This is a genomic window from Nocardia jejuensis NBRC 103114 (assembly GCF_001613145.1).
Lineage (GTDB): Bacteria > Actinomycetota > Actinomycetes > Mycobacteriales > Mycobacteriaceae > Nocardia > Nocardia jejuensis.
In genome coordinates this window covers 1-115,343 of sequence record NZ_BDBU01000037.1, presented here as the reverse complement: position 1 = coordinate 115,343, position 115,343 = coordinate 1, and the positions used below count along the sequence as shown (strand labels likewise).

Genomic DNA, 115,343 nt, shown 5'->3' with positions numbered 1-115,343 from the left:
CGGCGAACATCGTCACTCGACGAGCGCGATCGCCGGGTGTCGCGCCGGGTCCAGCCAGCGCAGGACCGTGCGGAGATCCGAGGCCGGGATCGCGACGCAGCCCGCGGTCGGGCCGCCGCTCGAATTGTGGAGGAAGAAGGCCGATCCCGCGCCGGGGACGGCGGGGGATCGGTTGTAGTCGATGACGACGGCGTTGTCGTAGGCCGGACCCGCCGCGGTGAGATTCTCCCCGGCTCGCTCGTCGAAGGGGCAGGTGCCCGGGGTGCAGCGATAGTGCGTGTTGTAGCTCGCCGACGCGGTATCGGACACCCACCAGTCCCAGGAGTCGAGTCGGCGGTACGGCAGTCGTACGGAGTCGATCGTCTCGTTGCCGAAAGCTTCTGTGAGAGGCCAGATTCCAGCCGGAGTCCGGGTGGAGCCCTCGGTGGCCGATCCGATGCCGGCCTCGCCCACGTGCGCCGAGATCGGGCCGTGCGCCAGCTGCCACCGGCCCTCGGTGCGATCCCATGTCGAGAAGGTCGCGGTGCTCGCGCCGTGCCGGTCGGCGACCACCGTGATCATCTGCTCTGCCGGTCCGCTGTACGACAGCGGGAACCGTTGCGCCGCATCGTCGGTCGCGCACGCGGCGAGACAGATCGCGGCGAGCAGCAGCACCATGGCGGTGGCCCCCGCGCGTACCTCGGCGGTGGTCGGCCACGGCGTTGAGGCAGCGAGCGGTTCGGGCGTGGAGATCTCGGGGGATTCGGCCACCTGCCGGACGCTACGGGTTCGTGGAGGACGGATCGGGTTTCTGGGCCTCCGCGCGTCGCGGATCGCCCGCCTGGCAACGCGTCGCCGCTGACAATCATGCCGACGACCTGCGGGATGTCGATCGTATAAAACTCTGCTCACGAATGTGCCATTGACAAATGGCGCATTGAACGGTGATTCTCTTTCCATGACGAGAACAGGGTCAACGTCGACCCGAGTATCGGCGGCGGTTCCCGCCTCGGCCTCGCGGCAAGCGAGGCTCGCGGCATCCGCCTCGGTGATCGGCCTGCGACGGGTGAACGGGTTGCTCCCACGCAATCGCGCGGGTATAGGAGCCGGACGCGGGCTGATCGCCGGAGTCATGGCCGCCTTCGGTCCGGTACTGCCGGGCACGCGGGTGAACAGGGTCCGCTCCGGCACGGTGCGCGGCGAATGGGTCCGCGCGGCCGGGGTCGAGCAGGGTGACAAGGCCATCTACTACATCCACGGCAGCGGCTACGTGGTCTGTTCGGCGCGCACGCATCGTGGGCTGGCCTCGCGTCTGTCGAAGCTGACCGGACTGCCGGTGTTCCTGATCGACTACCGGCTCGCTCCCGAGCATCGCTTCCCGGCGGCCGCGGACGACGTCGAGGCCGGGTACCGCTGGCTGCTCGGAAACGGCTACCGCGCACAGGATCTGGTGATCGGCGGCGATTCGGCGGGCGGGCATCTGGCACTGGATCTGCTGCTGCAGAATCTGCGCGGCGATATCGCGCAGCCCGCCGGCGTGTTCATGTACTCGCCGTTGATGGACCTGACGCTGACCCTCGCGCAGGTCCGGGACCGCACTCTCGCGGATCCGATGGCTCCCGCGCACACCGGCCGCCGCCTCATCGAGCTCTATACCGAAGGCCAGCAGCCGGATTCACCACGGCTGCGCCTGAGCATCCCGTCCGGAGCCGACCTCCCGCCGCTGCTGGTGCAGGCCAGCGCGGGCGAGATGCTGGCCGATGACGCCCGCCATCTGCACGACATGGCCACCACCGCCGGGGTCCGCTGCGATCTCGAACTGTGGCCCGGCCGCATCCACGTCTTCCAGGCGCTGCCGCTGCTGGTCCCCGAAGCCGAGCAGGCACTGCGGCGCACCCGCGAGTTCGTCGCCGAAGCGCTGGCGGCCGCGGACGCATCGATTCGTACGAAGGTGAGCTGACCATGGGAATTCTCGACAGTGTGCTGCCGGTCTTCGGCAAGCGCCGGTCGCACGAGGCAAAGGCCGTGGTGACCGGCGCCGGCAGCGGCATCGGCCGCGCCTTCGCACTCGAAATCGCCTCGCGCGGTGGTGAAGTGCTGTGCGCCGATATCGACAAAGACCGCGCCGACGAGACCGCGCGGTTGATCGAACGCACCTACGGGCAGCCCGCGCACGCGGTGTTCTGCGACGTGTCGCGCCGCGAGGACATGGAGAGCCTCGCCCTGCACGCCGAGCTGATCTTCCAGGGCCCGCCGACCCTGGTGATCAACAACGCCGGGGTGGGCATCGGCGGAAAGCCGGTGGGCGACATCGGTTTCGACGACTGGCAGTGGGCCATGGGGATCAACCTGTGGGGCGTGGTGCACGGCTGTGAGATCTTCGCGCCGCAGCTGCGCGCCGCCGGTCGCGGCGGCATCATCAATGTCGCCTCCGCCGCCGGTTTCGCCGCCGCGCCCGGAATGGCGGTCTACAACGTCTCCAAGGCCGGCGTGATGTCGCTCTCGGAGACCCTGGCCGCGGAACTGTCCGGATCCGGCGTCGCGGTGACGGTGCTGTGTCCCACGTTCGTCAAGACCAATGTGGTGCGGGACGGCCGGATCGGTTCGGGCTCTTCGCGATTGGCGGACGAGCTGATGCGCTGGACCGGTTTCTCGCCCGAGCGGGTGGCCCGCACCACCCTCGATTCCCACGATCACGGCCGCCTCTATGTGCTGCCGCAGCTGGACGCGCATGCGGTCTGGCTGCTCAAGCGGCATTTCCCGGCCGTCTACACCCATGCCCTCGGCGTGCTGAATCGTGTCCTGCCTCAGGACGATTCGACTCCCACCGCCGCCGATCCGGCATCCTCCGAGAAGACAGGAGTCTGACATGTCCATCGACTTCGACAACATGCTGGGCAAGATCAAGTCCAAGCAGTGGGCGCTGGCCGACATCGACTGGGACGCCCCCGGCGCCGACACCATCGATCCGGCGCTGCACGCCAAGCTCAAGCCGTTCATGGCCGATCTGATGTGGATCGAGAACGTGGGCGCACGCGGCTTCGCGGCCATGGCGCAGAAGGCCCCGACCGAGACGCTCAAGCAGATCTACCGGTACTTCCACGCCGAAGAGCAGCGGCACGCCAATGCCGAACTCGCGCTCATGCGCCGGTGGGGAATGCTCGACGGGGACGAGATTCCCGAGCCGAACATCAACGTGAAGCTGGTCATCGACTTCCTGGACAAGCACGCGGACGAGATGTCGCTCTCGTTCCTTGGCACCGTCATCCCCATGCTGGAGGTGGCGCTGGACGGCGCGCTGATCAAGTTCATCACCGACGAGATCACCGATCCGGTCGCGCAGGACGTCTTCAAGAAGATCAATGCCGACGAATCCCGGCACCTGGCAACCGATTACGCGGTCATGGAGCTGCTCGGTCACTCGACCTTGCGCAAGCTGGCCATCGAGCTGGTCGGCGGCTGGGCCAAGCCGTCTTTCATCGTCGGCGTGCTGAGCTACGTGCCGCTGCTGAACAAGATGCGCGACAACATCGTCGAGATGGGCGTCGACGAGGAGAAGCTGTACGCGGCCATGCGCCGGTTCAAGCAGGTCGGTGAGCGCGCCCCCATCGCCAACCGGGTGCCCATGTACCGGATCGTGAAGATGCACAGCGGCTGGGTGATCAACCGGGACCACCCGTACCACCTGTTCGCCGACGCCATGGTCAAGCTGACCGCGCGCATCCCGGACCGTTTCCTGGGCGAGCAGCCGACCTGGTCCAAGGAACTCACCTACGAGCCGGTCGCATGAGCGCCCGGGCGAAGCGCTCCGGCGGGACCGGAGCCGAGCCACTGGACGTGGCCATCATCGGCGCGGGGTTCGCGGGCATCGGGGCCGCGATCCGGCTGCGGCAGAAGGGCATCACCGACTTCGCGATCTTCGAACGCGATACCCGGGTCGGCGGCACCTGGCGCGACAATACGTATCCCGGTGCGGCCTGCGACATTCCGTCGCGGCTGTACTCGTTCGCCTTCGCGCCCAATGCGGAGTGGTCGCACACCTACTCCGGCAGCGCCGAAATCCTCTCGTACATCGAGTCGATGGTCGAGGAGTTCGGCATCCGGCCCAGCATCCGATTCGAGCACACCGTCACCGGTATGGAGTTCGACGAGGTGAGCGGCCTGTGGGACATCGCGTTCGAGGGCCGGCCCGCGGTGAAGGCGCGCAGCGTCGTGCTCGCCTCCGGACCGCTCTCGAACGCGAGCCTGCCGTCGATTCCGGGCATCGAGGACTACGAGGGCAAGAAGATCCACAGCGCCCGCTGGGATCACGACTACGACTTCGCGGGCAAGAAGGTCGCCGTCGTCGGCACCGGAGCCAGTGCGGTGCAGATCATTCCGGAGCTGGTCGAGCGGGCCGCGTCGGTGAAGGTCTTCCAGCGCACGCCGGGCTGGGTGCTGCCGCGCGCGAACCGGCGCACCACCGGGCTGACCAAACAGCTGTACCGGCAGGCCCCGGTTGCTCAGAAGCTGGCGCGTGAAGCCTGGTTCTGGGGCCACGAATCGGTGGCTCTGGGTGTGGTATGGAAATCGCCGCTGACCCGCGTGGTCGAGTCGGTCGCCACGCTGCACATGCGCAATCAGGTCAGTGATCCGTGGCTGCGCCGTCAGCTCACCCCCGATTTCCGGGCGGGCTGCAAGCGTCTGCTGATCAGCAACGACTACTACCCGGCGCTGCAGCGGGAGAACTGCAAGCTGATCACCTGGCCGATCGCGCGGTTGTCGGAGAGGGGAATCCGCACAGCCGAGGGCATCGAGCACCAATTCGACGCCATCGTGTTCGCCACCGGCTTCGATGTCTCCAAGGCGGGTGCGCCCATCCCGATCAAGGGCCGGGACGGGCGCGTGCTCGGCGACGAATGGAGCAGGGGCGCTTACGCTTTCAAGAGCGTGGCGGTCGCGGGCTACCCGAACCTGTTCCTGACCTTCGGGCCGAACTCCGGGCCGGGTCACAATTCGGCGCTGGTCTACATGGAGGCTCAGATCGAGTACCTCACCGATGCCATCGGAGTGCTGCTCGATCGCGACCTGCGCATGCTCGAGGTCCGGCGGGATCGGCAGGATCAGCACAACGCCCGGCTCCAGGAGCGGCTGAGCGCGACCACCTGGAATTCCGGTTGCAGCAGCTGGTACCTCACCGAGGACGGCTTCAACGCCACCATGTTCCCCGGTTTCGGCACACAGTACGTGCGGCAACTGGCCCGCGTGGAACTGGACGATTACGTTCTGGTTCGCCGCGACGCCGTCCGCGCCGCGGGTGCCGAACACGGAACCGCGCTCTCGCTCGGCTAATGTCGACGCCAGGTGTGACGCCCATGCCCGCGGTGCTGCAACGCACCAGGGCATGGGCGCTGCGTGCAGGTGGGGCTTTGGTGCAGCGTGCCGGATCGGGTGACCGGGATCAGCGAGAGCGGGAGGGCGAGACGAGGATGGCGGAGTACCGCATCGACGATCTCGCGCAGGCCGCAGGCACCACCACCCGCAACGTCCGGGCCTATCAGGAACGTGGCCTGCTGCCCACGCCCACCCGCCGGGTCGGGCGCGCGCTCATCTACGACGAATCGCACCTGGGCCGGCTCAAGATCATCGATTCGCTGCTGCAGCGCGGCTTCACCACCGCGCACATCGCGGACTTCATCACCAGCTGGGAGACCGGCAAGGATCTGACCGAGGTGCTCGGCCTGCAGCAGGCCGTCACCTCCACCTGGGGCAAATCCGAAGAGCCGCTGGAGGTTCCGCGCGAACTCGTGGATACCCTGCTCGGCGACACCGGTGAGGAACCGGTCACCGGCGGTGACCTCGACCGCCTGGCGGAACTGGGCCTGGTCCGATTGCACGAGCACACTGTCGAATTCACGCAGCCGGATCTGCTGGACACCTTCGCCGCGCTGCACGGTTACGGCTACGACCTGAGCGGGGTCATCGACGTCTACGCCGCCGTCGGGCGCAAGGTCGAGGACATCGCCCGGCTGATGGTCACCACCGCCAAGGATCAGATCGTGTCCGCGCACGGTCCCGGCTGGCTGCCCGATACCGACGCCGAGACGTCCGCGTTGACCAAGATGCTCAACCACCTGCGCGAACTCAGTGTGACGGCGGTGCAGAACAACCTCGCGCAGGCGCTCGATCGCGTGCTGCGCGACGAGCTCAGCGCCTACCTGGAAGTCGCCGCCGAGCAGCGCGGCACCCGCAGGACGCCGCAGCAGTAGCCTTCTCGCGGCGGGGCCCCGGATGGCATTCACCGGGGCCGGAGCTCACCTCAGGCCGCGGGAACCAAGACTTCGTCGCGCGCGAGCAGATCCGCGTAGAAGCCGTTGCGTTCCAGTAGTTCTCGATGCGTGCCCCGTTCGACGACGCGGCCCTTGTCGAGCACGACGATCTGATCCGCCGCGCGGATCGTGGAGAGCCGGTGCGCGATGGTGATGGTGGTGCGCCCGACCGACAGGGCGTCGATCGCGGCCTGCACCTCGCGTTCGGTGCGGGTGTCCAGGGCGCTGGTCGCCTCGTCCAGCACCATGATCGGTGGATTGCGCAGGATGGCGCGGGCCACCGCGAGCCGCTGCTTCTCCCCGCCGGAGAAGCGGTAGCCGCGCTCGCCGACCGTGGTGTCGTAGCCGTCGGGCAGGCTCATGATGTGCTCGTGGATCTGCGCGGCCCGCGCGGCGGTGTGCAGTTCCGCGTCGGTGGCATCGGGTTTGGCGAAGCGCAGGTTGTCCGCCACCGTGGCGTGGAACAGGTAGGTCTCCTGCGAGACCACGCCGACGTTCGCGGACAGATCCGCGAACGACAACTCCCGCACGTCGACGCCGTCGATGGTGATCCGGCCGGACGTGGTGTCGTACAGCCGGGCGGCGAGATATCCGAGAGTGGTTTTGCCCGAACCGGTTTCGCCGACGATGGCCAGGCTGGTCCCGGCCGGGACGGTGAGGTCCACATCGGTCAGGACGCTGCGGTCGGCGCTGTCGTAGGCGAAGCCGACATGCTCGAAGCGGACCTGTCCGGCTGCCGAATCCGGCAGTGACACAGGATGTTCCGGCTCCACGATATCGGGAGTGAGGTCCAGGTATTCGAAGATGCGGTCGAACAGCGCCATGGAGCTCTGCACCTCCACGCCGGTGGACAGCAGCATCACCGTGGGCCGGAACAGGCCGGCCTGCAGGGTGGTGAAGGCGACCAGGGTACCGATCGACACCATCGGATTCCCGGCGGCGACGGTCAGCCCGGCGGCCCAGTAGATCACCGCGGGCATCGCGGACATCACGATCTGAATGGTGGACTGCCGCCAGCGGCCGGCCATGCTGGAGCGGATCTCCAGATCGACCAGCCCCTTGGATTCGCTGGTGAAGTCCTCCACCAGCGCGGGGGAGCGACCCATGGTGCGCCCCAGCAGGATTCCGCTCACGGACAGCGATTCCTCGACGATGGCGGACATGCCGGCCAGCTTCTTCTGCTTCTGCCCGGTGATCCGGCGGCGCTCGTCGCCCACGCGCCGGCTGATCCAGACGAACAGCGGCAGCATGACGAGCGACACCAGCGTCAGCCGCCAGTCCAGCACGAACATGGCGACCACGGCGGCCAGCACCGAGGTGAAGTTGGAGACCAGTGAGGTGGCGGTCGAGGTGACCGTGGATTGCATGCCACCGATGTCGTTGGCGATGCGGGACTGCACCTCGCCGGTGCGGGTGGCGGTGAAGAAGGCCAGCGGCATGCTCTGCAGGCGCGCGTAGACGGCCGATCGCAGGTCGTGCATGACGTGCTGGCCGACGGCGGTGGAGAGATAGGTCTGCAGCACGCTGAAGACGCTGGTGAGAACGGTGACCGCGATCATGCCCGCGGCCAGGGCGGTCAGCAGGCCGGTGCGGCCGTGCGGAAGGGCGTCGTCCAGGACGGCGCGCAGCAGGAACGGTGAGGCCAGCGACACGATCGAGGACAGGCCGACCAGGCCCGCGACGAGTGCCAGCCGGTGGCGGTACGGATGGAAGAGCCGGATGACCCGGCGAAGTCTGGGGTGTCGAGGTCCGGGGTGTTTCGGAAGCGCCCGGCTCTGCGCCGGTTTCTCGAGAAGCGTGACCATAGGCCGCCTCCTTTCGGGATCTGAGGCGTATAACTGAGCTTAGCTCATAGTTATTCCGAACAACAATGAGTTAGGATCACGATCATGGCCAGTTCCCCCGACGACGAGCTCCCCGACCTGTTCCTGCGTGCCACCAAGCGCATCCGGCGCAATCAGATGACGCGCCTGGCGCCCCTCGGGCTCACTCCCTCGCAGGCTCGCGCGCTGCGCACCATCGGCCGGGCTCCGGAACCGCTGCGGATGTCGGCCCTGGCCGAGCACCTAGGCATCGTCCCGCGCTCGGCCACCTCGCTGGTCGATGCCCTAGTCGCCGCGGATCTGGTGGTTCGCACGCCGGACCCGACCAGTCGCCGCGCCACCCTGGTGACTCTGAGCGACTCCGGTCAGGAGGCGCTGAACCGCATGTCGGAGGCTCGTCGTGAGGCCACCGCCGAGATCTTCGCCGCGCTCACCGCCGATCAGCGCGAGACGTTGCGCACCCTGCTGCAGGCGCTCGGCACCGCCGAGGGCTGACGTCGCGGGGCCCGGGGCCGCACGGCTCGACCCCGGCGGAATCGGGTACCGCCGGGATGTACACCGCACGCGCGGGCGCTCGGAATCAACGCGGCTCGTGCGCGTTGGTCATGAGCATGAGCTCCGCACTGCAGGCGATTCCCTTCTCGATCCTGGACCGTTCACGGGTCCGGCAGGGACAGAGCCACTCCGACGCGCTGCGCGAGACTGTCGAGTTCGCGCGACTGGCGCAGGACTGGGGGTATCACCGGTTCTGGGTCGCCGAGCACCACAGCGTGCCCGGGGTCGCGGGGTCCGCTCCGACGGTGCTGGCCGCCGCGGTCGCCGCCGCCACCACGCGCATTCGAGTCGGCACCGGTGGCGTGATGCTGCCCAATCATCAGCCGCTGGTGGTCGCCGAACAGTTCGGGGTGCTCGAATCGTTGTTCCCGGGTCGGATCGATATGGGGCTGGGCCGATCGGTCGGCTTCACCGACGGGGTGCGGCGCGCGCTCGGCCACACCAAGGACGACGCCGAGGATTTCGACGCCCAATTGACCGCTCTGCTGGGCTATTTCGCCACCGGCAGCCGCGGAGTGCACGCCTGGCCCGCGGAGGAGCTGCGGGTTCCGGCGTTCCTGCTGGCCACCGGGTCGAGTGCGCAGCGCGCCGCCAGATTCGGATTACCGCTGGTGATAAGCCCTTTCACGGGCGTGGAACCGATGATCGAGGCGATCGAGCGATACCGCGCGGAGTTCGCGCCCACCTCGGCGAACCCCGCGCCCTACGTTATCGTGTCCACCTCGGTGGTGCTGGCCGATTCCCCGGCGCACGCTCGTCGTCTGCTCCTGCCCGAGGCGTGGTCGGCGGCCTACTCGCGGACCCGGGGTGAATTCCCGGCGCTGATCTCGCCGGAACAGGTGGAACGCGAGCCGATGACCGGCAGGCAGCGCGCGATCTTCGAGGAATCCCTGCGCGGGCATATCCACGGCACCGAGGACACCGTGCTACCCGAGTTGGAGCGGCTGGTGCGGCGCTCGGGCGCGGACGAGATCCTGGTGCACACCAGCACCTTCGACCGCGCCGCGCGGCTCGAATCACATCGCCGATTGGCCGCCGCGGTGCGGCCCCGGCTCGCCGCAACCGGCTCGGTGTGATCGGCGCTCACTCCGCCTGCGGCAGATGGACTTTGGCCTCGTCATAACCGGCATCGCCCGCGGCGGCCGCGGGACCGTAGACCAGGTGCAATACGCCGGTCTGGAACGGTGTGGCCGAAAGCAGCTGCAGCGGAATGGGTTCGCTCTCGCCGAAGAGGCGCTCGCCCGAACCCAGCGAAATCGGGTGCACGAACAGGTGCAGTTCGTCGAGCAGTTCGGCGGACAGCAGCTGGCGCACGATCGAGGGTGAGCCGCTCATGGCGATATCGGAGGTGCTCTCCTGCTTCAGTGCGGTGACGCCCTCGATCAGATCGCCCTTCAGCTGCTCGGAATTGCGCCACGGCAGGTCCAGATCCTGGTGCGAGACAACGATCTTGCGGGCATCGCCGAGCGATTTGGCCATGCCCGAGTCCGGGCCGCCCTCGTCCTCACGCTGCGGCCAGGCGCCCGCGAAACCCTCGTAGGTGACGCGGCCCAGCAGCAGCGTGTCGGAATTGCCGAGCTGCGCGCCGACGGCCGCGCCCATCTCGTCGTTGAAGTAGGGGAAGTGCCAGTCCTGGGGGTTCTCGATGACGCCATCGAGGGAGATGAAGAATCCGGCGGTGATCTTTGACATGGGATGCTCCTGTCAGCGGTGCGGGTCACCGGTTCGTTCCGGTGCGGGAAGGTAACTGCCTGTACAGACGGCGGCCGATATCGGTATTCATCGCGGCCCCGAAAGATTCTCCTGTGACCCGGAGCACACCGCTAGTGGTGCGGCATGCCGCCCATCTCGGAGCCCGATGACCCGCCCGCGGCCGTGTCCGTGTCCATGTTCATGTCCGTGTCCATGTTCATTCGGACGGGTGCGGCCCGCTGGCCCGGAGCCAGGACCAGGAACTGGCCCATCATGCCGTGATCCTCGTGCAGCAGCAGGTGGCAGTGGAACATGTACGGGTAGTTCGGGTCCGCGTGGTCGGTGAAACGCATGGCCAGGGTGAACACCGGGCCGGGCGGGGTGAACACGGTGTCCTTCCAGCCCGCCAGTTCCGGGGGCGGGGGAGCGTCGTCGACGGCGATGATCTGGAACTGCACGTCGTGAACGTGGAAATTGTGCGGCCAGTTGTCGACATTGCGGACCGTCCACACCTGGGTGGTGTCGACCGCGACGGTGAAGTCGATCCGGTTCATGTCCATGCGGGCCCGGTTGATCATGAACCACTGCAGCTCGAAGGAGCGGTCCGCGGCCGTGCCGATTGGGGCGACGGGTGCAATGTGCGCCAGCGAATCCGGAAGCGCGGCAGCGGGTTCGAGTGTTCGTCCGGTTCGGAACTCGAGAATGTCGAAGGAGTCGTCGAAACCGAAGGATGCCGCCTCGCGGGCCGGGAGGGTGCCGCGATTCTCGATCGGGAAGGAGCGCAGCATGGTTCGCGCATCGCCGTCGAACGCCACCACGATCTCCACGCGCTCTCCCGGGCTGATCAGTACGCGATCGCGGCGCAGGGGTGCGGGCAGCAGACCGCCGTCGGTGGCGATGAGCGCGAAGTCGCGGCCGTCGGCGAAGCCGAGGTTGTAGAGGCGGCCCGAGGAACCGTTCAGAATGCGCAGCCGCACCCGGGAAGTGCGGACGTCCAGGTGCGCACGGTTGATTCCATTGGTGAGGATCGTGTCTCCGAGCAGGCCGACATCGCTGGGATCGGACTCGTCCAGCGCGCCGTCCGGGCTGAAGCGGCGATCCTGGATCACCAGCGGAATATCGTCCACGCCATAGGTTTTCGGCAGTTCGAGGGCGTTCGTGTCGGCATCGTCGAGCAGGAAGAATCCGGAAAGCCCGCGATAGACGTGCTTTTCGGTCGAGCCGTGCGGATGCGGGTGATACCAGAGACTCGCGGCCTGCTGGCTGATCGTCCAGGTCGCCGTCCAGTCGCCGTCCGGCTGGATCGGCTGATACGGGCCACCGTCCATCCGTGCGGGCACGTGCATGCCGTGCCAGTGCACCGTGGTCATCTCCGGCAGTGCGTTGCGCACCGTCACCGCGACGGTCTCACCCCGTGCCGCGCGCAGCGTCGGGCCCAGCACCGCACCGTTGTAACCCCAGGTCGGAGTCTTCTTCCCGAGCACCATCTCGGATTCACCGACCCCCGCGCGCAGGGCGAAACGCCGCACCCCGTCGGCCCCGACCGAGGACTCCGCGAGCGGCGGAATCGGCAGCGCCCGGGAACCGTCGCCCGGCACCGAGCCGGAGCCGCCCGCGCACCCGACCGCCGCGACCACCGGCGCCAGCCCGAGCGCCGCGAGCATGCCGCGCCGAGAGAACTGTGTGGATCGCCGAGGCTGTGCGGACCGAGAGCGCGCTGGGGATCCCGAGGGCGGCGCGGGGTGCGGACGCGCGGTGGATGTTGAGCGCCATGCGGTTTCCGAGGTGGGTGTGGGGGCCGAGAGCGGCGTGGGTTCCGTCGGCGGCGTGAGGGCCGAGGGTCGCGTGGGTTCGGGCGGTGGCGTGGAGGTCGAGGGTTGCGTGGGTTCGGACGTGGGCATGCAGGCCGGGAGTCGCGGGTCCGTCGGTGGCGTGCCGCCCGGGTTCGTCGGTGGCGTGCCGCCCGGGTTCGGCGTGGGTTGCGAGAGGGGTGAGGGGGGTGTTGCCCGCGAGGGTGGTACCGAACGGGACTGTCGGGGAGATCGGGCTCGCGAGGGCACTGGCATGGATTCGAGTCTTCGCGGACCGGGAGTGGGCGGGGTCCTTCCGGCGGCCGGGGATTCGGGGTACCAGCTCCTGCCTGGGACCCTTGTGGGACGGGACGGTTGCTGGTATGTAACCGCTCTGACCTGGGGTGGGGGCGAGCGTCGGTGTGCGCGTCCCATACCGTGGACGGGTGAGCGACACCGTCATCCGCCGTGATCTGCGGCTGCTACTGCGCTACACCCCGCTGCTGCTGGTTCCCCTGTTGCTGCTCGCCAGCACCTTCCCGGAGCAATTCCGAGTGCCGCTCGGTTACTGGCTGCTCGCGATGGCCGCCGCCGCCCTGTTCGTGGTGGCCGATCGGTGGCCGTTGCCCGTCTCGCTCGCGGTGTCCGCGCTCGCGGTGCCGATGTTCCTCGTCGATGCATGGGGTCTGTCGGGACTGGTGCCGTATCTGGGCGCGGTCGCGCTCGTCCACGCGGTGGCGCACACCACTCCGGTAGCGAGCACGGTCGCCGCGCTCGGCTGGGCGGTGGCGGCGCTGATCGGGGTGTGGTCGAGTCATATGCCGTTCTGGCGACCGGCCACCGCGGTCGAGGCGCTGGCCGTGGTCGGGCTGCCGGTGCTGCTCGGGCTCTATCTGCGCGCGCACGATCGATTGGCCGAACGGCTCCGGCTCGATGCCGCCATGGCCGAAAGTAGAAGGGCCGAAGCCGAATCGCACACTCGCGCCGTCGAGCGCAGCGCCATGGCGCGCGAGCTGCACGATCTGGTCGCGCACCATATGGCCTCGATCGTGCTGCGCATCGAGGTGGCGCGGCATGTGCTCGACGATCCGGATCCCCGGGTGCGTGCGGTGCTGGACGACGTGCACGACACCGCCGCCGATGCCCTCGCGGACATTCGCAGATTGCTTGTGGTCCTGCGTGATCCCGGGCTGGGCGAGGTGGCTCTCGTCGAGGCCGAGGCGGTGCTGACGGAGCTGGACGCGGCGGTGACGCGCACTCGCGCAGCCGGATTCACCGTCGACGCGACCGTGAGCGCGACCACGGCCGGACTGGACGCCATCGGCCGCCTCACTCTGTTGCGAGTGGTGCAGGAGTCCCTCACCAATGTCATGAAGCACGCTGACCGTGACAATCCGGTCGAGGTGCTGGTCGCCGACACACCGGAGGGCATCATCGTTCGCGTCGCGAGCGGTGAGCGCGTCACCGCCGGAGCGGGACGTGACGCCGGCCCGACCGCGCGTAGCGGCGATGTCGGGTTCGCGGCAGGTGATGGCAGCACCGGATCCGCTGGGAGTCGTCCCGGTCCAGGGTGTGCCGGGCACGACAGCAGAGCTGTATCAGCGGGGCGTGCCGGCAGCGTCGGATTCGCTGCGGGCGACCGCAATCCAGGACTCGCGCGGCCTGGCGCAGGTGCCGGGTCGTCCGGAACGGTCGGCAGCAACGGGTCCGCCGGGCAGGACGGGGTCGATGCCGCCGGGCACGGCATCATCGGCATGCGGGAGCGGGTGGATATGGCGGGTGGCACATTCGACGTCCGTCCGGTCGGGAGTGGCTGGGTGGTCGAGGCGCTGTTGCCGGATGCGCGGGGCGGAGACCGGCGCGATGACACGACGGGGTGGGGCGAATGATCAAGGTGCTCATAGTCGATGATCAGCGCCTGGTGCGCACCGGACTGCGGATGCTGCTCGAATCCACGCGGGATCTGACCGTGGTGGGGGAGGCGGGAGACGGGGTCGAGGCGGTGCGCCAGTGCGCGCGGTTGTCCCCGGATCTGATCCTGATGGATCTGCGGATGCCCGGACTCGACGGTGTGGGCGCGACCCGGCAGATCGTCGAATCCGGTTCTTCGGCAAAGATTCTGGTGCTCACCACCTTCGACGATGACGCGCACCTGTATCCCGCTCTCGCCGCGGGCGCGGCCGGATTCCTGGTCAAGGACACCGCGGCCGCCGATCTGCTGACCGCCATCCGCCGCACCGTCGAGGGCGATATGCACTTCTCGCCACAGCTGGTGCGCAGGCTGGTCGACCGTGCGCTGCACGCGGATTCGAAGCCCGCGCCTCCCTCGGCCGATCTGACTCCGCGCGAACGCGACGTACTGCTGCTGGTCGGTGCGGGCCTGAGCAATCAGGAGATCGCCGACCGCCTGTTCCTGGGCGTCACCACCGTCAAGACCCACGTCGCGAATCTGATGGACAAGACCGGCTGCGACAACCGGGCCCGGCTGGCGGTGTTCGCGTACCGGACCGCGGAAGGCTCCTGATCCGGTCTCGGGTGTCGTTGCGGGCCAAGGCTGTCCGGCCACGACCTAGGCGTATTCGTCGACCAAGCAAGTATTTGGGGGCTCGATGAACGCGCCGCCGGGTGTTACGCAATGCTGTGGGGCGAGGCTCGCGACCTGTGAATGGGGAAGGCCCGCGACCTCGGCGGCCGGCATCGTCAGCGCCGGCCTCAGCGAAGGATGTGATCAGCGACAGTAGGGGTTTGAGGGTATGGCCGAAAGTGCGGTTATCGGGCTCGTGGGCGGGCTGTGGCTCGTCGGGGCCGGTGTTGTCGGTTCGGTGACCTGGGTGCGCCTGCAGTACAGCGGTGCGATCGGGCGCACCGAGCTGCTCGCGCGGATCGCCGGGCAGGCCTTGGCGTGGCCGGTGACGGTTCCGGTGCTATTGCTGTCCGCGCGGCGGTAGCACAGCGACCAGCGGCCGGACTCGCCCGGGAGAAACAGTCCCGGACGGGTCCGGCCGTTCAGCGCACCTCGAAAGTGCCCGAGACGCCGGTGAACTCGGTGAGGGTTCGATCCTCGCGTGCGGCGTGGCCGTGATATCGGATCTGGTAGGTGCCCGCGGGCGTGCCGACCGGGATATCCCAGGTGACGGTGACTCGCGAGACGCCGCCGGAATCAGGACGCCAGCGGAATTTGGTCGCCCAGTCGTTGTCGTCGGCGATCGTGCACCACGCCTCGCCGTCGAGTCTGCGGACATCGAGATAGGTTCCGCCGCGCCGCAACTCGTTGCCCGGATCGGCGCCCGCGAATTCGATCAGCACCTGCGAGCCGGTGCGATAGGACGCGGCGGGCGCGGTCAGCACATCCCCGAACTCGTGACCGCTCGGTGGAACATCCTGGCGCGTGCGGTCTTTCGCCGAGCGCTGCCGGGCCGCGAGATCGGGTGCCGCGGGACCGCTCGCGGCCTGCTCACCGTCCCGCATGGCGGTCGCCAGTGCGGCGGCGATCTGCTGCAGCGCGGGCAGTTCCCAGCGACCGAAGAGCGTGCTGCCGCCCTCGTAGCGCTGCTCGTCGTACTCCTCCGGCGTCGTCACATAGTGGATGTAGGAATTGCTGTACCCGGCCACCAGCACATCGGCCAGATCGGCCCCGACGATCCCGGCCACGGTGCGGCGCAGGCGAAGTCCGGCCGTGATGGTGACCTCTCCCGGTATGCCGATCAGGTACAGCTGCCCGATCCGCAGCAGCTGAACCGGTGCGATCTCCTGCACGAACGGGGTGAGCCGGTTCAGGATCCCGCCCGGCGCCACGACGGCCTTGGGCGCTTGCGCGGCAGCGAGTTTCGGGGTGAGCCGGTACAGCAGGCCGTTTGCGATCCGGTCCCATCCGGAGCCGCGGCCCTCGTGGAAGGTCTTCCAGAAGGTCGGTCCGTCGAATCCCGCGCCCGCGAGCGATGACGCACCGGCGCAGGGCTTCCCGGTCCGGTGCTCGCGTCCGTCGCCGGTGAACTCGGCGGACACCGTCACCGCCGACAGATCGACGTGCACGATCCGGTAGTCGATATCGCCGCAAATCGCCTGTCCCGCAGCGGTGGCCAGCTCGGCCGCCGCCTCGAACTGTCGTGTGCCCAGGATCCTGGTGTTCTCGAATTCGTCATCGGTGGGTCCGTGCCCGGGCCGCCCGGCCAGGTTCGGTGACATGTCGCCGGCATTGGTCTGGGCGAAGGCCGCGATGAAATCCGGCTGCGGCGAGGCGAGATAGTCGACGCCCCGCACCACCCGTTCCCAGTGGTAGGCCGCGTATCCCTTGTTGTCCCCGGAGATCAGCGTGTTCCGGTTGGTCATCGAGGTGTTGTGCGCGGCGAACCAGTCGATGGCTCCGACCGGCACGCCGGCCCGGTCGATGCGCAGCAGCGTGGTCTGCGGATCGACGGCATCGGGAAAGAAGTCCCGGTCCGACCGGGGGTTTCGCTCGAACGCCGACCGCGATCGGTTGACGCTCGCATCGTGCAGCTCCCCGTGCGCGAGTCGCAGGCTCGCGGGCGCGAGATCGGCGTGCGCCCGCTCGACCGCCTCGACGATGCCGTCCACGATCGCCCCGAAGGTCTTGGGCCGGAAGCCGCCGGTGGTGGTGTTGTAGAGCCGGTGGTGTGCGTATCCGCCCGGCCCGCAATGGGTATGGGTGGCCGTCAGCATCACATTGTGTTCGGTGTAGGCGTCACCGAACCGAGCCGCCAGCCGCCGCAGCACCTCCTGGTTGAGGCTGGAGAAGATCAGCGGCAGATCGTTGACGACCAGCAGCACCCGCCGCCCGGTGTGGCCGTCGGCGAAAACGAAAGCGCGCGAACGCAACCTGGTGTGGATCCCGTCGGTGCGCTGATCGGCCATCCCGTACCCGAGCATGCCTGCCCCGGCCGCCTCGCCGGTGATGTCCGCGATCCCGCGCCCGGCCAGGTACCGCTCACTCGATTCGCTCATGTATCGAACTTAGACACAACGGACCGGCGCCGCGCTCGATTCACGGGTGATCGGCCCGAGTCCGCGACGCTCGAATTCGGCTGCCTCGCATAGCCGTCCGATATGACCGCGCTGGCCTGCGCCGACCGACTCCCTGGGACTTCGGGTACTGCTAACTATTGTTAGCAGGGGTGCTCGCTGGTTCAATGGGTCTGTGTCTATCAACGGCGATAGCCCCTTCGACCGGCCGATGATCATCGGCCGGTCGTGGTGATTTCCCGGACGCTGTGCGCACCCGCGCGTCGTCCCGAGAACACGCAGTCGGCCAGCGACAGCCCGCTGACGTACGAATTCGAGCACACGCCGACGGCGCTGCGGCCCGCCGCGTACAGGCCCGCGATGGTCTCACCGTCGGCCGTGAGCACGCCGCCGGTCTCCTCGTCCACGAGTAGGCCGCCGAGGGTCAGCATGGGCGTGGGGTAGGTCAGCGCGGCGCGCATCGAGATGTCGAGCAGGGTGAACGGCGCGGTGTCGATGGCGCGGCGAATCTGATCCGGCTTGCCCATCGGATCCGGCTCCCCGGCCGCGATGGCGCGATTGTGGGCATCGACGGTGTGCCGCAACGCGTTCGGATCGATCCCGGCCCGGGCGGCCGCCTCTTCCACGGTCCGTCCCGTGATGCGCCCGAACCGCAGCAGCCGTTCGGTCTGCATGCGCTGGAACCACACCGATTGCGGGCCGATCTGCCCGCGCGCCTCGGTCAGCAGGTCGGCGTCGAGCAGCAGCCATGCTCGGTTGCCGGGCCGCGCGGCGATCGCCCCGCCCAGCGCCGCACCGTAGCGGGATTCGTCGACCATGCGCTGTCCGTCGTCGCCGACCGCGAGCGCGGCGAACATGGCACTGGGCGGCGCGATGAACCGCCAGGTCGAGATGGTGTCCATTTTGCCGGTGGCGGCGCCGATGTCGGCCGCCATGGTGATTCCGCTGCCGTCGTCGCCCGCGGTGCCCAGCGGCAGGCCGGACGAGTGCGGGTAGTTCGGTGCGTGCCGCGCCACCATCGCCTCGTTGGCGATGAAGCCGCCGGTCGTCACGATCACCGCCGACCGGGCGCGGATGCGGGTGGGCGCGCCGTAGCGCTGCTCGAGCCGGTCCATGCGCCGCTGCACCGCCGCGCGCAGATCCGGGTGGTAGACACCGGGTTTGGCGGATATTTTCGCCAGCGTCGCGAACCTGCGCCGCACCGACTTCGGCGCCGCGGCCAAGGTGAGGGCTTCGACGCCGACGACTCGTCCGTCCTCGACCACCAGTGAGGTCGCCCGGGTGGCGGTCTGCACCCGGACCCCGTGCGCGGCCGCAGACGCGGCCAGCGGCGCGAAGAGCTTCTTGCCCGAGACGCCGCGTCCGTGCGCGCGATGCCCGCGCGGCGCGGGGGTGGCCAGATCGCGGAACCCGCCCGCGATCTCACTGCCGGAGTAGTACAGGTAGTGCTCGTCGGTCGGGTACGAGGTCTTGTACGGGCACAGTGACGGCTGGAACGGAACCCCGTGTCCGGTGAGCCAATCGATCAGCCCGGCGGAGTCCTCGCAGAAGCGGCGCAGCGTCTCCTCGCGCACCGCGTCGCCGACCTCCGAACGCAGGTAGGCGTACATCGAATCGACATCGTCCTCGACCCCGGCGGCGCGCTGCACCCAGGTGCCGCCGCCGGAGTACACGATGCCGCCGGACAGCGCGGTCGCGCCGCCGCCGATGAAACGATCGATCGCCAGGACGTCCGCACCCGATTCACGGGCCGCCAGGGCCGCGCTCACACCCGCCCCGCCGTAGCCGACCACCACGACATCCGCCGTCCGGTCCCACGCCTGTGCCATCGCCCCGACCACCTTTCGTCCCGGACCCGCCATGGCCCGCGGACAATCGGGGCAAACTATAACGTGTTCTAATTCGCTTGCCTAGCCGAGCAGTCCACCCAGCATTCCGCCGCTCTGACCGGCTTCCTGGCCGCCGCCGGTACCGCCGATGAATCCACCCGGCGGCAGTTCCGAGGGCTGCACGATGACGAAGCCGCGTCCCGAGAACGACAGCGTCAGACCCTCGCCGGTGCTGCGGCCCATCAGCCGGCCGAGCCCGAAGGAGTCATTGCGCTTGATTCCGGTCTGCAGGCTCGAGGACCAGGCCACCGCGGCCTGCGGATCGGCATAGGTCGGCTGATCCACATTGAGCACGACCGGCGAGCCGTGCGTGGTGATGGCGATGCGACCGCGGCCGGTGAAGACGCAGTTGAAGAGTCCGGCATTGCTGGCGTAACCGGCCGCGCCCTGGACCCTTTGGATCTTGTAGGACAGCGAGGTGTCGAAGGCCAGCACGTTCGCGCCGTTGATGGTGAGCCCGTCGCTGCCGTCCAGATCCACGGTGTGCACATCGGCGGCGGCATTGGCCAGGAACAGGTCTCCGCGACCGGACACCTGCATGAGCGGCACGCCCTCACCGGTCAGCCGCTGCTGGATGGCGCGCCCGATGCCGCCGGAGCCGAGCGCCTTGAAGTGCAGCTCGCCCTGATACGCGACCATCGATCCGGCGCGCGCCATGGTCTCGCCGTTCACCGCGACGCGAATCATCTTGCCGCCCTGCTTCTGAATGCCCTGGCCGCTGACCTCGGCGTGGCTCTGGTTGAACAGGTCGCTCTGCATCGGCGGAACTCCTTGCTGCGAGGGCGGCGGCGAAACCGGGGCCGCCGGTGAATAGCCTTGCGCCGGTGCGTATCCGGGGCTGGGTGTATAGGGCGGCGGTGCCGGGGGCGGACTCTGCGGCGGTGCCGCGGGTTGATACTGCGGCGGTGCCGCGGGTTGATACTGCGGCGGCGCTGCGGGTTGATTCTGCGGCGGTGCCGGTGGCTGGTACTGCGGCGGTGCCGGTGGTTGATACCGCGGCGCGGCCGACGGCTCATACTGCGGTGGAGCGGCGGCCGTGCTCGGCGGGGCCTCGGGTTCGTCGTCGATATCGACGCCGTAGGCCGCCGCGATTCCCGCGAGGCCGTTGTCGTATCCCTGGCCGACCGCGCGCACCTTCCACGCGCCGCCGCGCCGGTATATCTCCACGCAGACCACGCCGGTCTCGGTGCTGAGCCCGGTCATCTGGAATGTCAATGTGCCGGAATCGGATCCGATGGTCGCGGTCAGCGAGTTCGCCCCGGCGAAGGTGGCCGGTCCGCTGCCGTCCAGGCTCGCGGTGATGGCGATCTTGTCCACGTCCGCCGGGATCGCGGAGGTCTGCACGTCCACCATGTCGCCCGCGCCCCGGCCGTGCCGGTAGGTGACACCCGGGGCGGCCGGTTGGTTGAAGAATACGAAATCCGCGTCCGAGCGCACGCGTCCGTCCGTGTTCAACAGCAGAGCCGAGACATCGACGCCGGCCGAGGAACTGACCGTGACCGTCATCCGATCGGCGGGCGCGGGCCGATTCTCACCGCGAGCGAGTGCGGTCATCGCGGACCCTCCCTGTCGATGGTGAACTGTCCGAGCGTCAGGCGACTCACGGTTTCCAGTCTGTCGCGAGTTCGGTTCGCGCGCTAGCGCCTTCTGGATCGCAGCCGCTGAGGTCAGCGCGTCGCGGTGACCGACCGGGGTGGCACGCGCTCGAGCGCGGCGGCCTCCGCGGTCACGATCTCGCGGAAACTCTCCGTCACTTGATCGTGGTAGACCCGGATGAGGTTATCGACGGCGTCGAGATCGGCATCGTCGGCGGGCTCGCCGGACTGCCACAGTTCCAGCATCTTTCGCGCCACCACCACGTGCCCGGCCGGTTCCAGCGGTTGGTAGAAGGCCCGCCCGGCCTCGGGGGTGTCGATCAGCAACTCGCCGATGGAATTGAAAAGGCTCAGGTAGACCGTCTGCCCGACGGCCGCCAATCCGACTCGCAGCACATGCAATTCCGCGCGCATGATGTCCGGAACGCCGGCGTCGCCGGTGGCCACGAGCAGTTCGAACCGTTCGATCGCGCGAGCCAGCGGCGCGTGGTCGTAGCCGCGCGGATTCTTCGACACGGTGCGCACGGCCTGCAGCAGCAACAGATGGTCGACATCGATGATGTCGCCGAAGATCTTGGCGGATCGCTCGGGCAGCTGCCGCGCGAACCGGAAGATGTAGCGCGCGGTATCGACTCCGCCGTAGAGGTAGATATCGCGCACCACATTGCCCAGGCCCCGCCGGGCCTCGACGAATCCGACCGTGGCCAGGCGTCCCAGCGCGCTGTTGATCGTCGGCGTGCTGATCCCGAATTCGGCCGCCAGCCGGCGTACCGACGGCATCAGCTCGCCGGGGGGATAGACCCCGGCGGCGATGCGGTACGCCAGCGTGTCGGTGACTTCGTCGACGACGGTCGGAATCTTCACCCGGCAATTCTGTCAGCAGGTCCGGCCGACGCCGCCGAGTGCGGGGCTTCGTACCGGTAGTCGTCGAGCGGGAACTTGCGATTGCCGCGGCGGGCCTCGAAGAATCCGGACGGCCGCACATAAGTGGTGTCGCCCTGGGAGTTGCGGTAGTAGGTCGGCACGTGCGCGTTCAGCTCGGCGAGGTAGTAGCGCAGCGCCTCGCCCTGCTCGTGGATCTGCCGGTGGTACGCGTCCGCGGCGTCCTTGCGCACCTCGCAGTAGACCGCGTTGCGGCGGCGGGCCTCGCCGATCGCCCGGACGGCGTGATCGGAGGTCATCTCCACGAAGGCGTGCCAGCCCGAGCCGGTCCAGGAGTACGGTCCGCACAGCGTCCATCGATTCGGCAGGCCGGGCACCGAAACGCTCTGGTACGCCTGCAATCCCTCGGAGTTGTAGAACTCGGCGAGGTCGAAGCCGTTGCGGCCCACCACGTTTCCGGGGCGGTAGGTTTCCGGGTCGGAGAACACCTCGTACCCGGTCGCCAGGATCAGGACGTCCAGCTTGTGCAGCGCGCCGTCGCGGGTCTTCACCGCGGTCGGGGTGATCTTGTCGATCGGCGTGGTCACCAGTTCGACATTGTCTCGGTTGTAGGCCTGCAGGTAGCCGTTGGACATGGTCGGCCGCTTGGCGATGATGCCGAAGTCCGGGGTCAGTGCCGCCCGGGTCTCGGGATCGCGTACCACCCGCTCCAGATAGCGGCGGTAGCCCTTGATGCAGAGCTCGTCGAACTTGTCCATGACCGGATGCGCGAGGGTGCTGGGCGCCTTGATCGCGCCGCGCAGCACCAGATCGATGGCGATCAGCGCGCCGCCGTGGATTCCGGCCTGCACGCCCGGGACGTTCAGCACGCGCTGCACGGCGCGCGGCATCGCGAAGTCCGGTTTGGGAATCGACCAGACCGGAGTGCGCTGGAAGACCGACAGGTGCCCCACCTCGGACGCGATCGACGGAATGATCTGCACCGCACTGGCTCCGGTGCCGATGATGCCGACCCGCTTACCGGTCATGTCGTAGTCGTAGTCCCAGTCGGTGGGCCGCTGGATCTTGCCCCTGAAGGAGTCGCGCCCCGCGATGCCGACGTCCTGCTTGGGTCGCACGAACGCGCCGACCGCACTGATCACGAAGCGCGTGGTGAGCACCGATCCGTCCGACAGGTGCAGAGTCCACCAGCCCCGGGCGTCGTCCCACTGCTCGCGTTCGACATTGGTCCGGAAGCGCACCTTGGGATAGACGCCGAATTGCTTCGCCACGTCGACGTGGTACGCCTTCACCTCCGCGCCCTTGGGGAAGGCCCGGCTCCAGAAGGCGTTGCGCGCGAAGGAGTATTGGTAGGCGATGGCCGGAATGTCCACGCCGATACCGGGGTACTGATTCTCGTGCCAGCTGCCCCCCACGTCGTCGGACCGCTCCAGCACCACGAAGTTCTCGATCCCGCCCGCCAGCAGCTTGACCGAGGCGGCGATGCCACCCGGACCCGCGCCGATCACCGCCACCTCGAATTCGGGTGTGGTCCGTTCGGGGGCGCTGACCTCGGAGTGTGTGGTCATGAGGAGGGAACCTTTCAGTGGTCGAACCGGGGGCGGCGCTCGATTCGGGCAGCCCGCGTCATCTCCCGTAACTGTATAACACAGTGTTAAGTGTCCCAGACGATGAATGAGATGCGCCGGGTTCCGAAGGAGAACGAATATCGATCGGCGACAACGCGGTCGCGCGGGCCGGACGATCACGCGCTGATCATCGTGGGAACCGGCATCGGTGCGGGAGTGGCGCCGCGCGGGAGTGAGTGAATCGCCTCCGAGCGGCTCGCCGAGACCCGCGGGCAACCGGCGCGGGCCCGGCGGGCGGCTTTCGGCGGTGGGCCGCATCGGTCTCGGCGAGCGGCGGTGTGGTGTCGGTCTGTCGCGCGGTTCGGGTCGGCCGCGGGGGAGTGGTTCGGCCGCAGCCGGTCTCAGTCGATCGCCTCGGCCAGCAGCCGCGCGAAGTTGGCCTCGCCGACCAGCGTCGGATGCAGGGGGACCACGCCGGTCCCGGCCGGGACGACGGCGACGGTCCAGTTGTCCGGCGGATTGCAGCCGTCGTGGCCCGCGCCCGGGGCGATGAAATCGACGTAGTCCGCGCCGTGTTCGGCGGCGATCGCCGAGGTCATCGCACCGAGACGGTTCATCAGCCCCTGGAGGTAGTCCGCGTCCTCGGGCCAGAACGGGGCGATCGGATAGCAACCGCCGGGCTGGAGGTAATTACCGTAGCTGGTGAGCACGATGCGGGCGTGCGGGGCGCGTGCGCGAACCGCCTCGATCACGGTGGCGATCCGGGGGGCGACCGCGTCGATCGCCGCGGCGCCCAGATCGGTGCCGGTCGCGGTACTGCGGGCCTGGCACGAGACGCCGTTGGGCGCGGGCAGCGGATTGAGGCAGCCGAGCGCGACACTGGTCAGCTTGGCGTCGTTCGCGCCGATGGTGAGGGTGACCAGGGTGGTATCCGGGGTGACCGCGTCGATCTGCACGGGCACTCCGTTCTGCGGGGTGCTCAGGATGTTGTCGGTGGTGGCGCTGCTGCAGGTGACATCGGTGAAGGTGGTCGCGTGCAGCCGCTGCGCGAGCAGATGCGGATAGTTCCGATCCGAGCGCAGGCAGGGGGCCGGGGTGATCTGGTCGGGCAGCAGCGGTCCCGCGGCGAGCGAATCACCCAGGGCCACATAGGTGATCGGAGCCTCTGCCGTCGCGGGACCGCCGGAGGTCAGCACTGCGGCACAGCCGAGGGTCATCGCGGCCGCGGCGTACCCGCCTCGGGATCGTCGGGGCCCGATCGTCTCGCTCGGTCGTGTCGCTGGCATCGAGATCTCCTCGGGTCGGCCTGGGTCGCTCCGGCTGCGGTCCGCGATCTCGAACATAGAGGACGCACTCCGGGGATTCGGGCACTTCCGGCGGTCGGCACGGTGGGCGGCATTCGCTGACATGGTGTCTACTAACCGGACACCATAGCGGATCGGTGTCCGATTCCTGGTGAGAAGGCAAGGGAGAGAAGATGAGTGCGGTACTGGGCCAGCAAGGCGTGCTGCTGGCTGTGCAGTGGGTGTCGACGCTGGTGAGACTGGTGGTCATGATCGTGCCGATGGTGGTCTTCCGGCTGTAGGCGAGCCGTGTTCTCGGCGCCGCTCAGGCCGTCTGCTGTGATTCGCGCTCGATCACGAGTGCGACATGCAGGCGAGAGGGGCAGTCCAGTTTGGTCATCACCTGCCGCAGATGATTGACCACCGTCCATTCGGCGATGCCCAGGCGGGTGGCGATCATCCGGTTCGTCATCCCCTCGGCGACCAGTTGTGCGATCTCGGACTGGCGCTTGGTGAGTCGCGAGACCGGCGACGGGGTATCGACGTCGGTCTCGTCCCGCCCACTCGGTGGCGACCAGCGACCCAGCAGTTCCCGGCAGCGCGCCGCGGTGGCGGCGTGCTCGGCGCCGGCTTCGGCGGCCGCGAGGATCGACTGCGCCATGGCGACGGCGTCCGGCAGCCGGTCGCGCTCGATCCAGACCTCCTCCAGCGCGGAGAGCATGTGCACGGCCCGGTCGAGCGAGCCGTAGTCCATCAGGCAGCGCACGGCGGTGACCAGGTCCGCCAGCCAGCGATCCACCAGCTGGGTGGTGGTGGCGCGCCGTTCGGGCTGCTCCGCCAGCTTCTCCAGCTCGACCGCGAGGCTGTACAGCGCGTCCGCCCGCACGAAGCGAATCCGTTTGCGGCGCTGCGGATCCGAGTTCAGCAGCTGACGGCAGAAGGTCCGGGTCACCCCGGACATGGTGTACGTGTAGTGCCCGTTCTCCCCGACCCGGTGTTCGAGCAGACTGCGGTCGACCAGTGCGGTGAGCTTCGAGGCGATCACCTCTCGCTTGGCGCCGCTGAGCAGCAGCACCTCCTCGAGATCGGTCAGCACGCTGGAGGCGGAGATCTGCAGCAGCAGTTCCACCGTGGTCTCGTCCAGCCCGAGGATGCTCCACTCCATGCAGTCGCGCAGGGTGCGATGTCGCGGCGGGGTGTCCACATACGGCGAACGGTCCAGTGCCCCGGTGGTTCTGATCTGTTCCAGCGTGCGCGCCGCGCCGATCCGGCCGACCGTGATGGCGGCCAGTTCCAGCGCCGCGGGCACACCGCCCAACTCGGAGACGATGTCGTCGATCGTCGATCGGTCCACGGTGGTCGCGCTGCGATAGCGGGTGCCGATGCTGTTGAGCAGGACCTGCGCGGCGGGCGAGGCCCCGGCGGGCCCGGCGGCGGCGTCGGGCCCGAAAGCCAAGGCGCGCAGCGGGAAAAGGCATTCCTGATAGAGATCGAAGGAGCGCTGGCAGGTGGCCACCACCACCAGGTTCCGGCACAGCTGCAGCAGCTGGGCGATGTCGGCGGCGATGTGCGGGGCGACGCGATCGCAGTTGTCCAACAACAGGATCGAGTGCTCGCCGCCGAGCCGAGTCGCGATCGGTGTCAGGGTGTCGGCCGGTCCGGGCTCGGATTCGCCGGTGGGCGCGTCGTTTCCGATGGCGGCCAGCACCGCGCGCCAGGCGGTCGCGCGGTCGGTGATCTCGGCCAGGTCGACCATCGTCACTCGCGATCGCCGTGCCTCGCCCGCCGCCAGCGCGGTGCGCGCCAGCCTGCTCTTGCCCACGCCGGCGATACCGGTGACGGTGAGCAGCCGAATCTGCGGATCGGCGATCTGCTGCCGCAATTCCGCCAATTCCGTACTGCGGCCGATCAATATCGGCACCCGGTAGTCGTCCGCTATGCAGGTGTCCGCGGGGCTGGTGAAAGGTGAGGTAGATAGGTCACCGGTGGCATTGACGGCCGACACTTTTCCCCCTGATTTCTCAACGGCGGATACGGGCGGAGGGTGTTTCCCGCACAGGGCACATTGCCTATGGGAGCGCATCGTATACCGGCATCGCCCGAATTGTTCTGTGGCGCAAATGCGCAAGCGAACGCCGTAGCAGCCCCGATAGGCCGCTCGCAGGCGAAAGCCCCCACTTTTGGTGGGCCGGGTGCGATATGGCAAGAAGTTGTCGATGGCGCCGCGAGCGACTCGATGCCGCGTTCGCGGGCCCGGCATGTCCGCTCCGTGTCTTGACCCGGGAGTCCCGCCTTGGTGAGCTGATCCGACCGACCGAACGGAGGACCAATCTGTGAGCGACGGACTGCGGTTCGTATCGACCACCGGCGAGCTCGAGGAGTTGCCGCTGCTGTCGGTGATCATGGCGGCCAAGCCGTCGCGCGCGGTGTATCAGAAGTGGATCGACAGCCAGGGCGGGACCGCCAAGTGGGTCCGCACCATGAGCAGCGACCACTACACCTCCGAGGAGCTCGCGGTGGGACCGTTCCCGCTGTCCTCGCCCCAGCGGTTCTGGTTCGTGGTGCTCTACGACCCGGCCGCGCACGGCCATCCGAACGAGTGGGAGGCCGTGCGATCGGTCGCCGACCCACTCGGCTGAACGCTCCGGACCGGCCGGTGCTGCCGCAGGTCCGGTACACCCGGTCGCGGTGGCCCGTCCTGCGGCGTCGGCGGACGGTTTTGATTGACTGGGCGGATGAGCGATCTGTTTGTGAAGATCTGCGGGCTGCGGACCGAGGCGGACGTGGATGTCGCGGTGGAGGCGCGGGCCGACGCGGTGGGGTTCGTTTTCGCGCCCAGTCCGCGGGTGGTGGATGCGCAGGTCGCTCGGCGGCTCGCGGCGCGCGTGCCCGCGCACGTGCTGACCGTCGGTGTGTTCCGCGGTCAGTCGATCGAGGAGGTCCGCGCGCTGACCGAGGCCGCTGAAATCAGCGCCGTGCAACTGCACGGGGACGAGGGCATCGAATACTACGAGGCCTTGCGCGCGCCCGGGCGGACCCTGATCCGGGCTACCGCCTCGGTCCCGCCCCCGGCTCGCACCGGTGAGCTGGGGGAGGACCTGCTGCTGCTCGACGCGCCGGAACCCGGCTCGGGCAAGCCGTGGAACTGGGGCGCACCCGATTTTGCGACGCCCGAAGGGCGGTGGCTGCTGGCCGGCGGACTGCATCCCGGCAATGTCCGGCAGGCGGTCGAGGTGACCGGCGCCTGGGGCGTGGACGTCTCCAGCGGTGTGGAGAGTGCCCGCGGCGTCAAGTCACCCGACCTCATCCGGGCCTTCGTGCGGTCGGCGCGAGGCGACTCGCACTAGCGGCTAGTTGACGACCTCGATGATGTCGCCGGGCTCGAGATAGTTGAAGTAGTTCTCCGCGCCCTCGGGTGTCATCCGGATGCAGCCGTGCGACTGCTCCTCGATCGGTCCGATATGGGTCGCGATGTCGCCGTTGAAGAACACGGCCCACTTCATCGGCACATTGTGCAGAGTGCTCCAGTGGTCCTCACGCTTGAAGGCGACCCGGAACACGCCCGGAGGCGTCTCGTAGCCGGGCCGCCCGTGCGAGATCGGCGTCGGACCGTAGGTGACCTTGCCGTTGTCCATCAGCCAGGCCTCGTTGGTCGAGAGGCGCATGCAGCCCCGGGCCTGATCCGAACAGGGGGCCGTGACGGGTGCGGGCGGGCTCGGAATCAGCGGCGCGACACCGGGAATGTCCGGGCCGCCCGGCCACAGTGGATCCGCCTGCGCGGGTGCTGCCAGTGCGAGTGCCGCCGCGGCGACGGCCGCCAGGGCCAGCGAGTGTGCGGTGGAGTGGAGAAAACGGTTACCAATCATGGATCCGACCTCTCTGTATTGCCTCACCCAGCCGGTCGCCCGAAGCGGGTGAGGAACCATCGCGTCGCGACGAGCACGGAACGATCAAGAGGCTTTTCATCATTGTGACCATGATTCGGGTGGGATCACCGAAAAACGGCCAAGATCAGACCTGTCTGATATCAGAGGTTTATCGGGGTTTGGGTGGACCGCATGCCCGGCCTGCCGATTCGGGTGTGCGGTCATCCCCGATGCGGTTCACCGGACCTGCCGACCCGGGATTTGCGCAGTGTTCACGCGCGGGAAACGGACGTAACTGGACGATTGACCAGTATGGGGGTGGGTTGGTAACGATGCTGAAGGGATGCGCATGAACGAGATCGATCGCAGGACGCTGTTACGAGGAGCCGTGCTGGGGGCCGTGGCGGGAACGGCCCTCGGTGCGGCCGGGCTCGCGGGGGCCGCGCCGATGCGGCGCGCACCCGCGGCGGTGCGCGATGCCGATGTGATCGTGGTGGGTGGCGGGATGTCGGGGCTGGCCGCGGCCAAGGCGCTGCGGTCGGCCGGACGGCGGGTGCTGGTGCTGGAGGCGCGGGAGCGGGCCGGTGGCCGCGTCCACAATGTGAGCACGCTCGGCGGGGTGAGCGTGGACGGCGGCGCGGAATTCCTGGGGCCCACCCAGGACCGGATCGCCGCGCTGGCAACCGAATACGGGGTGACCACGCTACCGACCTACAACCAGGGCGAATCGGTGTTCTGGATCGAGGATGTGGCGCACCGGGTTCCGGCCGCCGTGCCGTTGCCCGTGCTGCCGGGTACCGCGGAAACAGCCGCGGCCCTGGCCGAAATCGACCTCACCGCCGTGGGTTTCCCGGTGGGTGAGCCGTGGCGGCACCGCGATGCGGCGTATCTGGATTCGATCACCTGGCAGGACTGGATCGATTCGCACGCCCGTACCTACGAGGGGCGGCTGTTCCTGGCGCTGGCCGAATCCGCGCCGCTGTCGGTGCGACCACACGAGTTGTCCGCGCTGTTCATGATGAACTACTTCGCCTCGGCCGGAAACGAGCGGAATCCGGGTTCGTTCGAGCGGCTGCTGAGTGTGGAAGGCGGTGCGCAGGAACGGTTCTTCGACGGCGGTGCGGCGCTGGTCCCGCTGCGCATGGCGGCGACGATGGACGAAGCCATGGTGTACGGGGCCGCTGTGCGATCGATTTCGCAGCTGCCGGGCGGTGCGCTGGAAGTAGCAAGCGCCCGTGGCACTTTCACCGCGGACAAGGTGATCGTGGCGATGTCGCCCGCCATCAGCGATCGCATCGACTATCGACCGGGACTGCCCGCCGACCGCACCGAACTCTGTCGCGGCTACACCATGGGCCGCATCGCCAAATTCCTGGCGATCTACGATCGGCCGTTCTGGCGCGACAACGGACTGTCCGGTCAGGTCATCGGTGACGGCACGCCGATCGACGTCACCTACGAGAGTTACGGCGGTGGACACGCGGTCCTGATGGGCTTCATCTCCGCCGATGCCATGGCGGCGCTGGACCCGGTCCCCGATCAGGACTTCGTGGACCGGTGCCTGGACAGCTTCGTGCGCTACTTCGGGCCCGAGGCGCGCACCCGGCTGGTGGATCACGGATTCAAGAAGTGGGACGACGACCCGTGGTCCTGGGGTGGGCCGACCGCCACCACGCGCCCCGGGATCCTCACCCGTTTCGGACCGTCACTGCGCGAGCCCGTCGGCGGAATCCACTGGGCCGGAACGGAAACCGCCGACTTCTGGCAGGGGTACATGGACGGCGCGATCCGCAGCGGTGAACGCGCCGCCGCGGAAATCCTGGTGGTGTAGCGCGACGCGAGTCAGCGAATGCTGCTCAGATACGCGATCCACCCGCCGTGTCCGGTGATGTCCGCGGCGGTTCCGGTGGCGTCATGGGTGGCGGTGAATCCGACCACCGAGCGCCCGTCCTCCAGTTCGATGCCGGTCAGCGCCATCGGAGCCGGCAGGGCAGCGAGGAAGCGACCCAGTCCGGCCTCGGAGACCAGGAACAGCTCTCCGGTGATGGGCGCGCCCTGGCCCGGATTCGTGCGCACCAGACCGGGTTTGAGCGGCGTGGTGGCCAGCGCGGTGAGGCGGTAGGCGTCGGTGGTCCGGACCGTGCCGGCGAAACGCGCTCCCAGTTCCTCCAGTTGCCAGTGCAGGGGCTGGCCGCGCAGGTGTGCGCCGAAGACCGCCAGGTGCACGCCGCGATCGACCAGAAGCGGTGCGGGGGAGTCGTTGCCGAGTCTCGCGGCGATATCGACGGCGACCTGATCGGCGAAGGCGGGCACGACGAGCATCACGCCGAACGGTTCGCCGGTATCGGTGCGCGAGCCGGGGATCGCCACCGCCGCCAGATCGAGCAGATTGCAGAAGTTGGTATACGTGCCGAGGCGGCGGTTGATCCCCATCGGATCGGCCTCGACGGCGGCGAGGCTCGGGTGTTCGGTGGTGGTCGGCAGCAGCAGTGCGTCGAAGGGTTCGAGCAGTGTCGCCGCCGCGACCCGGGCGCGGGCCAGGATGTCCAGATCGGCGGCGAAGGCCGGACCGGTGGTGTTCGCGGCCGCCGCGATGATTGCCGCGACGATGGGATCCGCTCCGGCAGGGCGGGTTTCGAGAAACTGTCCGACCGCGGCATGCCGTTCGGCGACGATCGCGCCGTCGTAGAGCAGCAGTGCCGCCTCGAGCAGCGGCGCGATATCGACCGGCTCGACCTTGCAGCCCGCGTCCAGGGCCGCGGCCACCGTGCGGTCGAACGCCTCTCGGTACGCCTCGCTCAGCGGAGCGAGGTTCGACGGCGCCGGAACGGCGAGGCGCGGGACCTGCGGCGCGGCCAGCGGGACATCCGACGGCCAGGTTCGGCTGCGCGGGTCGCGGGGTTCGGGGCCCGCCATGACGGCGGCGGCCCGGGTGGCGAGATCCAGGGTGGCCGCGAAGACGGTCAGCGCGTCGTAGTCCGCGCACGCGGGCACCACCCCGTGCACCGGAATGACGCCGAGCGTGGCCTTGATCCCGACGATCCCGTTGAACGCGGCGGGCACCCGCCCCGAACCCGCTGTGTCCGTGCCGATTCCGACATCGGCGATGCCGAGCGCCACCGCCACCGCCGAACCGGAACTGGAGCCTCCCGAGATCAACTCCGGGTGTGCGGCGTTGCGCACCGCGCCGTACGGGCTGCGCGTCCCGACCAACCCGGTGGCGAACTGGTCGAGGTTGGTCTTGCCCAGCACGAGTGCGCCCGCGGTGACCAGTCGCCGCACCGCCGAGGCGGTATCGGCAGGGGTGTAGGCGAATTCGGGGCACCCCGCCGTGGTGGGCAGCCCCGCCACATCGGTGTTGTCCTTGACGGCCACGAGCAGTCCGGCCAGGGGCAGCACCTCGCCCGCGGCGAGCCGGTCCTCGAGCGCGAGGGCCTCGGTGCGCACGTCCGCCTCGGCGCGCAGGGTGATCCACACCTCGGGCCGATCGGTCTCCGCGATGCGCGAGTAGGCGGCCGCGACGCGCGCGGTCGGTGACAACCGCGTGGTGGCGTCAGGCTGATGGGCGTTCATTCGTCGACTCCGATCACAGCGAGAGGGGTTCCCGGTTCCACCTTGGCGCCGGGCGCGGCGAAGACCCGCAGCACGGTGCCGGCGGCCGGACTGGGAACGGGCAGTTCGAGTTTCATCGCCTCGAGCACCGCGACGGGATCACCCGCGTCGATCCGATGTCCGGGAGTGATGTCGACCCGCCAGACGTTGCCGACCATCGGCGCGGTGACGACGGCGGCGCCGGGCGGCAGGTCGGCGAGCAGATCCGCGTGCGGTTCCACCGGAACCGGTTCGACCACGGTGCGGTCGAATTCACCCGCCGCCTGCCAGGCCCGTTTCTCCTCGGCGAAGGCCCGCGCCTGCCGAGACTCGAAGTCGGCGATGGATTCGGCGTTGTCGCGGAGCATGGTCAGATGATCGGCGAGCGCGAACACGCCCTCGCTGATATCGGCGTCGTAGCGCCCGGCCCGCGCGGCGGCGCGATGCTCGAGCAGCTGCTCCGCGCTCACCGGCTCCCACACGATGCGGTCGAAGAACCGGAACAGCCACGGGGTTCCGGCTTCGAAGGGCGCGGACTGGCGGTAGCTCGACCAGATCGGAATGGTCCGGCCGATCAGCTGATAACCACCGGGAGAGGCCATTCCGTAGACGCACAGATACTTGCCGCCGATGCCGACCGCGTCCGAGGGGGTCCAGGTGCGGGCCGGGTTGTACTTGGTGGTCACCAGGCGGTGCCGGGGATCGAGCGGAACCGCCAGCGGCGCACCGAGATACACGTCTCCGAGGCCGAGCACCAGGTACTCGGCGTCGAATACCGTCCGGCGCACGTCCTCGACGCTGTCGAGACCGTTGATCCGCCGGATGAACTCGGTATTGGACGGCAGCCACGGCGCGGTGTCGCGAATACCGTTGCGGTAGCGGTCGATGGCCTCCGCGATCGAGGGATCGTCGAAGGAGAGCGGCAATCGGATGGTCCGGCTCGGAACCACCAGATCCCCGGTGGCGGGCAACTGTTCCTCCAGCTCGGCGAGGACCCCCAGCAGCCGATACTGCGGCAGCACATCGGGATCGAAGTGCAGGTGCAGCGACCGCACGCCGGGCGTCACGTCGAGGATGCCGGACGGGGCGGCCGAGGCGAGCGCCCGGGCCAGGGCGTGCACCCGCATCCGCAGGCCGAGATCGAGCTCGCGCTCACCGTATTCGACGAGGATATTGTCGTCGCCGCCGCGCAGATAGGTCACCGACGGGCGCTCGGCGTCCGGCGCGCGGCCACCCAGGATGCCCCGGTCCCGCAGGGCCGCACCCTCGTGGGTGAGCAGGCCCGTGGCCCGAGTGGCGGTCGAGGCGCGCAGTGCGGTGGCCGTGTCGTCGCCGATGGGCAGGAACGAGATCGAGTCACCGGGCCGCAGCTGGCCGAGCTTCCAGCGGTGTGCGGACACCACGGTGAGCGGGCAGGCGAAGCCGCCGAGACTGGGGCCGTCCGGGCCGAGCAGGATCGGGGTGTCGCCCGAGACATTCAATGCGCCAACGCTGTACGGGTTGTCGTGCAGGTTGGACGGATGCAGGCCCGCCTCGCCGCCGTCGGCGCGCGACCAGTCGGGTTTCGGGCCCTCCAGTCGGATACCGGTGCGATTGGCGTGCGCGCCCACCCGCCACGAATGCGCGTAGAACCGCGTCATATCGGCGTCGGTGAAATAGGCGGGCGCGGTCTGCGGACCCTCGCCCACCGCGAGCTGCCACTCGTGGGTGAAGAGCGGACGGTGCTGCGGGGGAACGGGTTCGGGCGCGCGGACGGGTTCGGTGGCGGCGATGCCGAGCACGTCGCCGTCGGCCACGGCCTTGCCGGTGACGCCGCCGAATCCGCCGAGCGCGAAAGTGGATGCGCTGCCGTGATACAGCGGGGCGTCGATGCCGCCGCGGATCGCCAGGTAGGTGCGCAGCCCGGCGTCCGACGGCGCGCCGATATCGAGCACGGCTCCCGCCTCGACGGGGACCGGTTCCCACATCGGCGCCGGTTCACCGTCCAGGGTGAGCAGGGTGGGCGCGCCCGTGACGCACACGAGGGCGGCTCCGGCGAAGCGCAGGCGCGGGCCCTGTAGCGTGCATTCGAGCCCGGGTGCGCCGGGATCGTTGCCGACGGCGGTATTGGCCAGGGTGAAGGACAGATCGTCCATCGGCCCGGAGGGCGGAATTCCCACCTCCCACAGTCCGATTCGGCCCGGATGGTCCTGCACGGTGGTCATGGTCCCGGCCCGGAGCACATCGATGCGACGGCTGGACCACGGCAGATCGGCGAGCGTGCCGGTGTGGTGTGCGGTCTCGCGGATCACCGGCGCGAGCGAGGCGGCCCGCAGCTGAGGCAGATTCGTCTGCACGCCGTAGACGCGGGTCTCGCTCAGCGCCGAACTCAGGCGGTCGAACGCCTCGTCGCGGGTCGTTCCGTGGGTGATGATCTTGGCCAGCAGCGGATCGTAGTGGGAGCTGACCTCGGTCCCGGTGCCGATCCAGGTGTCCACCCGAGCCTCGGCGGGAAACCGTGTCTCGGTGATCGATCCGGCGCTGGGGCGATGGTCGTGGCCGGGATCCTCGGCGTAGACGCGGGCTTCCACCGCCCAGCCGGTGAGCGCGGGCCCGGAGTCGGGGACCTGGTCGAGCAGACCGGTGTCACCGCCCGCGAGCCGCAGCATCCAGGCCACCAGATCCACCCCGGTGATCGCCTCGGTCACCGGATGTTCCACCTGCAGACGGGTATTCACCTCGAGGAACGAGGCCGCGCCGCGCTCGGTGTCGTAGACGAATTCGACGGTGCCCGCGGAGCGGTAGCCGACCGAGCGCGCCAGTTCCCGCGAGGAGGCCAGCAATTGGGCGACGACCTCGTCGGACAGGCCGGGCGCGGGCGCCTCCTCGATCACCTTCTGATTGCGGCGCTGCAGTGAGCAATCGCGGGTGCCCAGGCTGACCACCCGGCCCCGGCCGTCGCCGAACAGCTGCACCTCCACGTGCCGGGCGCGGGCCACGAAGCGCTCCAGGAACACACCGGCCGAGGAGAAATTCGCGATCGCGAGCCGCTGGACCCGCTCATAGGCCCGACGTAGTTCGGCGGCGTCGAAACAGGCCTGCATGCCGATACCACCGCCGCCGCCAACGGCTTTCACCATGACGGGATAGCCGATGCCCTCGGCTTCGGCGACGGCGTGCTCGACCGAATCCAGGATGCCGGTGCCCGGAACCAGGGGCACGCCGACCGCGCGGGCGGCCTCGCGCGCGGTGTGCTTGTCGCCGAAGACCCGCAGTTGCTCGGGCGTGGGGCCGACGAAGGCGATCCCCGCGTCCGCCACGGCGGTGGCGAAATCGGCGTTCTCGGACAGGAATCCGTACCCGGGATGGATCGCGCCGGCGCCGCTGGCCAGTGCCGCGTCGATCACCCGGTCGGCGCACAGATACGACTGCGCCGCCGGTCCGGGGCCGAGCAGGATCGCGGCATCGGCCATTCGCACATGTGCCGCACCGAGATCCGCCTCGGAGTACACCGCGACGGTCTTGTGTCCCAGCTCCCGGGCGCTGCGCATGATGCGGCACGCGATCTCACCGCGATTGGCGATCAGCACGGTGTCGAAACTCGAACTCACCGGTCACTCCTGTTCGGTTGCCAGGGACATCGCGACGATGGCGCTGGTGACGCGTTCGAGCACGACCTCGAGGGATTCCCCGATGTGCAGGCGCAGCAGTTCGTGTGCCAGCGGAAGATCCCCTGCCAGAACGGCATCCAGGATCGCGAGGTGCTCGGCGATGGTCACCTCGACGCGGTTGTTGACCATGAAGTCGTACATCCGCACGTGGCGGATGCGGGCGTTCACCGCCACCAGTGTCCGGACCAGTTCGCCATTGCCGCCCGCCGAAAGCAGCGCGACGTGGAATTCCTCGTCCAGGACCACGAAACCCGGCTCCTGCGGCGGCGGATCGGCCCGGAACGCCAGCCAGCGTTCTCGTTCCAGTCGCAGCAGCTCGTGGTCGTGCACCAGGCCCGGATTGTCGATGGCGCGCTGAATTCCGCTGAGTTCCAAAGTGATCCGGAGTTCGTACAGGTCGCGCACCAGTGGAATGCTCGGTCGTACCGGGCTGAAGCCGACGTCCTCGCGACGCAGCAGGCCGTCGGAACAGAGCATGGCCAAGGCTTCTCGTACCGGTGTGCGCGAAATACCGAAGCGGGCCGAGACTTTCGGCTCGGTGAGGCGGTGATCGAACTTGATCCGGCCGTTCATGAGTTCATCGCGCAGGGTGGCGTACACCACGTCACGCAGATGGCCGCCGGCGGAATCCGAACGCGTGTCCAGGGTTGTCGACATGGGTGTATACGCTAAGGACGACTCGTTTCCCGAGAATCAATTCGCGTAACCGCTCGGTTAGCAAGTCCTCACCGGCAGGCTCTCGGATCAGCCCGTGTCGTGCCCGATTCGGCGATTCGTCTATGACACGCTGGAACGATGGACCAGACCCGTGGTGCGGCGGTGTGGGAACGTGTCGAATCCGGCGCTACGGATGACAACTCCCGGATGGTTCCCTACGCCGGCGGCTGGATGCTGATCGCCGCCGCGGCGTTGACCGCGGCGTTCGCGCGGGCACTGATCCCCGCGGACCTGGTCCGGGACGTCCATCTCCTTTGCGCGGCCATCGGGGCGCTCGGCGTCCTGATGCTGCTGCTGGGACGGCGCACTCCGCGCGGACTGGTGTATCTCGCGCCGCTGCTGGTCATCGTGCTCGGCACCATCCCGGACACCGGGGAGAGTCTGATGGTGTGGTCGGTGGTCTACGCGGGATGTCTGCTGGGACAACGCGAGGCCGTGCTGATCACGGCCGCCGCCGTGGGGATCTTCGGCCTCGGCGGCTTCCTGCACTCGGATTCGCGCACGTTCGCGCTGTGGTGTCAGGTCAGCGCGTCGCTGATCCTGATCTGCATCGTCATCGTTCACATGCGGCGGCGCATCACCAGGTTGGTGACCGCCCTGGATCGCCAGGCCCGCCGGGACGAGCTCACCGGGGTGGCCAACCGGCGCCAGTTCACCGAGCGTCTCGATCAGGAGATCGCCGCCTACATTCCCGGCACCGCCGCGCTCGCCCTGTGGTTCCTCGATGTCGACCGCTTCAAGGACATCAACGACACCTACGGCCACACCACCGGCGACCTGGTTCTGAGACAACTGGCCGACTTCCTGACCGCCCACGTGCGCCCCGGAGACCTGGTGGCCCGAACCGGCGGTGAGGAATTCGCGGTCATCCTGCCCTACGTCACCGCCGCCCAGGCCACCATCTGGGCCGAGAGTCTCCGCACCGATATCGAGGCGGCCGCCCGAACCTGGCCCTCGCCGGTCACCGTCAGCATCGGCGTCGCCGCCACTCCGGGCATCCCGGCCGCGGACCTCCTCTCGGCCGCCGATCGCGCCCTGCACGCCGCGAAACAACACAGCCGCAACGTGGTTCGCACCGCCCGCACCCCCGACGGCCACCGCTAGCCTCGCCCGGCCCATCACGGCCCTCGCGCGTCGTCCGCGCGGCGCCGGGCCGAGGAGTACCTCTGCCGCACCGAGCGGGCGGGGAGTCGGCGTCACATAATGTGGCGTGGGAATTTTCAGGCCGCGGTGTCCGGTGGGGGAGCTGGAGCGCCTGTGGGTCGAAGAGATGCTCGGCTGGTGTGCAACGCAATTCGGAGCCAGGACATTGCGGACGCCGGTGGTGCTGCCGGATTCGGCATCGTTTCCCGAGGCGTTCACCGGGACCGACGGCGAGGTTCGGTCGCTGGTGGACGTGGTCGGCGAGTTCATGGGGGTGGGACGGGACCGGTTGATCGTCGAGGTGCACTCGGACGCGGATCCCCTGCCGGAGTATCTGGCCTTTCCGGATGGGGTCTCGCACGGGGAGCCGGGGCACTATCGGCAGGAGGCCGGGCGGGCGGTGGTGTCGATCGACCTGACGCGGATGCGCTCGCCGCTCGAGCTGGTGGCGACGGTCGCGCACGAGCTGGCGCACGAGCGGCTGCTGGGGGAGCGGCGGATCGGCTGGGATCGACACGACGGTGAGCAGCTCACGGACCTGGCCACGGTGTATCTCGGACTGGGCGTGTTCACCGCGAACGCGGCCTTCCAGTTCTCGCAGGGGCAGGGCGGGTGGCGGTGGCAGCGCCTCGGGTATCTGTCGCAGCCGTTGTACGGGTACGCGCTGGCCTGCTGGACATTGATGCGTGGCGATCCCAAGCCCGCCTGGGCCCAGTATCTGGATACCAACCCTCGCGTCTACATGAAGCAGAGCCTGAAGTATCTGCGCGCGGATCCGGATGCCCTTCCCGAATGGCGCGCGGCCTCACGCGAGTTCTGAGGCGCGGACCCGCTGTTTAGGGAAGTCCAGAACCTGTTCCAGTGGGAAGGGTCAACCACCTGATCCAGTAGGTGGAACGCGTTCTAGAAAATTGGTGCCGATCTCGATAGCCTGAGGCCGATCGGCGCGACAGGCGGTCCGCCGTGCTCGAAGGAGAGTTCGCGTATGGACATCACCGCAGCTGTCGCACGCGGGGCGCAAGCGCCCTTCACGCTGGAGACCCTGGCGCTCGAGGATCCGCGTCCGAACGAGGTCGTCGTTCGCATCCTCGCGGTGGGCGTCTGCCACACCGACCTGGTCACCAAGAGCGTGTTCCCGCCGGAGCTGCCGATCGTGGTCGGCCACGAGGGCGCGGGCGTGGTGGAGGCGATCGGCGCGGACGTCACCGATGTGCGGATCGGCGATCACGTCCTGCTGACCTACAACAGCTGCGGATCGTGCGCGCAGTGCGAGGGCGGCACGCCGTCCTACTGCCAGGAATTCGTCATGCTGAACACCTCGGGCGGGCGCGCGGATTTCACCTCACCGCTGAGCATCGACGGCGAGCGCGTGATGGGCGCGTTCTTCGGGCAGTCCAGCTTCGCGACGCACGCGCTGGTCTCCCGCCGCAATGTCGTGGTCGTGGACGAGGATGTGGACCTGGTCGCCAGCGCGGCCTTCGGCTGCGGTGTGCAGACCGGCGCGGGCGCGGTCGCCAATGTGATGCGCCCTGCTCCGCAGGACTCCATCGCGATCTTCGGCGTCGGCGGCGTGGGCATGTCGGCCCTGCTGGCCGCGCGGGCGCTCGGCGTCGAGAACGTGGTCGCCGTGGACCTGTCGGCCGAAAGACTGGCCATGGCAAAGGAACTCGGCGCCACCACCGTGATCGACGGCGCCGCGGAGGATGTCGTGGCCCAGGTGCAGGCCGCCACCGGCGGCGGAGCCACCTACGCGCTGGACACCACCGCCCTGAACCCCGTGATCGCCAAGGCATTGCAGGCCGTCGCGCCACGCGGCACCCTGGTGCTGGTCGGGCTCGGCGAGCCCTCGATGGACTTCGAGATCGGGCACCTGATCGGCAACGGCAAGGCGGTGCGCGGCTGCATCGAAGGCAGTGGCGACCCACAGGAATTCATCCCGCAGCTGATCGAATGGCATCGGGCCGGGAAGTTCCCGATCGAGCGGATCGTGCGCAGCTACCCGTTCGCCGAGATCAACACCGCGGCCCACGATGCCGAAACCGGCGCGACCATCAAGCCGGTGCTGGTCTTCTGAGCGGTGCGTCCGGCCCGGCGAGCTCGCCGGGCCGGACCAGGCTCACGCGGTGACGCCGGGCATCTCCACGGCAGGCGCCGAACCCGTTGTGCCCGAGGTGATCCCCGTGCCGCGCCGCACGGTGAACACACCGGCCACACACGCGATCGCCACGACGAAGCACGCGAGGGTGTACCAGAGGTTGCCCACCGGATCCCCGTTGCTCGTCACCCCGTTCGTCGCGTCGAAGAAATCGGGCAGGGCGGTCGCCCACAGCAGCGCCATCACCGCCAGATACACCACGCTGTAGATCCGCACGAAGTCGTTCGCGGGCTCGCCGGAACCCTCCGCACGCGATCTCGCCCACTGCCGCAGCAGCACCGGAACGGCGACCAGCGTGAGCACGATCAGCTCGGCCGCGTACAGCACACCGCGCACGGTGTCGCCCGCCATGCCGATCACCGTCGCCGGCAGCGGCAGGATGAACGTGCCCAGCGACGCCAGCAGGCCGATAACGATTGTGCGCCACACCAATTGGATTCCGGTGAAGCTCTGCCCCGCATCCACCTGACGGCCGACGAACCACCGTACGCAGAACGCCAGCGACATCGGCCACAGCGCGGCGAAGACGACCACGCTCGGCAGCGGAACCGAATCGAACATGGGCTGGTTCAGCGGATTGTCCGTCGACCACTCCCACCAGCGCAGCTGCGGCCCGATGTGATCGAAGATCTCGTAGAACGCGTGGTGGACGAACCCGACGCAGGCCGCGCCGACCAGTGCGCCGTGCTTGGTGAAAACGCCCAGCATGCGGACGATCTCGTAGGCGATGGTCGCCATGAACGGATAGATGGCGACGATGTACAGCGGCAGTCGTCCCCACAGGAAGTCCACCGTGAACACATTGTGCGCGAACATGGTGTCCACGCTGTCCCCGATGCCGAACGCCGCGGGGAAGTACAGCGGCGGTTCGATGATGAAAAGGTATGCGGTAGCGCCGAACCAGAGCACCAGGGGAGTCGGATCGCCGTTGCGGCGCAGGCGGATCACCGCGAGCACGAGTGCCAGGATCGATCCGAGGATGATGGTCACCTCGAGCACCGGCAGGGTCCAGTTCTCCAGCCCGAACGGATTGCGGAACTCGACCGGCCCGCCCGCCTCGGCACACGAGAAGCCCAGCGAGTTCGCGAGCTGTTCGAAGGTGGATGCGCAGTGTTCGGACATCACTTCACCTCGGTGGCGATGGTGTCGGCGGTGTACCAGTGCGACACGTCGTAGCCCGATTCGTAGCGCCGGAACCACACATCGGCCAGCGCCGGGAGCGTCTCGTGTGCCGGATCATGTTTCGGCAGCTGGCTGCGGATGATCCCCTTGAGCGCGACGAGCTGCTCACCGAGCGGCAGATGATCGAACGCGCGCGGCATCGGCCCGTTGTCGCGCGCCCGTGAGCCCGGCAGCAGGCTCATCAGCTTCTGCTTGTTGCGGTACGAGGCGAACATCGCCATGGCGTCGGACTTTCGATCCTCCAGTGGCACATGCTCGTTGAAGCCCGCGCACGCGATCCGGATCACCTTCATCACGTGCTTGAAGATCGACGGCGCGACGCGCATCCGGTAGAGATCGCTGCCGACGACGGATTCGAAGATGATCAGCGCCGAGCTGCGGTGCTCGACCTCCTCGACGAAGTGCCAGATGAACAGCGAGGCGACCCGATCGTCGCCCGGACGGAACAGCGACGCCTCGTTGTCGAGCATCAGCTTGAACACCGAGGTGAAGGTGGCCTCGAGGTCGGCGGTGTAGGCGAGCCGGTACTTCAGCGGGGTCTCCGCGGTGAGCCGGTCGAACTCCCCGATCACCAGATCGAGCGTCTCCTGCAATCCCGGGTAGCTCCTGATCAGTCCCCGGACGTGCTGGCGGTGCGCCGCGGAATGCTGTCCCTCCTGGCGCATGAACGCGTCCGCTTCCTCGGCCACCTCGGGATCGGTGATCAGCGGCTTGGTCTGCAGGATCATTTTCACGATCATCTTCTCGAACCCGATGGCCAGGAACGAGACGGCGTTGGCCATGCTCGAGAAGGCCGGGTTCTCCTCGTTCCAGAGGAAGGGGACGTCGTAGTCCTCGAAGGCGAAATTCATCTTCCGCACGATCAGATCCGTCATTTTCGGCGATACCTCGTCTTTCTCACGTGGGCTCCGGTTGCCCCACGGGGTGCTGCCGAGTCAACATACACTGATCCGCTGACGTGTATGATAACAATCGCGGCCAGGTCCCCTGATAGCGTCGTGCGATGGCGAAAAGGCGCGGATGGGGCGGAAGCCCGCCGGACACCGACGAGGAGGCGTCGCGTCGAATCGTCGCTGCCGCAGTCGATCTCATCGCCCGCACCGGTGCGGAGATCAGCATCGCCGACGTCGCGGAGTCACTCGGGGTCATCCGCCAGACCGTCTACCGCTATTTCCCCAGTGCCGACGCGCTGATTCGCGCCTCGGCGACCGCCTCGGTGGCCGGGTTCCTCGATCGGCTCACCGCCCAGGTCGCCGGGCTCGAAGATCCGGTCGAGGCCATGACCGAGGCCGTCGTGTTCACCCTGGCCGAGGTCCGCCGCACCCCGCATCTGGGCATCGTGCTCTCCACGACCAACTCCAGCGCGCACCCCGAGGGGATGACCTCCGACGAGGCACAGATCTTCGGCATGACGATGATCCACCGCTTCGACGTGGACTGGCCGCGCTACGGCTACGACGAAGCCGCCCTCGAGGATCTCGTCGAATACACCCTGCGCACCATGCAGTCCTTCTTCGTCTCCCCGGGCGATCCGCCCCGATCCGACGACGAACTCCGTCGCTACCTGCGCCGCTGGATGGGCCCCGGCATCGCGGCACAGCAGGGGCTGTGAACGAGGGGCCCTGAACGCAATTCAGGACCGGTCCGAAGGCCGGTCCTGAATTCATCGTGCGCGTTCCTCGCGAGAAGGAATCGCTCAGATGGCGACGCCGAAATCGGTGGCGATGCCCGCCAGGCCGGAGGCGTAGCCCTGGCCGGTGGCGCGGAACTTCCACTCGGCGCCGTTGCGGTACAGCTCACCGAAGATCATCGCGGTCTCGGTGGAGGCGTCCTCGGACAGGTCGTAGCGCGCGAGCTCGGTGCCGTTGGCGCGATCCACGACGCGGATGTAGGCGTTGCGGACCTGGCCGAAACTCTGTGCGCGAGTGTCGGCGTCGTAGATCGAGACCGGGAACACGATGCTCTCGACGGTGGGCGGGGTGTTGGCGAGATCCACGTTGATGACCTCGTCGTCGCCCTCGCCCTCACCGGTGCGGTTGTCGCCGGCGTGCTCGATGGCGCCCTCGGGGGACTTCAGGTTGTTGAAGAAGACGAAGTGTCCGGGCGTGACGACCTTCTTGTCCGCGCCCAGGCCGATGGCGCTGGCGTCGAGGTCGAAGTCGGTTCCGGTGGTGGTGCGCAGATCCCAGCCCAAGCCGACGGCTACCGCGGTCAGGTTCGGAGCCGCCTTGGTCAGTGAAACGTTGCCGCCCTTGGTCAGACTGACACCCATGCTGATCTCCTATCACATCGTGGTGGCGTCCGACGTCCGGCGCACTCCCAGGTATCACTGTATGGATTTTTTGCCGCCGAGGGCATCGATGAGCCGAAAACTGCTGGTACAGGGATATTCCGAGTTCTACTCGGGCTGCGGGTAATCGCAGACGCGGCGCGCGGGCCTGGCCAGAATGAGCGCATGAGTGTGGACGCGCCGACCGAGGCGCTGTGGCAACGTTATCGCGAGACCGATCCGGGGACTCCGGCTCACTGGAACCCGGTGCTAAAGGTGCTGCACGAGCATCGCTCGGTCCGCCGCTATCTCGATACCCCGGTTTCGGATGACACGCTGCGACTGCTGATTTCGGCGGCCCAGTCCGCACCCACCTCCTCGAATCTGCAGGTGTGGAGCGTGATCGCGGTGCGCGATCCCGAGCGCAAGGCGCGACTGGCGGAATTGGCGGGCGGGCAGGAACACATCCTGCAGGCGCCGGTGCTGCTGGTCTTCACGGCGGATTTCGCCCGGCTGCGGCAATTGGCGGCCGATCGGAACTCGCCGCTGGAGGGCGCTGACTATCTCGAATCGAGTTTCGTCGGATTCGTGGACGCGGCGCTCGCGGCGCAGAACGCCGTGGTCGCGGCGGAATCGGTGGGATTGGGCACCGTCTATATCGGCGCGCTGCGCAATCAGCCCGAACGTGTTGCGGCGGAATTGAATCTGCCGCAGCAGGTGTTCGCGGCGTTCGGTCTCGTGGTCGGGCATCCGGATCCGGAGGAGAAGGCGCGGGTCAAGCCGCGGCTGCCGCAGGCCGCGGTGTTCCATCACGAGACCTATGAGCTGGCCGAGCAGCGTAGGCACGTCGCGGTGTACGAGCAGCGGATCGCCCAGTTCTACGCCGAGCAGGATCTGGCGCACTCGTGGACCGAACGGGTGCTGAACCGGTTGAAGTCGGCCGCGAGTCTCAATGGCCGTGATCGGCTCCGCGAATCGCTGTCGAATCACGGGTTCCGTTTGTTCTGATATCGGGAAATCGTTTTCGCCTTTCCCGCCCTGAAATGAAGACGTTTCACTAATGTTCGCCTCGGTGACCGCGAGGGTCACCGGAAGGAAATGGTGACATCATGACGAAACGTTCGATCGGCGCCCTCGCGGCAGTGAGCCTCTCGGCACTGGCGGCTCCCGTGCTGCTGGCGGCCCCGGCCTCGGCGAACATAGACAGCATCAAGGTCGAGGGTGCCCAGGCGGGCGCGGACTGCACCGTCGCGGCCACCGCGTGCACGATCAGCGCCAAGGTGTCGGGCACCGACGCGACGGCGCCGGTCACGGTCTCGGTCGACGGCGCGATCATCGCCCAGGGCGTCACCCCGAGCGGCGGCACCGCCAGCGCGCAGTGGAAGCCGGCCGCCAACGCCAAGTACACGGTCACCATCACCCAGGGCAGCTACACCTCCTCGGTGTCGGTGAACGTCCCCGGCCGCGCCGAGAGCTCGACCGGAATCCCTTCCGGGGTGGGCGATCTGGTGAAGTTGCTGACCGGCTCCGCGGGCTAGTTCGCGCAGGGGGGCATCGGCGGCGGTCTTAAGGTTCCCGTCAGGATCTTGAAAGTCGGCGCGACTATAAATATGGTGTGCGGGCCGGAAAGTTTCACCGGTTCAAGGGAATTCGCACCACACATCTCGTGGTGCAGAGGGGGAACATCATGAAGTCGAGTTTCGTCGCCAGAATCGGCCTCGCCGCCGCAGTCCTCGCCGCCCCGCTGGTCGTCTTCGCGGCTCCCGCGCAGGCCGATCCGCATCCGAACGCCTGCCTGGTGGTCGAGAACAACACGCCCAACGTCCTGAACATCCGGCTGAAGAACCGGCTGTGGAAGGGCAACTCGTGGACCATCAGCCCGTGGGACACCACCATTCTCACGGACAACGACCGTGCGATCGCCACCTCGGACGGTGACTGGAACGTCATCGGCCCCGCGGGCGACTGGCGCTTCGAGCCGGACCAGAACAACGTCCGCTGGGGTTGCAGCGGCTCCTGGGTCTTCACCGTCAACTGACCCGGACGCGCATCGTGCCCCCGTGTGGAATTCCGCACGGGGGCACTGTCATGTCCCGGCAGGGCCTGCGTCGGACGGAGTGCGCACCGGAGGGCTGCTGTGCACCACGAATTTCCCCATGGGGGCGAGACAATTTCCCCACGGGGACGAGACGGCGTGTTCGATTGATGCCAGACCGCTGTCCGCACGAGGAACAGGAACCGTCGTATGACCGTCGACGTCTGGGCACAGCATCCCACCTCGCGATTTCTCGCTCACGATATGTTCGACTCCCTGCGCCGCTGGACCGGGGGATCGATACCGGCGCAGCAGATTCCGCTGTCCGCCACGCTCGACGCGATGGCGGCGGGCGGGGTGGACGAGGCGCTCATCTCCGCCTGGAGCGCGCCGGAGGGAGTGTTGATCTCCAATGACGAGGTCGCGGCGTGGGCGGGGCAGGCGCCGGGCCGGCTGCATCCGATCGCGTCGGTCGACATCCGCAAGCCGATGGACGCGATTCGGGAACTGCGCGAGCGAGTCGCGCAGGGATTCAAGGGTCTTCGCGTGCTCCCGTGGCTGTGGGAGGTCCCGCCCACCGATCGCCGGTTCTATCCGCTCTTCGCCGCCTGTGTGGAACTCGGCATCCCGTTCTGCACGCAGGTCGGCCACACGGGCCCGCTGCGGCCGTCCGAGCCGGGCCGTCCCATTCCGTACATCGATCAGGTCGCGCTCGATTTTCCGGAACTGACCATCGTGTGCGGGCATATCGGCTACCCGTGGACCCAGGAGATGATCGCGGTCGCCCGCAAGCACGAGAACGTCGTCATCGACACCTCGGCGTACACCACGAAACGCATTCCGCCGGAGCTGATCTCGTATCTGAAGTCCCGCGGCGGCCGGCGAAAGGTGTTGTTCGGCACCAACTATCCGATGATCGTCCCGGAACACGCCCTCGAGGGCGTGGACGAACTCGGGCTCGACGCCGAGGTGCGCGAGCTGTACCTGGACGGCAACGCCCGCCGGGTGTTCGGGTTGGCCGGCCGATCGAGCCCCGATGGCACCGGCCGATCAGACGCCGATGGCACCGGCCGATCAGGCCCCGATGGCACGGGCCAGGTGCGGCCATGAATCGTGCAGGTCGGTCTCGAACTGACCCCAGGTGTGTGAGCCCAGCGGCCGGTTGAGGTAGATCGGCGGCATGCCGAGGTCGGTCAGACGCGCGGCGAAGGATCCGGTGCAGGAACTCGCGATCGCCTCGATGATCGGGGAGGGGATGCCGCCCCGATCGATCGGGCCCGGAATGCCGGAGGCGGCCGAGAGGTAGACCGTCTTGCCCGCGAGCCGGCCCGCGTTGATCGACGGATCGTGTGAGCGCCACACCTCGCCGCCGGGCGATCCCCACATATTGGCGGGATTGCCGCCGCCGCGCATCACCACCGCGCTCGCCATGGCGATACCCGCCGGATCCGAGGTCCACGGGCAGCCGCTGTAGGACGCGACCGCGCTGTACACATCGCTCGCCTGCACGGCGAGATCGATCGCCGATCCGGCGCTCATGGACACCCCGCCGATCGCATTGCGTCCGGTGGTGCCGAGTTGCGTGTCCACCGCGGCGGGCAACTCCCGGGTGAGGTAGGTCTGCCACCGGTTCCGTCCGGCGATCGGGTCGTCGGCGAGCCAATCGGTGTAGAGGCTGAACGCGCCGCCGGTCGGCAGCACGACGTTGACGTGCTTGTCGGCGAAGAAGTCCCGCACGTCGGTGTCGTCCCACCACGAGATCCCGTCCTCCGCGCCGCCGGCTCCGGTGAGCAGGTACAGCGTCGGCGCGGGGCCGTCGCCCGCGGCCCGGATCACCCGGTTGGAGATCACCCGGTTCATCGCCGGTGAATAGACGTCGATGCGGGACATGCGGTCCCCGATCGACACCTCGTCGACCACCTCCACGGCCTGCGGCGCCGCACAGGCGGGCCGGACGAGAACGACGGAGGCGGCGATGGCACACGCGACTAGGGCACAGAGCTTCGAAGCGGTCACTTGTTCGTTGTACCCGGAAACAGCCCGGGGCTCACCGGCGTTCGCCGATCTTTCCGGCGGCGCTGTCCTCGGGACCGCCGTCCTCGAGAGTGCCGTCCTCGAACGCCGCAGCCAATCCCGGATTCGCGACAGTGACGCCACCTCCATCAGCCCGACGCCGCCGAGGCGCCCGCGCGAACACTGCCTCGCCGCCGATGGTTGTCGCCACTCTGCCCACCGTTGCGCCCCCATATGTGTCCTCCCCCGGGTCGATGCGTCACCGTCGCGCGGGCCCTCGAGACAGCGGCCGGTGCATCTGGTCAACTCTCGCACGTCGGTACGACAGAGTCGGCCCGCCGGACGCGACCGCGCGCAGGGCCCGGCGCGGAGGTTCTCCGAGTCCGTTCCGGCAGCCCGGTTCCCGGTTCGCCGGGCGCGCGTGAGCAGCGGCCACGGCGGCGGAATTGCCTGTCGTACTGCGCATTCCGAGTCCGTGCGGGTGTGTTGCCGGGGGCCGTTTCGGACTTGTCGGTGGGGTCGCATACCTTGTGCCCATCGTGATCGACCGGGAGGGAGAACGATGGTCTCGAATCCGAGCGCCACACCGGAGCAACCAGTGTGGGAAAGTGCCTCTGTAGTGCGGGTATTGCCCGCGGTGGCGCCGCGTAAGTTGAACAAGGTTCCGTTCGTGGAGTTGGCGGACGGGCGGCTGCAGGGCGTGGTGTCCAGCGGCTCCGATATCTCACGGGTGTACGTGGCATCGGTGACCGCGGGAACGCACGGACTCAGCTGCAGCACCAACAACAATCGCCCGTGCGGCGGGTTGAACCAGGGCTGGACCTGTAAGCATCTGGACTCGCTCATCGACGAGGCCGTGCTGCAGTACGGACAGGAGCGCGTGGCCCGGTTCCTGCGGGTGGAGGTGCCCGAGGGCGGGCGACTCGCCTCCTGCCTCAATGGAACTCGCGATCCGGCTCCGGCCGCCGCGGTGTTCAGCCGGTTCCTGCGGCATCTGGCCTATCTGGAACTGCCCGGCAGCGCGTCGCCGATTCCGGAGTTGCAGTGGTTCCCGGCGGGGGTGGATCGCTGATGCGGGGAGTGGGAGTGCAAGTGCTGCAGGAGAATTCGGAGGGCGTCAGTGCGGCGCTGGAGATGATAGCCGGTTTCGACACCGCGCTCGTCGACGGCTTCGCCCGGGTGTCCGAACGGCAGAACGCCGCACTGGCCGCGCTGGCCGGTGCCGTGGCGGGATCGCCGCTGGCCGTGCCGGTCGCCGAGGCCGTAGCGAAACTGAGCACCGGCGCCATCGCGCCGGAACAGTTGTCGGCTCTGGCCGCGGCCCGGTCCGCGCTACTGGGCGCGGTGCACGACGCGCTGCTCGAGCAGGCGGACAAAGCGCTGGGCCGCAACCGATTCGAGTGGGAATGCCCACCGGTCGAGTCCGCGCCCAGCCCGCTCGCGGTGGGGTCGAGGGCCTGGCTGGGTGAGCTGGCCATCGCGGGCTGGCGCGGGGTGGATCACGACCTGGTGTCCGCGGCGGACAAGACCGTGGAGGCGCTGCTGGCCGAGCCCGCGTTGCGCCGGCTCGCGGTTCTGCTGGACGGCTTCACCGCCGAGCTGAGCGCCTCGTCGCCGATCGCGACGGCCGATCGGCTGCCCGTGCGGCGCTGGGCCGATCTGTGGACCCGGGCACTGCTGTTGTCGTGGCGCGGAACCGAATTCGCCGTGGCGGAGCAGGTATCGGGTCGGCTGCTGGTGCTCGGCGTGGATGTGCACGAGCACGGCACCGCCGTGCAGGCGCAGGTGCACGGCGTAGTGGAAACCGCGGGCGCACCGGCTCGGCGAGTTCGGGTCTCGGTCGCCGCGGCCAAGGTGAACACCATTGTCGGACCGGCGATCTGGCAGCTGCTCGGCGCGCATCCGCAACTGCTGACAGCACTCGCTCAGCACCGGGTGCTGGAACTCACCGATATGCCGCTGACCGCGTCGGGCGATCTGCTCTGGCAGGACGATCACGCGAAGGCCGGGGAACAAGCCGATCCGTTCGTCACGGCCACCGTGCTGCTGCCGCAGGCGCAGGCTCCGGCCGTTCCGCCACTGGATCGCGATCCGGTGCACATCGCCGAACCGGTGCTGTTCCAGGACTACCGGATCAGCGACGGCGCACTGGAATCGGACGGACAGCGGGTGCCGGTCGAGCTCGGCGCGCTGCCGCCGAGCGGACCGCTCACCGATGTCGCGGTGCGCAATTCCAGCGCCATGATCGGTCTGCTGCGCTGGGACGCGAACGGCTGGTCGGTGCGCCCGCTCGCCGTGCGGCGCAAGGTCAAGGGCGTGGTCACCGATATCCACGGCGGTGACTGGGCGCTCGGGCCGACGGACCCGAAAATCGCCAAGGCGCAAGCGAAGTCGGGCGATGCCGTGGCGGTGCTTCGCGAGCGGGCGGGACGGTTGCTGCGCAAATGACACAGCACGAGACACGACGCCAGATCCTGTACTGGCGCCTGCTGGCCGGCGTCTTCGCCAATGATCAGCAGCCCACCCTGGAGTCGGCGAGCGCGGGCATCGTGGCGGATCTGGGCCTGCCGCTCGCGGTGCTGGACCCGGGCGTATCCATCGACACCGTGGTGCAACGGTTTCCGGACATGAAGGCGGAGTTCGAGAGTCTCGACTTCACCGATTCGGTTGCGGCCGAAACCGAATCGTCTTCCTCCACCGCGGAGGCGGAAAGCGACCCTGCGGCGACCGGCGAGACCGCGGCCGACGCCGAGGGGCCCGGCCTCACGAGCGACGAGCCGACTGCCGCGATCGGCGCGGAGGATGTGCGCACCGCCGCACTGGTTTCCAAGCTGCTGCTCAATGTGTTCGCCACCGGTTCCGGCGCGGTGAGCGCGGGGCAGCTCTCGGGCTGGCAGTCCGACGCGGGCTGGCTGCGGCGCACCCTCGGGCACGAGCACGCCGGTGAGGTCGCCGGAGTCCTGGCCGAACTGGAAGCGGGTCTGGTCTCCCGCATGCGATTGCGAGAGGTGCTGGCCGATCCGAACCTGGCCGGGCAGCTCACGCCGAGCATGTCGCTCATCGAACAGTTGTTGCGGGACAAGCACAATCTGTCCGGTGTCGCGCTGGCCAATGCCAAGGCTCTGATCCGGCGGTTCGTCGATCAGGTCGCGGAGGTCCTGCGCACCCAGGTCGCGCAGACCAGCGTGGGCACCCTCGACCGATCGGTGCCGCCCAAGCGCATCCTGCGCAATCTCGATGTGGATCGCACCATCTGGAAGAACCTGCCCAACTGGAATCCGCAGGACGAACGGCTCTACGTGGACCGCCTGTACTACAGGCACACCGCCAAGCGCACCGTGCCGGCCCGGATGATCGTGGTCGTCGACCAATCCGGCTCGATGGTCGACGCCATGGTGAACTGCACCATTCTGGCCTCGATCTTCGCGGGCCTGCCCAAGGTGGACGTCCATCTGGTCGCCTACGACACCAACGCGCTGGATCTGACCCCGTGGGTGCACGACCCCTTCGAGGTGCTGCTGCGCACGAAACTCGGCGGCGGAACCGACGGCCGGGTCGCCATGACGCTGACCCAGCCGAAGGTCGAGGACCCGAAAAATACAGTGGTGGTGTGGATTTCGGACTTCTACGAATGGCAGTGCCAGGAACTGTACGAAAGCATGGAGGCGCTGCATCGCTCCGGGGTGAAGTTCATCCCGGTCGGCTCGGTGAACAGCTCCGGTCATCAGAGCGTCAACCCGTGGTTCCGGGAGCGCTTCAAAACCCTCGGTACCCCGGTTCTCTCGGGGCGCATCCAGAAGCTCGTGCACGAGCTCAAGAACTTCATCGACTAGGAGAGCACCATGAACGACGTTTTGCGCGCCCCCGCCGAGGTCAAGTACGCCGAGGAACTCGATTGGCTGGAATCGATCGACACCGGCCCCAAGCCGTACACCTGGCGATTGAGCCCGAAGATGATCCGGCTGTTCATTCTCGGCTCCGAACGGGCCGACGGCCTGGACCGCGAGGTCGAGCAGAAGTGGTTCGGCGACCGGAGTTTCGTCGAACGCAGCATCGTGACGCTGGCGTCGGATCGAGGTCTGCTGCTGATCGGCGATCCCGGCACCGGCAAGAGCTGGCTGGCCGAACTGCTCTCGGCGGCGATCAGCCGCAATTCCACGCTGGTGGTGCAGGGCACCGCCGGCACCACCGAGGACCACATCAAGTACTCGTGGAACATCTCGATGGTCATCGCCAAGGGGCAGTCGCGTGAGTCGATGATCCCCTCGCCGATCATGACCGCCATGGAGCAGGGCGTGATCGGGCGCTTCGAGGAATTGACCAGGTCCACCAGCGATGTGCAGGACGCGCTCATCTCGATCCTGTCCGAGAAGTACGTGTCCATCCCGGAACTCGACGACGACAACGTGGTGTTCGCGCAGCCCGGCTTCTCCATCATCGCCACGGCCAACAGCCGTGATCGCGGAGTGAACGATCTGTCCTCGGCGCTCAAGCGGCGCTTCAACTTCGTGCGCATTCCGATCGTGGCCAACAAGCGCAGCGAGGCGGAGATCGTGCGGTTCCGGACCTCGGAACTGTTGCGCCGCCACCAGATCGAGCTCGAGCTGCCGCCCACGCTGCTCGACATCCTGCTGGACAGCTTCGCGGATCTGCGGGCTGCCGCCTCCGCGGCCACCAATGACGACGACAAGCTGGAATCGGCGCTGTCCACGGCCGAGCAGATCGGTGTGCTCGAGGACGCGATCCTGCACAGCCAGTTCTTCGGAAAGCGTGAGCTCAAGGCCGAGACGCTGGCCGGTTCGCTCGTCGGATCCCTGGCTCGGCGTACTCCCGAGGATCTGGCGATTCTGAACAAGTACCTGCACGGTGTGGTCGAGCCGCGCAGCAAGGCCGAGGGCGGCGCGTGGGGCGAGTTCCTCGAGGGCGGCCGAGCGGCGATCGCGAGACTGTCGTGACCGTCGAGGAGATTCGCCGCGCGCCGAACACCTTTGCCGCTCTGCGTGATCAGCTGGTGGACGCGGCCGCGACGTTCGCGGGCGCACCCGGCGCGGCAGGAGACATCCTGGCGGGCATCGTCGACGACGTCGACCGGGCGCTGTCGGAACAGCTGGAGATCTTCCCGGTCTGCCATCATTCACCCGCCTCGGGGCTCGCCATGGTGCGGCGGCTGCGCGAGAAGCAGCCCGCTGTCATCTATCTGGAGCTGTGCGAGGATCTGCGTCCGCTGCTGGACGAGCTGACCAACTGCCGGCTCCCGGTGGCGCTGCAGGCCTTCGCCACCGAGGTCGCCGACTTTCCGCTCGAGTGGGCGCCGCTCTCGATCGTCGCCCCGATCACCGAATCCTCGGCGGAGTACCAGGCCATCGCCTACGCGCTCGAGACGCCGGGGGTGGAACTGGTGCTGGTGGATCGGTCCACCGACCACGTGTTCCAGTGGGCGCCCAAGGACGAGCCGGAGCCCGAATCCGCCCCGGGCGGAACGACTCCGGTCGGCGACGGCCTGCACGGCGAGGCCGTCGGCATCGAAATCGGTGACCTGCGGCCGCGTTTCGCGGAGCTGGAGGAGTACCTGCTGCACCACGGCAAGGTCCGGCACTGGTCCGAGTGGTGGGATCAGTACGTCGAACAGCCGCTCGTCGACGCCGACTACGACACCTATCGGCAGGTCATGGTGATGATCGGCAGTCTGTTCCGCCGATTGCGGCGCGGCAGCCTCACCGAGGACGAGGACCGCGAGCGGTACATGTGGACGCGCATGCGCGAACACCTCGCCGCGACCGGCGCGGATCCGGCCACGGCGCTGTACATCTGCGGCGCGGCGCATGCCGCGAGCCGGGTCGAGCAGTTCGGTCTGGCCTCGGACGCGCCGTTCGAGATCTCCCCGCGCTCGGACACCAAGTGGCACTACGGCTTGATCCCGTCGAGCCACTCGGCCATCGAGGATCAGTTCGGCCTGGCCGGCGGCGCGGTATCGATCGCCGCGGCCACCTGGGCCAAGGGGCTGCGGCGGGGCGCGCTGGCGTCGTTTCGGCTCGCCGGGCAGAAGAGCGGCAAGACTCGCGCCAAGAAGCCGCTCGGCGTCGCGAAACGGGAGACCGAGGTCAGCGATCAGCTGTCCGGATTCCTCTCCCGCCCAGCGGTTCTGGATCCACTGGACGAGGCCGAACTGCTCGAGTGGTCGGTCGATATCGTCCGGCTGGCACGGCGCAACGGTTACCTGGCCAGCACCGCCGACGCCATCGCGGTGTTCGAGCATTCGATCCTGTTGGCGGGCTTGCGGAATCGGGCTCGCCCGACGCCGTACGACTTCCAGGACGCCGCGGTCACCTGCATCGAGAAGGACAAGGTGCCCGGCCGGCGCGATGTGCGCAGGCTGTGCGAGATCCTGCTCGGCGGCGATCGCATCGGGCAGGTGGGGTACGAGGCGCTGCCGCCGCTGGCCCGCGACGTGCTGGACCGGCTGCAGCCGCTCGGACTGGATCTGTCCAAGCGCACGCTGCAGCGCGCCCTGCTGGATCTGAAGTCGAATCCGGAATTGCGACCGTGCTCGGATCTGCTGTGGATGCTGCGAAAGCTGCTGCCGCAGGACGCTGTTCGGCCGATCATGGGCTCGCGCGGCCTCGGTGAATCCTCCATCCAGGAGAGCTGGGATCTCGGACTCGGCAAGTATCAGCGTTCGCTGGTGGAGCTGGGCTACGAGGGCGTCTCGGTGGAGCAGGTGCTCGAGCAGCGCCTGCGCCGTGCGGTGCACGCACCCGAGGCGACGGCCGCGGTGGCGCTGGGCGCGGTCGAGGACGCCCTGCTGTATCTGGGCTCGGTTCGTCTGGCCGACGAACTCGGTTCCCGCGCGGTCGAACTGCTCGCGACCGAACGGACCGTGGACGGCGCGCCCGCCGTATTGCGCCGGATTCGACTGCTGCTCAACTATTTCCGCTCCACCGAGGCGGGCCTGCCCGCCTGGTGCGGCAGATTCGTGACAGCCGGATACGCGCACTACTGCACCCTGCTGCCCACCGCGTTCACCGACGAGGAGACCGGACCCGCACAGGTCGCCGCCATGCTCGGGTTCCTGTTCGGCATGGAGAACCTGGCCCTGTCCCTGGGCTGCGATCACACCCAGCTGGAACTGGCTGTCCTGCAATCGCACCCGGAGGCGCCCGCCAAGGTCGCCCTGCTGTGGGCGGCCCGCTTCCAGCTGGGTCTGCTCACCATGACCGAACTGCGTGAGCGTTGCGACGCCATGCTCGCCAACCCGCTGGTGCTGCCCACGGTCCCGCACTACGTCGGCGGTTTCGTCCAAGCCATCGATCCGGCTCCGGCGCTGAAACCCTTTGTCGTGGAACTGCTGTCGAAAGCCTTCGGCACCCTCCCCGACAAGGTGCTCCTGCCCTGGCTGCCCACCCTCATCACCACCCTGCGAGCCCAGGCCGGGGACCTCATCCCCGGCCTGGTTCGCGAGGCGGGCCGCACCTTCCCCGGGGCGCTCCCGGCCGTCGATGCCTTCATCCCGCCTTGGTCGGCCGAAACAGTCACTCCCACAACGGGACCGGTGCCGGTTGCTTCGGGACCGGCCACCACCCTGCTGGCCGAGCACCCCGACACCTGCGACGCCCTCGCCGCACTGCTCGGCCTCGAGGGCGCCTGGCAGCAGCAGTCCCCACCCGCCGATACCGCGGCGGCCGACCTGCTGGCCCGCTTCCCGGCCACCACCCAAGCCCTGGCGTCCCGACTCCTGCCCTCCGGCACGCCGGCCTGACATCGAGGACCCCCGTGGCCGCCCGCACCCCGCGGGCGGCCACTTCCGTCGGTGCCGCCGATCCACCGGATCAGAGCAGATATCCGATCCCCACCAGGCCGAAGGTTCCTACCAGAACCAACCAGGGGATCACGCTGCGAAAGGTCGGCCAGTTCGCCCGCCAGAACCGTTGCATCGCAGCGGTGGCCTGCAATTTGTGCGCGAGCGGGGGAATTCGGTAGGCGATGATCAGCAGCATCATCACCGCGACGTCCAGGACCGCCAGTCCGACCAGAACATTCGTCAATTCCTGACCCCTGTCGATCACCGGCTCGGTGCCGTCGTCACATCATCACCGGGCCGCAGGGGGCCGGCCAGCGGTGGGGCGCAGGTGATTCTGGTGGCTTGCGCTTTCGTCTGCTCCCGCACGCCCTCGGTGGAGGGCGCATCCCCACTCCGGACCCGCCGCGCTCACCCGGCGAGTGACGCTCCGAGGTAGGGGAGGGCCGTTCGGCGTGATCGAGCGAGGGGTGGGAACCGTGTCGCTCGAACGATGTTGGGCGGGTGGCCGATTCGAGGTTGCCGATTGGTAGCGGCTGCGCGTGAATTGTCCCGAAATAGCGGGCTGGAGTGCAGGGGAGCGAACCCCTGGGGATTCGCGAGACCTGTCAGTTTGTTGTGCGCGAGGCGGGACTTGAACCCGCACGTCCGTGGACACCAGAACCTAAATCTGGCGCGTATGCCAATTTCGCCACTCGCGCTGATGGTACGACCGTCCAAACTTTACCGGGCATATCCGGGATCGCGAAGCACCGGGCGGGCGTGGCGTACTGGTCGGTAACCCTACCTGCGGTTATAACGATTTGGTAACTGGCAATATGAGGGGGCCTCACATTTCCTTCACCCGTGTAACCAGGCTCACCAGCGGGTTCAAACATGAGGGAGGGTCATGTTTCTGACAGTTCTGGTACGGACGTACAGAAATACTCAGGAGTAAGCGCCGGGACGAAACACAAACATGAGGAGATCCTCATGATTTTGTGGAATCCTCGCCATTTACCAGGGCCAGATGGCCGGAGGAACACCTGCGCACCGTGAGCGTGGCCCAGCCCTGAGGGGGCCGGGCCGCCAGGAGAAGGAAGTCGAACGTCTTGACGATCAATGAGAGCACCGGGACCGGATCCAAGGCCAGGATGGCGCGGAAGAACCGGGAAAGTGGAGTCAGGTCGTCGCTGCTGGACCGCTTGCTGGGCGGCACGCCGTACGCCCTGGCATTCGGCGGGCAGGGGGCACAGTGGCTCACCGAACTCGAGGAGATCGGGCACGACAGCGCGCTCGAACCCGAGCTGACCGCGCTGGTGAACGAGGCCGCGCAGACGCTCGAGCCGGTCGCCTCCCAGCTGCTGGTCGTTCGTCCCGTCGGATTCGACCCGATCGGCTGGATGCTCGAGGACGAGATCACCGACGAGGAGCAGGGGGAGGTGTCGGCGGCGCCGTCCGCGCAGGTACTGCGCTCCGCCGCGGTCTCCATGCCCGGCGTGTTCCTCACTCAGATCGCCGCCCTGCGGGCGCTGCGCCTGCAGGGCCTGGACATGGCCGCGCAGCCGCCGGCCGCGGTCATCGGACATTCGCAGGGCCGGATCGCCGCCACCGCCGCCGAGGCGCACGGTGCGCGTGATGCCGAACTGCTCGCCCTGGCCCAGCTGATCGGCGCCGCCGCGGGTCTGGTCGCGCGCCGTCGCGGACTCATGCCGATCGGCGACAAGTCGCCCATGGTCGCGGTCTCCAACGTGGACCCCGAGCAGCTGCGCGCGGTCATCGAGCAGGTGTCGGCGGGCGTCGCCCCCGACAAGGCCGCCGTGCTGTCCATCCGCAACGGCCGTCGCCGGGCGGTGCTGTCCGGCCCGGTCAGCCAGCTCGATCGAGTTCGCCAGCGCTGCACCGAGATCCACGAGGAGCAGGCCAAGGACCGCGACGCCAAGAAGCGCGGCGGTGCGGTCTTCGCGCCGGTGTTCGAGGACATCCCGGTCGAGGTCGCCTTCCACCACCCCGCCCTCGCCGACACGGTCGAGCTGGTGCGCGGCTGGGCCGCACAGTGCGGGCTCGACGCCGACCTCGGCGCGGCCCTCGCCCAGGAGGTGCTGGTCGATCCGATCGACTGGGTCGCCATCGTCGAGGAGACCGTCGCGGGCGGCTCGGAGTGGATCCTGGACCTGGGCCCCGGCGACCTGCTGAGCCGCCTCACCGCCGGATCGATCAAGGGCACCGGCGTCGGTGTGCTCGCCGCCTCCACCCGCACCGGGCAGCGCAGCCTGTTCACCCCGGGCGCGACCCCCGAGGTCGCCCCCGCCTGGGCCTCCTTCGCGCCGAAGCCGGTGCGCCTGCCCAACGGCCGCGTCGTGGTCGAGACCGCCTTCACCCGCCTCACCGGCCGCTCGCCCATCCTGCTGGCGGGCATGACCCCCACCACCGTCGACGCGAAAATCGTTGCGGCGGCGGCCAATGCGGGCCACTGGGCCGAGCTGGCCGGTGGCGGCCAGGTCACCGAGCAGATCTTCGCCGACCGCGTGCGGGAGCTGCGGGAGCTGCTGCACCCGGGCCGCACCGTGCAGTTCAACTCGCTGTTCCTGGATCCGTACCTGTGGAAGCTGCAGCTCGGCGGTAAGCGCCTGGTGCAGAAGGCCCGCTCGGCCGGTGCGCCTTTCGACGGCGTCATCGTCACCGCGGGCATCCCGGAGCTCGAGGAAGCCGTCGCGCTGATCGAGGAGCTGACCGAGGTCGGCATCACCCACGTCGCGTTCAAGCCCGGCACCGTCGCTCAGATCCGGGCCGTGCTGCGCATCGCCGACGCCGTGCCGGACTACCCGGTCATCATGCACATCGAGGGCGGCCGCGCCGGTGGCCACCACTCCTGGGAGGACCTCGACGATCTGCTCGTCGAGACCTACGCCGAACTGCGCAACCGCGCCAATGTGATCGTCTGCGTCGGCGGCGGCATCGGCACGCCCGAACGCGCCACCGAGTACCTCACCGGCGTCTGGTCCCGGGCGCACGGCTTCCCGCTCATGCCGCTGGACGGCGTGCTGGTCGGCACCTCCGCCATGGCGACCCTCGAGGCCACCACCGCTCCCGAGGTCAAGCAGCTGCTCGTCGACACCCCCGGCACCCCGGACTGGGTCGGCGCGGGCACCGCCACCGGTGGAATGGCTTCGGGCCGCAGCCAATTGGGCGCGGACATCCACGAGATCGACAATGCCGCCTCGCGCACCGGCCGCCTGCTCGACGAGGTCGCCGGCGATGCCGAGGCCGTGGCGAAGCGCCGCGAGGAGATCATCACCGCGCTGGACCGCACCGCCAAGCCGTACTTCGGCGATGTCGCCACCATGACCTACGTCGAGTGGCTCGAGCGCTACGTCGAGCTGGCCGTCGGCCTGGACCGCCGCAAGGACTTCGACTGCGGCGGCGACTTCACCGATGCCATCGCCGACGCCACCCGCTCGGTCTGGCTGGACGTCACCTGGCGCGACCGGTTCGCGGAGATGGTGCGCCGCACCGAATCTCGCCTCAACCCGGCTGATCGCGGTCCCATCGCGACCCTGTTCGCCGAGGACTCGGCGTTCGAGGCCCCGGTCAAGGTGCTGTGCACCCTGCGCGAGCAGTACCCGGCCGTCACCGAGGCCGTGCTGCACCCGGCCGATGTGCCGTTCTTCGTGACCCTCTGCAAGATCCCCGGCAAGCCGGTCAACTTCGTGCCCGTCGTGGACGGCGACGTGCGCCGCTGGTGGCGCTCGGATTCGCTGTGGCAGGCGCATGATCCGCGCTACTCGGCCGATCAGGTCTGCGTCATCCCCGGCACCGTCGCCGTGGCCGGCATCACCCGCGTGGACGAGCCGGTCGGTGAGCTGCTGGACCGCTTCGAGCAGGATGCCGCCTTCTCTCTGGTGCGCGAGGGCGTCGTTCCCGCCGCCGTGGACGGGCGTCGCCGCGTCCAGGTCACCTCCGGCGCGATCGACATCGTGCTCGCCGCACCGGATGTCGAATGGGCGGGCCGCACCACCGTCAACCCGATCCACCGCCTGGGCGATCTGGGGGAATGGACCGTCGACGGCAAGGGCGCGACCCACCCGCCGACCGGCGCCACCCTCACCGAAACCGAAGGCCCCGAGGCGGACAGCGCCTACGTGGAGCTGACCGTTCCGCTGCTCGGCCGTACCGCGGCCGATGCCGCGAACGCCGTGCGCATTCGCGTGACCGTCCCGGTCTCGGTCTACAACGGCGGTGCTCCCGTCGTCACCGAAGCCGACGCCGACACCGCGATGTCCGCGCTGCTGGCCGTCGCGGCCGGACAGTCGCTGCCCGAGGTCAAGACGGTCGACGGCGTGGCCGTCGCGCACGTCAACCTGGCCTGGACCCCGGACCTGATCGCCGATCACGCCGGAGTCACCGGCTCCGGCCTGCCCGATTCGCTCAGCACCATCGGCCGCACCGTGCCCGACGTGCTCGTGGGCGCGTGCTGGCCCGCGGTGTTCGCGGTCCTGGGCGCCACCCGCACCGCCGATTCGCACAGCGTCATCGAGGGCATGCTGGACCTGGTCCACCTGGACCACCAGATCGCCCTGGTCGGCCAATTGCCCGACGGCGCAAGCGTGCTCGCGGTGCGGGCCGAGGCCGGCGAGACCCTCGACACCGATCTGGGTCGCGTGGTCGAGGTGCGCGTCAAGATCAGCGGCATGCTGGACAAGCCGGAAACCGGTATGTCCATGCCGACCATCGCCCGCCTCACCGAGCGCTTCGCCATCCGCGGCCGCACCGGCGCCGGCGAGCTCACCGATCCGCCCCGGGCCGCGGGCACTCTCGGCGAGCAGGCCGCGGACACCCCGCGTCGCCGCCGCCGCGACGTCACCCTGACCGCGCCGCGTGCCATGGCCGCGTTCGCTCAGGTGTCGGGGGATCACAACCCGATCCACACCAGCGACGCCGCCGCGAAGCTGGCCGGACTCGGCAGCCCGATCGTGCACGGCATGTGGCTCTCGGCCGCCGCCCAGCACGCCGTGTCCGCCATCGATTCCGAGGACAAGGTCGCACCGCGCACCCTGACCGCGTGGACCACCCGCTTCCTGGGCATGGTCCGTCCGGGCGCGCAGATCGACGTGCGCGTGGAGCGGATCGCCATCGACGCGGGCTGCGAGATCATCGAGGTCTCCTGCCGCATCGACGGTGATCTCGTGATGACCGGCACCGGCCGGGTCGCGCCCCCGAAGACCGTGTACGCCTTCCCGGGACAGGGCATTCAGGCCAAGGGGATGGGCCTGGACGCTCGCACCCGCTCCAAGGCGGCCAAGCAGGTCTGGGACACCGCGGACAAGCACACCCGCGAGGCCCTGGGCTTCTCGATCCTGGCCGTCGTGCGGGACAACCCGACCTATCTCAAGGCTCGGGGCGTGGAATACCGGCACCCGATGGGTGTGCTGCACCTGACCCAGTTCACCCAGGTCGCCATGGCGACCCTCGGTGTGGCTCAGGTCGCGGAGCTGCAGGAGGCGGGCGCGTTCATCGAGGGCGCGATCATGGCCGGCCACTCGGTCGGCGAGTACAACGCGCTCTCGGCCGTGGCCGGGGTGCTGCCGCTGCACGCCGCACTCGAGGTGGTGTTCCAGCGCGGCTCGGCCATGCACGAGCTGGTTCCGCGTGATGCCCAGGGCCGCAGCAACTATCGGATGGCAGCCATCCGCCCGTCGCAGATCGCGGTGCCGGACTCCGCGGTGATCGAGTTCGTCGCCACGGTCGGCGCCAAGGCCGGTGAGTTCCTCGAGGTCGTGAACCTGAACCTGCGGGGCGCGCAGTACGCCATCGCGGGCACCGTCAAGGGCCTCGAGGCGCTCGAGGCGGAGATCGAACGGCGTCGCGCCGAGACCGGTGGCAAGCGCGCGTTCGTGCTCATCCCGGGCATCGACGTGCCGTTCCACTCCACCGTGCTGCGTGCCGGCGTGCCGGAGTTCCGCACCAAGCTCCAGGGCCTGCTGCCGGACGACCTGCACCCGGAACTGCTTGTCGGACGCTATGTTCCGAACCTGGTGCCGCGCCCGTTCTCGCTCGAGCGCGACTTCATCCAGGAGATCGCGGACCTGGTGCCCTCGGAGCCGCTGGCCGAAGTGCTGGCCGACTTCGAGGACTGGGCCGCCCGCCCGATCGACCTGTGCCGCGTGGTGCTCGTGGAGCTGCTGGCCTGGCAGTTCGCCAGCCCGGTGCGCTGGATCGAGACCCAGGACCTGCTGTTCACCGATGTCGAGCACGGTGGTCTCGGAGTCGAGCGGTTCGTCGAAATCGGTTTGGCCGCAACGCCTACCGTCGCGAACCTGGCGAGCAACACGCTCAAGCTCCCGCAGTTCGGCAGCTCCACGGTCGAGGTGCTGAACATCGAGCGTGAGTCCGGCATCGTGTACTCCACCGACACCGACCCCGCACCGGTCGAGGAGCCGCAGGAGGCTCCGGCCGAATCCGCCGCTGCCGCAGGGGCTCCGGCCGCCGCCGCTCCCGTCGCGGCTCCGGTCGCGTCCTCCGGTGGTCCGCGTCCCGACGACATCGCCTTCGCCGCCGCCGACGCCACTCGCATCCTGATCGCGCTGTGGACCAAGCTGCGGATGGATCAGATCGGCCCGGTGGACACCATCGAGGGCCTGTGCGACGGCGTCTCCTCACGCCGCAACCAGCTGCTCGTGGACCTCGGCGCGGAACTCTCGCTCGGCGCCATCGACGGTGCCGCCGACGCCGATATGGGCGCGCTGGCCAATACGGTCGACCGCTTGGCCCGCACCTACAAGCCGTTCGGTTCGGTGCTGTCCGACGCCATCGGCGATCACCTGCGCAAGGTGTTCGGCCCGTCCGGCAAGCGTCCCGGCGCGATCGCCGAGCGCGTCAAGAAGGTCTGGGACCTGGGTGACGGCTGGGCCAGCCACGTCACCGCCGAGGTCTCGCTCGGCACCCGCGAGGGCGCCAGCGTGCGTGGCGGCGATCTGGGCGGGCTCGTCTCCGGTGGCCTGAACGACGGCGCCGCCGTCGACGCCGCCATCGACGCCGCGGTGCAGGCCGTTGCCGCACGCCGCGGAGTCGCGGTGTCGCTGCCCTCCGCCGGTGGCGGCGGGGGAGCGACCGTGGACGCCGCCGCGCTGGGCGAGTTCACCGAGCAGATCACCGGCCGCGACGGCGTGCTGGCGCAGGCCGCCCGGGTGATCCTCGAGCAGCTCGGCCACAGCGAACAGCTCTCGGTTCCGGAAGTGTCCGAGGACACGCTGGTCGATCTGGTCTCGGCCGAACTCGGTTCGGACTGGCCGCGTCTGGTCGCGCCCGCGTTCGACGCGAAGAAGGCCGTCCTCATCGACGACCGCTGGGCCAGTGCCCGTGAGGATCTCGCGCGGCTGTGGTTCGGCAACGACGCGAACAATGCCGAACTGCCGATCGACGGCTACCACGGTGCGGGCGAAGCCGTTGCGGTGCAGGCCAATTGGTGGCGGGATCGGGCCAAGCACGAGGCCCGCTCGGTGCTGGCCGGGCTCTACGGCCGGATCGCCGAGGCCGCGCTGCGCAGCGACGACCCGGGCGTCTGGTCCGACGACATCGCCGTGATCACCGGTGCGAGCAAGGGTTCCATCGCGGCCGCGGCCGCCGGACGCCTGCTCTCGGGCGGCGCGACCGTCATCCTCACCACCTCCAAGCTGGACGACAGCCGGATCGGCTTCTACAAGAAGCTGTACCGCGAGCACGCTCGCAACGGCGCCGCCCTGTGGGTGGTTCCGGCGAACATGGCCTCCTACACCGATATCGACGCGCTCATCGACTGGGTCGGCAACGAGCAGGTCGACAATGCCGGCGGCGCGAAGATCCTGGTCAAGGAGGCGATGACCCCCACCCTGCTGCTGCCGTTCGCCGCACCCCGCGTGGCCGGCGACCTGGCCGATGCCGGCGCGCGCGCCGAAATGGAGATGCGGGTCCTGCTGTGGTCGGTGGAACGCCTCATCGGCGGTCTGTCCAAGCTCGGCGCGGACCACGACGTGGAGGCGAAACTCCATGTGGTGCTTCCGGGTTCGCCCAACCGCGGCCTCTTCGGCGGCGACGGCGCGTACGGGGAGTCCAAGGCGGCGCTGGATGCCGTGGTCGCCAAGTGGCGCGCGGAGAAGTCCTGGGCGGCGCGAGTCACCCTGGTGCACGCGCTGATCGGCTGGGTGCGCGGCACCGGCCTGATGGGTCATAACGATCCGCTGGTCGAGGCCGTGGAGAAGGCCGGGGTGCAGACCTGGTCCACCGAGCAGATGGCCGACGAACTGCTCAAGTGGTGCACCTCGCGCGCTCGCGTCGTGACCGCCACCGGCCCGCAGCAGATCGACCTGACCGGTGGACTCGCCAATGCCAAGCTGGATCTCGCGGCGCTGGCGAAGGAGGCCTCCGACGACGCGGCCGAGACCGAGGTCCCCGAGACCGACGGCCTGATCCACGCGCTGCCCGCCCCGCCGACCATGACCTCCGCGCTTCCGGTCCCCGAATGGGGTTCGGTCACCGCCGATCTCGACGATATGGTCGTGATCGTCGGCGCGGGCGAGCTCGGTCCATACGGTTCCGCGCGCACTCGCTTCGAGATGGAGGTCTCCGACGAGCTGTCGGCGGCCGGCGTCCTGGAGCTGGCGTGGAGCACCGGCCTGGTCACCTGGGAGAACGATCCCAAGCCCGGCTGGTACGACGCCGAATCCGGTGACTACGTCGACGAATCCGAGCTGGCCGAGCGCTACCACGACACCGTGGTCGAGCGCTGTGGCGTGCGCCGCTACGCCGACGACGGCGCAATGGTCGACAACACGGCGCCCCTGCTCACCTCGGTCTTCATCGACAAGGATCTGTCCTTCGTGGTGAACACCGAGGCCGAGGCCCGCGCCTTCTACGCCTCGAGCCCCGAGCAGACCGTCATCACGCCGGTCGAGGGTTCGGGCGACTGGCAGGTGACTCGCAAGGCGGGCACCGAGATCCGGGTACCGCGCAAGATCAAGCTGTCGCGCACCGTCGGCGGTCAGATCCCCACCGGCTGGGATCCCACCAAGTGGGGCATCTCCGCGGATATGGCCGGCTCGGTGGACCGGGTGGCGCTGTGGAACATCGTCTGCACCGTGGACGCGTTCCTGAGCTCCGGCTTCAGCCCCGCCGAACTGATGAGCTGGGTGCATCCGTCGCTGGTGGCCAACACCCAGGGCACCGGTATGGGCGGCATGTCCTCGATGCGCACGCTGTACATCGACAACCTGCTCGGTGAGCCGCACGCCAACGACATCCTGCAGGAGGCGCTGCCGAACGTCGCTCTGGCACATGTGGTTCAGAGCTACGTCGGGTCCTACGGCGGCATGATCCACCCGGTCGCGGCGTGCGCCACGGCGGCGGTCTCGGTCGAGGAGGGCATGGACAAGATCCGCCTCGGCAAGGCCGATCTGGTGGTGGCCGGCGGCTACGACGACCTCGGCATCGAGGGCGTCGTCGGCTTCGGTGACATGTCCGCCACCGCGGATTCCGCGGTGATGGCGGCCAAGGGCATCAGCGACCGCTACTTCTCCCGCGCCAACGATCGCCGTCGCGGCGGGTTCGTCGAATCCCAGGGTGGCGGAACGGTTCTGCTGGCTCGCGGCAGTGTCGCGCTGGAGATGGGCCTGCCGGTCCTGGGTGTGGTGGCGTACGCGCAGTCCTACGCCGACGGCGTGCACACCTCGATTCCGGCTCCGGGCCTGGGCGCCCTTGGCGCGGGACGCGGCGGCTCGGAATCCAAGCTGGCCAAGGAACTTCGCAAGCTCGGCGTCGCCCCGGACGAGATCGCGGTGGTGTCCAAGCACGACACCTCCACCGCGGCGAACGATCCCAACGAGTCCGAGCTGCACGAGCGGCTCGCCACGGCCATCGGCCGCTCGGAAGGCGCCCCGCTGTTCGTGGTGTCGCAGAAGGCCCTCACCGGTCACGCCAAGGGCGGCGCCGCGGCCTTCCAGCTCATCGGGCTGTGCCAGGTGCTCGAGCAGGGCGTCATTCCGCCGAACCGCAGCCTGGACTGCGTGGACGACAAGATGCGCCAGTACCCGCACCTGGTGTGGCTGCGCGAAGCTCTGAAGGTGGGAGATCGCTTCCCGCTCAAGGCCGGTCTGGTCACCTCGCTCGGCTTCGGCCATGTGTCCGGACTGCTCGCGGTCGTGCATCCGCAGGCCTTCCTGGAGGCGATCGCGGATTCGGACAAGCGTGAGGAGTACCGCCGTCGCGCCGAGGAGCGTCAGCTCGCCGGCCGGCAGCGGATGACCGAGGCCATGTGCGGCGGCGCCCCGCTGTACGAACGCCCGGCCGATCGCCGCCTCGGTGGCGAGGGCACCCCGGCCAAGAAGATCCGTCAGCTCGAGGCCGACATGCTGCTCTCGGAGCAGGCTCGCCTCGGCGCCGACTCGGTGTACGTCGCCGTGCCGAAGGGTCCTGCCTGCCAGTAAGTCCCGAAGCTGGATCCACTGCGACGGGCTCGCGTATGCGCGGGCCCGTCGTTCGTGTCCCGGGCAGGATGTCGTGATCCGCCCCGCGCCTTGATGATCCGGCTCGAAGCATAACTGAACTCACGACCAGTGAAACCTACGCAGCCGTAGGCCCGACTGGTATGTTGCGCCCATTCGACCGCGCTCGTGAGAGCGCGGCAAACGAAGAATCGAGGAGCCCTACGCTGTGACGATCCTTGGTATCGGCCTGGACCTGGTCACCATCTCAGAGTTCGCCGAGCAACTGGAACGCGTCGGAACCACCATGATCCGAGAGAGTTTCACCGCCGGCGAGCGGCGCTATTGCCAAAGCAAGGGCACCGATCCCGCACGCAGTTACGCCGCCCGCTGGGCGGCCAAAGAGGCCGTCATCAAAGCCTGGGCGTCCTCGCGCTTCGCGCGCAGCCCCCAGATCGGCGACAATCCCTACCCCCTCATCGAGGTCGTCAACGACGCCTGGGGCCGCCCCAGCATCAAATTGCACGGTCTCGCAGCGGAATTCCTGCCCCGAGTCCGCGTACACCTCTCCCTCACCCACGACGGCGACACCGCCGCCGCCATGGTGGTCCTGGAAGATCCGGGCGAGCTAGCGGACCTGCTGCACGACTGAGTCGATTCGTACGGTCGTGTCCCGCGGCCGGGTTCGATTGCCCCGCACGCCCGCTCGGTGACGAGCGTGCGGACTCAGTTGTCGTCGGGTTCGAAAGTGGTGCGCTGGCCGCCTGATCGCGATTCCTTCTCGGCGATGAGGAGGTACGCGACCATCAGGCGCTTGAGCTCGGCGACGGCGTCTTCGTGGCTGAGGCCGTCCTGGACCGAGAAATTCAGCATCGAGTAGACGACGTGCACCAGCACCTGCGCCATCATGGACCGGCGGGCGCGGGGGGTGCGCGGCATCAGCGGGCGCAGCATCTGCGCCACCGCTTCGGCGAATTCCTTCTCGTGGATCGCGCCGGTGGCCCGGGTGGAGGGCGTGGACTGCATGGCCAGCCACACCTCGCGGCGCGACGGATCGGTCATCCACAGATCGGCCAGATGATCGACCAGCGCGGTCATGTGGCGCAGCCAGTCCATCGACGGGATCTCGCCGTGGAAGTCGGCCAGCTCCTGCGAAACCGCCACCAGGTCTTGGCGATTCAGCTCGCAGACGATGACGTACTTGTTGGCGAAGAACTGGTAGAGGGTGCCGATCGGCACCTCCGCGCGGGCCGCCACTTCCTCGCAGGTGAACGATTCGAAGCCGACCTCGACGAGTAGTTCGCGGGAGGACTGCAGCAGGGCGTCGAACTTTCGCTTGCTCCGGTCCTGCGTCGGGCGGCGACGGGGCATGAGTTCCTGCGGGTCGTCCTGCAGCTCCAACGCAGGGTCCGGTCGTCGAGTCGACCTGGGTCCCGTGCGTGCTTCCACGTCCAAAAGCCTACTGGTAGCGACACGCGGATGACACGCTGCGGTACTTCGTGTGTCTCCACTACTTCGCTCGAGGGTACCCATCCGCACCCGGGAATGGCGACGAACCTTCATCGCAGCTGCTTCTCAGCTGCGCGCCCGAGGGGCTCCGATTCTTCTCTAATTCTGAGTACGACGACGTTGGAAGGCTGATCTGTGGTTGCTTCTGCTGTTGTCCGTTCCGCGGTGACCATCGGTGTCGCGACCGAGCGCGGCTACGTCCGCGCCGTGGCGCTCGCCGACGGCGGCAAACTGTCCGAGCGTGTCGTGGTCGAGCGGGTCGAGGCGGTGTCCGGCGATACGAAGGCCGATCTGGCCGCCGCCGTCGAAGCGGTGCTGGAGGATGTCGCCGACAAGATCGGTCCCGATCGCGACATCGTGGGTGCGGCCGTCGCCTACCGCGACTCGGCCGAGCGCCGGGCCATCGTCACCCGGCTCGCCTCCGGTCCGTGGCACGAGGCGTCGCTGGTGTCGGCCAAGGCCGCGCATCTGGCCGTGGCCCGCGCCATGACCTGGGTGGACGAGTTCGAGGATTTGGCCATCTGCGAGGTGGTGCCCGGATTCCAGGCCTTCTCGCTCATCGACCCGCTGCGCACCCGGGTGCTGGCCGCCGTCACCCTGACCGGCGGCGCGACCAGCGAGGAGTCCATGCGGGCCGCGGTCACCGCGGCCTGGGACCAGTTCGACGCGGCCGGGGTGAAGCCGGACGCCGTGGTGCTGATCGGTTCCGCCGCAAGCGAACCCGGGGTGGTGGCGGCGCTCGAATCCGGCTTCGGCGCACCGGTCATCCCGTGTTCGGTGTCCGCGGGCGCACCCGCCATCGGTGCGGCGCTGGCCGCCATACCGGAGACCGAGTACGCGGGCGACGCGGCCGATCGGGCCCGCCGGGCACGCGGCACCGCGGCGATGTTCGCGGCGGCCAGCGTGCTCGCGGGTGGTCTGGTCGCCGGTGGCGTCTACGCGGCGAGCAACAGTTCCAAGAGCGTGCCCGAGCCGATGCTGACCGATGCCCGCGTCTCCGCCGACGCGCACACCCAGGGCGTCGAACAGCCGATCGGTGACACCGGTTCCGCCGCACCGGAGTTGGGCCCGGACGGCCAGCCCATCGAGGGTCTGCCCGAGCCCGCACCCTCGGATGTGAGCGCGCCCATGTCCGAGGAGCCGCTTCCCGAGCCGGACATCGTCACCCTCGATCCGGCGACGCTCAACTGGGGGTCGGCCGATCCCGACGCCGCGCACTGGCTTCAGTCCAAGCCGCTGATCAAGGGACAGCCCGACGCCGACTCGGTCGGCACGATGGATTCGATCATTCCCGCGCCGACGCATCCGGTCGGCGCGCCCACCGACGGCGGTCTCTTCCAGGACGAGCTCTCGCCCCCCGCGTTAGGTACCCCGGAGTTCTCCAAGTGGTGGGACGGCCACTGGCACATGATGCTGCAGTGGGCGACCCAGTCGATGCCGCGCGCCTGACACGCGGAATTCTGCGCGCGGGAATTCTGCGCGCACGCATAGATTGCGCCGAGGACATTCGCCCGACGATGTGCGAAACCGTCGTGAAGATCGGCCTTCGAGAACCCGGTCCGGCGTGCTGAGGACAGTGCGTTCTCCGCGCGCGGACCGGGTTTTTCCTCCGGCACCGTTCGATCGAGTTCGGTGTTGTTTCATGGGTGCGGACGACGGTCGTCCCGCCGCACGCACCCGACGGGTACGGCCGGAATCAGACAGACAGGTCGCGTCGCAGCTTGGCGACGTGCCCGGTCGCGCGCACGTTGTACTGCGCGACCTCGATCTTGCCGTTCTCGTCCACGAGGAACGTGCTGCGAATGACGCCCGTGACGGTCTTGCCGTACATGGTCTTCTCGCCGAACGCGCCGTAGGCGAGCAGCGTTTCCTTCTCGGGATCGGACAGTAGCGGGAAGGTCAGCTGCTCGGCATCGCGGAACTTGGCCAGCTTGGCCGGTTTGTCCGGGGAGATGCCGACTACCTCGATGCCCGCACCCTCGAGTTCGCTGAGGCTGTCGCGGAAATCGCAGGCCTGCTTGGTGCAGCCGGGTGTGCTCGCGGCGGGATAGAAGTAGACGATGACCTTGCGGCCGCGGTAATCCGACAGCGACACGTCCTTGCCGTCGGCGTCGGGGAGAGTGAAGGCGGGAGCGGTGTCGCCGGGACTGAGTCGGTGGTTCTCGGTCATGCCGCCACCGTAGTAGACGGGCCGGACGCGCTGCGGGCGATACACTCCAGGCAGGCGACAATGCCGCCTTTGCGCGGCTTCCAGACAGGAGTTGACGTGGCGAGAGATACCGAGGCGATCGAGCGCGAGATCGAGGCAGCGCGCCACCGGCTCGCGAGCACCCTCGACGAGCTGGCGGTGCGCGCCGATCCGCAGCGGCTGGCCGACAACACCAAACTCGCGATCGTCGCGAAGGTGAACGAGCCGAAGATCAAGTACAGCCTGATCGGCGCGGGTGCGCTGGTCGTATTGCTGACCCTGGTCAAGATCTTCCGCTGACCACGGCGCGCCGGAGGAGTTCGGCGAAAACAGAAACACCCGGCGCATCGGCGCCGGGTGTTTCTGTTTCGCGGAGACCTTGCGACGAATCAGACCGTCGGGCAGGCGAATCCGTCGCCGTCGGGATCCAGGTGCGGACCGTATCCGGGCTCGCCGCGGAAGAGCGGGGCGTGCCCGGCGGCGCGGGCCTCGTCGCAATTCTTGTACGAGCCACCGGCGGAACCGGTCTGGGCCAGATTCGCCGAACCGGTCGCGCCGGACCCGGTGTCGATGGTGGACGAACCGGTGCCGGAGGATCCGGTGGGGACGTCGGCGAGGGCGATGGCGGTGGGGGCTGCGAAGGTCGTCAGTCCCGCGACGCTGGCGGTGACGAGAAGCCGGCGAACGTTCATGTATTCCTCAATGTCGGCGCAACAGGTTGGTAGCGGCCCGGTTCGGCGCGGATTTGCCACCGCTGCTACACGGATACAGCACGGTGACCGGTCCGGGATCCGGCCCCTACTGTTCTGGCGGAACGTTGCATTGTCAACCGGATGGGCTATCCATCCAGGTGGGGCGTGTGCGATGGGGCGCCGACCGCTAAGCTGTTGCGCCGGAATACGTCCCATTCGTCCGGCTCGGAAATCCTCGGCGGTGAGGATGATCTCGACTCGGGCATGTAGGACGAACGGTCCGTACTTTACGACAGTTCCCGCCCGGGAGGCCTCGGGTAGCGGTAGTTTCTCCGACCGTGCCGCGAATTCTTCACCTGGCTATTGGTGTCCATGTCAACCAAGAGTGGCTAGGATGTAGGCATGACCCGCTGGCTTGATGACGAGGAACAGACGACCTGGCAGGCGTACATCCGCATGCGGCAGCGCCTGGACTCGGCGATCGCCACCGGTCTCACCCGCGACGGCGTGTCGACCTCGGACTACGAGGTGCTCGTCGCGCTGTCCGCGGCGGGCGGGCAATTGCGCTCCAAGGAACTGGGCGCGGAGATCTGCTGGGACAAGAGCCGGCTCTCCAAGCATCTGTCCAGGATGGCCGCGCGCGGACTGGTCGATCGCTGTCAGGCCGTCGACGACGCGCGCGGGCGTGAGGTGCGCCTGACCGAGGCCGGGCGTGCGGCCCTGCACGCCGCCGCGCCCAACCATGTCGAGCTGGTGCGGCGACTGTTCATCGACGGCATGACCGAGGACGAGGCCGCCGCCCTGCGTTCCCTGGCCACCCGCGTGGTGTCCGAGGTCGAACGCACCGACCTGCTCTAGGCGTCGGTCGGCTTGTCGGCTAGTCGCCGGTGGACTTGTCGGTCCGCGTGCCCTTCCAGTCGCCGAACGGCTCATCGCGCTCGCGCACGGCCTCGCGGAAACCGGCCGTGGCGGAACGCAATTGGAACGCGTAACCCTCGCGGGTGTGCCGGGAAATGCCGTCGAAGACGGTGCTGATCATGCCGGAGTTGGCCACGCCCTGACTCAGCAGCGCGCTGTTGAGGGCCAGCTTCGCCATGACCAGCTGATTGATCGGTACCCGTGAGATGCGTTCGAGCAGATCCTCGGTGCGCTCGTCCAGCTGATCCGCGGGCGGGGCCTCGATCGCCAGGCCCCACTCCAGCGCCTGCGCGCCGGTCAGGCTGTCGCCGGTGAACAGCAGCCGCTTGGCACGCTGATCTCCGACCCGGTGCGCCCACATGCCCGCGGCCGGAATGCCCCAGGTGCGGGTGGGCGGATAGCCGAAGCGGGCATCGGCGGCGCAGATGATCTGATCGGCGTACAGCGCGATATCGGTGCCGCCCGCGATGGCGAAACCGTGCACCTTGACCACCGTCGGTTTGTTGGCATGCAGCAGACTGGAGAAGCCGCGGTTGAAGCGCGACATCATGGCGTAGTCCACCATGGGATCCCAAGTGCCCCAGGGATTGTGATTGCGCGCCTGAGCCACCGGATCGAGTACGGTGCCCTCGGCCGACTGCGCGCCCTCCGCCGGTTCGAAGCTGTTCTCCGCGAAGATCGACAGGTCGTAACCGCCGCAGAAACCCTTGCCGCGCCCGCTCACCACGATGACGTGCACGCGCGGATCCAGATCCGCGCGCTCCACCGCCGCCGCCAACTCGATCGGGGTGTCGGCGGTGATGGCATTGCCCCGCTCGGGCCGATTGAACGTGATGCGCGCGATTCGCCCGGTCACCTCGTAAGTCAGTGTGCGGCCGGTGAATTCGCTCTCGGGGGCCGGACGTCCCGCGAACGGCGAGTCATCGCCGGCGGTCAGATCCTCGCGCCAGGCGGCCGGCCGGGTCCCGGAATGGTTCTCGTAGTCTGGTGACACCCAAGAAGTGAACCTCCGTTCATTTCTTCGTGTCAAGCCCCTGTGCCGAGTCGGGTCAGCGCAGCCAGGGTGTGACCGGTGGCTTCACCCAGAGGATCTTCTCGTCGGGGTGCTCGCGCGTCGCGGCCGGGTGCTCGGGGTGGCGGGCCGTCCAGGCATCCTTCTCGTCCAGCAGTCGGGCGACGACCGTCCAGGTCTCCTCGGTGCTCGGCGGATTGGTGTCCGCCGCGCGGGCCAGCTTGCGCTGCTGCGCCGATGGCATCGCCAGCAGTTCCGCGCTGGTGATCGCGCGCGACCAGATGTAGCCCGCCAGCCGCTTCGCCTTCTCCTCGCGACTGCGGCTGGCGTGATCGGAGTGCGCGTAGTCGGCCATGATCGCAACCCCGCAGGTAGAGGACTTCTGTCGGGCCCGACCCTACCGCAGCGGGGTGACAGGAACCGGGGTGGGATCCCGGCCCCGGACTTCGCAATCCGGGCTCACGCGCAGTGCCGGCACCGCCCGCATGTACACCCGCCCCGCGCGCCCTCACCGCACCGAAAAGGTCTACGCCACCGCCACTCTCGAACGCGGCTGATCGATCGCCCGGGCCGGTGGTGGCGAACCGCCCGGTTGTCGCACGGCGATCACCAGGCGGCGGGGCGGACTCGGCCCGGTGTGACGACTCGGGCCAGCGCATTGCGGAGGTCGGTGACCGCCGCGGGGCCGAGGGTGGCGGCCCAGTGGTCGGTGAAACGGGCCGCGGCGGCATCGGCGGCGCGGGTGCAGGCCCAGCCGCGCTCGGTGAGGGTGATGAGTTTGGCGCGGGCGTCGCGCGGGTGCGGATTGCGTTCGGCGTAACCCTTTTTCACGAGCTCGTCGACGATCTGGCTGGCCGCCTGCTTGGAAACGCCGAGGTGGTCGGCGATCTCGACGACCGTCGCGCCATCGGGGGCCATGCGTACGAATGCGAAGCCGTGGGTGGGCCGGATGTCGGTGAACCCGGCGGCGACGGTTCCGTGGTGGATGGCGTCGGTGACCTCCGTCGCCGCCGCGAGGAGGAGCAAAGGCAGGTCCTGGGCGTAGGGAGGCATGGGCAAATCTTGGCACTTGACAGACAAGTCAACAAGATTGACTATATTAGTCAAGAAGATTGACCAATAAGGAGTTGCCCGATGCCGTTCATCAACGCCGCCACCGCCGAAGTCCACGACATGCACGGCTCCCGATTCACGCCGCTGGTTCGGCCCAGCGCGGGCAGCGCCGAACTGTGCATCTGGAAGCTGGAGATCTCCCCGGCCACCGAGGGCGTCGCGCACCGTGTGCTGCGCGAAGAAGCCTTCGTCCTGCTCGATGGAGAGATTCGCTTCACGATCGCGGGGGAGACCTCCGATCTGAAGCCGGGTGACGCGGCCTTCGCCCCGGCGGGGTCCACCATCCGACTGGACAATTCGAGCAGCGCACCGGCGACGGTCATGGTGACCGCCCCGGTCGGCTTCTCCGGGGAACTGTCGGACGGCACCATCATCACCCCGCCCTGGGTGAGCTGACCGCACCGGCCGCGGCGGATTGTCCTCGCCGCCTGCGCGATTCGGACCCGATCCACCGGTGCATCGCATCGTCGCGTCTGTACCGCCTGCCTAGGAAGCGGTGCCGGAACCCGCCCTGGAGAACCCGTCAGCCGACCGTCACAGGATCGAGATCGCAGCTGACATCGTCCACGGGAAGTGCTCCGCTCACGAGATACCCGTTGATCGAATCATTGACGCACGAGCTGAGTTCCGGCCGGAATGTCATGTGTATGCGTACATCCCGCAGTGTCACCAAGCGGGACTCCGCCAGATGCCGATGCAACTGCATGCCGTGCGCGTACGGCGTGCGCGGATCTCCGGTCGCCTGCACGATCAACGCGGGCACCGAATTGCGCACCACCGTGGGCGCTTCCACCGGTCGCGGCCAGAAGGCGCACGGTTCGACATTGCTCGCCATCGCACCGAAGACCGGCTGGGTCGCCCGACTCTGTTCGATGTTGTTCCAGTACCAGCCCAGGTCGGTCGGAACGCTCGCGTCACCGCACGCGATCTGGGCCAGCGTCGAATTCTCGCCGTCGCGAAGGGCTCGCAGAATCGCGGCCAGCCGAGGCGTGCGGGCGGCGACCGGTGGGCCGCCCGCCGCGTCGGCGATTTCCCGAACGGTGTCGGCCGCGACCGCGTCGAGCCGGAAATTCATGAGCATCCCGTGCAGCAGGAACGGCAACCAGTGATCGTCGATCCCGAAGCCGTCCATCACGATCGGCTGCCGTGCGGCGTCCCGGATCAATTGTTCGATCGTGCCCCGGACCTGCTGCGGGGTGCTTCCGAATCGATAGGTCTCATCGCGCGTCGCGGCCCATATCGCCCACTCGTCCAGTGCCCGTTCGTCCGCCGGTCCCCAGTCCCGAACCAGCCCCTCCCAGTAGCGATCCGGATCGATCGCGCTGTCGAGCACGAACCGGTCGCTGCGCTCGGGGAACATCTGGGTGTAGACCGCCCCGAGATACGTCCCGTAGGACGTCCCGTAATAGCTGATCCTCTCCTCGCCGAGCACCCCGCGCACCACATCCATATCCCGCGCGGTATTGCGAGTCGTGAACTGCCGCAGCAGTTCCGGATCCCGAATCAAACAGGCTGCCGCCATTCCCGCCGACTGCACCGTGTCGTACGCGAAACCCAGCACATCCAGCCCCGCCGACCGGATCATCTCGCCCACCGGCCACCCGCACCGCCCGCTGCGCCCCGAGTCCCCGACTCCGCGCGGATCCATCCCGATCAGATCGAACCCCGCCAGCACCTCCGGCGACAGCACATCCCCGAGCAGATCCACACTGTCCCGTCCCTCGGCGCCGGGCCCGCCAGGATTGGACAGCAGCACGCCCTGCCGATGCTCCGGATCTCCCGCCCGCACCCGGGATATCGCGACGGTGGTGGTCCGTCCACCCGGTGTCGAATAGTCCACCGGCACCAGCACATCCGCGCATTCGCCGCCGGCCGCGTCCAGTCCCGCGATACCGCAGGGACCCCACTGAACCTGCTGCCGATAGAACCGATCCATCCCAGCGGCCTGAGCCGGCGGCGGCTCCGCGCGCCCCGGTGCGCTCATCGGAACGGTGAGCGCGGCCACCGTGACCAGGGTGGCAACCGACCGATGGAAAACCCTCGCCAACAACAGAACTCGCCTCTCGATCGCGATCACACAGCATTTGATCATGACCGCCCGGTACGCCGTGTGCATCGGGCGTTCGCCCCTGATGTTCGGGTTCGGGCGGAGCGGCCGGGGTCGATCCCGGGCGCCCGCCGGTGTCCTGATTCGCCGCTCCACAAAAACTACAGTGGCGGGTACAGGCATAGCACTTCGCTCGCGAAAGGTTATCGATCGCAAAGTCGGAATGAAATCTCCGGCGGGATCCGAAAAATAGCGAATTACCCCTGATGGGAGGGATTCGGGCCGCCGATACCCGCAATGGCCGCGCGCGCAAAATATGGGAATCGTCAAATTGCTATCACTGTCGGTTGGCTCACACTTCCACCGTTCGGGCAGGTAAGCAGGCCAATCCGTGGCATAGTGGGGAAACCGAGGACGGGCGTTTTACAAGAAATTTGCCCGACTCGTCTACAGAAAAGAAGTTGTAAAAGTATGACTCAAGGCAGTGTGAAGTGGTTCAACGGTGAAAAGGGCTTCGGCTTTATCGCTCAGGACGAAGGCGGCCCGGACGTCTTCGTGCATTACTCGGCCGTGAGCGGCTCGGGTTACAAATCCCTCGAAGAGGGACAGCGCGTCGAGTTCACGGTGGAGCAGGGCCAGAAAGGCCCGCAAGCCCAGGACGTCCGCGCTATCTGATACAGCGTGATTCGAGAAGAGCTTCGCACCCCCGACGGTGCGAGGCTTTTTTCGTTTGTGCAGCGTGTGGCCTCGACGGCATTGCCTGGGCTATTGCGGGTCTGTTCCGTAGATCGAGCGGTACTCCTTGGCGAAGGCGCGGCGGCCGAGCAGGCGCCAGGCAACTCTCGCGGCGAACGGCATGTCGGAGAGGAACTTTCGGCGATCGGCATGCGGGACCCCCTGCAGAACGAAGCCGAGGAAGACCAACTGCCGATCCTTGGGCACGGCGCCACGGCCACGTTCCCCGAGTGCCTCCCATTCGTGCGCGGTCATGACGCGTTCGGCGAGTGGCAGGACGAAGGTCTCCTCCTCGGTCATGTGCTCGTCGAGAGCGGTGGCGAGCGCGGACAGTGTGGCCACGAGATGCTCGCGCACCTGCGGATGCGCCGCTGTGGCGAATTCCGCGGCGTGACGGTCCGCGCGAGCGATCAGTTCGGCGATCCGCTCATGCTGTTCCTCCATTCGCAGAATCAGCGCGCCGTCGGTTTCAGCCCGCTCGAGCAGTAGTGGCCACATCAGCTCGTCCTCGGCGGAGTGATGGTGATGCAGGCCGGTATCGAGTTCGGTGAGGAACTCGACGAGGCGGCGCGCACGGGTGGTATCGCCGTCGGCGACACCGCCGACCAGGGCGGGCAGGGCGTCGAAATGGCGACGGAAGGCGCGGTGCACGAGCACCATGTCGGCGGTATCGGGGCGTTCGGCGGTCTGGGGCGTGGCGTTCATGACCCCACTGTGGACCGATCCACTTGTAGGGCACTTGCAATAGAATCTGCCGCCATGGTGCGGATTCAGGTGCTCGGTTCGCTGGCCGCACAGACCGGACGTGGCAGCGTCGATCTCGGCGGTCGCCGCCAGCGCGGTGTGCTCACCCTGCTACTCGTTGCCCGCGGCGCGGTCGTGCCGGTCGACCGGCTGATCGACGATCTCTGGCGCGGAGAGCCGCCGACGCGCGCACTCGGCACACTGCAGGCCTACATTTCGCACCTGCGCAAGCTGCTGGAACCGGACCGGCTCCCTCGCACGCCGGCCACCGTGCTGGTGAGCCAGGCGCCGGGATACGCGCTGCGCGTGGCCCCCGAGGCTGTGGACGCCTGGCAATTCGAGTCCGAACTGCGCAGTGCGCCAGAGGATCCCGTAGCGCGCCGACGCATCCTGGAGCAGGCGCTCGGCCGCTGGCACGGCCCGGCGTTCGCCGAGTTCAGCGATGAGTCGTGGGCGCGCCCGGAGGCGAACCGACTCGAGGAACTACGCCTGGCGGCACGAGAGCAACTGGCGGCGACCCTGATCGAACTCGGTGACCCGACTACCGCCGCGGTGGAAGCGGATGCTCTGACCAGCACGCATCCTTTGCGCGAGGAGGCCTGGCGCATCTCGGCGCTGGCACGATTCCACGCGGGCCGGCAGGCGGACGCGCTCGCCGCGCTGCGTGCCGCCCGCGCCGTACTCGCGGACCAACTGGGCATCGACCCTGGCCCCGCCCTGATCCAGCTCGAGGCCGATCTGCTGGCACAACGCATCCCCGTCGATCTGCCGGCCCCGGTGCCGTTGCCGTCACCGACCGAACACCCTGCCCAATCTCGTTTCGAATTGCTGGGCCGGACAAGGGAACTGGATGAGCTGCGGCGCGCGGCGCGAGCCGGCGGCACCCCCCGGGTCGCGGCCGTGATCGGTGAGGCTGGAAGCGGAAAATCCCTTCTGCTGCAGCGTTTTCGGACCGAATTGAGGTCCGAGGGCTGGCGTGTGATCATGGGCCGCTGTCCCGAGGAGGACGGCGCGCCCCCGGCCTGGGCCTGGGTGGAAGCGCTGCGCGAGCTCACCACCGAGGTCGATCCGGGCCACTATGCCGAACCTCTGGGGCCGTTGCTCTCGGACCGGCGCACCATAGCCGACGCGTCGGTCGGGCGTTTTCTGCTGCATCGTGCGGTGGGTGCGTATCTGAAAGCCACGGCCCAGCGGCAGCCGCTCGCCGTCTTCCTCGACGACCTGCATCGCGGCGATCTGGAGACTCTCACCCTGCTCGCCAGTGTGGCGAAATCGGCGTCGATCCTCATCGTGATCGCCTACCGCCCCGACGAGATCGGGGCGCCACTCGAGGACGCGCTCGCCTCGCTGGCCACTGTGACGGCGGCGCGAATAAGCTTGCGCGGCTTGGATTTCGACGATGCGGCGATCCTGGTCCGGTCGGTCGCGGGACAGATTTCCGACCGGGCGACGATCGAGGCCCTGGCCGAGCGCACCGGAGGGAATCCCTTCTACCTCACCGAAAGTGCTCGTCTGCTGGCCAGTGAGGGCGCGCTCGTGGCGACGTCGGAGGTGCCGCAGGGCGTGCGTGACGTGTTGCGCCGGCGCTTCGCGCGACTTCCGGAGGTCAGCGTGTCGGTCTTGCGCCTGGCGGCGGTGATCGGGCGCGAATTCGACATCGAGGTGCTGATCGGCGCGGCCGAGATCGGTGAGGGTGAGGTGCTCGATGCGGTGGAGGCCGGTGTGCTCGCCGGACTGCTCGAGGAACCTGGCGCCGAGCACGCGCGGTTCACGCACGCGCTCATTCGCGACGCTCTGCTCGGTGACCTGTCCCGCACCCGCCGCCGCCGCTGGCAGCTGCGTGTCGCCGAGTCGATCGAGCGGGCTCGGCCGGACGATCTCTCCGCCCTCGCACACCATTTCGGAGAGTCGCTCACCGCGGCGACGGCACGGCGGGCCGCCGACTATGCGCTCGCGGCAGCCGAACAGGCCGAGCACCGATTCGCCCACGACGCCGCCGCCGAGAGCTACGGCCGCGTCGCTCTCGCGCTGGAACGGATCCCCGGCACCGCTGCCGAGCGGGTCGGCGCGCTGTCGCGCATGAGCCGCAGCTACCTCGCCGCGGGTGCCGGACTATCGGCCCGCGATGCCCGCGATCGGGCAGTGTCCGCAGCCGATACAGCCGAGTTGCGCGTCGAGGCGCTCACCGCGTGGGATACGCCGACTCCCTGGCTGAATCGCGCATACGGTTCCGTCGATATGCGTGTGGTCTCGTGCATCGAGGACGCGCTGCGCACACGCGAGCTGACGCCGCGGGCGCGCTGCCGTCTTCTGGTCTCGCTGGTTCGCGAGATCGGTGGAGAAGTGCACGAGCGAGCGCGCGAGGCAGCCGAGGAAGCGGAGGTACTGGCCCGAGGACTGAGCGATCCCGGCCTGCTGGGGTTGGCGTTACAGGCCCGAACATCCGTGTACGACACGTCGATTCCCCTCGCCGATCGTGACAGGCTCGCCTCGGAGCTGATCGGCCTCGGTGCGGACAACGATCTTCCCGCCTTCGCGCTGATCGGCCGCAACGCCGCACTTCAGGTCGCCGCGGCGCGCGGCGATGTGGACCGCGCGAATGCCGAACTCGCGGCCGCGACGCTGCTGGCCGACCGCTACCACTGGCGTCAGGCTCAAGCCGCGAACATCATGGGCCGCGCCATGATCGCGCACCTGACCGGGGATCTCGAAGCGGCGGAACAGCATTACCGGCATGCTCACGAATTGTTCACGCGCTATGAGGTTTTCGATTCGGACGGCAATCTGCTGATCGCTCTGGTCAGTATCCGCCTCACCCAGGGCCGGATCGGTGAATTCGCGCCGCTGTTCACCGAGATGTTCGAGCAGATCGACACCTCGGGCAACGATCTGGTCGTCGACCCGTTCGTGTTGGCGCTGTTGGAAATCGGTGACCGGCCCGGTGCGCAGGCGGCGGCTCGGGCGCGCCGCCCGCTGCGCAACGACTTCTTCCGTTCGCTCTTTCTCACCGTGCGAGGCATGGCTGTGGTGGGCTTGGAACAACGCGCCGAGGCCGAGCAGGTGTACCGGCAGTTGCGCACCTACTCCGGCCAGATCGCCGGTGCGGATACCGGCGCGCACGCTGTCGGACCGGTCGACATCGTGCTCGGCGACCTCGCGGCGCTGCTCGGCAGACGGGATCTCGCGGCTGAGCACTACGCCGCCGCCGCGGTACTGGCGCGCCGCTGCGGATGCCGAGAGTGGATCGCCGCCGCGCGCAACCGCATCGGTTTACAAGTCGATCACTAGTCGCGCCCGGAAGGTTGATGGCAGATCGAGCATCATCCAGCAGAAGGAGCGCCGCCATGCCGACCGACCGTCAGCTCAAGACCGTCAACACCCTCCACCGCGCAGTGATCAGGCTCAGTGGCGGAACCCTCGGCACCACCTTCAAGGGCATGCCGACGATCCGCCTGACCACCATCGGCCGCAAATCCGGTCGCCCCCACGCCGTCATCCTCACCGCACCCATCATCGACGGGGACACGATCGTCGTCGTGGCCTCACGCGGCGGCGATCCCACCGACCCGGCATGGCTGCACAACCTGCGCGCGACTCCCACCGTTCGAGTGTCCCGCGGACAGGGCCCCGATCGGCCCATGACCGCGCGCGTCCTGTCTCCGACCGAGCGCAACGCCCTCTGGCCCGACGTCGTCGCAGCCCATCCCGGCTATGCCGACTACCAGAAGATGACAACGCGAACCATCCCCCTGATCGCCCTGACCCCCCACTGCGACACCCAACGCCCGTAACCGCCCGGAACGCCGGAGCTAACCGCCGGACCCGGCCACTGCAGGACGAATTCTTGCGCGGGAGAACCGAACAGCGGGCGACACTGCTCGTCGAGTCCGACAACGTAGCTTCGGCGCGAACATCAGCGCCTGGCCTTGACGTGGCGGCGTTCAGGATTCGCTCGATTCAGCCCTCAGCGGCCGAGTTCGGCGCGCCGCCAACGCAGTTCGCGCTCGGTTTGGTGCATGGGCGATCCAGAGAACGGCAGGGCGGCATAGTCGACTGCCACGGCCGCTCGGAGTGCGACAGTGCGCGCGGAAACCGCGGCTCGCTCGGAAAGTCCGATCTCTGCGGCGAACGCAGCCCAATCACGGGCGCGTAGCTTGCGGGTTCGGCCGGAGATCGGCAGTGCCATCGAGTCATCTCCGTAGACCAGCGTGCACGGAATATCGAATATCGGTGCGACACCCCATTTCCCGCCGGGCCCCTCGACCACACCGACGTTCTTCGCGTGTAGGTCACCGTTTCCGGTGAGCCAGGCAAAGAGAAACTGCAAGTACAGGTTTCGGCGAGCCACTGTCGGAGCCTCGGAGATCTGCGCGAGCGCGTCGACCACGGTGGCCGCATCGGGCTGATACTTCGACGCCGGGGGTAAGCCCAGTACCTGTGTCGCATCCTCGAACGCCAAGCGTCGCCACGTCTGACTCTCGCGCACCCGATCGAATCGCCGTACCAGCAGTCCGGTGTCGCCGATGCGGTCGGTCACCAGATTCGCCTCGGCTACAGGGATCTTCATCAGCCTCGCCGCTGTCAGATGCGCCGCTTCGTTCTCCACCAGATGGGGGTACTCCGGTTGCGAGAGCTTCAGAATGAACCGCCCGTCCCGAGCCGAGAACGGCACGCTGATCATCGACGCGCTGGCTTTGCGCTGCACTCCCGGCAGCGCATGGGTATCGATTTCGTCCACGAATCGTGCGAACTCGAGTTCGTCGAGTGAGCCTCCCTCGACCAATGGCGGTATATCGGTGAGTGACTGATCGGCAGGGATGATCTGCACATCCCCGGGCACATCGTTCCCCACCGCCAGCAGCAGGCTCAACTCATCGTTGATGCTGGTCTTGACCGCACGCTGCAACACCGTGAGCCGATGTCCTTCGGGCAGAAGACCTTCGAAGAAGGGCGGCACCGCGCCGGCGATGCTGCGCACCGGATCCGGGCCGAGCGGGAGCGTGGTGGCTACAGGCGTCCCGGAGTCGGCGAGATAGTCCTTCCGGTAGCGAAATTCGGTCCCACCCTCCGCTGTCCGCTGCAGCACAGCGGCGCGCTGACCAGCCTTGTATACATCCGCTCGGGCAACCCGCCGAAGCTCCTCGAGATCCTTCAACCGACGACACCCAGGGTGAGTCCGAGTACGTCGGCCACGATGGCGACGGTGGCGATACTCGTCGAGCCGCTGCCGTGCTCGATCTCGCGCACCGTGCGCGTGGAGGTGCCCGCCAGCTCCGCCAACTGCTCCTGCGTCAGACGATGACGGCGGCGAGCCGCGTGAATGGCATCCCCGATGCTCGATACCACGGTCATCGCATCACCTCCATAAACCGGCAGTATTCTGCCGATGTAGCGCGGATTCAATCAGGCTACCTTAACCATAGCCCAAATCGGCAGAATATTGCCGATCCCATCGATTTCACCTACGTTCCGCAGCCGGTAAGGGGGAAATCGGCAGGATATCGCCGATGGAGGTCGATGCGGAGTTCGTTCGATGGTGCCGACGGCCTCCGAAATCGGCGGGCACGAGGCCCGCGGGTCCGGCGACATCGGCGACCACGCCCGGTCGGTCGAGCTGTACCGGGCGGCCGCTGAACGGCATGCGGGCACCCGCAACGTGGTTCACCTGCGCGCCTGGTCCGCGACGGCTCGCGCCCAAATCGGTGACCTCGCAGGCACAGTGGCCGAGAGCATGCCGGTCCTGGCTGATCTCGCCGAGGTGTCCTCGACTCGTACTCTCCGGGTCATGGCACCGATCCGGCAGGCCGCCCAACAACTTCATCGGCAAGTGACTTCCGCAACCAGTTCGACGCACTCGCACAGAAAGCCATCACCGCATGACCAACCCGCTCACGGGTTTGACGTTCGATCACCTCACGGCCTCACAGGCGCGCGAACAGCGAGATGTCGTGGAGGACATATACATCCGCTCCTATGTGGAGGCCATCGCTTCCGGGGACCCCTTCGACTCACCCGCTGAATTCATGCGGCGGTTCGACGCGTACACCGGTCGTGGTGAGGGATTCGCGCTCGTGTTCGCCTGCGTCGATGGCAATGCCGCCGGGCAGGCGTGGGGCTGGCCACTGCAGCGCAACGCGCGCTGGTGGGAAGGGCGGCGCCTGGACTCGGGGGATCTCACGGAGTTCACCACCGAGACCGGCTCTCGCACTTTCGCGCTCAGCGAGATCATGGTGTGCGCGGAATATGCCGGCCGCGATGTAGCTCGGCCGCTGCAGGATGAACTCCTGAGGGGAAGGGCTGAACAGCGGGCGACACTGCTGGTCGAGTCGGACAACGGGAGGGCATATCGCGCCTACCTGAAATGGGGTTGGCGCCGTGTGGGCGCGCTCACACCGGACTGGCCGAAGGCTCCGGTGTTCGATGTGTTGATTCGCGAGCCGCTCGGATGACCGCAGCTCGACCGTACCGACACACCGTGCGTAGTTCGGACGAAGAAAGCCCCTCTCGTTCCAGCTTATCGCTGGTGAGAGGGGCTTTCTTTTGTGCGCCATCAGGGACTTGAACCCCGAACCCGCTGATTAAGAGTCAGCTGCTCTGCCAATTGAGCTAATGGCGCCTGTGCCAGCTGGCCGGTTCCTTGCGGTTTCGGCTGCTCTGCGGTGCGGAAGAAACATTAACAGGGATACCCGCAGAAAGTGAAATCGCCTGGTTGGGCTGTGTTTTTGGTGCGGGTGGGGGAGTTGGGGCGGGGTGTTAACAGATCGGGGGCCGGAACGGATGAACCGTTCGAGCCCTGCGGGGGCGACGCGTTGGTCGTTGGTTGGGGTTCGTTCCTGGCAGAATGAGCGATGCGTGGTCTCGACCGGACCCCCGTGGGCGTGGCTGGTCGGGCAGGTGTGGTCGGGGCCGAAGTCCTCGGTGGCCGGATACGCACGAGACATGAAGTGGGGTTGCAATGAGCGATGGTCTGGGCCGGCGCCGTTCGACGCGGCGTCGTTCGCGAGGATGGCTGGGAGCTGTGGCGGCTGTGTCGGTGGTGGCGCTAGCGCTGACCGGCTGCTCATCGGGGTCCTCCGACTCCTCTTCGGTCGCAATCGATTCCAATCCGATCAGCGAGCTGGTGAAGCCGAAGCTGATCGCACCGATCAAGGACGGCGACAAGGGCGTCGCCCCGAACGACCTGACCCTGAAGGTCGAGGACGGTCAGATCACCAATGTGGCCCTGACCAATCCGGAGGGCAAGCAGGTTCCGGGACAGCTGGCCGCGGACGGCCGGTCCTGGAAGTTGGGCGAGCAGTTGGGATTCGGGCGCACCTACAAGCTGAGCGTGGACGCGATCGGCCTGGGTGGCGCCGCCAACAGCACTATGAGTTTCACCACGATTTCGCCGAACAATCGCACGCACCCGTACCTGTTGCCGGCCGAGAACGAGGTCGTCGGCATCGGGCAGCCGGTGGCCGTGCAGTTCGACGAGAACATCCCGGATCGCAAGGCCGCTCAGGCCGCGATCAAAATCACCACCACGCCCGCGGTGGAGGGTGCGTTCTACTGGGTCAACAATCGCGAAGTGCGGTGGCGCCCAGAGCATTACTGGGCTCCCGGCACCAAGGTCGACATCGCGGTGAACACCTACGGCAAGGATCTGGGCAACGGCCTGGTCGGTGATTCGGATATCACCTCCAACTTCACCGTGGGCGAGTCCACCATCTTCACCGCCGACGACAACACCAAGATGGTGACCGTCGAGATGAACGGTCAGGTGGTTCGAACCATGCCGACCTCGATGGGCAAGGACAGCGCGCCCACGAACAACGGCGTCTACATCGTCGGCGACAAGTTCGACAAGATCATCATGGATTCGTCGACCTACGGCGTGGCCGTCAACTCGCCGCAGGGTTACAAGACTCCGGTCGACTGGGCGACGCGAATCTCGTACTCCGGCATCTTCTTCCACTCCGCGCCGTGGTCGGTGGGCGCGCAGGGGTCGAGCAACACCAGCCACGGCTGTCTGAACCTGAGCCCGGAGAACGCCAAGTGGGTGTACGACAACGTGAAGCGCGGTGACATCACCATCGTCAAGAACACGGTCGGTCCGATCCTGCCCGGCGTCGACGGACTGGGCGACTGGAACATCCCGTGGGAGCAGTGGAAGGCCGGCAACGCGGACGACAACCGCTAGCCGCGAGGCACGACCGCACAAAGCATGAAGGAGGGGCACCAGCGGGTAGCTGGTGCCCCTCCTTCTGCTCGATCGAAGCTAAGCGGGGTGGTCGCGCCTCAGATCGGGGACGGGACCTGTCCGCAGCCGAAGCTGGCCTCGCCCGAGATGGGCATCACGCTTCCGGTGACCAGGCACAGGGTCTTGAAATTTCCGAAGAGCATCTTGTCCAGGTTCGGCAGGCCGAAGGAGCCGGTGCCGGTGGAGCCGGTGGTCGCCAGCCCGCCCGCGCTGCCGGACTTCACCGAGTCCGATCCGGACCCGGTGCCCGCGGAGAACGACACCGCGGCCTGCATCGGGTCGGTGTTGTCCGTGGGTACCGCGGCGGCGTCCGTCAGGTAGATATCTGCGGAGGCCACGGCGGGGGCAGCGGTCATGATGGCTGCTGCCAGTAGGAATGTCGAGACGGCACTACGTTTCACAAGAAGGTCTTTCTGATCGAGCACGGAGCGGCGGTCCCCGATGCCCGCCTGTGTCGGGTGAAGTCTACGAAGATCGAGTGCGTTGCGCCACAACTTGTGAAACGATGACGAACCCGTCACAGTCCGATGCGAGCGATAGCTCGCACCGGAGCTCCGTCCGCGCCCGGGATGTTGAGCGGCAGCAGGGTTGCTTCAATGCGATGAACTGCGTGTTGTGCGGCCAGCAGGGTCTCCAGGGCGGTCAGGTTCTCCGCGATCACCGCGTGCGCGCCGCACAGGATTCGATGCACCGGAATCTCGTGAGCGGGCGTCGGATCGACGCTCAGGGCATCGATGCCGACGGTCCGAACGCCCGAATCGACCAGATAGGTCGCCGCCTCCGGAGTCAGATGCGGATGCTCGAGGTACGCGTCGCTACCCCAGTGCCGCGACCATCCGGTGGCGATCAGAACGATGTGCCCGGCCCGCACCCTGCCCTCGAACCGGTCCCGGCCGATCGCGGCGCGCGGCGCGAGACCGCGCGCGTCCACCACGACGGCCGGGCCGACGAATCGATCCAGGGGCAGAGCGTCCAGCGCGGGCAGCGCGTCGTCGATATGCCTCGGTGCGTCCACATGCGTCCCGGTCTGCGAACCCAGATCCAGGTGCAGCACGTTCACCCCGTCGGTGCGCACTCGCAGCGCGGGTTCGATCACGACTTGCGGATCGCCCGGGTAGACGGGCATACCGCTGCGCAGCGGCACCGACAGATCGACGAGGAGCACGATGCGTACGCTACCGGCCCGCGCCCACGACGACGTTCGGATCGATGAGTCCGAAGACCTCGCCCTGTGGTCCCTGCACGACGCCCATTCGGCCGAACGGGCTGTCGTCCGGGCCCATCATGCTCGTGCCGCCGAGTTCGACGGCCTTGCCCAGCGCGGCGTCGAGGCCGTCGACCTGGAACCAGGTGAGCCAGTAGGGCGGGGTCTCGCCGGGCAGGAGGCTCGAATCCATCAGTCCGCCCGCGGTTTCCGAGCCGCCGGGCACGGCGAAGGTGGAGTAGACGAAGTTCTGCCCGTCGCCGATCTCGGTGAACGACCAGCCGAAGACGCTGCGGTAGAACTCCTGCGACGGCGTGTACTGCCCGGTGTGCAGCTCGTTCCAGCAGTACGCGCCGGGTTCGTTGTAGACCCCGGCGCCGGTGTGCGCCTTGGCTTCCCACAGTCCGAACACGGCTCCGCCCGGATCGGCCGCGATACTCATGCGCCCGACGTCGAGCACATCGAAGGGCGGCATGTAGACCGCGCCGCCGGCGGCGGTGATCGAGCCCGCGACCGCGTCGGCGCTGTCGGCCGCGAGGTAGGTGGTCCACACCGAGGGCATGGCGACATTGCCCATCTTGGGGCCGATTCCGGCGGCGGGCCTGCCGTTCGACATGGCCATCAGATACCCGCCCGCCTCCGGCGGACTGTCGAGGATCTCCCAGCCCAGCAGGCGGGAGTAGTAGTCGCGGGCTGCCGCCGGATCATCGACCGAACAATCCACCCAGCAGGGTGTTCCCTGTGGCCAAGCGCTGTCACGAGTGGGCATTGCCTTGTCTCCTGTCGTGTGTCCTGCACGCGATGGATCCCGATGACGCGGGACCAGCTAATCAGAAGCCTGGGCGGCGGGCGCCGGGTACGGCCGGTTGTGGCCGGAATGCGACGAGACTCGGCGGCGAAACCAATTTTTCGATTCCTTGGACGTGCGACCAGTTACACCTGTTTACTTTGAGCCCGGGTGGACCACACCGCCCCCGAGATCCGCAGAAGCTCGGTACGCGTTATCAGTCCCGGATCACCTCCGGGACGCTGAAGGAGAAAAATGTTCCGGACTCATCGGATGACGGCGCTCGTGGCGTCGGTTTCGTTGGCTTCTGCGGGGTTGAGCGTTCTGAGTGCGGGAATCGCGTCCGCCGACTCGGCCTGTGCCGTGCGGAGTTACGACACGAAGAAAGACATCAGCACCGTCGGTATCACGCATACCTACGAAAAGATCGCCAATGCCGAGTCCATCGGCGCCGGAACCACGGTGACCTACAAGATCGTGGTCGGCACCACCGGTATCGGTAACCCCTACGTGAACACCATCACCGATTTCCCGCCGACGGGATTCGGCGCACCGGTGAAGACCTCGGTCACCGCCTATCACGCGGGCACCGGGCAGCGCACCGAGGACGTCACCGCCGTGCCCAACGCGGGCGGCTGGAAGGTCACCAGCACCGGATGGTTCGTCAACTCCGGCAACCCGGTGACCCTCAACATCACCTACCCGGTTCCGGGTGACCTCAAGGCCGGACAGCAGATCACCAGCGGTGGCGTCGGTGTGGCCGGCACCGTCGGTGTCAGCAACGAATTGCCCAATCTGACTTCGTGTTTCACCGCGCGCGGCGCGAACGCCGGTGAGTCGCTGCTGGGCAGCCTGGGCAACAACGGCCTCGGCTCCTCCGACGGCCAGCTCAGCTCGACGGGTTCGTTCAGCGACGTCCTGTCCGACGTGCTGAAGAAGTTCCTCGGCAGCTGAGCAAGTCCGGATCACCGGTCCCGGCCGGCCGCTCGTGCCCGAACCTCGGCACGGGCGGCCGGCCGCTCCGCCCGGCCGAAATCGACGAGGAACGACACTGATGTTCACCCGAACGTGGTTCACCCGCGCACTGCCGACCCCGGCGACGATTGTCACCTGCCTCGCACTATTGTTCGCGGCAGCCATTTCTCCCGGCGTGGCCGCTGCCGAGCCGACCGGATCCCAGCTCGTCTTCATCGATCGAGCCGGGCAGCGCGAACAGATACTCCACGTCTATTCCGAGTCCATGGATCGCGTCATCATGCTTCAGGTGATCACGCCGTTCGATCGCAGTGAACCCCGCCCGACGCTTTATCTGCTCAATGGCGCGGGCGGTGGCGAGGATGTCGCGAACTGGCATCGCCAAACCGATATCGTGCAATTCTTCGCGGACAAGAACGTGAATGTGGTGACGCCACTGGGCGGCGCATTCTCGTACTACACCGACTGGCAGCGCGATGACCCGAAGCTCGGCCGCAACAAGTGGACGACCTTTCTGACCCGGGAGCTGCCGCCGATCATCGACGAGGCACTGGGCACCTCGGGCGTCAATGCCATCGGCGGCATCTCGATGGCGGCGAGCTCGGTGCTCAACCTGGCGATCGCGGCCCCCGATCGCTACCGGGCCGTCGCGTCCTACAGCGGATGCGCCTCCACCACGGACCAATTGAGCCGGTCCTACATCAAACTCGTGCTCGAACGCGGTGATGCCGATCCCCGCAATATGTGGGGTGAGGACGACGATCCGGACTGGGCGCGCAACGACGCCGTGCTGCACGCCGATCAGCTGCGCGGCAAAACCCTCTACATCTCGAGCTCCAGCGGCCTGCCCGGTTCCGAGGACACCCTGGCCAACCCCCTCGTGGGCGGGCAGGCCGGGACCCTGGCCAATCAGATCGTGCTCGGCGGCGTCATCGAAGCGGCGACCAATCTGTGCACACATCGGCTCGCGGATCGGCTGAACGAGCTGGGGATCCCCGCCGATATCGAATTCCGGCCCACCGGAACGCATTCCTGGCGGTACTGGCAGGACGCGCTGCATCAGTCCTGGCCGAGCATCGAGGCGGCGATTCGGTAGTAGGCTCGGGCACCGGCCCGGCCCGAAGCCTCGGTGGTTCCGGCGGGCCGGTTCCGGGTCCGAGGTCGTAGGGGAGGGGCTGCCGAGATGTGTTCGCCGCGGATAGTGCAGGTCGCGCACGAGAGCGCCCCGGCGCGAGCGCTGACCCGGCGGGCGTGGCTCGGCGCCGCCGGGCTCGGTGCGGTGTCGGCGATGGCGGCGAGATCCACTGTGGCGCAGGCGGCTCCGGTCGAGTCCGGGCAGGTCGTCGATCTCACCCATGCCCTGACACCCGACCTGCCGATCTGGCCGGGGAACACGCCGTTCACGATGGTGCCGGTGGCCTGGCACGATCGGGGCGGCTTCGGCCAGAACGCGCTGGTGCTGTGGGAACACACCGGTACGCACATCGACGCGCCCCTGCATCGGGTTCGCGACGGGGCGTCCGTGGACCGGATCGACGCGCGGGATCTGGTGGCTCCGCTGGTCGTCATCGATGTCTCCGCGCGCGCGGCGGCGAATGCCGATGCGGTGCTGACGGTCTCGGATATCCAGGAGTGGGAACGGGCGCACGGCCGAATTCCCGAACGCGCGTTCGTCGCCATGTACTCGGGATGGGAACGACGGCTCGGTGACGCGGGCAGCTTCCTGAACCTGGACGGTGAAGGGCGCCCGCACGCACCGGGATTCGCGCCGGAGGCGGCGGAATACCTGGTGTCGCAACGCGGAATCGTCGGCGCGGGTGTCGACACGCTGAGCCTGGATCAATCGGCGAGCCGTGACTTCGGCGCGCACACCGCGATTCTCGGCGCGGGGCGGTACGGGGTGGAGATGCTCGCGAACCTAGGGCAGGTGCCGCCGTCGGGTGCGCGCGTGGTCGTGGGCGCGCCCACACACGCGGGCGGCACCGGCGGTCCCTGCCGCGTGTTCGCGCTGACCTGAACGGCGCGGTCGATCAGGCAGGGCGGGGTCGATCAGGCAGGGCGGGGTCGATCCCGCCGGGCGGCGGATCAGGCCGGGCGGTCGATCGAAAGCCGATGCTGGAAAAGGGTATTCGGATCCCACTGCGCCTTGATGCCGCGCAGCCGCTCGTAGTTCGCGCCGTAGTAGAAGGCGTGCCACGGCACCCCGGAGGTGTTCCAGGCCGGATCGGCCAGATCCGGATCGGGATAATTGATGTAGCTGCCGCCGTTGGACTCGTTCGGCACCGGCACACCCCCGGTCTCGGCGTAGAGCTCGCGGTACATCTCCCGGGACCACGTCACGAACCGGTCGTCGTCGGCGGGCTCGTACCACGCGGCGTGGATCAGCATCTTCACGAACGAATCGCGCGCGGGCATGGCGGTGGCATCGGCCGCCACCGCATTGACCGCACCGCCGAAAGGCAGGAATTCCACCTGTGATTCGCCGACGAAGCGCAGGTCGGACAGGTAGCGGTAGAGCACGCGCAGCTGGTCGGTCGAGTACGCCGTGCGCAGGTACGCGGATTTGACGTTGACCCGGAAGCCGGGCATTCCCTTGGCGTAGTACACATTCGAGACGGTGTCGGCGTAGGAGGCCTGCGTCGCGGGCATCGCGATCGGCGCGGGAAGCACACCCTCGGACAGCGCGGCGACGAACTCGTCGAGCCGGCGCCGGGCATCGGGGTGGTCGCCGTCGAGCAGGACCAGCACATCGGATCCGGTCAGACCCGGTTTGAGATGCAGCGGCGCGTACAGCCCCGCGAACGGATCCCCGGGCGCACCGTGCTCGGCGAAGAAGGCGAGGTAGTTGCCGACGAAGCGGACGAAGGATTCCTCGGTGGCGAACGGCAGGGTGAGGCGAGTGCTCAGCATGCTGCCGGGCGGTTTCGGCAGCGCCGCAGCCGGATCCGCGCTCTCGGCCGCCGGTGAGCGCAGCAGATAGCGGGTCACCACCCCGAAATTTCCGCCTCCGCCGCCCGTATGCGCCCACCACAGGTCCGCGTTCGGGCCGTCCTTGGTGGCGAGCACGGTCGAGGCCCTGCCGCCGCCGTCGACGGTGACGATCTCCAGGCCGTACAGATGATCGACCACCAGCCCGAGTCGCCGCGAGAGCGGGCCGTATCCGCCGCCGCTCACGTGTCCGCCGGTGCCGACGCCCTTGCAGATGCCCGCGGGAACCGTGACGCCCCAGCGGTTCAGCCGCTCGTAGAGCTCGCCGAGATCGGCGCCGGCGTCCACGGAGAAGGCGCGGTGGTCCTGGTCCCAGGACACCGCGCCCATCCGGTGCATATCGATGATCGACCGGGTTCGATCGTTGTCGACGAAGTCGGTGAACCCGTGTCCCCCCGAGCGGACCGCGATCCGCAGTCCCTCCGAGGCCGATCGTTCCACCGCCACCCGGACCTCTTCGGTGGTAGTGGGCACGAAGATCCGCTGTGGGCTCGCGACGAACCGGTCGTTGTAGCCGCGCCGGGCGAGCGTGGTGAAACCGCTGTCGCCCGGGTGCAGAACGGCCGGTTCCGCCGCACTCGCGAGTGGTGGTCCCACGGTGCTCGCCGCCGCCCCGATCGCACCGACGGCGAGGAAACGGCGACGAGACAAAACCATGAACTCCCCCAGAACAGTTGCCGGCGCGTGCGCGTCGAACAGTAGCCATCCACCGCCCGGTGCGCGAAACGGAGCACCGGCAACCATCCGTACCGTTCAGTCGACCGCGAGTGCCTGCCGCGGGTCCGACGTCGTCTGCTGCCGCAGCACCGAATGCTTGCGGCCGTAGACGTAGTAGACGATCGCGCCCAGTGCCATCCAGATGACGAACCGCAGCCAGGTCTCGATGGAGAGATTGAGCATCAGCCACAGACACGCCAGCGCGGCGAGAATCGGGATGAGCGGGACGAACGGAACCCGGAATCCGCGCTTCAGATCCGGCCGGGAGCGACGCAGGATCGGCACGCCGACCGCGACCAGGACGAATGCGACCAGGGTGCCGATATTGACCATCTCCTCCAGGGTGCCGAAGTCGACGAAACCGGCGAGCAGGGCACACACGACGCCGACGATGACGGTCAGGCGCACCGGGGTTCCGTTGGCTCCGGTGCGCGCGAGGTTGCGCGGCAGCAAACCGTCCCGCGCCATGGCGAACAGGATCCGGGTCTGGCCCAGATACATGACCATCACCACGGTGGACAGGCCCGCGATCGCGCCGACGGAGATGATGTTCTTCACCCAGGTGTCGCCGTGGATCGCGAAAGCCGTTGCCAGGGTGGCATTTCCGTCCGAGAGCTGGGTGTAGGAGACCATGCCGGTCAGCACCAGGGAGACCGCGACGTACAGCACCGTGACGATGGCCAGCGAGCCGAACAGCCCGCGCGGGACGTCGCGCTGCGGATTGCGGGTTTCCTCGGCGGTGGTGGCCACGACATCGAAACCGACGAACGCGAAGAACACCAGGCTCGCGGCCGAGAGCAAGCCGAACCAGCCGAAGCTGGTGCCGCCGGAACCGGTGAGCCAGGCGAACAGTGACTGCCGCACTCCTTCGGCGTGCTGCGAGGGCTGCGCGGGCGGCACGAACGGAGTCAGGTTCGAGGCCTTGAAGTAGGTCGCGCCGACCACGAGAACCAGCCCGATCACGGCCAGCTTGATGGCCACCGCGACCGCCGACACCCGGGAGGACAGTTTGGTTCCGGTGGCCAGCAGGGTTCCGACCACCGCGATGATCGCCACCGCGCCCCAATCGAAGCGGAGAGACCCCAGTCCGACAACGGTCGCCTGACCGCCGAGTAGTTCACCCAGATACTGCGACCACCCTTTGGCCACCACCGACACCGCCAACGCGAACTCCAGGATCAGATCCCAGCCGATGATCCACGCGATGAGTTCGCCGAAGGTGGCGTACGCGTAGGTGTACGCGCTGCCCGCGACCGGCACCGTCGATGCGAACTCGGCATAGCACAGGGCGGTCAATCCGCAGGCTATCGCCGCGAACACGAAGGCCAGTGAGACCGACGGGCCCGCCACCGAGCCCGCGGTGCGCGCGGTGAGGGTGAAGATGCCCGCACCGATGACCACCGCGACACCGAAGACGGTGAGGTCCTTGGCCGTCAGATCCTTGCGGAGCTTGGAATCGGGATCGTCGGTATCGCGGATGGATTGTTCGACTGATTTGGTGCGGAACAATCCGCTGTTCGTCATCGCCACTGGGGTCTCCTCTTCGACACTTTCGGCGCTGTCAGATCGATCGCGGGATGGCGTCCAGGCGACGCTCGGCGAACCGGTTCGCCGCGGCTCCGGTGCCGATTCCCTCGGCCCGGGCGGCGGTGATGATGTTGCGGCAACGCGGGAAGATGCCTGCCACGTCGGATTCGACCTCGGCCGGGGCGGCAGAGCGCAGCTCGCCGGCCACCTGGATCAGGCCGCCCGCATTGGCGACGAAATCCGGGATCCAGGTGATGCCGCGCTCGGTGAGCGCCTGCTCCACAAGGGGATTCGCGAGCTGGTTGTTCGCGGCTCCGCAGATCAGCGTGGCCTCGATGGCGTCGGCGCTGGTTGTGGTCAGGGTGCCGCCCATGGCGCAGGGCGCGTACACGTCCACAGGTGCGGTGGCGACCGAACTCAGCAGGCGCACCGAGGGATGACACTGCGAAACCAGCTGCAGGGCGGCGTCGTTCACGTCCGACACGCAGACCTCCGCGCCGTCGGCGAGCAGCAGGTCGATCAGCTCGCGGCCGACCTTGCCGACGCCCTCCACTCCGACCGTGCGCTTCGCCAGTGAGGCTGTGCCCCACACCGATTCGGCTCCGGCGCGCATGGCGTTGAACACGCCGAGCGCGGTCAGCCGGGCGCTGTCGCCGGAGCCGCCCGCCGCGGTGCTGCGGCCGGTCACGTAGCCGGTGTGGCGGCCGATGATGTCCAGGTCGTCGGTGTTCGTGCCGACGTCGCCGGCCGTGATGTACCGCCCGCCGAGGGTTTCCACGAAACGCGCGTACGCGGCGAGCAGTTCCGGGGTCTTGTCCACCGCCGGATCGCCGATGATGACGGCCTTGCCGCCGCCGAGCGTCACGCCCGCCGCCGCGGCCTTGTAGGTCATGCCCCAGGACAGCCGCAGCGCGTCCTGCAGCGCCTCCGATTCCCGCGCGTACGGGTAGAACCGGGTGCCGCCCAGCGCCGGCCCCAGCGTGGTGGAGTGGATGGCGATGATCGCCTTCAGTCCGGTTCTGTCGTCCTCGCAGAACACGACCTGTTCGTGGCGTCGGGAGCTCAGCTCGTGCGAGCGTCCGAAAACCCCTGTGTCGGTGTGCATTGCGGTCACAATGTGTCCTTCCTGGATGCCGCGGGTGTGCGGCGGTCGGTCGCCGTGTGGGTGACGGCGTGTGGGTGCCGCGTGGTGGCGGCGGGTGTCGCCGTCGTATCCGGCTGATCGGCCGTGACGCGGTGCGGCGCTCGGTCCGGGATCGGCACGTCGTGACGAGCGGTCGGCCCCGGGATGATGCTGATGGTTCGTCGGGTGGCCGCGGGCAGCGTCGGCTCGGTCCGGTCGGGCAGGGGCGAGGCGTACGGGTCGGCTCGACCAGGCGAGGCCGGTGTGTGTCAGGGCCGCACTTCGCCCCGGGGGTCAGTCGTGCAGACCGAGTTCGCGCAACTTCGCCTGGTACAGCTCGATATTGGCGAGTTTGACGTCCTCGTACCCGCGCACCAGGTCCGGCAGTCCGGCGACCTGAACGGCGGTGTCGTAGTTCGCGGCGCTCAGTCCGGTGGCGAGATCGCGCACCATCTCGGTGTAGTGGGACAGCAACTCCCGCTCCACCCTGCGGACGTGGGCGTAGCCGAAGGGGTCGAGCGGGGTGCCGCGCAGCAGCTTGCCCTTGGCGAGCACCCTCAGTGCCACATGGGATTTGGGTCCGAGGCCGATCTTCCTGGTGCGGCCCATCGCCCGCAGCACCGGTGGGTGCAGCTTGTAGGTGAGGTTCTCCCCGCCGGGGACCTGGGCGCGCACCTCGGCCAGGAAGGCGGGATCCACCAGCAGACGGGCGACTTCGTACTCGTCCTTGTACGCGGTGAACTTGTGCAGGCCGCGCGCGACCGCTTCGGAGAACTCGGTGCGACCGGTGACGAGGCGCTCCGCGGTCCAGGCGAACCGGACCGTGTCGATGTAGCGCCGTGCGACTGTGGCGCTCTGGTAGGCGATCAGCTCCGCCGCGCGCAGCTCGACCAGGCGCCGGACCTCGCCCTCGAAGCCGGTGCCCAGCAACAGTTCCGACGGCACGGCGGGGGTGGTGCGCGCCGGTGTCGTCACCGTCGCCACGGCCGCGAAGGCGTCCGGATCCGCGATGGCCACCCGGCCCCACCGGAACGCGGCGATATTGGCCGCGACCGCGACGCCGTTGATGCCGATCGCCTCCTCGATGGCCGCCGCGGGCAGTCGCAGACCACCCGATTGGAACGCCGCGCCGACCATCAGGAAGTTCGCCGCCGCGGTATTGCCGAACACCTGCTGGGCCGCGGCCAGCGCGTCGAAGTGATGCACCGAATTCGATACCGAGGCAACGCGATCCAGCAGCGATTCGGTGGCCGGGTACGGAACCGACTTGTCGTACACCATGTCCCCGGTCGGGGTCTTGCTGGTCGAGGCGACCGTCACCGTCGAGGCCCGATCACCGTACCGGAGGTTCTTCGGGTCGGCGGCGGTGAGCAGATCGATGGCCAGCACGCAGTTCGCGCTCCCCGGTGTGAGCCGATTGGACGGCTCCAGCTCGGTGGTGGAGAACCGCAGATGCGACAGCACCGGACCGGCCTTCTGGCTCAGCCCGATCTGATCCAGGCTCTCGACCTCGTATCCGGCCCGGAGCGCGGCCGTGGCCAGCACCTGGTTCACCGTCACGATGCCGGTGCCGCCGATGCCCGCGATGAGCACGTTCTGTGTGCCCTCGGGTGCGCGCAGACCCGGATCGGCGACGGCGGGGGGAGTGGGGGTCGCATGTCGCGCGGTGGTGCGGCGCGAGGAATCGGCGCGGGCGTCCCGGGCCGACCCGCCAGTCCAGCGATCCAGGAACCTTCTTGCGCGCCCGGTGCCCTCGGACCCCTTGGACCCCTTGGCATTCGGAGTCAGTTCCACCGTCACGAAGGACGGGCAGTCACCGTCCATGCAGCTGTAATCGGTATTGCACGAGGTCTGATCGATCCGGGTCTTGCGGCCGAATTCGGTCTCGACCGGTTGCACCGACAGGCAATTGGACTTCACGCCGCAGTCGCCGCAGCCCTCGCACACGGCTTCGTTGATCACCACGCGGGTGTTGCGCACGGGCAGGGTGCCGCGCTTGCGCTGCCGCCGGGCATCCGCCGCGCAGTGCTGGTCGTAGATGAGCACGGTGACGCCCTCGATGTCCCGCAACATCTTCTGGGCCTCGTCGAGCCGGTCCCGATGCCACAGCAGCGTGCCCTTGGCCAGCGCGCGCCGGTTGTGCCGCGCGGGTTCGTCGGCGCAGATGACGATCTGCCGGACGCCCTCGGTGCGCAACTTGTGGGTGAGCCCCGCGACGGTGAGACCGCCCTCGACATCCTGCGCGCCGGTCATGGCGACGACTTCGTTCCACAGCAGCTTGTAGGTGATGTTCACCCCCGCGGCCACACAGGCCTGCACGGCCAGCTGCCCGGAGTGGAAGAACGTTCCGTCGCCGATGTTCTGGAACAGGTGCGGCACGTCGGTGAACGGGGCTTGCCCGATCCACTGGCTGCCCTCGCCGCCCATCTGGGTCAGGCCGGTCACCGCGCTGTCGCCGCGGCCGGACATGGTGACCAGGGTGTGGCAGCCGATACCGCCGCCGCCGATCGAACCCTCGGGGATGGCGGTGGAGCGATTGTGCGGGCAACCACTGCAGAAGTAGGCGGTTCGCTTGGCGGAGAGCACTTCGAGCGACAGTGGCGGCGGCGCAGCCCTTTTCAACTCCATTCGATCCCGCAGCACCCGGCGCAGCGGCCCGAGCAGACGGCCCGCGGTGAGCTCTCCGTCGAACGGCATCAGCGCGGCGCCGCGTCCGTCGCGCTTGCCGAGGATCTGCGGCGCATCGGCGGTGCCGTACAGGATTTCGCGAATCTGCGTTTCGATGAAGGCGGTCTTGTCCTCCACCACGATCAGCTGCTCCAGCCCCCGGGCGAACTCGGTGATCCGTTGCGGCCCCAGCGGATACGGCATGCCGATGCGCAGCAGCCGGATCCCGGCGTGGTGCATGGCCGCCTCGTCCACGCCGAGGTCGAGCAGAGCCTGGCGGAGCGCGTCGAAAGTGGTTCCGGTGGCGGCGATTCCGATCCGGGCGTCGGCGGGATCCACCTCGATCACATCGAGCGCGTTGGCCGCGCCGTAGGACCGGACCAGGTCCCAGCGCGGCCCGTACAGGTCGGCCTCGGCCAGGACGCTGTCGGCGGGCGCCGCCATCGGCCGCTGCCGGTAGTGGAAAGGCTTTCCCTCCCACCGCACTTCGGGAACGGTGATGGGCAGATCCGCGACCGTGGCATCGACGGTCCACGCGCCGTCCGCGACATCGGCGACGATCTTCATGGCCACCACGCAGCCCGACGCGCGCGAGAGCGCGATGCCGTGCATGCCCAGGGTGATGATCTCCCCGGCATTGCGCGGGAACAGCACCGGAACACCCATGGCGGCCAGCGACCGTTCACTCACCGCGGGCACGGTGGAGGATTTGGAGGCCGGATCGTCACCGACCAGCAGCAGCACGCCGCCGCGCGCATTGACCCCGTACATGTTCGCGTGCCGGATGGCGTCGGTCGCGCGATCGACACCCGGCCCCTTGCCGTACCAGACCCCGATGACCCCGTCGTGGGTCGCGCGCCCGGCGGGCAGATCAGCCTGGCTGCCCCAGACCGAGGTGGCCGCGAGTTCCTCGTTGAAGCCCGGCACGAAGGTGATGTCGTGCTCGGCCAGCACGCCCGGCATGCCCAGCAGCATCTTGTCCACGCCGCCGAGTGGACTGCCCTGATAGCCGGAGACGAAGGTGGCCACCCGGCGACCGGCCCGAATGTCCCGCACATGCTGTTCCACGAAGAGCCGGGCGATGGCCTGCACACCCGTGAGCAGAACGGGCCCCGCGCCGGAGCGGTAGCGGTCGGCCAGGTCGTAGGGCGCGGCCGGCTCGGCCTGCCCCAGCGAGGATGCGCAGACGACGTCGGTCATGAACAGCCACCACACTTTCCGCAACCCAGATCATGAGCTGCGAACGAAGGAACAGCGATCGGTGCAACGAAATCTGCCGTGGAGTGTGATCCATGTCAACAGTCGCCGAAAAAGTTGATCAATCTGCTCAAAAGTGATCTGTGACACTCTGACCTGTACGTCATTCTGCTCGAGCGCTCACCCGGACGGGCGCTCCCACGCCGGGCGATGCGCCGACCGTCAGGGTCGAGGGTTGGCGGTCAGATGTTCGACCAGGGGGAGGGATCGATACTCGATCGGCGTGGCCAGCGCCAGCATCGTCTCGGTGTGCTTGACCCCGTGAATGGCGTGCACCCGCTGGATGATCTCCAGCAGATCCTGCTGCGACCGCGCCGCGATCCGTACCAGCAGGTCGGAGCGCCCGGTCGTCGCGTGCACCTCGAGCACGTGCGGGAACGCGCGCAGCGCCTCGACGATGTCGTCCATCCTGTTCTGATCGAGTTCGATCCCCAGAAACGCGTGTACCGCGAACCCGATCGCCTGCAGATCCACATCCGGCAGATATCCGCGCACCGCCCCCGCCGCCTCGAGCCGCTTCATCCGCGCCTGGACCGTATTGCGCGCGATTCCCAGTCGCGCCGCCAGGTCCAGGATCGGCGTGCGCGGATCGGCGGCCAACTCCTTCAACAGCGCGGAGTCGAGTGCGTCGAGCTTCATTGCCATGCCGCATTCTCACACGGCGGGGCGCGGTCTCCCGGCCAGGCGCAATGCCGCATTCTCGCGTTCGAGTTCGGCCACGCGATCGCGCAGGGAACCCAGCGCCTGTGCCACCGCGTCGCGGGGATACAGCTCCGGGATGTGCTGGCGGCAGTTCCAGTCGAAGGCTTCGACCTCGATCAGCACGGCACGCTCGACCTTGGCCTGATACTCCGGGACGGTCAGTGCCGCAACGAGTGTCGGATCGTCGGCGATCTCGACGATGCGGGCTCGTCCGAATATCTTCATGCGGGCCTTGGCGGCGTAATCCATCAGGAACAACGAGACCCGATCGTCGTGATCGAGATTGCCGCGGCTGATGTACTGGCGGTTGCCCCGGAAATCGGCGAAGCCCAGGGTGTGGGCGTCGATCACCTTCAGGAAGCCGCGCGGCCCGCCGCGATGCTGGATGTACGGCCAGCCGGTCTCACCGACCGTCGCCAGGTAGAAACTGTCGCGCTCGCCGATGAACCCCGCTTCGTCCGGGCCGATCTCATCCGCGAGCGCCGGGACCGAGGTCATCCGCTCGTAGCTGCGCAGGCTCCCGGCCTCGCGCTGGTGTTCGCGGACCGACTCGGTGAAGGCGACCTGTCCGTAGTGCCCGGTCATCGTGGCCCGCGCTCGGGGGAATGGCTGTGCATGGCGACACCTTTCGGAACCGTCTAACTGTCTATAGACGATTGAAAGGTTGTAACCGGTTGGATAATTCCCGATGCCCGGTATTGCCGCGGTTGGGCCGATCACCGGCCGGGGCGGCGACGCCGATGAGCGGCCGCGCCCGCTCGGTCCCGGTGCGTCACAGCCGGTTCCCTTGCGCGCGGTCCCGTGGAGGTGCGGACCGGGCCCGTTCACCCGGCCTGAGGCGTCTGGCTCTCGGCTCTGTCGCCGAGCCAGCCCAGCAGCGCGGCGTAGACGGCGTCGTGGTTGAGCAGGCTGAAGTGGTTCGCGCCCGGCAGGTGCAGGCCGTTGGCGTCGTCGAAGCCGATGCGGCGGGCGCGGTTTCGGCCCGAGCCGCTGCTGGGCAGGACCAGGCCGTCGCCGATGATGCGACCGAGCGGATGGCGCGGACTGCGGGTGATCGAGGCGGTGACGAAGTAGTGGTCCGCGCCGGGCAGCAGCGGGATTTCGGCGATCGCCCTGCGGCGCAGGTCGTCCACGTCCAAGCCCTCCCAGTCCTCGTCCACCAGCGAGCCCTCGCGCAGATCCCGGATTCCCGCGCTGCGGCGGCGCAGCAGTCGTGCGAAGGGTCGCGTCTCGGGCAGGCGGTCCAGGGCGGCGGAGGCGACGTGCACCAGCTGTTCGAGCGGCGCGCCCAGATGCGGCGAGCCGAGGCAGACGATCTGACGCACGAGCCGCACCCAATCCTGCTGTGCCGCATCGGCTCGGTGGCACGCGCCGCGCGCGATCAGGCCGCCCATCGAATGGCAGACCAGGGCGATCTCCTCGACCTCCACCGGCCAGTACTCGACCAGATCACGCAGCAGCACCTCGAGCTGGCGGGCATTCTCGGAGATGTGCAGGCCGCTGTTGAACCGCACCATGAGGGTGGAGCGGTCGAGATCGGTGTCGAGCCGCTCGGCGTAGCTGGGCCGGCCGCCGAGTCGCCAGGCGTGTTCGGTCTCCACCAGCCCGTGCAGGAAGAGCACGATTCGCGGGCGCGGATCGGTCACCATCATGCCGATGTCCTTCGGCCCGACCGGTTCCCCGTCGACGCGAAATGCCATGGGTGAGGCCAGGATCGGCCGTTCGTCCTCGAGGCTGTCCCCGATCAGCCCCTGGAGCGCGGCGAGCAGACCCGAGCCGTAGACGGTGCGCGAGGGCATGGGAATGCCGGGCAGGTCCGCCGCGAGCTCCGCCACCGTGCCCGCGGTGACCGCGCCGCCGCTGACCATGCGATACACGCCGTCGGTGATGGCATCGTGCACCACCTTCACCGGCAGCGCGGCCTGGCCGACACCCAGGGCCACCGCGGCGAACACATGATCACTGATCGCGCGGTGCGTGGTTCCGATACCGTCGATCGCGCCGCCGAGCTCATCGCCCGCCAGCCGTGCCAACGCCCGGATTTCCGCTCGCCGCTGCGGCATCGTCTCCACCATGATCTGAGTGTACGACTGTGCACTGAGTCATGTGCGGTGAGCACCGCTTTCCGCCGGAGGCGCATCGGCCGCCGCGACCTGCGTGCGAGCGGAACCCTCCCGCTCCGACAATCCGATCCGGTCGTGCAGGATGCGCAGGGGCCTCGGCGCCCACCAGTTCCAGCGGCCCATCAACCTCATGAGCGAGGGCACCAGCAGGCAGCGGACCAGGGTGGCGTCCGCGAGGACGGTGATGGCCAGGCCCAGGCCCATGAGCTGGATGAACGAGAGCCGGGAGAAGGTCAGGGCGCCGAGCACGATGGCCATCAGGACCGCGGCGGCGGTGAAGATGCGGCCGGTGCGGGCCACGCCCATCGCCACGGCGTGCGTGTTGTCGGCGGTGGTTCCCCCGGAGGCCAGCCATTCCTCCCGAATGCGGGAGAGCAGGAAGACCTCGTAGTCCATGGACATGCCGAAGGCCAGGCAGAACATCATGATCGGCACATTGGCGACCAGGTAGCCGGTGGGGGTGAAGCCGAGCAGACCGGCCAGATGCCCGTCCTGGAACACCCACACCATGGCCCCGAAGGCGGCGGTGAGGGACAGGAAGTTCATCAGCAATGCCTTCACCGGGAGCACCACACTGCCGGTGAACAGGAACAGGACGATGAACATGGCCAGCACGATCCAGGCGGCGGCGATCGGGAGTTTCGCGCCGATCGCGTGCAGGGAGTCCACGTTCTCCGCCGCCGCACCCGTGAACAACGGTGGCACCGGCGCGGTCACCGCGCGCAAGCGATCCAATTGTTCTTCTCCCGCAGCGGAATACGGGTCCAGTGCGGTGCTCACGGCGACCACCGCGCCGGCGTCGGTGATCATGCCCGCCGGCGCGGAGGCCAGCCGCGCGCCGTTGATGTAGGTACCGGCGCCGGACAGGACCGCGGAAGCACCCGGCACCTTGGACAATTCGGCCGCGTAGGAGCCGATCGCCTCGGGAGCGCCGTGGAAGCCGGGCAGCCCGACGGTGATGGCATTGGCCGGGTTCTGGGTGAAGTCCTCACGCAGGATGTCGCCGACCTCGCGACTGGAGGTGGCCCCCTCGCGGATGGCTCGATCGTCCGGGGTGCCGAATCTGATTCCGAGGAAGGGAGACCCGAGCAGGAGCAGGATCGCCAGCACGACCACGGCGATCGGCACCGCGCGCCGGGTGACGCCGGTGACCATGCGATACCAGGCGCTCTGCTCCGGCGGCACCGCGCGCGGTGCTCCCCGCCGCAGTATCCGGCGCACCGGCACCCGCAGATCCAGCGCGTTGATCCGGGGTCCGAGCAAGGCCAGACAGGCGGGCAGCACGATGACCGCGGCCAGGGCCGCCGCCGCGACGACCGCGAGCCCGCTGTAGGCGAACGAGCGCAGGAAGAACATCGGGAACACGATCAGCGCCGCGAGCGAAAGCACCACCACCAGAGCGGAATACAGCACGGTGCGCCCGGCGGTGCAGACGGCGCGGACCGCGGCCTCGGGTAGATCGTGCCCGGCCTCGATCTCCTCCCGATAGCGCGAGACGATGAACAGGCTGTAGTCGATCGCGAGCGCCAGACCCAGCGCGGTGGTGGTGTTCAGGGCGAAGACCGATACATCGGTGACCTCGGTCAGCAGCCGCAGCAACGCCATGGTGGTCACGATGGACACCAATCCGATGGCCACCGGTAGCAGCGCGGCCACCAGGCTGCCGAACACCAGCACCAGCACCAGCGCCGAGAGCGGAACGGCGATGGCCTCGGCCAGCGCGAGATCCTGGATGCTGACCGCGTTGAGGTCGCGCAAGGTCGTCGCGTACCCACCGGCTTTCACCGTCACGTCCTGGAATCGCGGAAGCGCGTCGACGATCTCGTCGGCCGAGGCCTGCTGGGCGGTGTCGTCGCCGCCGATGCGGGCCAGGACCAGCGCGGTATGCCCGTCGGAACTTCGCAGTGCGGTGCGCAGATCCGGCGCGGTGGACCAGTAGGACTGCACCACCGCGATATCGGGCCGCGCGTGCAGCAGTGCCGCGAGTTCGGAGCCCGCCGTGCGCGCCTGCTCGCTCTCGACCCCGGCATCCGTGGCGACGGTGAGGACGAAGTTCGGTGCCGCGCCGCCGAACTCGGCGTTCAGCAGCTCGGTGGCCCGGCTGGACTCGGCTTCGGGCGGGGTGAAGCCGCCGGCCTTCACGTGCGAGGCGACGGTCGCGCCGAGCCCGCCGCACACGATGATCAGCAGCAGCGTCGCACCGAGCACCGCGCGCGGGCGGGTGACCGCGAACCGCGCGATCCGCTCCAGCCAGGAATTCTCCACGGTCGCAACCTCTCTCACGGTGATGGGTGCGGGACCCGTCATCGAAGCCGGGTGATCAGATCGATACCGTCGTCGATGGGCAGGGCGGTACGCACGTAGCGGTCCGGCCGCGCCGCCAGATATCGGTGGAAGTCGCCGATCTTGTCCGCATGCTTGGAAACATTGTCCGAGACGATCACCGCGCCCGGGGCCAATATCGGCTCCACGATCCGAAATATCGGCAGGTGCAGCGGAATCCAGCCGTCCAACAGCAGCAGGCCGATCGAATCGGTCAGGCTCCGCAGGGTTTCCCGGGCGTCACCGACCAGAATCCGGGTGTTGCCCGCCAGCCCCGCCGCCGCCAGATTGGCGGTGGCGGTCGCGGCCTTGGCGGCGCTGAGTTCGGTGCCGATCACGCGTGCGCCGGTCCGCGCGGCGGCCGCCGCCAGGTACAGCGTCGACATGCCATGGGAGGTGCCGTATTCCACGATGGTCCGCGCGCCGGTGGCCAGCGCCAGTTGATACAGCAGCCTGCCCACCGGCCGAGCCACCGGCAGCAGCGCCTGCTCGGCGACCGTCGTGATCGCCTGCAGGGCTTGCGCATCCGGTGTCGCGCCGAGGCGACCGAGCGAGGCTCCGACCTCGCCGAGCCGCGCCGAGTCCGTGGACGCCTCCTGCTCGAGCCGCTCGAGCACCTCCACGACTCGTGCGTCGAGGAAATCGAGCCGGGCATCGTCGGCGGTGTCGATCATGAATGTCCTCCTGGAGATCCGTTGCCGGAGCTGATGAGCGTGGTCCCGGCCTCCGCGGCGATCCAGCCCGCCGCCGTCACCGGGTCCACGCCCGCATTGCCCAGTCGCTCGGTGATGGCCGCGGGCGGCGCGCCGCGGCCGAGGGCTTCGCGAATCATCGGCGCGAAGCGGGCGCGTTCGACGGCCTCGCGCCGGGCATCGAACAGCGCGGTGGCCGCCGCGGCCGTGCCCGCGCTCAGCAGTGCGCCGAACTGTTCCAGTGCGACGGTGACCAGTGCGCGCACCGCCGCGTCGGTGATCTCGGTGGTCCCGTCCGCGCCCGGGCGCAGCAGGCTCGGCGCCGACGCCAGCACGATCTCGGGTTGGTAGAGCACGGTGTTGCCCAGGTAGGACACCACCCGATTGAGATCGGCCAGCCCCCGTGCGCCGTTGCCCCGCGACAGCGTGACAACGACCGGCAGCACGGCCTTGCCGCGCAACGCGCCACCGCCGTGCGGACGCGAGAGCCAGTCGAGCGCGTTCTTCAGCACCCCCGGAATGGACTGGTTGTATTCGGGCGAGGCGATGATCACCCCGTCCGCCGCCGCGACCGCGGCGCGCAGTGCGGCCACGCCGGGGTGATCCGGATAGACGTCGATGTCCTCGTCGAAGAGGGGAACATCGGCGAGATCCTCGAAGATCCGGTAGCGGCACGCGAACGGGAGGAGTCCGGGCACCGCGTCGAGGAACGCGCGATTGAAGGACCGGCTCCGCAGGGAGCCGGGTATCGCGAGCACGGTGGGTATCGGCACCGGGGGACTCACTCGGCCGGCGGGATGTAGCGCAGCTGGGTGAACTGCTCGATGTCGTACTTCTCGCGCAGCGCGGCGACCGCCTCGGGGTCGACTTCCTCTCCGGTGCGGAAGATTTCGATCAGGCCCTCGAAATAGTGCTCGTGATCCGGTGGCGGGGAGGCCTGGAAGAACATCTTGGCCGGACGATCCGAGGCGTTGCGGAAGGCGTGCGGGCAGCCGGGCGGGACGAAAAGCACGCTGCCCGCCTTCGCGGTGATGACGCTGTGGTCCTCGTGTGAGGTCCACTCCGACCAGTGCCCGTCCTTGGACACCGGTTCGAAGGCGAGGAACTCGAGTTCGCCCTCCACGATGTAGAACAGCTCTTCGGAGTGCGCGTGCCGGTGTGCCCCGACGTCGAAGCCCGGGGGCACCAGCACCTCGAAACTCGATGCGGCGCTGGAATGTTCGCCGGTGACCTTGAAGACCACCTCGTGCGCCGCACTGACCAGGCGCTTACCCTCGCCGGGGGCGACGTACAGACCCTGGATCGTCATTTCGTGTACCACTCTCCCAATGAGATCTCTGCGGTGATGCCCGGACCGAACCCGGCGATGAGGCCGCGGCCGATCTTCGGGTTGTCCTCGTCCTCGAACAGCCGGCGCATCGCGTCCAGCACCACGGCGCTGGCGATATTGCCGTGCCTGGTGAGGGTTTCGCGGCTGTAGCGGAACTGATTCGGAGGGACGTCGAGGAACTTCGACAGATCGTCGAGGATGCGGGGTCCGCCCGCGTGCACGATGTAGAAGTCGAGCATGCCCGCGTCCCAGCCCTCCTGCTCGGAGACCGTACGCAGCACCGGCGCAAGGGGTTCCATCGTGCCGGGGACGCGCTTGTCGAGCTGGAAGTGGAAGCCGGTCGAGCGGACGGCGTAGGAGATCCACTCGGCGGTGCCGGGAATCAGGTAGGAGGCGTTGCGCCGCAGCTCGATTCCCACATCACCCGGCGATACGGTGTCGGAGACAACGACCGCGGCGATGGCATCGCCGAACAGGCCGTTGGACAGCAGGGTGCCGACTCCGATGTCCGTGGGCTGGTAGCACAGCGAGCAGAACTCGCACGCGACGATGAGCGCGTTCGAACCCGGATGCGCCCGGCAGAAGTCCATGGCGCGAGCCAGTGCCGCACCACCTGCGGCACAACCCAATTGCGCGATCGGCAGCTGGGAGGTGGACGGCCGGAAACCGAGCTCGTTGATCATCCAGGCCGTCATCGAGGGCATCATGAAGCCGGTGCACGAGACGTAGATGATGACGTCGATATCGCTCGCGGTCCGGCCGGCGTTCGCCAGCGCCTCCGCCACGACGATCGGAACGTAGTGCTTGGCCTCGCGTTCGTGCACCAGGTTGCGTTCCTCGAAACCGGGGTGCGTGAGCGTGACCTCCAAGGGCTGCACCACGTTCCGGGTCTCGACGCCGGTATTGCGGATCAGCCGCAGGGCGAGTTCGAGGTTCGGGTTGTCGGCGTGCAACCGCTCGGCGACCGCGAGGGTCTGATCCAGGGTGATGACCTCCGCTGGGAACGTCACCGCGGGTTTGTACAGGATAGCCATCCGTCTGTCTCCTGAGTCGTGAAGGGGGAAGGGCGCAGACGGCTAACCGGCCGCGAAGACCAGGGCGGCAAGCAGGACTGTTGTCCAACCCACCAGAATCGTGTGCGGGGGAGCGAGTTTCGACCGCGCGCGCAGCACCGCGACGCCGTCCTCGATCGATTTGCCGCGTACCGCGAGCGCGGTCTTGCCGACGAATCGCGCGGCCAGCAGGCAGGCCAGCAGATAGGGGATCAGCCCCCAGTTCGGCCCGAAGCCCACGAGAATCGACGCTGTGACCAAAGCGGCACCGGCACAGAGCATTCCGACGCCGAGGGTGAGGGCGCGGGTCAGCCCGAGGGCGCGCACATAGGTGCGGATCGAGTACAGCTCGTCCTCGGGGTAGTCCTCGGCGTGGCTGATCACGATGATGCCGATATTGGTGAGGGCGAAACCGCAGATCACGCCCACCACGGCCCATTCGACGGGTTGCTCGAAGGCCCGCAGCACGAACAGACCCGGCAGGATGAAGTACACCGCCAGCAGCACCGGCAGCTGCCAGATGCCGCGGCCGTTGAGATGCAGGGGCGGCAGCGAATAGCCGATTCCCAGCAGGGCCCACAGGCCGCCGATGAGCAGCAGGTCCCAGTGGCCGGTACGGAAGCTCAGATACCCTTCGAGCAGTCCCACCAGCAGCGCGGATGCCGCGATCTGCCGCACGACCGACGTGACGCCCAGGCCGTAGACCGCCTGCGAGAGCCGGGTCTTGTAGATGGCGTCCATCTCGCGGTCGGCCAGGCAGTTCGCCATGTTCCCGACCTGGATCGACACGATCACCACCACCGTCGCCAGCAGCATGTTCAGCGAGAACAGCTCGCGGGCCGACTCGGCGACCAGCAGCGCCGGCACCAGCGGCACCGTCAGCGTCAGCGGCAGGAATTCCACGCGACGGATACGCAGGCCATAGTTCAACCATGTACGCGCGGTTATCTTTTCGGCCGCAGGAGTTTGTTCGTCGGTCAGAATTCTGGCCCATTGGGCCGACAGTGTTTGCTGTGTGGGATTACTTTCCGTCATCTTTACCTTCTCCGTAGAAAAGCTTTTGCCATGCGGGTGACGCCACGCGGGCGGGATGTCGGCGCAGGACAGGCCGGACCTGGATGTGGGCACGAAAAAGTAAGTGCCATAAAGGATTCCGGGAGACGTTGCCGGGAGCCCCGCTGGGCTTCGTCCGGCTCCGATGCGCACAGGAATGGCGCGAAATCAGCGTGACACACGCTGACGGCGCCGTCAACAGATCTCGATTCTGTTGACTTCCGCGAGAGCGGTGTGTCACGCTGAATTCGCGCCACTCTTGTGCGCACATTCGGTGACTTCGACACCAGATCCTGGATCGGGCAACGTATTTCGGCTGCCGATCCATTCTTCTCGAATTCGACTTTCGACCCGGGCCGCGACAGCCATGGCTCGTGCGCGGGATTGCGGGGATCTTTTCTCCCCTGCCCGCGGCAGCGACGGGATGGAGACCAATGACTCTCGAAACAACCCTGCCCGCATCCGACGATCTGGGCGCCCTCGTTCAGAAGGCGGTGGATTCGGTCCCGTTCGACCCGGGCATCACCCGATTTCCACGACCGGTGCTGGAGAGCCTCGGCCAGGCAGGCGTGCTGCGCCGGCGCTGGGAATCGGCCGGAACCGGTGCGGGCGACGTACTTTTCGGCGTGCGCATGGGGGAGGAGCTCGCGGGCCGGGCTCCGGCCGGCGTCGCCATCGGCGTCTCGCTGCACACCGAGACGGTGCTGTCCATGCTGCACCGCTTCGGCGCATCGGATTACCTTGCGGGACTGCGAGATCGGGCGCTGGACGGGCTGGCGGTCGGCTGCATCGCGGCCAGTGAGCCCCGGGGCGGAAGCGATCTGTCCGCGGTGTCCTGCCTGGCCGTCCCGACCGCGACGGGCTGGTCGATTTCCGGTCGCAAGAAGTACGTATCCCTGGGCGCCGTAGCGGATTTCGCCATCGTGCTGTGCCGCATCGCGACCGCCGCGGGGGTGCCCACCGACCGGCACGCCACCATCGCGGTGCCGCTGGAGCGAGCCACGATCGTCCATGAGCACGAGAAACTGGGCACCCACGCACTCGACACCGTGGTGGTGGACTTCGAGCAGGTCGAGGTGGACCGGGACGCGACCGTCGGGCGCGCCGGACTCGGAGTGCTCAACCTGAACTACGGTCTGTCCTTCGAACGGCTGGCGATCGCCGCGCAGGTGGCCGGCGGTTGCGCCACCGCCGTCGCGCTGGCCGTGGAACACGCGGAACGGCGGGAACAGTTCGGCAGGCGACTGCGCGAACACCAGTACATCGCCTTCCGGTTGGCCGAGTTGAAGGCCGAGACCGAGGTGCTCTCCAGCGCGGTGCGCACCATCGCGGGCGATCTGATGTCCGGACCGCTGGATCGGGTGCTGATGAGCCGGATCGCGTCGGTCAAGCTGTGCGCGGCGCGCGCGGGTGAACGTCTGATCAGCGAGGCCATGCAGGTCTTCGGCGGTCCGGGCTATCTGCCCAGGGAGACGCCGTTCGGCCAGTTCTGGAACGACATCCGGGTCTCCCGCATCGGTGCGGGCACCGACGAGATGATGCTGGCCATCATCACCGATTCGCTGCGCGGCGATCCCGAACTCTACGACCGGCTGGTGAGTATCTCGCAATGACTGTAGTGACCTCTGAAACCATTCCATCCCAGTCGATCTCGACCCTTCGGCTGTTGTCCGCGGGAATGAGCGGCCAGGTCGGGCGAGGGCTGACCGAAGCCGTCACCGATACGCTCGCGCCGATCCACAACACCGCGCTGGTGCGCCGCCGGGTCCGGGCCGATCTGGCTCGCGGCGGCGGCCCGGCCGCGCAGGTCGTCGGCGACATCACCGAAAAGCTCTGGGCACTGGGCGATTCCGAGTTGGACGAGCTGCGCGATGTGGACGCCGTGGTGAACCTGGCGGGCCTGGTGGACTGGACCGCCGCACAGGCCACGATGGACCGGGTCAACTACCTCGGAGCGATGAACGGCCTCGCGCTGGCTCGGGCGCTGTCGCAACGGCTCGGGCGCACCGTGCCCTATCTGTACGTCAGCACCGCCTACGTGGCGGGCACCATGCACGGCTACATCCCCGAGGATTCGCACCCGCCGCACGAGGACCGCACGCCCTATGAACTGAGCAAATGGTTCGCCGAGAACCACCTGATCCGGGAGGCGGCCACGGACGGGCATCCCGTCCTGATCGCCCGGATCGGCGGCGTCATCGGCGGCTCCCGCTCGCGCTCGACCACCCGGTTCAGCTCGCTGTACCAACTGGTGGCTCCGATGTCGTCGGGGCAACTGCCGGTCCTGCCGGTCAGGCCGGGCGCGCGGGTGGACATCCTGCCGCGCGACGTCATCGGGGAAGGGCTGCTGCGGCTGCTGAACCACGGCGCGACAACAGGTTTCCAGGCCTGGCGGGGTGGCGCGATCGTGCACCTGTGCGCGGGTGAGTATGCGCCCACGCTCGCCGCACTGCTGGCGCTGCTGCACTCCAAGGATGTGCAGGGCCGCTACGCGCCGCCGCGGCTGATCGTCGCACCGGATCGCGCGCTGCGGCTGGCGGAAAACGTGGGCCTCAAATACGCGCGGTGGAACCGGGAGATGGGTAATCGCCTGTTCGGCCTGCGCTACGTGTCGATCGATCGCATCTTCGAGAGGACCCGGCTGATGGAGCTGACCGACGGGTGGTGTCCGACCACCTCGGTGGAGGAGATCATCGACATCGCCTTCGGCCTCGGTGCGGAAGCCGCACCCGAGGCGCTGCCGGAACTGCCGCTGGGGAGGTTCTCATGAGGGTCCTGGTCGTCGGCGCGTCGGGGTATCTCGGACGCGCGGTGGGGCGGGTGCTGTCCGCGGACGGGCACCGGGTCGTGGAGATGAGCCGCACCGGAAAGCCCTGTCACGGAACGTTCGTCGCGGGTGATGCGCACTCGCCCGGGCTCGGTCTCGATGCCGAGGCGCTGGGCGAGGTCGGCGACATCGAGGCCGTCGTGTGCTGCATCGGCTCGGTGGACATGGGGTCCGACCCGGCCGGCGTGGTGAACGTGCACGTCAACGGAACCCACAATGTGCTGGATTTCGCCGCGTCGATCGATTCGGTGCGGCGGGTGGTGTACGTGTCCTCGGTGCTGGCGCTGGGTCGCGCGAGCGGGACCATCACCAACCGGGATCTGAGCCGCGGCCAGAGTTTTCGCAACTGGTACGAGTACGCCAAGTATCGCGGCGAACTCATCGCGCGGCGCGAACGCCGGGTTCCGGTGAGCATCCTGCGATTGGGCACGCTGCTGGGACCCGCTCCCGCCGAGGTGATTCCGCGCCACGGCGGTCCGGTGGCGGCGCTGCCTCATCTGCTCAGCGGCTATCCGGTGGCGCTCGCGGACTGCGGGCGATTCCCGGTGTACGCCGCCGACGTCGATATCGCCGCCCGGGTGGTGCGTGATCTGGTGGTCGCGGACGAACATCGCAGTGCCTGTACCTATTTCGATCCGGAACGGCCCACGCTGGCCGCGGTGCTGGAGCGGCTGTGCCGCCCGTGGGGCGTGTTCCCCAAGGTGGTCGATTCGGCGGGGCCCGCCTGGATACAGCGGGCGGTGGCCCGGCGTTTCGGTGTGCAGGAGGATGTCGTGGATTACTCCCGGCCGCTGTTCGAGTTCGATCCCTCGATCTTCGATTCGCTGCCCGATCCGGATATCGGCTCTCGCACCGACTACATCACCGAAACCGGTGTGGCCCTGCGGCATTCCGGGCTTCTACGGACCCCGCACGCGCTCGGCGACCTGCGGTACGACGGCCCGCCCGCCCTGCCGCCCGCCGGGCCCGGCCTCCTGCTGTCCGCCGCGCCTGGTGTGCCCCCGTCCACACCACTGCCTTTCAGCGGACCGGAGGTCCTGCGATGAGCTTCCAGCACTGCCGCGTGGACACCTACGCGCATCCGAGCCTGCGGGTGTACTCGGCGGGCAACTTCGGCGAGATCGCGCCCAAACGACTCTCGCCCATGTCCTGGTCGCTGGTCGGGCGGCCGATGGAGCTGGGCACCCGCCGGTTCATCACGGACATCCTGGGCGCGCAGCGCTGGGCCACCGGATCGAACTACGTGTTCACCGGCTACTTCGGCTGCCGTCCGTACCACAATCTCACCGCGTACTGCCAGATCGCCGAGCACGTGAATCTGCTGACGCCGCAGGACGTCACGGCCGCGTACTTCGAGGGCATCACACCACCGGCATCGGCGCTCGCGCACCGGCCGGGTCCGCTGCGGCGCAACAGCGCGACCGCGCGCATGCTGCGCGAGCTGGTCGAGCTTCGACCCAGGGTGATCGAACTCGAGCAACAGGTCTTCGATTTCGAGCAGGAGGTCGAGGCGGTCCTGACCGGTGAGACCACCTGGCGGGTCGGTGAACTCGCCGCGCACGGCAACACCCTGCTCGAGCGGGCCTGGCACCTGCACATCATCGGCACCTCCGGTTCCATCGCGGCGGAAGTGCTGCAGCGCAATGTTATCGGCCGGCTGGTGCGCGGTGGGAATCGAATCACGAACTGGCTCAAGGAGCCCGCGGAACTGCCGTGGGGTCGAATCGCCGAGCTCGCGCCGATTCCGGGTGGCCCGTCGCAGTTCGTGGAGCGGCCCTTCTACGAGATCGCCGATACGGCACTGCCCTGGGCCGATTTCGTGATTCCGCCGATGGGGCAGAGTCCCGCCGCCGCCCGGGAGGAACCCGACCTGTCACCGCGCGAGGCGCTCATCGGGATGGGCGGACGCTGGCGTGGGGCCGGAATCGACGCCACCGTACTGTTTCTCGGCGATGTGATGGCCCTGCGCGAACACAGCAAGTCGCTGGCCATGCGACTGTTGCACGCGCATCGGCGCTTCGTGCCCGTGCTGGCCGAGCTGCGCGGACTCGGTGCCGCGGACTGGCCGTACCTGTCGATGAGCGAACTGCGCGGCACCCCGCCGGACCGGACCGAGATCGAGGCCCGTCGCGAATCCTGCGAGGACGCCCTGGCCGTCGATATGCCTGACTACCTCGATCTGTCACCCGGCGCACCCGAGGAGTTCCAGCCCACTCGGGCACCGCGCGGCGTCTCGGCCGGGGTGTGCGACGGCATCGCCATCGGGCTCGGAGAGATGCCGACGGCCCGGGGCGCGGTGCTGGCGTGCGAGAGCGCCGACGCCAACGTGCTGCCGATCCTGCCGTACGTGGGCGCGGTCGTGACCGCGCGCGGCAGCCAGTACTCACACATCGCCATCATCTGCCGCGAACTCGGCATACCGGCGGTCGTGTCCCACCCGTTGGCAGCCGACATCAAACCGGGCCAGCGGGTGTACGTGAACGGAGACACAGGAGAGGTGCGAATTGTCCACTGAGAGCACGACAACCGAGAACAACACCATCGAAGACGACGCCGTCGAGACCGTCACCGCGCTGCCGGCCGTCGCCGACCGGGTGGCCGATCCCGAGCAGGTGCTCGCGGTCATCGAGGACAAATTGGCCGTCGGCCGCACGCGCATGGACCTGCGGCTCACCGATTCGATCAAGGACGACATCGACATCGACTCGCTGTCCCTGATGGAGGCCCTCACCCGGGTCGAGGAGGAATACGGCATCGAGCTGATCGACCACGAGGAGATCTACACCGTCGTCACCGTCGGCGATCTGGTCGTGCTGATCCAGCGCATCTACCGGATAGCACATGATTCGACCGCGATTCGGGAGGCGCTGTGAGATCGATCGTCGACTGGATCGTCGAACGGGAAAACGAAGGCGCACTGCGCTTCTACACCGGTCGCGACTGGATGAGCCAGAGCTACCAGGACACGGCCGAGGCCGCGCTCGGCGTCGCGGCGTATCTGCGGGACCTGGGCATCACGCGCGGCGATCGCATCGCGCTGGTGCTCCCGACCTGCCCCGAGTTCCCGAAGTTCTTCTTCGGTGCGCTGGCCGTCGGTGCGATCCCGACCGTCATCGCACCCGCCGGGCTGCCCGACGGCGGAGTCACGGGGCAGCTGTCCAGACTGCGCTCGCTGGATCCGGTGGCGGTGGTCGCGGAGACCACCACCCTTGCCGCACTGCGGGAATCGCCGCTTCCGCTGCCCCGGCACCTGATCGACGCCGGAACGGAGCTGCCGCTCGGAGGTGACTGCGCGCTGACGCCACCCACCGGCGACGACACCGCGATCATCCAGTTCACCTCCGGATCGAGCAGTCTGCCGCGCGCGGTGCGGATCAGCTCGCGGGCCGTGATCGCCCATGTGCACATGCTCAGGACGGTCTTCCACGACAGCACCGACAACCGCCTCGCGAGCTTCGGCTCCTGGCTGCCGCTGCATCACGACATGGGCCTGATCGGCACCTTCCTCACACCGCTGCTGTTCGGGCAGGACAGCTGGCTGATGCGGCCCGAGCACTTCGTGCGCCGGCCGCTGCTGTGGCTGGAACTGTTCGGGCGGCACGGGGTCAATCACTCGGCCATGCCGAACTTCGCCGTCGAGCGCGTGGTGCGACTGGTCGGGACGAACAGCCTGCAGGGCATGGACTTCTCGCAGTGGCGCACGCTCATCGTGGGCTCGGACCGGATCAACTTCACCGCGTTGCGCGCGTTCCACGAGCTGCTCGCGCCGCACGGGCTGTCCGCCGAGACCGTCAAACCCGGATACGGCATGGCCGAAACCACCCTGGCCATCACGGTATCCGGGCTGCGGGAGATGCCGACCGCGCTCGCGGTGGACCACAAGACCCTGACCGACCACGCCGAGGTCGAGGTGCTGGCCCGGTGCAGCCTCACCGGCGGCGAATCCACGCCGCCCGATGCGCATCTGGTGGTGTCGTGCGGCCGGGAACTGCCCGGGGCGCACATCACCGTCGTGGACTCCGATCGACTCGCGCTCCCGGACGGCCAGGTCGGCGAGCTGGCCGTGTGGACGCCCGGACTGTTCAGTGGATATCTCGACGAAGAGCAACCCGGTGAGAACGACGTGCCGACGGTGCACTACACCGGCGATCTCGGCTTCCGCAGCGGCGACGAGATCTACGTGCTGGGCCGGATGGGCAACGCGGTCAAGGTGAACGGCGCCTTCGTCACCGCGGAGGACATCGAGCTGATGATGGCGCAGCGGCTCGGCATCCATCACGACAAGATCAGCGTGGTGCTGCGCGACATGGAGATGACCGGCAAGGTCTCGAGTCTCGTGGTCTTCCAGCAGCGGGTGCCCGCCGAGGGTGTCGAGACGGCGCTCGGCGTGCTGCGGCGCATGGGCCTGGAATCGGCGGGTGCGGCCCTGATCACCATGGCGCCCTTGGCGATTCCCCGCACCAGCAGCGGCAAACCGCGCCGGGTCGAACTCTGGAACGACCTGGTCACCGGTGTGAGCACCGGTAAGAAACTCTTCGTCGGCGTGGCCTCGCCACTGTTCGGCCTCGACCCCGTGGATGGTCATGCGCCCAGCCGTTGAGAGATTCGAGACACCGGAGAATTCCCGGGCCCGGTTCGGCGGCAAGGGCTTCTTCCTGGCCAAGCTGCGCGAAATGCACTACGCGGTACCGCCTTTCCACGTCCTGGAGGGAACGGTCCTGCGCCGGACCGAGATTTCCGAGCCGGAGATCGAGACGCTGCTGGCGCACCTGCGGCGCGAAGCCGCCGAGGTGATGGGCGTCGAGCCCGGCTCGGTGGCTTTCGCGGTCCGCTCGAGCGCGCCGGTCAGCATGCCCGGAATGATGGATACGATCCTGGGCGTAGGGCTCTCACCCTCCGACCTGCCCGCGCTGGCCGAACGCCTCGGCGGCCCGGACGCGGCGTGGGACATGCTGATCACCGGTGCGGAGGGGATGTGCCGGCACATCGCGGGCCTGCCCGCACCCGAGCCGGAACCGGCCACGCCGGCGGCATACGAGCGGCTGGTGGCCGCCTTCGAGAAGGCCACCGGAACGGACTTCCCCCGCACGCCCGCCGCACAGGTCAAGCGCGCGGTGGATGCAGTGGCCGCGTCCTGGAACAACAGCCGGGCCCGGGAATATCGTGCGGTGCACGGTATTTCGGAGCACGACTGTCCCTCGGTGGTGATCCAGGCGATGGCCTACGGCACCGCGGGCAGCGGCAGCGGCAGCGGGGTGGTCTTCAGCCATGATCCGCTGACGGGGGTGCGCGGGCTGCACGGGGAATTCCTGGGTGGACGCACCGGTGAGTCTCTGGTGGCCGGAACCGCGACGCCCACCGTCGTCGAGGAACTGGCGATCATCGCGCCCACCGCGCACGCCGAACTCGCCGCCTACACCGACGAGCTCTTCAGCTGGCTCAGCGTTCTGGTCGAGGTGGAGTTCGTGGTCGAACACGGCTCGCTGTGGCTGGTCCAGGTGCGCCCCGCCATCGCCGCGGACCGGGTGCACAACACCATCACCGTCGATGCCTGGCGCGCGGGCATTCTCGATCGTGGCGATGCCCTGGAGCGTCTGCGGCTGGACG

At 68.2% G+C, this 115,343-nt stretch carries 93 protein-coding genes, 2 tRNA genes and 1 pseudogene; 47 read left to right on the top strand and 49 right to left on the bottom strand.

Annotation, left to right across the window (positions count from 1 at the left end):
• Window positions 1-12 precede the first annotated feature (12 nt).
• A complete protein-coding gene (locus NJ1_RS27525; protein WP_218025270.1) occupies window positions 13-750 on the bottom strand; it encodes a L,D-transpeptidase family protein in 738 nt (245 codons plus the stop codon).
• A gap of 187 nt (window positions 751-937) precedes the next feature.
• On the opposite strand from NJ1_RS27525, the gene NJ1_RS27520 reads away from it, so the two are divergent.
• The 5 genes from NJ1_RS27520 to NJ1_RS27500 are packed head-to-tail and all read left to right on the top strand — an operon-like array spanning window position 938 to window position 6,227.
• The gene (locus NJ1_RS27520) at window positions 938-1,939 is read left to right on the top strand and encodes an alpha/beta hydrolase (protein ID WP_067699554.1); all 1,002 of its coding nucleotides are present in this window, start codon (window positions 938-940) and stop codon (window positions 1,937-1,939) included.
• Between the two features lie 2 nt (window positions 1,940-1,941).
• Window positions 1,942-2,847, top strand: a complete 906-nt coding sequence (locus NJ1_RS27515; protein ID WP_067699552.1) for an SDR family NAD(P)-dependent oxidoreductase — start codon at window positions 1,942-1,944, stop codon at window positions 2,845-2,847.
• A 1-nt stretch (window position 2,848) separates the two neighbouring features.
• Entirely contained in the window at window positions 2,849-3,769 is a 921-nt protein-coding gene (locus NJ1_RS27510) for a ferritin family protein (RefSeq protein WP_067699550.1), read from the top strand.
• The gene (locus tag NJ1_RS27505; RefSeq protein WP_067699548.1) at window positions 3,766-5,310 is read left to right on the top strand and encodes a flavin-containing monooxygenase; all 1,545 of its coding nucleotides are present in this window, start codon (window positions 3,766-3,768) and stop codon (window positions 5,308-5,310) included. Before NJ1_RS27510 ends, NJ1_RS27505 begins: the two co-directional genes overlap by 4 nt.
• Window positions 5,311-5,333: 23 nt before the next feature.
• On the top strand, window positions 5,334-6,227 hold the full coding sequence (locus NJ1_RS27500) for a MerR family transcriptional regulator (RefSeq protein WP_339381119.1): 894 nt from the start codon (window positions 5,334-5,336) through the stop codon (window positions 6,225-6,227).
• A 50-nt stretch (window positions 6,228-6,277) separates the two neighbouring features.
• On the opposite strand, the gene NJ1_RS27495 is transcribed toward NJ1_RS27500, so the two are convergent.
• On the bottom strand, window positions 6,278-8,092 hold the full coding sequence (locus tag NJ1_RS27495; RefSeq protein WP_084478912.1) for an ABC transporter ATP-binding protein: 1,815 nt from the start codon (window positions 8,090-8,092) through the stop codon (window positions 6,278-6,280).
• An 84-nt stretch (window positions 8,093-8,176) separates the two neighbouring features.
• On the opposite strand from NJ1_RS27495, the gene NJ1_RS27490 reads away from it, so the two are divergent.
• Entirely contained in the window at window positions 8,177-8,605 is a 429-nt protein-coding gene (locus NJ1_RS27490) for a MarR family winged helix-turn-helix transcriptional regulator (RefSeq protein WP_067699544.1), read from the top strand.
• Between the two features lie 116 nt (window positions 8,606-8,721).
• A complete protein-coding gene (locus NJ1_RS27485) occupies window positions 8,722-9,741 on the top strand; it encodes an LLM class flavin-dependent oxidoreductase (RefSeq protein WP_067699624.1) in 1,020 nt (339 codons plus the stop codon).
• A 7-nt stretch (window positions 9,742-9,748) separates the two neighbouring features.
• Here NJ1_RS27485 and NJ1_RS27480 read toward each other — a convergent pair whose 3' ends face one another.
• Window positions 9,749-10,357, bottom strand: a complete 609-nt coding sequence (locus NJ1_RS27480; protein WP_067699542.1) for a dihydrofolate reductase family protein — start codon at window positions 10,355-10,357, stop codon at window positions 9,749-9,751.
• Window positions 10,358-10,488: 131 nt separating this feature from the next.
• Entirely contained in the window at window positions 10,489-12,021 is a 1,533-nt protein-coding gene (locus NJ1_RS27475; protein ID WP_067699541.1) for a multicopper oxidase family protein, read from the bottom strand.
• Between the two features lie 572 nt (window positions 12,022-12,593).
• On the opposite strand from NJ1_RS27475, the gene NJ1_RS41055 reads away from it, so the two are divergent.
• The 3 genes from NJ1_RS41055 (at window position 12,594) to NJ1_RS27460 (ending at window position 15,095) form a co-directional block, all read left to right on the top strand.
• Window positions 12,594-14,036, top strand: coding sequence for a histidine kinase (locus tag NJ1_RS41055; protein WP_067699540.1), 1,443 nt, complete (start codon window positions 12,594-12,596; stop codon window positions 14,034-14,036).
• Window positions 14,033-14,671, top strand: coding sequence for a response regulator transcription factor (locus NJ1_RS27465; protein WP_067699538.1), 639 nt, complete (start codon window positions 14,033-14,035; stop codon window positions 14,669-14,671). The genes NJ1_RS41055 and NJ1_RS27465 overlap by 4 nt, the downstream gene beginning before the upstream one ends.
• A 229-nt stretch (window positions 14,672-14,900) precedes the next feature.
• Complete coding sequence (locus NJ1_RS27460; RefSeq protein ID WP_067699536.1) at window positions 14,901-15,095, top strand: hypothetical protein; 195 nt, start codon at window positions 14,901-14,903, stop codon at window positions 15,093-15,095.
• A 58-nt stretch (window positions 15,096-15,153) separates the two neighbouring features.
• Here NJ1_RS27460 and NJ1_RS27455 read toward each other — a convergent pair whose 3' ends face one another.
• The 7 genes from NJ1_RS27455 to NJ1_RS27425 all read right to left on the bottom strand — a co-directional run bounded on the left by NJ1_RS27455 (window position 15,154) and on the right by NJ1_RS27425 (window position 26,349).
• Window positions 15,154-17,109: a neutral/alkaline non-lysosomal ceramidase N-terminal domain-containing protein gene (locus tag NJ1_RS27455; protein WP_067699534.1), complete on the bottom strand. Its 1,956-nt coding sequence runs from the start codon at window positions 17,107-17,109 to the stop codon at window positions 15,154-15,156.
• Between the two features lie 233 nt (window positions 17,110-17,342).
• Window positions 17,343-18,956: an FAD-binding protein gene (locus NJ1_RS27450; RefSeq protein WP_067699622.1), complete on the bottom strand. Its 1,614-nt coding sequence runs from the start codon at window positions 18,954-18,956 to the stop codon at window positions 17,343-17,345.
• Window positions 18,957-19,037: 81 nt separating this feature from the next.
• Window positions 19,038-20,570 (bottom strand): AIM24 family protein, encoded by a 1,533-nt coding sequence (locus tag NJ1_RS27445; RefSeq protein WP_067699532.1) that lies wholly within the window; start codon window positions 20,568-20,570, stop codon window positions 19,038-19,040.
• Window positions 20,571-20,683: 113 nt separating this feature from the next.
• On the bottom strand, window positions 20,684-21,475 hold the full coding sequence (locus tag NJ1_RS27440; RefSeq protein WP_067699526.1) for a FadR/GntR family transcriptional regulator: 792 nt from the start codon (window positions 21,473-21,475) through the stop codon (window positions 20,684-20,686).
• Window positions 21,472-23,061: a flavin-containing monooxygenase gene (locus tag NJ1_RS27435; RefSeq protein ID WP_067699525.1), complete on the bottom strand. Its 1,590-nt coding sequence runs from the start codon at window positions 23,059-23,061 to the stop codon at window positions 21,472-21,474. Before NJ1_RS27435 ends, NJ1_RS27440 begins: the two co-directional genes overlap by 4 nt.
• Window positions 23,062-23,462: 401 nt before the next feature.
• On the bottom strand, window positions 23,463-24,347 hold the full coding sequence (locus tag NJ1_RS27430) for an SGNH/GDSL hydrolase family protein (RefSeq protein ID WP_084478916.1): 885 nt from the start codon (window positions 24,345-24,347) through the stop codon (window positions 23,463-23,465).
• 322 nt (window positions 24,348-24,669) lie between these two features.
• Window positions 24,670-26,349 (bottom strand): winged helix-turn-helix domain-containing protein, encoded by a 1,680-nt coding sequence (locus NJ1_RS27425; RefSeq protein ID WP_169813216.1) that lies wholly within the window; start codon window positions 26,347-26,349, stop codon window positions 24,670-24,672.
• A gap of 328 nt (window positions 26,350-26,677) precedes the next feature.
• On the opposite strand from NJ1_RS27425, the gene NJ1_RS27420 reads away from it, so the two are divergent.
• Window positions 26,678-26,983 (top strand): hypothetical protein, encoded by a 306-nt coding sequence (locus tag NJ1_RS27420; protein WP_067699517.1) that lies wholly within the window; start codon window positions 26,678-26,680, stop codon window positions 26,981-26,983.
• A 96-nt stretch (window positions 26,984-27,079) separates the two neighbouring features.
• Window positions 27,080-27,691 carry a phosphoribosylanthranilate isomerase gene (locus NJ1_RS27415; protein ID WP_067699515.1) on the top strand — a complete coding sequence of 204 codons (612 nt, stop codon included), beginning with the start codon at window positions 27,080-27,082 and terminating at the stop codon, window positions 27,689-27,691.
• Window positions 27,692-27,694: 3 nt separating this feature from the next.
• Here the strand turns inward: NJ1_RS27415 and NJ1_RS27410 are convergent, their stop codons facing one another.
• Window positions 27,695-28,210 (bottom strand): L,D-transpeptidase, encoded by a 516-nt coding sequence (locus NJ1_RS27410; RefSeq protein ID WP_084478909.1) that lies wholly within the window; start codon window positions 28,208-28,210, stop codon window positions 27,695-27,697.
• Between the two features lie 349 nt (window positions 28,211-28,559).
• Here NJ1_RS27410 and NJ1_RS27405 point away from each other — a divergent pair, with 349 nt between their 5' ends.
• On the top strand, window positions 28,560-30,041 hold the full coding sequence (locus NJ1_RS27405) for a flavin monoamine oxidase family protein (protein WP_067699616.1): 1,482 nt from the start codon (window positions 28,560-28,562) through the stop codon (window positions 30,039-30,041).
• An 11-nt stretch (window positions 30,042-30,052) separates the two neighbouring features.
• Here NJ1_RS27405 and atzF read toward each other — a convergent pair whose 3' ends face one another.
• Genes atzF through NJ1_RS27390 form a run of 3 tightly spaced genes read right to left on the bottom strand, consistent with a single transcriptional unit; the run spans window position 30,053 to window position 36,108 of the window.
• On the bottom strand, window positions 30,053-31,783 hold the full coding sequence (gene atzF / locus NJ1_RS27400; RefSeq protein ID WP_067699513.1) for an allophanate hydrolase: 1,731 nt from the start codon (window positions 31,781-31,783) through the stop codon (window positions 30,053-30,055).
• Complete coding sequence (gene uca / locus NJ1_RS27395; protein WP_067699511.1) at window positions 31,780-35,391, bottom strand: urea carboxylase; 3,612 nt, start codon at window positions 35,389-35,391, stop codon at window positions 31,780-31,782. Before uca ends, atzF begins: the two co-directional genes overlap by 4 nt.
• A gap of 3 nt (window positions 35,392-35,394) precedes the next feature.
• The gene (locus NJ1_RS27390) at window positions 35,395-36,108 is read right to left on the bottom strand and encodes a GntR family transcriptional regulator (RefSeq protein ID WP_067699509.1); all 714 of its coding nucleotides are present in this window, start codon (window positions 36,106-36,108) and stop codon (window positions 35,395-35,397) included.
• Between the two features lie 138 nt (window positions 36,109-36,246).
• On the opposite strand from NJ1_RS27390, the gene NJ1_RS27385 reads away from it, so the two are divergent.
• From NJ1_RS27385 to NJ1_RS27375, 3 genes are all read left to right on the top strand, one after another.
• Window positions 36,247-37,272 (top strand): GGDEF domain-containing protein, encoded by a 1,026-nt coding sequence (locus NJ1_RS27385; protein ID WP_067699507.1) that lies wholly within the window; start codon window positions 36,247-36,249, stop codon window positions 37,270-37,272.
• 133 nt (window positions 37,273-37,405) lie between these two features.
• Window positions 37,406-38,131 carry a hypothetical protein gene (locus tag NJ1_RS27380; protein WP_157574240.1) on the top strand — a complete coding sequence of 242 codons (726 nt, stop codon included), beginning with the start codon at window positions 37,406-37,408 and terminating at the stop codon, window positions 38,129-38,131.
• 165 nt (window positions 38,132-38,296) lie between these two features.
• Window positions 38,297-39,385: an NAD(P)-dependent alcohol dehydrogenase gene (locus NJ1_RS27375; RefSeq protein ID WP_067699503.1), complete on the top strand. Its 1,089-nt coding sequence runs from the start codon at window positions 38,297-38,299 to the stop codon at window positions 39,383-39,385.
• Between the two features lie 42 nt (window positions 39,386-39,427).
• On the opposite strand, the gene NJ1_RS27370 is transcribed toward NJ1_RS27375, so the two are convergent.
• Window positions 39,428-40,588 carry a DUF7802 domain-containing protein gene (locus NJ1_RS27370; protein ID WP_067699502.1) on the bottom strand — a complete coding sequence of 387 codons (1,161 nt, stop codon included), beginning with the start codon at window positions 40,586-40,588 and terminating at the stop codon, window positions 39,428-39,430.
• Window positions 40,588-41,523: a metal-dependent hydrolase gene (locus NJ1_RS27365; RefSeq protein WP_067699500.1), complete on the bottom strand. Its 936-nt coding sequence runs from the start codon at window positions 41,521-41,523 to the stop codon at window positions 40,588-40,590. Before NJ1_RS27365 ends, NJ1_RS27370 begins: the two co-directional genes overlap by 1 nt.
• A 128-nt stretch (window positions 41,524-41,651) precedes the next feature.
• On the opposite strand from NJ1_RS27365, the gene NJ1_RS27360 reads away from it, so the two are divergent.
• Window positions 41,652-42,260, top strand: a complete 609-nt coding sequence (locus tag NJ1_RS27360) for a TetR/AcrR family transcriptional regulator (protein WP_067699498.1) — start codon at window positions 41,652-41,654, stop codon at window positions 42,258-42,260.
• A gap of 84 nt (window positions 42,261-42,344) precedes the next feature.
• Here NJ1_RS27360 and NJ1_RS27355 read toward each other — a convergent pair whose 3' ends face one another.
• Entirely contained in the window at window positions 42,345-42,920 is a 576-nt protein-coding gene (locus NJ1_RS27355) for a TerD family protein (protein ID WP_067699495.1), read from the bottom strand.
• Between the two features lie 183 nt (window positions 42,921-43,103).
• Here NJ1_RS27355 and NJ1_RS27350 point away from each other — a divergent pair, with 183 nt between their 5' ends.
• The 4 genes and pseudogenes from NJ1_RS27350 to NJ1_RS27335 all read left to right on the top strand — a co-directional run.
• Window positions 43,104-43,925 (top strand): NADPH-dependent oxidoreductase, encoded by an 822-nt coding sequence (locus tag NJ1_RS27350; protein WP_067699493.1) that lies wholly within the window; start codon window positions 43,104-43,106, stop codon window positions 43,923-43,925.
• Window positions 43,926-44,026: 101 nt separating this feature from the next.
• Window positions 44,027-44,455, top strand: a complete 429-nt coding sequence (locus NJ1_RS27345) for a hypothetical protein (RefSeq protein ID WP_067699490.1) — start codon at window positions 44,027-44,029, stop codon at window positions 44,453-44,455.
• A gap of 149 nt (window positions 44,456-44,604) precedes the next feature.
• The gene (locus tag NJ1_RS27340; RefSeq protein WP_157574238.1) at window positions 44,605-44,955 is read left to right on the top strand and encodes a hypothetical protein; all 351 of its coding nucleotides are present in this window, start codon (window positions 44,605-44,607) and stop codon (window positions 44,953-44,955) included.
• 207 nt (window positions 44,956-45,162) lie between these two features.
• A pseudogene (locus tag NJ1_RS27335) lies at window positions 45,163-45,978 on the top strand (amidohydrolase family protein); the annotation flags it as partial.
• 48 nt (window positions 45,979-46,026) lie between these two features.
• On the opposite strand, the gene NJ1_RS27330 reads toward NJ1_RS27335, so the two are convergent.
• Both NJ1_RS27330 and NJ1_RS40690 read right to left on the bottom strand, forming a co-directional pair.
• Window positions 46,027-46,968: an alpha/beta hydrolase gene (locus NJ1_RS27330; RefSeq protein ID WP_067699486.1), complete on the bottom strand. Its 942-nt coding sequence runs from the start codon at window positions 46,966-46,968 to the stop codon at window positions 46,027-46,029.
• Between the two features lie 31 nt (window positions 46,969-46,999).
• On the bottom strand, window positions 47,000-47,176 hold the full coding sequence (locus NJ1_RS40690; protein ID WP_245717607.1) for a hypothetical protein: 177 nt from the start codon (window positions 47,174-47,176) through the stop codon (window positions 47,000-47,002).
• A 408-nt stretch (window positions 47,177-47,584) separates the two neighbouring features.
• On the opposite strand from NJ1_RS40690, the gene NJ1_RS27325 reads away from it, so the two are divergent.
• The 5 genes from NJ1_RS27325 to NJ1_RS27305 are packed head-to-tail and all read left to right on the top strand — an operon-like array spanning window position 47,585 to window position 54,721.
• The gene (locus NJ1_RS27325; RefSeq protein WP_245717606.1) at window positions 47,585-48,037 is read left to right on the top strand and encodes a hypothetical protein; all 453 of its coding nucleotides are present in this window, start codon (window positions 47,585-47,587) and stop codon (window positions 48,035-48,037) included.
• Between the two features lie 14 nt (window positions 48,038-48,051).
• Window positions 48,052-49,413 (top strand): hypothetical protein, encoded by a 1,362-nt coding sequence (locus NJ1_RS27320; RefSeq protein WP_245717605.1) that lies wholly within the window; start codon window positions 48,052-48,054, stop codon window positions 49,411-49,413.
• Window positions 49,410-50,798, top strand: a complete 1,389-nt coding sequence (locus tag NJ1_RS27315; RefSeq protein WP_067699481.1) for a vWA domain-containing protein — start codon at window positions 49,410-49,412, stop codon at window positions 50,796-50,798. Before NJ1_RS27320 ends, NJ1_RS27315 begins: the two co-directional genes overlap by 4 nt.
• A gap of 9 nt (window positions 50,799-50,807) precedes the next feature.
• A complete protein-coding gene (locus tag NJ1_RS27310) occupies window positions 50,808-51,920 on the top strand; it encodes an ATP-binding protein (RefSeq protein ID WP_067699478.1) in 1,113 nt (370 codons plus the stop codon).
• On the top strand, window positions 51,917-54,721 hold the full coding sequence (locus NJ1_RS27305) for a DUF5682 family protein (RefSeq protein ID WP_174557126.1): 2,805 nt from the start codon (window positions 51,917-51,919) through the stop codon (window positions 54,719-54,721). Before NJ1_RS27310 ends, NJ1_RS27305 begins: the two co-directional genes overlap by 4 nt.
• Window positions 54,722-54,791: 70 nt before the next feature.
• Here NJ1_RS27305 and NJ1_RS27300 read toward each other — a convergent pair whose 3' ends face one another.
• Entirely contained in the window at window positions 54,792-55,007 is a 216-nt protein-coding gene (locus tag NJ1_RS27300; protein WP_157574236.1) for a hypothetical protein, read from the bottom strand.
• 372 nt (window positions 55,008-55,379) lie between these two features.
• Window positions 55,380-55,461: transfer RNA gene (locus NJ1_RS27295), tRNA-Leu, on the bottom strand.
• A gap of 390 nt (window positions 55,462-55,851) precedes the next feature.
• On the opposite strand from NJ1_RS27295, the gene NJ1_RS27290 reads away from it, so the two are divergent.
• Together NJ1_RS27290 and acpS are read left to right on the top strand one after the other, a co-directional pair.
• Window positions 55,852-65,196: a type I polyketide synthase gene (locus tag NJ1_RS27290; RefSeq protein WP_067699474.1), complete on the top strand. Its 9,345-nt coding sequence runs from the start codon at window positions 55,852-55,854 to the stop codon at window positions 65,194-65,196.
• Window positions 65,197-65,422: 226 nt separating this feature from the next.
• The gene (acpS, locus tag NJ1_RS27285; protein WP_067699472.1) at window positions 65,423-65,845 is read left to right on the top strand and encodes a holo-ACP synthase AcpS; all 423 of its coding nucleotides are present in this window, start codon (window positions 65,423-65,425) and stop codon (window positions 65,843-65,845) included.
• A gap of 74 nt (window positions 65,846-65,919) precedes the next feature.
• Here the strand turns inward: acpS and NJ1_RS27280 are convergent, their stop codons facing one another.
• Entirely contained in the window at window positions 65,920-66,564 is a 645-nt protein-coding gene (locus tag NJ1_RS27280) for a TetR/AcrR family transcriptional regulator (protein ID WP_422615784.1), read from the bottom strand.
• 303 nt (window positions 66,565-66,867) lie between these two features.
• Here NJ1_RS27280 and NJ1_RS27275 point away from each other — a divergent pair, with 303 nt between their 5' ends.
• Window positions 66,868-68,151, top strand: a complete 1,284-nt coding sequence (locus tag NJ1_RS27275) for a DUF7159 family protein (RefSeq protein ID WP_067699470.1) — start codon at window positions 66,868-66,870, stop codon at window positions 68,149-68,151.
• 247 nt (window positions 68,152-68,398) lie between these two features.
• Here NJ1_RS27275 and bcp read toward each other — a convergent pair whose 3' ends face one another.
• The gene (bcp, locus tag NJ1_RS27270; protein WP_067699609.1) at window positions 68,399-68,872 is read right to left on the bottom strand and encodes a thioredoxin-dependent thiol peroxidase; all 474 of its coding nucleotides are present in this window, start codon (window positions 68,870-68,872) and stop codon (window positions 68,399-68,401) included.
• A gap of 96 nt (window positions 68,873-68,968) precedes the next feature.
• On the opposite strand from bcp, the gene NJ1_RS27265 reads away from it, so the two are divergent.
• Window positions 68,969-69,190 carry a DUF3618 domain-containing protein gene (locus NJ1_RS27265; protein ID WP_067699468.1) on the top strand — a complete coding sequence of 74 codons (222 nt, stop codon included), beginning with the start codon at window positions 68,969-68,971 and terminating at the stop codon, window positions 69,188-69,190.
• Between the two features lie 89 nt (window positions 69,191-69,279).
• On the opposite strand, the gene NJ1_RS27260 is transcribed toward NJ1_RS27265, so the two are convergent.
• Entirely contained in the window at window positions 69,280-69,582 is a 303-nt protein-coding gene (locus tag NJ1_RS27260; protein ID WP_067699466.1) for an excalibur calcium-binding domain-containing protein, read from the bottom strand.
• Between the two features lie 402 nt (window positions 69,583-69,984).
• Between NJ1_RS27260 and NJ1_RS27255 the strand changes: the two genes are divergently transcribed.
• Window positions 69,985-70,440 carry a MarR family winged helix-turn-helix transcriptional regulator gene (locus tag NJ1_RS27255; protein ID WP_067699464.1) on the top strand — a complete coding sequence of 152 codons (456 nt, stop codon included), beginning with the start codon at window positions 69,985-69,987 and terminating at the stop codon, window positions 70,438-70,440.
• Between the two features lie 19 nt (window positions 70,441-70,459).
• Here NJ1_RS27255 and NJ1_RS27250 read toward each other — a convergent pair whose 3' ends face one another.
• The 3 genes from NJ1_RS27250 to NJ1_RS27235 form a co-directional block, all read right to left on the bottom strand.
• Complete coding sequence (locus NJ1_RS27250; RefSeq protein WP_067699462.1) at window positions 70,460-71,494, bottom strand: crotonase/enoyl-CoA hydratase family protein; 1,035 nt, start codon at window positions 71,492-71,494, stop codon at window positions 70,460-70,462.
• Between the two features lie 55 nt (window positions 71,495-71,549).
• On the bottom strand, window positions 71,550-71,867 hold the full coding sequence (locus NJ1_RS27245; RefSeq protein WP_067699460.1) for a hypothetical protein: 318 nt from the start codon (window positions 71,865-71,867) through the stop codon (window positions 71,550-71,552).
• A gap of 251 nt (window positions 71,868-72,118) precedes the next feature.
• On the bottom strand, window positions 72,119-72,565 hold the full coding sequence (locus NJ1_RS27235) for a MarR family winged helix-turn-helix transcriptional regulator (RefSeq protein WP_067699455.1): 447 nt from the start codon (window positions 72,563-72,565) through the stop codon (window positions 72,119-72,121).
• A gap of 81 nt (window positions 72,566-72,646) precedes the next feature.
• On the opposite strand from NJ1_RS27235, the gene NJ1_RS27230 reads away from it, so the two are divergent.
• Window positions 72,647-73,021 (top strand): cupin domain-containing protein, encoded by a 375-nt coding sequence (locus NJ1_RS27230; RefSeq protein ID WP_067699453.1) that lies wholly within the window; start codon window positions 72,647-72,649, stop codon window positions 73,019-73,021.
• Between the two features lie 127 nt (window positions 73,022-73,148).
• On the opposite strand, the gene NJ1_RS27225 is transcribed toward NJ1_RS27230, so the two are convergent.
• Window positions 73,149-74,630 carry an alpha/beta fold hydrolase gene (locus NJ1_RS27225; RefSeq protein WP_218025269.1) on the bottom strand — a complete coding sequence of 494 codons (1,482 nt, stop codon included), beginning with the start codon at window positions 74,628-74,630 and terminating at the stop codon, window positions 73,149-73,151.
• Window positions 74,631-75,143: 513 nt separating this feature from the next.
• Here NJ1_RS27225 and NJ1_RS27220 point away from each other — a divergent pair.
• The gene (locus NJ1_RS27220; RefSeq protein ID WP_067699451.1) at window positions 75,144-75,347 is read left to right on the top strand and encodes a cold-shock protein; all 204 of its coding nucleotides are present in this window, start codon (window positions 75,144-75,146) and stop codon (window positions 75,345-75,347) included.
• 90 nt (window positions 75,348-75,437) lie between these two features.
• Here the strand turns inward: NJ1_RS27220 and NJ1_RS27215 are convergent, their stop codons facing one another.
• A complete protein-coding gene (locus tag NJ1_RS27215; protein WP_245717604.1) occupies window positions 75,438-76,112 on the bottom strand; it encodes a hemerythrin domain-containing protein in 675 nt (224 codons plus the stop codon).
• A gap of 54 nt (window positions 76,113-76,166) precedes the next feature.
• Here NJ1_RS27215 and NJ1_RS27210 point away from each other — a divergent pair, with 54 nt between their 5' ends.
• Together NJ1_RS27210 and NJ1_RS27205 are read left to right on the top strand one after the other, a co-directional pair.
• Window positions 76,167-79,439 carry an ATP-binding protein gene (locus NJ1_RS27210; protein ID WP_067699449.1) on the top strand — a complete coding sequence of 1,091 codons (3,273 nt, stop codon included), beginning with the start codon at window positions 76,167-76,169 and terminating at the stop codon, window positions 79,437-79,439.
• Between the two features lie 56 nt (window positions 79,440-79,495).
• The gene (locus NJ1_RS27205) at window positions 79,496-79,942 is read left to right on the top strand and encodes a nitroreductase/quinone reductase family protein (protein WP_067699446.1); all 447 of its coding nucleotides are present in this window, start codon (window positions 79,496-79,498) and stop codon (window positions 79,940-79,942) included.
• Between the two features lie 173 nt (window positions 79,943-80,115).
• Here NJ1_RS27205 and NJ1_RS27200 read toward each other — a convergent pair whose 3' ends face one another.
• A complete protein-coding gene (locus tag NJ1_RS27200) occupies window positions 80,116-81,306 on the bottom strand; it encodes a type II toxin-antitoxin system HipA family toxin (protein ID WP_067699444.1) in 1,191 nt (396 codons plus the stop codon).
• Window positions 81,303-81,503: a helix-turn-helix transcriptional regulator gene (locus NJ1_RS27195; protein WP_067699442.1), complete on the bottom strand. Its 201-nt coding sequence runs from the start codon at window positions 81,501-81,503 to the stop codon at window positions 81,303-81,305. The genes NJ1_RS27200 and NJ1_RS27195 overlap by 4 nt, the downstream gene beginning before the upstream one ends.
• 524 nt (window positions 81,504-82,027) lie before the next feature.
• On the opposite strand from NJ1_RS27195, the gene NJ1_RS27190 reads away from it, so the two are divergent.
• Entirely contained in the window at window positions 82,028-82,600 is a 573-nt protein-coding gene (locus NJ1_RS27190; RefSeq protein WP_067699440.1) for an N-acetyltransferase, read from the top strand.
• 94 nt (window positions 82,601-82,694) lie between these two features.
• Here the strand turns inward: NJ1_RS27190 and NJ1_RS27185 are convergent.
• Window positions 82,695-82,767: transfer RNA gene (locus tag NJ1_RS27185), tRNA-Lys, on the bottom strand.
• A 339-nt stretch (window positions 82,768-83,106) separates the two neighbouring features.
• Between NJ1_RS27185 and NJ1_RS27180 the strand changes: the two genes are divergently transcribed.
• On the top strand, window positions 83,107-84,330 hold the full coding sequence (locus NJ1_RS27180; RefSeq protein ID WP_067699438.1) for a L,D-transpeptidase: 1,224 nt from the start codon (window positions 83,107-83,109) through the stop codon (window positions 84,328-84,330).
• A gap of 98 nt (window positions 84,331-84,428) precedes the next feature.
• Here NJ1_RS27180 and NJ1_RS27175 read toward each other — a convergent pair whose 3' ends face one another.
• From NJ1_RS27175 to NJ1_RS27165, 3 genes are all read right to left on the bottom strand, one after another.
• Entirely contained in the window at window positions 84,429-84,746 is a 318-nt protein-coding gene (locus NJ1_RS27175; protein WP_067699436.1) for a hypothetical protein, read from the bottom strand.
• Between the two features lie 161 nt (window positions 84,747-84,907).
• On the bottom strand, window positions 84,908-85,555 hold the full coding sequence (locus tag NJ1_RS27170; protein WP_084478906.1) for a cyclase family protein: 648 nt from the start codon (window positions 85,553-85,555) through the stop codon (window positions 84,908-84,910).
• 10 nt (window positions 85,556-85,565) lie between these two features.
• A complete protein-coding gene (locus NJ1_RS27165) occupies window positions 85,566-86,363 on the bottom strand; it encodes a VOC family protein (protein ID WP_067699434.1) in 798 nt (265 codons plus the stop codon).
• 273 nt (window positions 86,364-86,636) lie between these two features.
• Between NJ1_RS27165 and NJ1_RS27160 the strand changes: the two genes are divergently transcribed.
• The 3 genes from NJ1_RS27160 (at window position 86,637) to NJ1_RS27150 (ending at window position 89,373) form a co-directional block, all read left to right on the top strand.
• Window positions 86,637-87,335: a hypothetical protein gene (locus NJ1_RS27160; RefSeq protein ID WP_067699432.1), complete on the top strand. Its 699-nt coding sequence runs from the start codon at window positions 86,637-86,639 to the stop codon at window positions 87,333-87,335.
• A gap of 100 nt (window positions 87,336-87,435) precedes the next feature.
• Window positions 87,436-88,452 carry an alpha/beta hydrolase gene (locus NJ1_RS27155; RefSeq protein WP_067699430.1) on the top strand — a complete coding sequence of 339 codons (1,017 nt, stop codon included), beginning with the start codon at window positions 87,436-87,438 and terminating at the stop codon, window positions 88,450-88,452.
• 87 nt (window positions 88,453-88,539) lie between these two features.
• On the top strand, window positions 88,540-89,373 hold the full coding sequence (locus NJ1_RS27150) for a cyclase family protein (RefSeq protein WP_067699428.1): 834 nt from the start codon (window positions 88,540-88,542) through the stop codon (window positions 89,371-89,373).
• A 68-nt stretch (window positions 89,374-89,441) separates the two neighbouring features.
• Here the strand turns inward: NJ1_RS27150 and NJ1_RS27145 are convergent, their stop codons facing one another.
• From NJ1_RS27145 to NJ1_RS27085, 13 genes are all read right to left on the bottom strand, one after another.
• Window positions 89,442-91,001, bottom strand: a complete 1,560-nt coding sequence (locus NJ1_RS27145; RefSeq protein WP_067699426.1) for an FAD-binding oxidoreductase — start codon at window positions 90,999-91,001, stop codon at window positions 89,442-89,444.
• A 96-nt stretch (window positions 91,002-91,097) separates the two neighbouring features.
• Window positions 91,098-92,585, bottom strand: a complete 1,488-nt coding sequence (locus tag NJ1_RS27140; protein WP_067699424.1) for an amino acid permease — start codon at window positions 92,583-92,585, stop codon at window positions 91,098-91,100.
• A 37-nt stretch (window positions 92,586-92,622) separates the two neighbouring features.
• The gene (locus NJ1_RS27135; RefSeq protein ID WP_067699422.1) at window positions 92,623-93,693 is read right to left on the bottom strand and encodes a Glu/Leu/Phe/Val dehydrogenase dimerization domain-containing protein; all 1,071 of its coding nucleotides are present in this window, start codon (window positions 93,691-93,693) and stop codon (window positions 92,623-92,625) included.
• Window positions 93,694-94,005: 312 nt separating this feature from the next.
• On the bottom strand, window positions 94,006-97,578 hold the full coding sequence (locus NJ1_RS27130) for an indolepyruvate ferredoxin oxidoreductase family protein (RefSeq protein ID WP_067699603.1): 3,573 nt from the start codon (window positions 97,576-97,578) through the stop codon (window positions 94,006-94,008).
• A gap of 219 nt (window positions 97,579-97,797) precedes the next feature.
• Window positions 97,798-98,280 carry an Lrp/AsnC family transcriptional regulator gene (locus tag NJ1_RS27125; protein ID WP_067699420.1) on the bottom strand — a complete coding sequence of 161 codons (483 nt, stop codon included), beginning with the start codon at window positions 98,278-98,280 and terminating at the stop codon, window positions 97,798-97,800.
• A gap of 9 nt (window positions 98,281-98,289) precedes the next feature.
• Window positions 98,290-98,922, bottom strand: a complete 633-nt coding sequence (locus tag NJ1_RS27120) for a pyridoxamine 5'-phosphate oxidase family protein (RefSeq protein ID WP_067699418.1) — start codon at window positions 98,920-98,922, stop codon at window positions 98,290-98,292.
• A 239-nt stretch (window positions 98,923-99,161) separates the two neighbouring features.
• Complete coding sequence (locus tag NJ1_RS27115) at window positions 99,162-100,412, bottom strand: esterase/lipase family protein (RefSeq protein WP_067699416.1); 1,251 nt, start codon at window positions 100,410-100,412, stop codon at window positions 99,162-99,164.
• A 27-nt stretch (window positions 100,413-100,439) separates the two neighbouring features.
• Window positions 100,440-102,725 carry an MMPL family transporter gene (locus NJ1_RS27110; protein ID WP_245717602.1) on the bottom strand — a complete coding sequence of 762 codons (2,286 nt, stop codon included), beginning with the start codon at window positions 102,723-102,725 and terminating at the stop codon, window positions 100,440-100,442.
• Between the two features lie 38 nt (window positions 102,726-102,763).
• Window positions 102,764-103,456: an O-methyltransferase gene (locus NJ1_RS27105; protein WP_067699412.1), complete on the bottom strand. Its 693-nt coding sequence runs from the start codon at window positions 103,454-103,456 to the stop codon at window positions 102,764-102,766.
• Window positions 103,453-104,247, bottom strand: a complete 795-nt coding sequence (locus tag NJ1_RS27100) for an NADPH-dependent FMN reductase (protein WP_067699410.1) — start codon at window positions 104,245-104,247, stop codon at window positions 103,453-103,455. The genes NJ1_RS27105 and NJ1_RS27100 overlap by 4 nt, the downstream gene beginning before the upstream one ends.
• An 8-nt stretch (window positions 104,248-104,255) precedes the next feature.
• Entirely contained in the window at window positions 104,256-104,783 is a 528-nt protein-coding gene (locus NJ1_RS27095) for a cupin domain-containing protein (RefSeq protein ID WP_067699408.1), read from the bottom strand.
• Window positions 104,780-105,838 (bottom strand): type III polyketide synthase, encoded by a 1,059-nt coding sequence (locus NJ1_RS27090; protein ID WP_067699407.1) that lies wholly within the window; start codon window positions 105,836-105,838, stop codon window positions 104,780-104,782. The genes NJ1_RS27095 and NJ1_RS27090 overlap by 4 nt, the downstream gene beginning before the upstream one ends.
• Before the next feature lie 42 nt (window positions 105,839-105,880).
• Window positions 105,881-106,759, bottom strand: coding sequence for a UbiA family prenyltransferase (locus tag NJ1_RS27085; protein WP_067699405.1), 879 nt, complete (start codon window positions 106,757-106,759; stop codon window positions 105,881-105,883).
• A gap of 584 nt (window positions 106,760-107,343) precedes the next feature.
• Between NJ1_RS27085 and NJ1_RS27080 the strand changes: the two genes are divergently transcribed.
• The 7 genes from NJ1_RS27080 to NJ1_RS27050 form a co-directional block, all read left to right on the top strand.
• Window positions 107,344-108,522: an acyl-CoA dehydrogenase family protein gene (locus NJ1_RS27080; RefSeq protein WP_067699403.1), complete on the top strand. Its 1,179-nt coding sequence runs from the start codon at window positions 107,344-107,346 to the stop codon at window positions 108,520-108,522.
• Entirely contained in the window at window positions 108,519-109,679 is a 1,161-nt protein-coding gene (locus NJ1_RS27075; RefSeq protein ID WP_084478903.1) for an SDR family oxidoreductase, read from the top strand. Before NJ1_RS27080 ends, NJ1_RS27075 begins: the two co-directional genes overlap by 4 nt.
• On the top strand, window positions 109,676-110,782 hold the full coding sequence (locus NJ1_RS27070; RefSeq protein WP_067699399.1) for an NAD-dependent epimerase/dehydratase family protein: 1,107 nt from the start codon (window positions 109,676-109,678) through the stop codon (window positions 110,780-110,782). The genes NJ1_RS27075 and NJ1_RS27070 overlap by 4 nt, the downstream gene beginning before the upstream one ends.
• Window positions 110,779-112,251: a PEP-utilizing enzyme gene (locus tag NJ1_RS27065; protein ID WP_067699397.1), complete on the top strand. Its 1,473-nt coding sequence runs from the start codon at window positions 110,779-110,781 to the stop codon at window positions 112,249-112,251. Before NJ1_RS27070 ends, NJ1_RS27065 begins: the two co-directional genes overlap by 4 nt.
• The gene (locus NJ1_RS27060; protein WP_067699395.1) at window positions 112,241-112,609 is read left to right on the top strand and encodes a phosphopantetheine-binding protein; all 369 of its coding nucleotides are present in this window, start codon (window positions 112,241-112,243) and stop codon (window positions 112,607-112,609) included. The genes NJ1_RS27065 and NJ1_RS27060 overlap by 11 nt, the downstream gene beginning before the upstream one ends.
• Complete coding sequence (locus tag NJ1_RS27055; protein WP_067699393.1) at window positions 112,606-114,336, top strand: AMP-binding protein; 1,731 nt, start codon at window positions 112,606-112,608, stop codon at window positions 114,334-114,336. Before NJ1_RS27060 ends, NJ1_RS27055 begins: the two co-directional genes overlap by 4 nt.
• Window positions 114,320-115,343 (top strand): PEP/pyruvate-binding domain-containing protein (locus NJ1_RS27050; protein ID WP_281202165.1); only part of this gene is annotated, 1,024 nt, incomplete at its 3' end. The genes NJ1_RS27055 and NJ1_RS27050, both read left to right, overlap by 17 nt.

What these genes read in the sequence shown, in the direction of transcription:
- NJ1_RS27520 (WP_067699554.1), top strand. Translation starts at nt 938, where the DNA reads ATGACGAGAACAGGGTCAACGTCGACCCGAGTATCGGCGGCGGTTCCC.
- NJ1_RS27515 (WP_067699552.1), top strand. Translation starts at nt 1,942, where the DNA reads ATGGGAATTCTCGACAGTGTGCTGCCGGTCTTCGGCAAGCGCCGGTCG.
- NJ1_RS27510 (WP_067699550.1), top strand. Translation starts at nt 2,849, where the DNA reads ATGTCCATCGACTTCGACAACATGCTGGGCAAGATCAAGTCCAAGCAG.
- NJ1_RS27505 (WP_067699548.1), top strand. Translation starts at nt 3,766, where the DNA reads ATGAGCGCCCGGGCGAAGCGCTCCGGCGGGACCGGAGCCGAGCCACTG.
- NJ1_RS27500 (WP_339381119.1), top strand. Translation starts at nt 5,334, where the DNA reads ATGCCCGCGGTGCTGCAACGCACCAGGGCATGGGCGCTGCGTGCAGGT.
- NJ1_RS27495 (WP_084478912.1), bottom strand. Translation starts at nt 8,092, where the DNA reads ATGGTCACGCTTCTCGAGAAACCGGCGCAGAGCCGGGCGCTTCCGAAA.
- NJ1_RS27490 (WP_067699544.1), top strand. Translation starts at nt 8,177, where the DNA reads ATGGCCAGTTCCCCCGACGACGAGCTCCCCGACCTGTTCCTGCGTGCC.
- NJ1_RS27485 (WP_067699624.1), top strand. Translation starts at nt 8,722, where the DNA reads ATGAGCTCCGCACTGCAGGCGATTCCCTTCTCGATCCTGGACCGTTCA.
- NJ1_RS27480 (WP_067699542.1), bottom strand. Translation starts at nt 10,357, where the DNA reads ATGTCAAAGATCACCGCCGGATTCTTCATCTCCCTCGATGGCGTCATC.
- NJ1_RS27475 (WP_067699541.1), bottom strand. Translation starts at nt 12,021, where the DNA reads ATGCTCGCGGCGCTCGGGCTGGCGCCGGTGGTCGCGGCGGTCGGGTGC.
- NJ1_RS27465 (WP_067699538.1), top strand. Translation starts at nt 14,033, where the DNA reads ATGATCAAGGTGCTCATAGTCGATGATCAGCGCCTGGTGCGCACCGGA.
- NJ1_RS27460 (WP_067699536.1), top strand. Translation starts at nt 14,901, where the DNA reads ATGGCCGAAAGTGCGGTTATCGGGCTCGTGGGCGGGCTGTGGCTCGTC.
- NJ1_RS27455 (WP_067699534.1), bottom strand. Translation starts at nt 17,109, where the DNA reads ATGAGCGAATCGAGTGAGCGGTACCTGGCCGGGCGCGGGATCGCGGAC.
- NJ1_RS27450 (WP_067699622.1), bottom strand. Translation starts at nt 18,956, where the DNA reads ATGGCACAGGCGTGGGACCGGACGGCGGATGTCGTGGTGGTCGGCTAC.
- NJ1_RS27445 (WP_067699532.1), bottom strand. Translation starts at nt 20,570, where the DNA reads ATGACCGCACTCGCTCGCGGTGAGAATCGGCCCGCGCCCGCCGATCGG.
- NJ1_RS27435 (WP_067699525.1), bottom strand. Translation starts at nt 23,061, where the DNA reads ATGACCACACACTCCGAGGTCAGCGCCCCCGAACGGACCACACCCGAA.
- NJ1_RS27430 (WP_084478916.1), bottom strand. Translation starts at nt 24,347, where the DNA reads ATGCCAGCGACACGACCGAGCGAGACGATCGGGCCCCGACGATCCCGA.
- NJ1_RS27415 (WP_067699515.1), top strand. Translation starts at nt 27,080, where the DNA reads ATGAGCGATCTGTTTGTGAAGATCTGCGGGCTGCGGACCGAGGCGGAC.
- NJ1_RS27410 (WP_084478909.1), bottom strand. Translation starts at nt 28,210, where the DNA reads ATGATTGGTAACCGTTTTCTCCACTCCACCGCACACTCGCTGGCCCTG.
- NJ1_RS27405 (WP_067699616.1), top strand. Translation starts at nt 28,560, where the DNA reads ATGAACGAGATCGATCGCAGGACGCTGTTACGAGGAGCCGTGCTGGGG.
- atzF (WP_067699513.1), bottom strand. Translation starts at nt 31,783, where the DNA reads ATGAACGCCCATCAGCCTGACGCCACCACGCGGTTGTCACCGACCGCG.
- NJ1_RS27390 (WP_067699509.1), bottom strand. Translation starts at nt 36,108, where the DNA reads ATGTCGACAACCCTGGACACGCGTTCGGATTCCGCCGGCGGCCATCTG.
- NJ1_RS27385 (WP_067699507.1), top strand. Translation starts at nt 36,247, where the DNA reads ATGGACCAGACCCGTGGTGCGGCGGTGTGGGAACGTGTCGAATCCGGC.
- NJ1_RS27375 (WP_067699503.1), top strand. Translation starts at nt 38,297, where the DNA reads ATGGACATCACCGCAGCTGTCGCACGCGGGGCGCAAGCGCCCTTCACG.
- NJ1_RS27370 (WP_067699502.1), bottom strand. Translation starts at nt 40,588, where the DNA reads ATGTCCGAACACTGCGCATCCACCTTCGAACAGCTCGCGAACTCGCTG.
- NJ1_RS27365 (WP_067699500.1), bottom strand. Translation starts at nt 41,523, where the DNA reads ATGACGGATCTGATCGTGCGGAAGATGAATTTCGCCTTCGAGGACTAC.
- NJ1_RS27360 (WP_067699498.1), top strand. Translation starts at nt 41,652, where the DNA reads ATGGCGAAAAGGCGCGGATGGGGCGGAAGCCCGCCGGACACCGACGAG.
- NJ1_RS27355 (WP_067699495.1), bottom strand. Translation starts at nt 42,920, where the DNA reads ATGGGTGTCAGTCTGACCAAGGGCGGCAACGTTTCACTGACCAAGGCG.
- NJ1_RS27350 (WP_067699493.1), top strand. Translation starts at nt 43,104, where the DNA reads ATGAGTGTGGACGCGCCGACCGAGGCGCTGTGGCAACGTTATCGCGAG.
- NJ1_RS27345 (WP_067699490.1), top strand. Translation starts at nt 44,027, where the DNA reads ATGACGAAACGTTCGATCGGCGCCCTCGCGGCAGTGAGCCTCTCGGCA.
- NJ1_RS27340 (WP_157574238.1), top strand. Translation starts at nt 44,605, where the DNA reads ATGAAGTCGAGTTTCGTCGCCAGAATCGGCCTCGCCGCCGCAGTCCTC.
- NJ1_RS27315 (WP_067699481.1), top strand. Translation starts at nt 49,410, where the DNA reads ATGACACAGCACGAGACACGACGCCAGATCCTGTACTGGCGCCTGCTG.
- NJ1_RS27310 (WP_067699478.1), top strand. Translation starts at nt 50,808, where the DNA reads ATGAACGACGTTTTGCGCGCCCCCGCCGAGGTCAAGTACGCCGAGGAA.
- NJ1_RS27280 (WP_422615784.1), bottom strand. Translation starts at nt 66,564, where the DNA reads ATGCCCCGTCGCCGCCCGACGCAGGACCGGAGCAAGCGAAAGTTCGAC.
- bcp (WP_067699609.1), bottom strand. Translation starts at nt 68,872, where the DNA reads ATGACCGAGAACCACCGACTCAGTCCCGGCGACACCGCTCCCGCCTTC.
- NJ1_RS27260 (WP_067699466.1), bottom strand. Translation starts at nt 69,582, where the DNA reads ATGAACGTTCGCCGGCTTCTCGTCACCGCCAGCGTCGCGGGACTGACG.
- NJ1_RS27255 (WP_067699464.1), top strand. Translation starts at nt 69,985, where the DNA reads ATGACCCGCTGGCTTGATGACGAGGAACAGACGACCTGGCAGGCGTAC.
- NJ1_RS27245 (WP_067699460.1), bottom strand. Translation starts at nt 71,867, where the DNA reads ATGGCCGACTACGCGCACTCCGATCACGCCAGCCGCAGTCGCGAGGAG.
- NJ1_RS27235 (WP_067699455.1), bottom strand. Translation starts at nt 72,565, where the DNA reads ATGCCTCCCTACGCCCAGGACCTGCCTTTGCTCCTCCTCGCGGCGGCG.
- NJ1_RS27230 (WP_067699453.1), top strand. Translation starts at nt 72,647, where the DNA reads ATGCCGTTCATCAACGCCGCCACCGCCGAAGTCCACGACATGCACGGC.
- NJ1_RS27220 (WP_067699451.1), top strand. Translation starts at nt 75,144, where the DNA reads ATGACTCAAGGCAGTGTGAAGTGGTTCAACGGTGAAAAGGGCTTCGGC.
- NJ1_RS27215 (WP_245717604.1), bottom strand. Translation starts at nt 76,112, where the DNA reads ATGAACGCCACGCCCCAGACCGCCGAACGCCCCGATACCGCCGACATG.
- NJ1_RS27210 (WP_067699449.1), top strand. Translation starts at nt 76,167, where the DNA reads ATGGTGCGGATTCAGGTGCTCGGTTCGCTGGCCGCACAGACCGGACGT.
- NJ1_RS27205 (WP_067699446.1), top strand. Translation starts at nt 79,496, where the DNA reads ATGCCGACCGACCGTCAGCTCAAGACCGTCAACACCCTCCACCGCGCA.
- NJ1_RS27195 (WP_067699442.1), bottom strand. Translation starts at nt 81,503, where the DNA reads ATGACCGTGGTATCGAGCATCGGGGATGCCATTCACGCGGCTCGCCGC.
- NJ1_RS27190 (WP_067699440.1), top strand. Translation starts at nt 82,028, where the DNA reads ATGACCAACCCGCTCACGGGTTTGACGTTCGATCACCTCACGGCCTCA.
- NJ1_RS27180 (WP_067699438.1), top strand. Translation starts at nt 83,107, where the DNA reads ATGAGCGATGGTCTGGGCCGGCGCCGTTCGACGCGGCGTCGTTCGCGA.
- NJ1_RS27175 (WP_067699436.1), bottom strand. Translation starts at nt 84,746, where the DNA reads ATGACCGCTGCCCCCGCCGTGGCCTCCGCAGATATCTACCTGACGGAC.
- NJ1_RS27165 (WP_067699434.1), bottom strand. Translation starts at nt 86,363, where the DNA reads ATGCCCACTCGTGACAGCGCTTGGCCACAGGGAACACCCTGCTGGGTG.
- NJ1_RS27160 (WP_067699432.1), top strand. Translation starts at nt 86,637, where the DNA reads ATGTTCCGGACTCATCGGATGACGGCGCTCGTGGCGTCGGTTTCGTTG.
- NJ1_RS27155 (WP_067699430.1), top strand. Translation starts at nt 87,436, where the DNA reads ATGTTCACCCGAACGTGGTTCACCCGCGCACTGCCGACCCCGGCGACG.
- NJ1_RS27150 (WP_067699428.1), top strand. Translation starts at nt 88,540, where the DNA reads ATGTGTTCGCCGCGGATAGTGCAGGTCGCGCACGAGAGCGCCCCGGCG.
- NJ1_RS27145 (WP_067699426.1), bottom strand. Translation starts at nt 91,001, where the DNA reads ATGGTTTTGTCTCGTCGCCGTTTCCTCGCCGTCGGTGCGATCGGGGCG.
- NJ1_RS27140 (WP_067699424.1), bottom strand. Translation starts at nt 92,585, where the DNA reads ATGACGAACAGCGGATTGTTCCGCACCAAATCAGTCGAACAATCCATC.
- NJ1_RS27135 (WP_067699422.1), bottom strand. Translation starts at nt 93,693, where the DNA reads ATGCACACCGACACAGGGGTTTTCGGACGCTCGCACGAGCTGAGCTCC.
- NJ1_RS27130 (WP_067699603.1), bottom strand. Translation starts at nt 97,578, where the DNA reads ATGACCGACGTCGTCTGCGCATCCTCGCTGGGGCAGGCCGAGCCGGCC.
- NJ1_RS27125 (WP_067699420.1), bottom strand. Translation starts at nt 98,280, where the DNA reads ATGGCAATGAAGCTCGACGCACTCGACTCCGCGCTGTTGAAGGAGTTG.
- NJ1_RS27120 (WP_067699418.1), bottom strand. Translation starts at nt 98,922, where the DNA reads ATGACCGGGCACTACGGACAGGTCGCCTTCACCGAGTCGGTCCGCGAA.
- NJ1_RS27115 (WP_067699416.1), bottom strand. Translation starts at nt 100,412, where the DNA reads ATGGTGGAGACGATGCCGCAGCGGCGAGCGGAAATCCGGGCGTTGGCA.
- NJ1_RS27105 (WP_067699412.1), bottom strand. Translation starts at nt 103,456, where the DNA reads ATGATCGACACCGCCGACGATGCCCGGCTCGATTTCCTCGACGCACGA.
- NJ1_RS27095 (WP_067699408.1), bottom strand. Translation starts at nt 104,783, where the DNA reads ATGACGATCCAGGGTCTGTACGTCGCCCCCGGCGAGGGTAAGCGCCTG.
- NJ1_RS27090 (WP_067699407.1), bottom strand. Translation starts at nt 105,838, where the DNA reads ATGGCTATCCTGTACAAACCCGCGGTGACGTTCCCAGCGGAGGTCATC.
- NJ1_RS27080 (WP_067699403.1), top strand. Translation starts at nt 107,344, where the DNA reads ATGACTCTCGAAACAACCCTGCCCGCATCCGACGATCTGGGCGCCCTC.
- NJ1_RS27075 (WP_084478903.1), top strand. Translation starts at nt 108,519, where the DNA reads ATGACTGTAGTGACCTCTGAAACCATTCCATCCCAGTCGATCTCGACC.
- NJ1_RS27070 (WP_067699399.1), top strand. Translation starts at nt 109,676, where the DNA reads ATGAGGGTCCTGGTCGTCGGCGCGTCGGGGTATCTCGGACGCGCGGTG.
- NJ1_RS27065 (WP_067699397.1), top strand. Translation starts at nt 110,779, where the DNA reads ATGAGCTTCCAGCACTGCCGCGTGGACACCTACGCGCATCCGAGCCTG.